The following is a 113,538-nucleotide window of genomic DNA, read 5'->3' on the forward strand; positions in this document are numbered from 1 at the left end:
TTTCAGTGTGAGAGGCGGTGCAGGCGGAGGGCGAGCTGGAGTTCCAGGGCGCGCTCCGGGGCCTGCCAGTCCTCGCCGAGCAGGCGCGCGATGCGGTCGAGGCGCTGGCTCACGGTGTTCACGTGGATGTGCAGGCGCTCCGCCGTCCGCGACAGGCTCCCGCCCGTCCCGAAGTACGCCTCCAGGGTCTGGACGAGGGACGTGCCGCGCCGCTCGTCGTAGTCGAGGACGGGCCCGAGCGCGCTCGCGAGGAAGCCCGTCACGTCCCGGTCGTCGCCGATCAGCAGGCCGACGAACCCGAGTTCCGCCGCCCCGGCGCCGTCCCCGCGGCGGCCGAGCGACAGCAGCGCGTCGGCGCAGCGCTGCGCCTCCCGGTACGCGGCCGCGACGCCGGCCGGCCCGCTCACCGGGCCGGCCGCGCCGACCGTCGCGGGCCCGCCCAGCGAGGCGCCCAGCTCCTTCGCGACCCGGCGCGCAGCGTCACCCGGGCGGTCGCCCGGCAGGAGCAGCACGATCTCCTCCGCGCGGTCGGCGGCGAGCCCGTGCTCCACGGTCGCATAGGACGACGCCCAGAACGCCGCCCGCTGCCGGTGCTCGCGCGACTCGTACTTCGCGCACAGCACGACATGCGGGGCGTTCAGGTCGACGTCCACACGCCGGGCGCGGGCCGTCAGCGCCTCCGCGCCCGTCCGGCGGCCGGACAGCAGGTCGTCCAGCAGCTCGCCGCGCACCCGCCCCTCCGCCTCGGTGACGCTCCGCTGGAACAGCAGCAGCAGCGCGGTGACGAGCGCGGCCCGCTCCAGGATCCGCTGGTCGGCGTCGTCCACCTCGTCGGAGGTGCGCAGCGCGAGCGTGCCGAGCATCTCGTCGCCGGTCGACACCGACGCGATCCACAGATCGCCGCGCCTGACCGTCCGGCCCTGCGCGCGCGCAGAGTGCGCCGAGGCCGAGACCCCGGCCAGTTCGTCGTCGCCAAGGGCGCCTGGCACGGCGCCCGTCGTGGCGAGCTGGCGGCCGTCCGCGTCCAGGACGAAAAGGGTGCCGCCCAGCAACTCGGTCACGACCGCACCGACGTCTTCAACGCCACCACCCCGGACGACGACGGCCGTCATCCGGTCGTGCGCGCGCGCCGCCCGCTCTACGGCCGCGCTGCGCGCCTTGACCTCCTCGTTGGCGGCGCTCAGCTCGTCCAGAGCGGTACGGGTCTCGTCCAAGAGGCGCGCGTTGTCGATGGCGATCGCGGCGTGCGCGGCCAGCGACCCCAGCAGCGCCACCTCTTCCTGGTCGAACGGACGCTCGCTGCGGTTCGCGGCCGTCAGGACGCCGATGACGCGGCTGCCCAGCCGCATCGGCACGCCGAGGATGGCGACCAGGCCCTCCTCGGAGACGGCGTCGTCGATGTAACCGCGGTGCTGGAACTGCCCGTCCCCCAGGTAGTGGGCGCTGTTGTACGGCATGGCGGTCTGCGCGACGAGGCCGACGAGCCCGGTGCCCATCGGCAGCCGCAGCCGCCGGAACGCCGCCGACACCGACCCGTCCGTCACCCGCATGTAGGTGTCGCCGCGCTCGTCGTCGTTCAGCGTCAGGTAGGCGATGTCGGCGTTCAGCAGCCGCCGCGCGCGGCGGGTGATCGCCTCCAGCACCGCGTCGAGGTCGCGCAGCCCGGCGAGGTCGCCCGCGGTGTCGAACAGCGCCGCCAGCTCCGCCTCCCGCCGGGCGTGCCGCCGCATGATCATCCGGACCCGGAGCGCCGCCAGCTTGGCCGCCTCCAGCTCCTCCAGGACGGCGGGCGGCGCGCCGTCCGCCCGCGCCTGGACGAGGGGACCCTCGAACTCGACGGGGGAGGCCTCTCGGGCCAGCAGTTCGAGGAAGACGCCGCAGGACATACGGGCCATTCTCAATGGGCCGTCCAGCCGCCGTCGAGGGCGAGGGACGCGCCGGTCACCATCGAAGCCGAGGACGAGCACAGGTAAGCGACCAGCTCGGCCACCTCGTCCGGCTCGATCAGCCGCTTCATGGCCGCGTGCGCGAGCATCACCCGCTCGACGACCTCGCCCTCAGGCATGTCGTGCGCGCGCGCCTGGTCGGCGATCTGGCTCTCCACCAGCGGCGTCCGCACATAGGCGGGATTAACGCAGTTGGACGTCACGCCATGCGCGGCGCCCTCCAGTGCGATCACCTTGGACAGGCCCTCAAGCCCGTGCTTGGCCGTCACATACGCCGACTTGTACGGCGATGCCCGCAACCCGTGCACGGACGAGATGTTGACGATGCGTCCCCAGCCCCGCTCGTACATGCCGGGCAGCGCGTCCCGCACCAGCCGGAACGGCGCCTCCACCATCAGCCGCAGGATCCGCGCGAACATCTCCGGCGGGAACTCGTGGACGGGCGCCACATGCTGGATGCCCGCGTTGTTGACCAGGATGTCGACGCCGGCCGCCAGCCCGCCGAGCGCGTCCACCTCCGCGAGGTCGGCGAGCAGCGGGACGCCGCCGATCTCGGCCGCCGTCCGCTCCGCCGCCGCCCCGTCCAGGTCGGCCACCACCACCTCGGCGCCCGCCGCCGCCAGCCGCCGCGCGCACGCGCGGCCGATGCCGCCCGCACCGCCGGTGACCAGGGCGCGGCGGCCCGCCAGATCCAGCGTCCCCGAACTCCCCGCGGCCGCCCGCGGGCTCACGCTCGTCATGGGCAGAACCTACGGAGCCGGGCCCCGCCCTCCCATGTGTCCCGGGCACACAATCCACCCCTGAACCGTATGGCCGGACGGCACTGCGCCGTTCCGGCCATCCCCCCGCCCGAACTGGAATCGGTGGGGCTACCGTTGGCTCGCACGGTCCCGCCCACCGCGAGGGATATCGATGACCGAGATCACGCATCGCTTCGTCCAGTCGGAGAGCGGCCTGCGCATGCACGTCGCCGAGGCGGGCGAGGGACCGCTCGTGCTGCTCCTGCACGGCTTCCCCGAATGCTGGTACTCCTGGCGCCACCAGCTCACCGCGCTCGCCGAGGCCGGGTTCCACGCCGTCGCGCCCGACCAGCGCGGCTATGCCCGCACCGGCGGCCCCGCCGAGGCCGGCCAGTACACGATCCTGCACCTCGCGGGGGACGCGGTCGGGCTCATCGGCGCGCTCGGCGCGGACCGGGCCGTCGTCGCCGGCCACGACTGGGGAGCGCCGGTCGCGTGGGCCGTCGCGCAGATGCGCCCGGACAAGGTGCGCGGGGTGATCGGCATGTCGGTCCCGCACCGTCCGCGTTCCAGCCGGCCCCCGGTCGAGTCCATGCGCCGCCTGTTCGGCGACGGGTTCTACATGGTGCGCTTCCAGCAGCCGGACGCCCCGGAGGCCGACCTCGACCGCGACCGGGCGGCCACCTTCCGCCGGATGCTGTACGGGATGTCCGGTGACGGACCCGCCCCGGCGCTGGTCGCCCCCGAGGGCGGCGCGTTCCTCGACGTGCTCCCCGAGCCGGAGAAGCTGCCCGGCTGGCTCACCGGCGCCGACATCGCGACCTACGTCGAGGAGTACGCGGACAGCGGCTTCACCGGGCCGGTCAACTGGTACCGCAACCTGGACCGCAACTGGGAGCTCACCGCCGCCTGGCACCGCGCCCCCATCGGCCCGCCCGCGCTGTACATCGCCGGTGACCGCGACGTCGTCGCCGCCGGCGCCCGGAACGTGATCGACTCCATGGCCGACTTCGTGCCGAACCTCCGCGACACCGTCTGGCTGTCCGGATGCGGCCACTGGACGCAGCAGGAGCGCCCCGCCGAGGTCAACGAAGCGATGCTCGCCTTCCTCCGCGCCCTCTGACACTCCGAGACTCAGCAGTCGGTGCCAACGGGAAGGCGCACCTTCGGTACGTAGCCCGGAAATGTCGGAGCCCGCGCGTACGGTCGCCGCGTGAACCGGACCGACCGCTTGTACGCCCTCGTGGAGGAACTGCGCGCCTGCGCGCCGCGCCGGCTCGCCGCGCGCGAACTGGCCGCGCGGTACGAGGTGAGCGTCCGCACGATCGAGCGCGACATCGGCGCGCTCCAGCAGGCCGGCGTGCCGATCTTCGCGGACGTCGGCCGGGGCGGCGGCTACACCCTCGACAAGAGCCGGACGCTGCCGCCGCTGAACTTCACCCCCGCCGAGGCCGTCGCGGTCGCGATCACGCTGTCCCGGGCGGGCGGCTCACCGTACTCCCGGTCCGCCCGCACCGCCCTGCACAAGATCGTCGCCGCGATGTCGGCGGACGACGGCGCCTCGGCCCGCGAACTGGCCGCCCGCATCCGTTTCCTGGCCCCCGCCGAGAACGACGACCGGGCGTCCGTGCCGGCCGTGCTGGAGGAGGCCGTCCTGGCCCGCCGGGTGGTCCGCCTCACCTACGTCGACCGGACGGGCACCGAGACCGAGCGCGACGTCGAGCCCGTCACCTTCACCGCGTCCGGAAAGGGCTGGTACCTGACGGCCTGGTGCCGGCTGCGGGGCGGCTGCCGCGTGTTCCGCACCGACCGCGTCCGCCGCGCGGCCCTGCTGGAGGAAACCGCCCCCGACCGCTCCACCGAGGCCATGCACGACGACATCCCGTCCGACTACGTCGTCCGCCCCCTGGAGTTCGTCTAGAACCTCCAGGGCAGTCGCCGCCCTTTCCGAAGCTGGTTCCCGTCATCGGTTGGGGCGCGCCCGGAGCTTGCCTTTCCACACGCGCCGTTCCGGCTCAGCCGGACGCTCCCGGCCCGTCGAGCCCGTGGCGAATGATCGTGAGCAGGCGACGCACCCGGCCGGCGTCGGTGTCCGCGAGGGCGGCGGCGTTCGCGAGCGTCAGCACCTCGGCCACGGTGACGTCGGCGCGGACGGCGCCCGCCTCCCGGGCTCTGGCGAGAAGCGCCTCCGCCGTCGAGGTCATCGAGGCGTGCCAGTGGTGGAACAGCGCGGTGCGCCGCTCGGCATCGCCGTCGGTGCCGGCGAAGGCCAGCGTGCGCCTGGTCGCCACGTGGACGGCGAAGGCTTCCAGCCAGTCGAAGAGCGCCTCCCCGGGCGCCGCTTCCCGCAGCAGGGCGGCGCCCCGGTCGCAGAGCGCGGCGACCTCGTCGGCGTAGACCGCCACGAGCAGGTCACCGCGGGTCGGGTAGTGCCGGTAGAGGGTCGCGTTGCCGACGCCCGCCCGCCTGGCCACCTCGTCCAGGGCGACGTCCGGGCCGCGCTCGTCGAACAGGGCCCTGGCCGCCGCGAGCAGCAGCCGGGCGTTCCGCTCGGCGTCCGCGCGGCGCGGGCGTCCGAAGGCGGTCGTCATCCGGGCTCCCTGGTTGCTGAACGGGGATGTCCCCGCTTAGCTTAGCGGGGTCGATGACCGGGGAGATCCCCGTTTCGTTCCCGGCGAGGCCGCGCCCGCCGGCCCGCCTCCAGGAGGAGCGATGGCGTTCACCGCCGACGACCGCACCGCGATCACCGAGCTGATCTCGATGCACGGCCACCTGTGCGACAGCGGGGAACTGGACCGGCTGGGCGAGCTCTTCACTCCCGACGTCGTCTACGACGTCTCCGACTTCGGGCAGGAGCCCCTGCTGGGCGTCGCGGCCTGCGCAGCCGCGGGGCGTGCGCTGGGAGAGCTCAACCCGGTCGGCCATCACGTCACCAACGTCGTCCTCGCCGAGGTCGCCGACGACCGGGTGCACGCGCGGTCCAAGGGGCTCGGCGTCAACGCCGACGGGACCACCGGGAGCGTGACGTACGAGGACACCGTCGTCCGCACCCCGCGGGGCTGGCGGATCAGTCACCGGAAGGTCCGCGCGCACCGCAGGCCCCTGGGCGGACGGGCCTGATGCCGCGTGATGAGTTTGGCGGCGATGCCGCCTGGAGACCGGCAGCCGCGGTGAGCCGCATGGGGCACGGAGCGGCGACCGGCCCCGCGACCCGTTCGGCGGCATGGGCGGCCGGGGCGGTCAGGAGCGGCGCTTCGGCGGGAAGAGCGCGGTGACGGCGCGGATGACGGCGGCGCGGCGGGCGGCCAGGGTGGGATCGGCGGTGGCGCGGCGGGCGACGGCGGCCAGTTCGGCCTGGTCGAGCCAGGTGTGGGCGATCTGGGAGAGCACGGCCATGACGTCCACGGGATCCCACGTGGGACGTCCTCACCGATGAGCGCGGGCGCGACCTGCGCGAGGTGCTGCTCGAACTCGACGCCGGCCTGGCCCGGCAGCAGGAGGCCATCGGGGCGCGGCGGGCCCGGCTCGCCGCGCTGCTGGAAGAGGCGGAGCTACGGCCCGATTCGGCCGTCTCGCCCGAGATGGCGGATGTCCTGCGAGACCTGCCGCGAGGGCAGCCCGCGCAGCGCTGTTCGTGGCGGCGCTCCGGAGCGTCGGACTCCTGCTGCCCGCGAAGCTGCGCAGGATCATGGCGTTCGATGCGAAGGGCATGGTCAGCCTGGCGCTGCTCGTCGCGCGGCGCCGGCACGGGGTGCCGCCGGGCGCGGTCGGCGTAACGTACTCGGGCGCCCAGCTCGCCCTCCAGGCGGGTTTCCTCTTCGCGATGGTCGTCGAGATCGTGGGCGTGGAACTGCTGCTGCGGGCCATCGACGCGCCCGAGGGGCTGCGTGCGGCCTTCCTGGTGATCGACCTGTACTCGATCCTGGTCGTGCCGGCGGTCATCGCGGCGTGCGTCACCCGGCCGCCCGTGCTGTCGGACGAGGAACTGCGCGTCCGGTACGGGGCGTTCTTCGACCTCCGCATCCCGCGCACCCAGATCTCCTCTCTCCGGATCGTCCGGAACTACAACGAGAGCGGCATGGTCAAGGTGCTGGACGACCGGCTCGCGGTGGCGGTGGCGTCCCAGACGAACGTGGTCGTGCCGATACCAGGTTCCCGGCTTACCGCCGAGGTCGGCCGGGTCCGCCGGGCCGACCGGGACGAACCCGGCCTTGGTCAGCACCCTCTGAGACGCGGCATTGTTGCGGGAGGCGGCCGCACGCAGCGTGCGCAGCCCGTGCCGCGCCACCGCCAGCCGGCACAGTTCCCGGACGGCCGCGGTCGCCACGCCACGTCCGGTGACGTGCTGCGCGACCCGGTAACCGAGTTCAGCAGTGCCGTCCCCGAAGCGGTACAGGTTGAACCGGCCCAGAACCGAGCCATCCTCGGCGACGAGCACGTAGAAGGCGCTCTTTCCGGCCTCTTGCTCAGCCAGCAGGGCGCTGTACAGTTCGGTGAACTGGTCGAAGAACTCGTCACCGCGGTCGGAGACCGAGGCGGCGAAGTAGGCGCGGTTCACCAGCTCGAAGGCCAGGACCGCCGGGGCATGGCCGGCATGCAGCCGCTCCAGCTCGGGCACCGCCCGACACTACCCGGAAGATGTGTTGAGGCCACCTGGGTTTCCGCCGGCGGCGGACAGCCCCAGGGGGTGCGTGCCGGCACCGCGCTAGGCAGACTCGCGGACATGACCGAGAAGATCACCCGAATCAACCCCGAGCAGCTGCATGAGACGCCCGGCTACCACCACGTCACGGTGGTGGAGGCAGGGCGTACGGCCTACCTGGCGGGACAATGCCCGCTTGATCGGAACGGTGACCTCGTCGGTGCCGGTTCCCTTGAGACGCAGGTCGACCAGGTCGTCGCGAACGCCCTCACTGCCCTGGCAGCGGCGGGTGCCCGGCCGCCACACGTGGTGCGGTCAGTGATCTACGTGCGGAGCGACGAACGGGAACATCTCGCAGCCGCATGGCGTCGGCTCACCGAGTCCGCCCTGGGGGCGGCGTTCACCACCGCCAGCACGCTCCTCGGCGTTGCCCAGCTGGGCTTTCCCGGACAACTCGTCGAGGTGGATCTCACCGTGGCGCTGCCTGACTGACGTCGAACGGCGCATAGAGCTGGGTAGCCCAGCCGCGGTGCTCTACGCGGGACGATCAGCGCAAGCGCTGGACAGGCCAGCACCGGGTGCGTTCACTTGCGGCGTGTTGCCCTTTCCGGCGCGCTCATAGGGGCAACACGCCGCAAGTGAACGAGTGTCGACCCGGCCGGGGTTCGTGGACGGAGGTGAGTGAGGAGGTCGGCGAAGCTCGAGCGGGTGAGTGTGAGATGTCCTGCGGCGGGGTCCTTGCTGTCGCGGATGCCGATGCGGCCGTCCAAGTGGGCGATCTCGACGCACTCGCCTTCGTTGCCGCCGCTGTGGGTGCTCTTGCGCCAGTGGGGCGGGGTGGTCACGGCTGGGACGTCAAGTGGGTGAGGAGGGCGGCGAAGCCCTGACGGGTAACGGTCAAGTGTGGGGCGGTGGGGTTCTTGCTGTCGCGGATGCCGACGCGGTCGTTGAGGTCGGCGATCTCAACGCAGTTGCCTTCGTTGCCGCCGCTGTAGCTACTCTTGCGCCAGATGGACTGGGTCAGTTCGGGGGCCCTCATGATTGCGACGCTATCTCGTCCATGAGCTTCAGCGAAGCGGTTCTGCTCAGGGCTGCCGAGAGCAGCAGTTCGAAGGTCTCCTCGTGGGCTGCGACCTTCTCCTCATCCTCAACGAAGAGGTTCTGGGCGTACTGATCGACGACGGACACAGTTAGGCGTCCGGGCGGGCGCAGAGAGATGAGAAGGTGCGGGCTGCCGAACCAGAGATACTCGCTGGCAGTGCTGGGGAGTACGCGGAGGTCCACGTGATCGAGCGGGGCGACTTCGGCCAGCCGACGATTTTGTGTGCGCAGGATCGCGGGATCACCGCCGACCTGGTTGTGGAGGACCGCCTCCGCGATGATCGGCATATAGCGGGGTGGGTCGGGACGGTTCAGCACTCGCTGGCGGGATAGCCGGAAATCGACCAGTGTCTTTGCGTTGCGCGGCTGCTTCGCAGGGCCGACGGAGATGAGCTTCTTCGTGTACTCAGGGACTTGAAGGAGTCCCGGGACGATGCTGGGCTCGAAGTTGCGGATCTCGGCGGCGTCCTCTTCAAGGCTGGCCAGGTCCAGGGCAGCGGCGGAGATCCGGTACTCGTAGGCCCGCTTCCATGTGCCGGGTTTGTGGGTGGCGAGGTGGAGGAGGGATTCGCGGAGGGGGCCGTCCTCGATGCCGTAGAAGTCGAGGAGGTCGGCGAGTTCGTCGGGGGCGATGGTCTGGAGGCCGTTCTCGACCATGCTCATCCAGCCCTGCGAGCGGCCGAAGCGGCGGGCGACGGTGGCGACGGTCAGGTTGTGGTGGTCGCGTGCTTTGCGGAGCGCCGAGCCGATCCGGCGCTGGCGAACGGTGGGGGCGTTCCCGGAAGGCATCTCTCCAGCGTGTCACCGAGCGTGGTTGCTCGTACACGGAATCGCGGCGGATTGAACGTTCAGCCGGGAAACGTTCAGGGCGGGCGACACGAGGGCTTCGGGCGGCGAATGTGGCGGGCGATTCCGAATCGAAGGGAGGCGCAGGAATGGGAGCGCCCGAGACGAGAAGGACGCCGGCGGCCCGGCGCGGTGTGTCGTGGACGGCGGGGTGATGAGCGCCGGGATGGTCGTGCTCGGCACGCTCACGCTGCCCGGCGTCCGGCGGTCGGTGGGGTTCGCGCGGCGGTTCCTGCGCGACCTGCTGCCTCCGGGGCATCCCGCGCTGGACGACCTGGTCACGGTCGGCAGCGAGACCGTCTCCAACGCAATCGCCCATACGGCCTCGGGCAAGGGCGGCCGGGTGACGGTCAGCCTGCTCGGCGGAGGGGACTTCTACCTGCTGGAGGTCGCCGACGACGGCGCGGGCGGCGGACGGCCGCGGGTCGAGGCGGAGACCGGGGCCGAGGGCGGGCGCGGGCTACGGATCGTGGAGGCCCTGGCGGAGGCCTGGGGGTTCCGGACGGACGGCGACCGCACCATCGTGTGGGCGCGGTTCCACTCGCCGTGTGGAATTCTCCTGGCAAACACCGACAGGGGGTTGTCGCGAAGCTCCGGGACGCTGGTGCCAGCAGCGTTCGAAGGAGGAGATCAATGAGTGTTCCCGCGTTCAACACCGTGGCGTGGTTCCAGGTGGGCACCGACGCGCCGGAGGAGGCCCGCCGCTTCTACGGCGACATGTTCGGCTGGCAGTTCGCACTCGACCCGGACGCCGACGGCTACGACCTGGTGAGCTACCCCGGGGCCGACGCGCCGAGCGGCGGCATCTCGCACGAGCCGGACCCCTCCCGCAATCACGCGATGTTCTTCGTCCTGGTCGAGGACGTGGAGGCCGTCTGCGAGCGGACGGTGAAGCACGGCGGCAAGGTCGCCATGCCCGCCCTGACCACGGGCAACGGCCTCACGTTCGCCTACCTCCAGGACACGTCCGGCAACACCTTCGGCGTCTTCAGGCCCCCGGCCGGCTGACCTGGGAGCACGAAGGGCCCCGAGGCGAACCTCGGGGCCCTTCCGGTCATTGCGGCCTACACCTCCGCAATCACCGCGTCATCCCTGGTCAGGCGTCTCCGCCCGTGTTGCTCTCGGCGCTGCCCACGCCGCCCGCGAAGACGTCGCTGACGGACGCGTTCAGGCGGTAGCGCTCGATCGCCTGCGGGAGCGTCTCCGGCTTGACCTCGCCGTGGCGGGCGAGCCGGGTCAGCACCGCGAGGACGATCGACGCGGCGTCCACGTGGAAGAACCGGCGGGCGGCGGCGCGGGTGTCGGAGAAGCCGAACCCGTCGGTGCCGAGCGCGGTGAAGTCCGTGTGCACCCACGGGGCGATCTGGTCGGGTACGGCCCGGGTGTAGTCCGATACCGCGACGATCGGCCCGGCGACGTTGTCGAGCGTCCGGGTGACGTACGGGACGCGCTGCTCGGCGTCCGGGTTCAGCATGTTCCACTCGTCGCACGCGCGGGCCTCGCGGGCCAGTTCGTTCCACGAGGTGGCCGACCACACGTCGGCGGCGACGCCCCAGTCCTCGGCGAGGAGGCGCTGCGCCTCCAGCGCCCACCGGCCGCCGACGCCCGACGCGAGGATCTGCGCGCGCGGCGCCTCCCCGTTGCCGGACGCCCCGGAGGCGGCCCTGTACCGGTACAGGCCCTTGAGGAGGCCGTCGACGTCGAGGTCCGCCGGCTCGGCGGGCTGCTGGTACGGCTCGTTGTAGACGGTGAGGTAGTAGAAGACGTCCTCGCCGCCCGGGTGCTCCTCGGACGACCCGTACATGCGGCGCAGCGCGTCCCGCACGATGTGGCCCAGCTCGAACGCCCACGCCGCGTCGTAGTGGACGCAGGCGGGGTTGGACGCCGCGAGCAGGGGGGAGTGGCCGTCGGCGTGCTGCAGGCCCTCACCGGTGAGTGTGGTGCGCCCGGCGGTGGCGCCGAGGAGGAACCCGCGGCCCATCTGGTCGCCGAACGCCCACATCTGGTCGCCGGTCCGCTGGAACCCGAACATCGAGTAGAAGATGTACACCGGGATCATGTGCTCGCCGTGCGTGGCATAGGCCGTGCCCGCGGCGATCGCGGACGCCATCGAGCCGGCCTCGCTGATGCCCTCGTGCAGCATCTGGCCGCTCTCGGACTCCTTGTACGACAGCAGCAGCTTGCGGTCCACCGCGTCGTAGGTCTGCCCGTGCGGAGAGTAGATCTTGGACGTGGGGAACAGCGAGTCCATGCCGAACGTGCGGTACTCGTCCGGGGCGATCGGCACGAACCGGGCGCCGATGTTCTCGTCCTTGATCAGGTCCTTGAGCAGCCGGACGAACGCCATGGTCGTGGCGACGTTCTGCTTGCCCGAGCCCTTCTTCATCTCGGCGTAGACCGGGTCGCCGGGCAGTTTGAGCGGCTTGGACCGCACGTCCCGCTTCGGCAGGAACCCGCCGAGCGCGGCGCGCCGCTCGCGCATGTACTGGATCTCGTCGGAGTCCTCGCCCGGATGGTAGTAGGGCGGCAGCGGCTGCTCCAGCGCCGAGTCGGGGATGTCCAGGTAGAGCCGGTCCCGGAACTCCTTCAGCTCGGCCTTGGTGAGCTTCTTCATCTGGTGGGTGGCGTTGCGGGCCTCGAAGTCGGAGCCGAGCGTCCAGCCCTTGATGGTGTGGGCGAGGATCACCGTCGGCTGCCCGACGTGCTCGCGGGCCGCCTTGAACGCCGCGTAGACCTTGCGGTAGTCGTGGCCGCCGCGCGACAGCTTGCGCAGGTCGTCGTCCGGCAGATGCTGGACGATCTTGCGCAGCCGCGGGTCGGCGCCGAAGAACTTCTCCCGGATGTACTCGCCGGACTCGACGGAGAACGTCTGGAACTGCCCGTCCGGGGTGGTGTTCATCTGGTTGACCAGCACGCCGTCGACGTCCTGGGCGAGCAGCGGGTCCCAGTCGCGGCCCCAGATGACCTTGATCACGTTCCAGCCGGCGCCGCGGAAGAACGACTCCAGCTCCTGGATGATCTTGCCGTTGCCGCGTACCGGGCCGTCCAGCTGCTGGAGGTTGCAGTTGACGACGAAGGTGAGGTTGTCGAGCTCCTCGCGGGCGGCGAGGCCGATCGCGCCGAGCGACTCCGGCTCGCCCATCTCGCCGTCGCCGAGGAACGCCCACACGTGCGAGCGGGACGTGTCCTTGATCTTGCGGTTGTACAGGTAACGGTTGAACCGCGCCTGGTACACCGAGTTGATCGCGGTCAGCCCCATGGACACCGTGGGGAACTCCCAGAAGCCCGGCATGAGCCGCGGGTGCGGGTAGGACGACAGGCCGCCGCCGGGGTGCGACTGCTCCTGCCGGAACCCGTCCAGCTTCTCCTCGGGGAGGCGTCCCTCCAGGAAGGCGCGGGCGTAGATGCCGGGCGCCGCGTGCCCCTGGATGAACACCTGGTCGCCGGACTCGCCGTGGTCCTTGCCGCGGAAGAAGTGGTTGAAGCCGACCTCGTACAGAGACGCGGCGGAGGCGTAGGTGGCGATGTGGCCGCCGACGCCGAGTTCGGGGCGGTTGGCGCGCGACACCATGATCGCGGCGTTCCACCGGATGTAGGCGCGGATGCGCCGCTCCACGTGCTCGTCGCCGGGGAACCAGGGCTCGTGCTCCGGCGGGATGGTGTTGATGAAGTCGGTGCTGCGCAGGCCGGGCACTCCGACCTGCAGCTCGCGGGCCCTCTCCAGGAGGCGGAGCATCACGTACCGCGCCCTGCCGCGGCCCTCGGTCTTGATGACCGTGTCCAGCGATTCCAGCCATTCCCGGGTTTCGTCCGGGTTGATGTCGGGCAGCTGGCTCGGCAGGCCGTCGCTGATGATCGAAAAGCGTTGACGTCCGGAAGCCACGGGGTCCCCTCTGTCCTTACCGTCTTTGCTGGTGAGACCGGTGGCCGCCGCACGGGAGGCCACCGGTCCCCGGCAGACTGTCGGTGGCTCGTCTGGTGATCCCATCGTCGCCGTTTATGACGGCTAACGCATCTCTACCAACCGGTAACCATTCGCCCCGGTCAACCGGGGTACCACCCTCCGCGAGGACGCCTTTTTCCCGTCCCGGGGGGATTGCCCTCGACGGGGTGCGGGGACGTTTGAGGCTGGGGGGAACGACCCGCCAGATACCCGGCACGGTCCGTCCCGGTGGCGGACGAACGAGCTTGGGAGAAGAGATGAACGGACAGATCGGGGACCGGCTGCACGTCCATGGCAACGTCGTGGGGCAGCCGGACCGGACCGGCGAGATCATCGAGGTACGGGGCAGGGACGGCGGCCCGCCGTTCCTGGTCAGGTTCGAGGACGGCCACGAGACGCTCGTCTATCCGGGGCCGGACGCGGTGATCGAGTCCCGGGAGCATATCCCGCACTGAGGGAGCCGCTGGGAGAGCCGTACCGCGAGGAGATCCGTGCGGGCGCGGGCGCGTCCGGTGCCGCGGATGGGGTAGACACGGGATCATGGAGAGCACCGTGGTCCGGGTGGCCACGGTACGAGCGAGGCCGTGCACGACATCACGGCCGAATGCGAGCGGTTCGCCGCGTCGGCGGGCGGCGACGGGCTGCTGCACGTCTTCGTCCCGCACGCGACCGCCGGCGTGGCGATCCTCGAACTGGGCTCCGGCAGCGACGACGACCTGCTGGCCGCGCTGCGCGACCTGCTGCCGGCGGACGACCGCTGGCGGCACGCGCACGGTTCCCGGGGGCACGGGCGGTCGCACGTGATGCCCGCCCTCGTCCCGCCGTTCGCGACCCTCCCGGTCGTGGGCGGGCGCCTCGCCCTCGGCACCTGGCAGTCGGTCGCCCTCGTCGACCTCAACGTGGACAACCCCGATCGCCAGGTCCGGTTGTCCTTCATCCGGGGATGAGCGGAGCGAATCGGGGCGTGCAGGAGGCCGCCACCCCGCGCGAGGCGGGGGTGAAACGAGGAATCCGGCCAATGAGGGCGGCAAAAAGGCCGGAAGACACTTGCGCTAGAGGCCCTCACTTGTGTGGACTGTCCCGCAAACACCGCACAGGTGCGGGCGGCCGCCCATCCCGGGGGGCTGGGGAACGACAGAGCACGGCACCGTGCGGACTGACGACAATGGGAGGACTTTCGTGAGCGCGACCGCGGGTCAGGCGCAGTCTGAGCGCAGCCTGGCCGAACGGCTCGGCCTTAAGGCGGGCCAGGTGGTGCAGGAGATCGGCTTCGACGACGACGTGGACGAGGAGCTTCGTCGCTCCGTCGAGGAACTCACGGGGAACGAACTGGTCGACGAGGACTACGAGGACGTCGTCGACATCGTGCTGCTGTGGTGGCGCGAGGAGGACGGGGACCTGTTCGAAGACCTGACCGACGCGATGATCCCGCTCACCGGCGGCGGCACCATCTGGCTGCTGACGCCCAAGGCGGGCCGGGACGGGCACGTGGAGCCGAGCGACATCGGGGAGGCCGCGCAGACGGCCGGGCTCTCGCAGACCAGCAGCATCAGCGCCGCCAGGGAGTGGTCAGGCACGCGGCTGGTCGCGCCCAAGGTCCGCAAGTAGCGGGGGACGGTACGCGACTTGGCCGTCAACACGGGCGACAATTCGGGCGGCGTCGACGTGGGCGACGAGGCGCCGGACTTCGAACTGCGGGACCAGCACGGCACGCCGGTGCGGCTGTCGGGCCTCCGCGGTGAGAAGAAGGTCGTCCTCGTGTTCTATCCGCTGGCGTTCAGCGGCGTGTGCACGGGGGAGCTGTCCCGGCTGAGGGACGAGTTCCAGGACGTGGCCGGCGACGAGGGCGACGTGCGGTTGCTCGCCGTCTCGGTCGACTCGATGTTCGCGCTGCGCGCCTGGTCCGATCAGGAGAAGTTCTGGTTCCCGCTGCTGGCCGACTTCTGGCCGCACGGCGGGACCGCGCGGCGCTACGGCGTTTTCGACGAGGCGAAGGGGCTGGCGCTTCGCGGCACCTTCGTCATCGACACCGAGGGCGTGGTCCGGTGGAAGGTCGTGAACGCGATCCCGGACGCACGTGACATAGACGAGTACCGCAAGGCGCTCGCCGGGCTCTGAGCGAAACGGACCGGTTCCGGGCCACCGAGAGGGATGGCCGGAACCGGTCCCCGCACCTCTGGAGGTGTGATGCCCTGCTTCCGCTGCGGGGCGCGGCAGACCGATCCCGTGCGGGGCGCGAGCCCGTGGAAGCGCGGGGTCCGGGCGGACCGCCAGGTCCTGGTCTGCCCCGGCTGCCAGGCCGTCCACGACTGGGCGGACGACCTGGACCGCTGCTCGGCCTGCGGCTCGGCGGCCCTGGTGTGCCGGCTGGGCGAGGTCGAGTGCCGCGACTGCGGGCACACCCGCGCCGCCGTCCGGGAGGAGACCGGTCCGGGCGACCTGGTGCACTCCGGCGCCGAGCGGCCGTCCGGCGCGGACCGGCCGTCCGACGGCGGCCTGTCGGAGGAGGTGGCGGCGGCCCTGTCCCGCGTCCTGAAACGCGGCCCGGCCCGCTGAGCGGCGGGGTCCCGTTGGCCGTGTCCGGCCAGGGGCGTCGCACGGCGTGGCCGCGTTTCCGGGGTTTCCCGGCTTGACGTGGGGATTTGCTCGCTGCGACGCTGCGCGGATGCCGATCGTGCTGTTGCGCCTGGTGAACCGGATCACCGGGCGGTCCTGGCGGATGCCCGCGCTGGTGCTCGCCGCGGCCTTCCTGCTGGGGTGGCTGCTGATCGCGGTGTTCGAGGAGCCCGGCGCCGAGCTCAAGAACCCCGTCGACTACGTCTGGTACTTCGTCGTCAGCGGCACGACGACCGGGTACGGGGACCTGTCCCCGAGCACGGCCGGCGGCCGGATCGGCGGCGTGATCATCATCGTGGCCGGGCTCACCGCCGGGCTGGTGATGTTCGCCGAGCTGACGCTGTGGATGGGGAAGGGCAGGATGATGAAGGCCACGGGCCGGGCGCGGTTGCAGAAGCGGGGCCACGTCGTGGTGGTCGGCTACGAGCGCGAGGCGATGCGGGCCATCATCGGCCAGCTGCGCGCCGACCCCGCGTTCGCGAAGACGCCCGTCGTCGCGCTGTTCTGGCCGGAGGAGCTGCAGGGCGAGAACCCCGACCCCGATCTCTACGACGTGGTCGCCAACGACGACACCGCCTACGAGCGGGCGTGCCTGGAACGTGCCCGGACCGCCCTCATCGTGGGACGTTCCGACGACGAGACCGTCCGGGTCATGCTCGGCGTGTCCGCCTACCTGCGGCGCAACGGGGAGCCGCCCGTCCATCTGCTGGCGGGGCTGCGCGACGGCGGCCGCCGCGCCGAGATCACCGAGGCGCTGAACCTGGTCAGCACGGACATCGAGCCGGTCGACATCGACGATCCGGCGGTGGTGGCGGTCGCGATCCGCAACCCGGGCGTCGCCGCGATCTACCACAACCTCGCCAGCACGCTCGACACCGACGGCACCCTCTACCGCGTGGACGTCCCCGAGGACGCCGGCGAGTGGTCCCGCATCGACCTCGCGATCTTCCTGCTCCGGCAGGGGAGCACGCTGCTCGCGGTCGGCGAGTCGCACCGTCCCAACGCCCGGTTCCGGCTCACGTCCCTCCCGGGCGAGAAGGTCCGGGGCGGGCAGTCGCTGGCGGTGGTGGCGCCCGACCGTCCGACCATTCCGTGGCACGAGCTCTGACGAAGTTGCCGGGAGGGCGCCGGCGCGCCCGCGTGGCGCCCTCCCGGCGGCCGCCTGCGCGCGGCCCGGGGCACAGGTCCGAAGCCCCGGGGCCTCCCCGCGCGCATGCGGAGCCTTATGCGCTCATGCCGCCTGCCGGTGGTCGGCGTCGAGCAGGTGGTACAGCAGGAGCAGCTGAGTGATCGCCAGCGGGTCGCTGGTGCCGGCGTCGCCGAGCCTGCCGAGCGCCTCCGGGTCGGGGAGCGCGGCCCCGGCGCGGGGGCCGAGCCGTTCCCAGATGGCCTTCTTGACGACCTGGGACTCCTCGGGCGAGACGTAGCCGTGGACGTGCAGGGCGTCGACCGGGCGTCCGTCGGTGTCGCGGTGCAGCCGCAGGTGCATGGCGGTCTCGGTGTCGCCGGGCCCGCCGTCCAGGACGTCCACGAGTTCGGGGTGGTCGATCGTGGGGCGCAGCAGCAGCTCGGCGGACAGCGGCGTGCCGGGCGGGTCGAGGCGCTCGGCGACCGGGGCGAACCGGACGACGATGTCGGCGTGCTTGCGCTGCGGGCGGATGTAGGCGGCGCTCTCCGGTTCGCGGCGCGCCAGCTCCGCCATGACCTGCTCGGGGCTGTAGCCGCGCTTCTCGCAGTCGCGGCGCACCTTCCAGGAGTGGCGCAGCGGCTCCGGCGGGTCGAGGTAGACGGTGATGTCGAAGCAGGCCCGCGCCATCCGGGTGTGCAGCGGCAGCAGGCCCTCGACGATCACGAAGTCGCGGGGCTCGACCAGTTCCGGCCGGACGAGCTCGCCGGTCGAGTGGTCGTAGACGGGCTTCAGGATCGGCTCGCCCATCGACAGCAGCTGGAGGTGCTGCTCCATGATGTCGATGTGGTTGCAGTCGGGGTGCAGCGCCGTGAACGGCTTGCCGGCCCGTTCCGCGCGGTCGTAGCGGTGGTAGTCGTCCACGCAGACGGCGGTCATCCGGTCCGCCCCCAGACACTGCACAAGCCCCCTGGTCAGCGTCGTCTTGCCCGCGGCGCTGTCCCCCGCGATGGCGAGCATGACGGGGCGGCGGCCGGACCCGCGCGCCCGGAGCATATGCACGATCCGATGGGGCACCTGGCTCCTCCGTTCTGCGGAAACCAATTTTCGTCTAGGAGAGTATGGGGATGCGCGGTCGGGTTCGTCCCCCAATCGGGGGAGAGCGGGAGTGAAACGCGGAGGCGCCCTCCGCACCGGGGCTACTGATGAGTAGCTTCCGGTTGTTATCGTGCCGGGATGAGTGTCCCCGTACGCGTCGTCCTGGTCGACGACCACGAGATGATCCTCGCCGGGCTGCAGGCGATGCTGGCCGGGTTCTCCGGGCGGGTGCGCGTCGTCGGCCAGGCGGGGACGGGGGACGAGGCGACCCGGCTGGTGACCGCTCTCCGCCCGGACGTCGTTCTGCTCGACGTCCGGCTGGGCCCGGAGAGCGGCCTCGACCTGTGCCGGCTGATCACCGGGCGCGTCCCGGAGACGCGGGTCGTGTTCCTGTCGGTCTACGACGACGAGCAGTACGTCTTCGAGGCGCTGCGCGCCGGGGCCGGCGGCTACCTCCTCAAGCGGGTGGACGGCCCCGAGCTCGTCCGGCGGCTGGAGGAGGTCGCGCGCGGCGAGACGGTCGTCGACCCGACGCTCGCCGGGCGGATGGCCGTCACGGCCGCGCGGCTGACCCGCGGCGAGTTCTGGCCGGGCGCCAACCGGGGCCTCACCCAGCGCGAGAGCGAGGTGCTGTCGCTGCTGGTCGGCGGCCTGTCGAACAAGGCGATCGCGGCGCGGCTCGTGCTGAGCGAGGAGACCGTGAAGAGCCACCTGCGCGCCCTCTACCGCAAGCTCGAGGTGACCGACCGGTCGGCGGCGATCGCGGTCGCGCTGCGCGAGGGCCTGTTCCGGTGACGTCGCCGCTGGAGTCGCTCGCCGACCGCGGGACCGACCTGCTCGTCCGCATCGCGGCCGTCGCCTGCTCCGACCGCGAGCTGCCCCGGATGGCGCAGGAGCTGGCCTGCCTCGTCGTCCGGTCCGCGCGGGCGCTGACGTTCTGCGACGTGTACGTCCTGGACGAGGAGGAGCGCGCCCTCGAATGGTCGGGGCCGCCCGTCCCGCTGGGGGAGGGCGACGCCGGCTGGGTCGCCGCGCACGGCAGGGCCCGCCCGCACCCGGACGGGCGCGGCGCCGCGATCCCCGTGCACGGCGACGGCGGGGTGATCGCGGTCGTGGACGTCCGGTCCGCCGGGCCCGCGCCGCCGGAGGACCTCGCGCTCGTCACCGCGCTCGCCGGGCTGTTCGCGCCGGTGCTGTCGTCCTGCCGCCGGCTGCGCACCGCGCGCGAGCGCGAGCACGCGGCGGAGCGGTTCGCCGAGCGGGCCGTCGAGGCGCAGGAGGCGGAGCGGTCCCGGCTGAGCCGGGAGATCCACGACGGCATCGCGCAGCGGCTCGCCAGCCTCGGCTTCCACCTGTCGGCCGCCGAGCGGGCGCTGCCCGAGCACCATCCGGAGGCGCTGGCGCAGATCATGATGGCGCGGCGGCTGTGCGAGCTGTCGGCCGCCGAGACGCGCGCCGCGATCGGGGGGCTGCGGCCGCCCGTCCTGGACGACCTGGGCCTGTCGGCGGCCCTCGCCACCCTCGCGCGGGAGGCCGGGGACGGGCCGGGACCGTCCGGCGCGATCGACGTGACGGTGACCATCGAGGGCGAGCTGGAGGACGAGCTGCCCGACCACGTGCAGACCGCGCTGTACCGGATCGCGCAGGAGGCGGTCGGGAACAGCCTGCGGCACGCGTCCGCGAGCTGCGTCGACCTGCTGCTGGAGCACTCCCTCGACCGCGTCCGGCTGCGGGTCGCCGACGACGGGACCGGGTTCTCCGTCCGGGACGTCCTCGCGCAGGGCCGCCGGCCCGACTGCTACGGGCTGCGCGGCATGCGGGAACGCGCCGAGCTGCTCGGCGGGCGGGTCGCGGTGAAGAGCCGGCCGGGCGCCGGGACGATCGTCGAGGCCGTCATCCCCGTCCCCGGCCGCCGCGGCGTCACTTCGAGTCGAGCACCCGGAAGGTCATCCCGGCCTTGACGAGGCGGTCGATCAGCGCGTCGCCCATCGCCGTCGCGGTCGTGACCTGCCCGGACGTCTCGGGCAGGTCGTCGTGGGCCAGGCACAGCGCCGACTCGGCCAGCATCTTCGCCGTCTCGGTGTAGCCGGGGTCGCCGCCCGCGACCTCGGTGACGACGCGCTTCCCGCCGCCCTCGCCGGCGAACTTCACGCTGAACCAGTTGCGGTCGCGCCGCTCGCGCGACGGCCCGTCGCCGGGGCTGCTGATCCGCAGCAGGAGGCGCCGGGTCGGCGGCAGCGCGGCGAGCGCGGTCAGGGCGCCGAAGCCCGTGGCCAGCGCGGCGGCGGTCGGGAGGTGCTTGACCGCGACGTAGTGGCCGTAGGAGAAGTCGGGGCCGTAGCGGTCGAGGGCCGCCGCCGACCGGGTGACGATCTGCGGGTCGATGGTGGGCAGCGGCAGCGGCCAGCCGTCCCCGACGCGGGCCTTCGGCGCCGGGCCGCGCGAGATCCGCACCTTGCGGCCGGCGGGCCGGTCCTCCAGCCTGCGGCGCTCCCGCTCGGCGCGCAGCATGCCGGGGGCGTCCCCGATGATGCCGACCGCCGAGTGCAGGGTGCCGCCGGACGCGGCCCCGCGGACCCGCACGAAGCCCTCGACGTGCAGCGGGACGCCTTCGGGAAGCTGCTTGACCGTGAAGTAGGCGCCGAGGTCGTGGGGGATCGAGTCGAACCCGCAGGCGTGCACGATCCGCGCTCCGCTGCTTAGGGCCTCCTGGTGGTACTTCACGTACATGCGGTCGACGAACGTGGGCTCTCCGGTGATGTCGACGTAGTCGGTTCCGGCGCGCGCGCACGCCGCGACCAAGGGCTCGCCGTACTTGACGTAGGGGCCGACCGTGGTGATGACGACGCGCGCTGATTCGGCGATGGCGTCGATCGAGGCGGCGTCGGTGGTGTCGGCGTGCAGCAGCGGCAGCTCGGCGCAGGCCGGGTCGATCTCGGCGAGCCGGTCGCGGACCGCCGCCAGCTTGGCCTGGTTGCGTCCGGCGAGGGCCCAGCGCGTGCCGGAGTCGGCGTGTTCGGCGAGGTACTCGGCGGTCAGGGCGCCGGTGAAGCCGGTGGCGCCGAACAGGACGACGTCGTAAGGGCGAGCAGGGTCGTAGCGGCGGTCGGCGGTCATGATGCCCCTCTCACGGTTCCGAACCCGATTCTGTCCTCTCGGGCGCGAGCGATGTGCGGCGGGGCGCCGATGTGAGCGACCGCACTCCTCTAAGGTTGCTGCGATGACGGGAATGGTGGCGTGGTGACCGGGCTGGCCGTGGCGATGGACGTCGTCGCCGTGGGCTTCCTCGCGTTCTTCGTGGTGCTGCTGACGCGGGGGAGGAGCGCGCAGGGCGACGAGGGCGGACGATCCGTCGCCATGGTGCTGATCGCGGTCAGCCTGGGCCTGCTGTCGGTGTCGCTGTGGAGCCTGCCTTAGCGGGCTCCCATCCCGGCGCGTCGAGCAGGTGCCGGACGAACAGCAGCGTCGTCGGGGTCGGCGCGGCGCCGCCGACCGCGTGCCAGGGCCGGTCGAGCGGCATGCCCGGCGCGTCCACCACCACCAGGCGCCCGGCGTCGAGTTCGGCGCCGACCGCGTCCCGCGACACGAGCGCGACCCCCAGCCCGGCCGCCGCGCCCGCGATGACCGCGCCGTTGGAGCCGAGCACGAGCCGGGGCGGCGCGACCTCGTGCTCGGTCAGGTAGGCGTCGGCGGTCGCCCGCGTCCCCGAGCCGGGCTCCCGCATGACCCAGGGGGTGCGGGCCGGCGCGAAACCGTCCGCGAGGCCGGGCGCTCCCACGACCACCAGCTCGTTCGGGCGCCGGGCCAGCACGGTGGCCGCGACCTCGGCGGGCGGGCGGCCGGCCAGCACCAGGTCGGCCTCGTGCGCGGCGAGGCTGCTCCACACCTGGCGGCGCGGCCCCACCTCGAGCGCCAGCTCCACGTCCGGCCAGCGCGTCCGGAACGAGGCGAGCAGCTCGGGGAGGATCTGGTCGGCGGCCGTCGTCACCGCCGCCAGGCGCAGCGGCCCGCGTCCCGGGTCGGCCGCGCCGCGCGCCGCGGCCCGCCCCTCCTCCAGCAGCCCGAGGACCTGCCGCGCGTACCCGGCGTAGACGGCCCCGGCGGGGGTCAGCCGGAGGCCGCGGCCCACCCTCTGGACGAGTGCCACGCCGAGATCGCGGGTCAGCGCCGCGACCGCCGCCGAGACCGCCGACTCGGTCACGTACAGCCGACGCGCCGCCGCCCGCACCGACCCGGTGTCGGCGAGCGCGACGAACGTCCGCAGCCGCGCCTCCGTCATCTCCCGGCCTCCTCGTTCAAGTGAATGCTTGATTGTCACCGTAGAACACTTGATGGACATCGCAAGTATCGGGAGGCGAAGCTTCGAGGCGTCACGGTTGCACGCGACCGGGACGCGGCGCTCCGCTCCGAATCCCCCTGGGACATGCCGTCCTTCACCGGGGCGGTGCGCCGCGCCCGGTCGTCCAGGAAGGAGCGGCGATGAGCTCGGGCAGATGGTCGGCGGGCGTGATCCCCTACGCGGAGATGGGCTACTGGCGTCCGGACTACGAGCCGAAGGACAGCGACATCCTCGCCGCCTTCCGGATCACGCCGCAGCCGGGCGTGCCGCCGGAGGAGGCGGGCGCGGCCGTGGCGGGCGAGTCGTCCACCGCGACGTGGACCGTCGTCTGGACGGACCGGCTCACCGCCTACGAGAACTACCAGGCCAAGTGCTACAAGGTGGAGCCGGTTCCCGGGCAGGAGAACCAGTTCATCGCCTACATCGCCTACGACCTCGACCTCTTCGAGGAGGGGTCGATCGCGAACCTGACGTCGTCCATCATCGGGAACGTCTTCGGGTTCAAGGCGCTGAAGGCGCTCCGCCTGGAGGACATGCGGATCCCGACCCACTACGTGAAGACGTTCCAGGGGCCGGCGCACGGCATCGTCATGGAACGCGAGTACCTGGGCAAGTTCGGGCGTCCGCTACTGGGCGCCACGGTCAAGCCCAAGCTCGGGCTCTCGGCGCGCAACTACGGACGCGTCGTCTACGAGGCCCTCCGAGGCGGCCTCGACTTCACCAAGGACGACGAGAACATCAACTCCCAGCCGTTCATGCGCTGGCGCGACCGCTTCCTCTACTGCATGGAGGGCGTCCACAGGGCGCAGGCCGCCACGGGTGAGGTGAAGGGCCACTACCTCAACGTCACCGCCGCGACGATGGAGGACATGTACGAGCGCGCCGAGTTCGCCAAGGAACTGGGCAGCGTCATCGTGATGATCGACCTCACCATCGGTTACACGGCGATCCAGTCGATGGCCAACTGGGCGCGCAAGAACGGTCTCATCCTGCACCTGCACCGCGCGGGGCACTCCACCTACACGCGGCAGAAGTCGCACGGCGTGAACTTCCGCGTCATCGCCAAGTGGATGCGGCTCGCGGGCGTCGACCACATCCACGCGGGGACGGTCGTCGGCAAGCTGGAGGGCGATCCGAACAGCGTCCGCGGCTACTACGACACGCTCCGCCTGGACAAGGTGGAGGCCGACCCGGTGAAGGGCCTGTACTTCGACCAGGAATGGGCGTCGATGCCGGGCACGATGCCCGTCGCGTCCGGCGGCATCCACGCCGGGCAGATGCACCAGCTCCTGCATTACCTGGGCGAGGACTCGATCCTGCAGTTCGGCGGCGGGACGATCGGCCACCCGATGGGCATCGCCGCCGGCGCCACCGCCAACCGCGTCGCGCTCGAAGCGATGATCAAGGCGCGGAACGAGGGCCGCGACTACCTCGCCGAAGGCCCCGACATCCTGCGCGCCGCCGCCAAGCAGAGCCGCGAGCTGGACGTCGCCCTGTCCACCTGGGGCGATATCACCTTCACGTACGAATCCACCGACACCCCCGACGTTGTTGAGACCCCGGTGAGCGTCTGATGCGAATCACTCAAGGAACCTTCTCGTACCTGCCCGACCTCACCGACGAGGACATCGCCCGGCAGGTCGCCTACGCCCTCGACCAGGGCTGGCCCTGCTCCGTCGAGTTCACCGACGACCCGCACCCGCGCAACTCCTACTGGGAGATGTGGGGCCTGCCGATGTTCGACCTCGCCGACCCGGCCGGCGTCGTGTACGAGATCAACGAGTGCCGCAAGGCGTACCCGGACCGCTACATCCGGCTGAACGCCTACGACGCCCGCTACGGGCGGCAGACCACGGCGCTGCAGTTCCTCGTGCAGCGTCCCGCCGAGGAGCCCGGCTTCCGGCTCGACCGGACCGAGACGTCCGACCGGCGCGTCCAGTACACGCTCCACCCCTACGCGCTCGACCGGCCGGAGGGCGACCGGTACGGAGCGGGACGTTGACCGAACGCCCCGGCTTCGGGATGCGCCAGAACGGCTCCCCGGTGGACTCTTCCCAAGCTCCCGCCACCGGGGAGCCGCTCCCCCCCGGCGCCCGCGTCGACCTCGCCAGGGAGCGCGCCGAGTCGCAGGCGGACTCCGTCCTGGACGCCCTCGACGCCGAACTCGTCGGCCTCGCCCCCGTCAAGACCCGCATCCGGGAGATCGCGGCGCTGCTGCTCGTGGACCGCGTCCGCGCCCGGTTCGGCATCGACTCCGGACGTCCCAACCTGCACATGTGCTTCACCGGCAGCCCCGGGACGGGCAAGACGTCCGTCGCCGTCCGGCTCGCCGAGCTGCTGCACCGCCTCGGCTACATCCGCCGCGGCCACCTCGTCTCCGTCACCCGCGACGACCTCGTCGGCCAGTACGTCGGCCACACCGCGCCCAAGACCAAGGAGGTCCTGAAGCGGGCCATGGGCGGCGTGCTGTTCATCGACGAGGCGTACTACCTGTACCGGGCCGAGAACGAGCGCGACTACGGGCAGGAGGCCATCGAGATCCTCCTCCAGGTCATGGAGAACCAGCGGGACGACCTGGTCGTCGTCCTCGCCGGCTACAAGGACCGCATGGACTCCTTCTTCGCGTCCAACCCCGGCATGAGCTCCCGCATCGCCCACCACATCGACTTCCCCGACTACGAACCCGGCGAACTGGAGGCCATCGGACACCTGATGATGGAGCGGGAGGGTTACGGCCTCGCCCCCGAGGCCGAACCGGTCTTCCGCGACTACCTCTCCCGGCGCCGCGCGCAGCCCCGCTTCGCCAACGCCCGCTCCGTCCGGAACGCCATCGAACGCGCCCGCCTCCGCCACGCCAACCGCCTCCTGGCCCAGGGCGGCGACGTGGGCCGCGAAGACCTCACCACCCTCCACCCGGACGACTTCCTCGCCAGCCGCGTCTTCAAGTGACCCACGTCACGTCCGATCCGGGGATGAGCCTCCACATGTCCTAATGTTGGGTTGACGACATGTAGAGGTGGGGGAGAAGTTGCTTAACCCTGAGGATCTGTACGAGCTCGACGCCGACCTGCCGGAGATGACGGGTCCGGTGCTGCTGCACAGCCTCGACGGCTTCGTGGACGCCGGATCCACCGGGCAGCTCGTGCGCGAGCACCTCCTGGAGTCACTTGAACACCGCGTGATCGCCCGCTTCGACGTCGACTCGCTGATCGACTACCGGGCCCGCCGGCCGCCGATGACGTTCGACCGCGACCACTGGTCCGCCTACGACGCGCCCGAGCTGGTCGTCCGGCTGCTGCGCGACGAAGCCGGCAGCCCGTTCCTGATGCTGTCGGGGCCCGAGCCCGACCGGCTGTGGGAGGGCTTCACCTCCTCCGTCGTCCACCTGGTCGACAAGATCGGCGTCGGCGTCGTCGTCGGCTTCCACGGCATCCCGATGGGCGTCCCGCACACCCGTCCCGTCGGCACCACCGCGCACGCCACCCGGCCCGAGCTGATCACCAAGAACTCGTGGTTCGACAAGGTGCAGGTGCCCGGCAGCGCGGCCGGGCTGCTGGAGCTGCGGCTCGGCGAGGCCGGGCACGACGCCGTCGGGTTCGCCGTGCACGTCCCGCACTACCTCGCCCAGTCCGCCTACCCGGCCGCCGCCGTCGCCGCGCTGGAGGCGATCGTCTCCGCGACCGGGCTGGCGCTGCCCGTCGACCGGCTCCGCGACGCGGCCGCCGCCACCGACGCCGACATCGCCGAGCAGGTGGACGGCAACGACGAGGTCGAGAAGGTCGTCCGGGCCCTGGAGCAGCAGTACGACGCGTTCGCCGGCGCCGCCGAGCGCGACAACCTCCTCGCCGAGTCGCAGGACATGCCCACCGCCGACGAGCTCGGCGCCCAGTTCGAGCGGTTCCTCGCCGAGCAGGACGGGCCCGACACTTCCGGCTGACATATCCCGTCCGCCGCTGGGTAGGCGAGCGCCCGAGGGAGGGTTCGCTCATGGCCCAGAAGGTGAACGAGGTGATGACGCCGGTGCCGGTGGCGGTGTCCCCGGACACGTCCCTGGTCGAGGTCGGGGACCTCATGCGGCAGCACGGCATCGGCGACGTCCTCGTCGTCCACGAGGGGCGGCTGCGGGGCCTGGTCACCGACCGGGACATCGTGGTCCGCGCCGTCGCCGCGCAGCGCGACATGTCCGGCACGACCGTCGCCGACATCTGCAGCACCAACCTGATCACGGTCGCGCCCGGCGAGGACGCCGAGGAGGCGGTGCGGCTGATGCGCGAGCACACCGTCCGCCGGATCCCGGTCGTGGACGGCGACCGCCCCATCGGCATGGTGTCCATCGGCGACCTGGCCGTCCAGCGCGACGAGCGCTCGGCCCTCGCCGACATCAGCGCGGAACCGCCCAACACATGATCACGCTGAGGTTGAAGGACGCCGAACTGCCCGGTGACCTGACCATCCCGGACGGCGCGACCGGCGTCGTCCTGTTCGCGCACGGCAGCGGCAGCTCCCGGCTGAGCCCCCGCAACCGCGCCGTCGCCGAGGGCCTCAACGCCGCCGGCATCGGCACGCTGCTCATCGACCTGCTCACCCAGCACGAGGACGAGGTCGACCGCCTCACCGCCACTCTGCGCTTCGACATAGAACTCCTCACCCTCCGGCTGATCGGCGCGATCGACCGCCTCACGGAGGGCCTGGAGTCCGCCCCGCACACCGCCGGCCTCCCCCTCGGCCTGTTCGGCGCCAGCACCGGCGCCGCCGCCGCCCTCGCCGCCGCCGCGGCCCGCCCCCGCATCGGCGCGGTCGTCTCCCGGGGCGGGCGCCCCGACCTGGCGGGCCCGTCCCTGCCGCGCGTCCAGGCCCCCGTCCTCCTGATCGTCGGCGGCCGCGACACCGAAGTGCTGGCCCTCAACGAGCAGGCGGCGGGCAAACTGGACCACTCCGAAATCCACATCGTCTCCGGCGCGACCCACCTGTTCGAGGAGCCGGGTGCCCTGGAAGAGGTGACCATGCAAGCGGCCGACTGGTTCAATCAGAACCTGTGATGCACGATGTCATCGTGGTCGGAGCCGGCCCCGCCGGATCGTCCGCCGCCTGCCACCTGGCTCGCGCCGGCCTGGACGTCCTCATGCTGGAGAAGACGTCCTTCCCTCGCGAGAAGGTGTGCGGCGACGGCCTGACACCCCGCGCGGTCGACGAACTCCGCTCCCTGGACATCGACCTCTCCGGCTGGTTCCGCACCGAGGGCGTCCGCCTGATCGGCGCGGGCCGCAGGCTGGAACTCCCATGGCCGTCGAGCCACGGCCTGACCCGCACCCGCAGCGACCTGGACGAGCTCCTGGCCCGCCAAGCGGTCTCAGCCGGCGCGACACTCCTCGAGAACACCAAGGTCACCGCACCCGTCCGGTCCCGCGGCCGGGTAACCGGCGTCCGCACCACCGACGGACTCCGCAGCTCCCGCCTGGTGATCGCCGCGGACGGCGCCTCGTCCCGCCTCTCCGTCGCCCTGGGCCTGCACCCCCGCCGCGACCGCCCGATCGGCATCGCGGGCCGCCGCTACTACCGCAGCCCCCGCCACGACGACGCCCACCTGGAGATCTGGCTCGACCTGGCCCCCGCCGGCTACGGCTGGATCTTCGGCATGGGCGACGGCACCTGCAACGTAGGCGTGGCCCTCCTGCGCACCGACCACCCCGACTACCACCACCTGTTCACCAACTGGCTGAAGACCCTCCCCTCCACCTGGGGCTTCACGGACGAGAACGCCGCAGGCCCGTTACGCGGAGCAGCCCTCCCCATGGGCTTCAGCCGCCGCCCCCACTACCTCCCCGGCCTCCTCCTGGTCGGCGACTCGGGCGGCATGGTCAACCCGTTCAGCGGCGAAGGCATCGCCTACTCCCTGGAGGCGGGCCGCCTGGCCGCCGAAGTGATCACCGCGGCCTTCCACGGCCCCTTCCCGGAGAGGACCCTCCGCTCGTACCCGTCCGCCGTCCGCCGCGCCAACGGCGCCCCCTTCACCCTCGGCCGCGCCTTCACCCGAGCCATCGAAAACCCCCACGTCATGCGACTGGTAACACGCCAGGGCCTCTCCCACCCCGCCCTGATGCGCTTCGCCATGACCCTCTTCGACGGCATGCCACCGGCCTCCGTCCCCACCGCGACCGACCGCCTGGCCACCGCCCTGACCCACCTCACCCCCACCTCCTGACCAGCCCCGCCGTGCCCGCTCACGACACCACCCGCCCACCCTCCGGAAACCGTTTCGCGATCGCCCCCGCGAACCGGGTACGCTTTCCCGGCAACAAGGGCGCGTAGCTCAGGGGTAGAGCACTCGCCTTACAAGCGAGGAGTCGGCGGTTCGAAACCGTCCGCGCCCACCCACGTCAAAGGCCATGATCCGCCGCCACGGACCATGGCCTTTGGGCTTCGCGGGGCCGGGTCCGGGGCGGGGCGGCTCACCGGCGCTCCGGTGGGGTATGCGTGTTGTGGGTTCGCGGACGATCGGGTTCCTGAGGTTGGGCTCGGTTCGTCATGCGTCAGGGCCGTAGTGGGCGGCGATGGCTTCTGAGCCGGGCCAGCGGGTGTAGGTGGGGGATTGCGGCCAGCCCTTGGGAGAGTCCTGCCATTCTTCCTGGCGGCCGTATGGCAGGAGATCTATCAGGGCGAAGGAGTGGGTGAGTTGCTCGGTGCCTCGGCCGTTGGTGTGCCAGGTGCGGTAGACGGTGTCTCCGTCGCGTAGGAAGACGTTGACCGCGAAGCCGCCGCCGGGTGGTGCGCCCACGTCGGTGCCGAAGGAGTTGTTCGCGGTGGAGTACCACGTCATCTTGTTTCCGACGCGGCGTTTGTAGGCGAGGGCCTCGTCTATCGGGCCTTGGGTGACTATGACGAACCTGGCGTCGTAGGCATCCAGGAACTCCAGGCGCGTGAATTGGGAGGTGAAGCCGGTGCAGCCTGGGCACTGCCAGGTCTCGCCGGGGAACCACATGTGGTTGTAGACGATCAGTTGGGACTTGCCGTCGAAGATGTCGGCGAGTCGGACCGGTCCCTCCTCGCCTTCCAGGGTGTACTCGGGCATCTCGACCATCGGCAGGTGGCGGCGCTGGGCGGCGATCGCGTCGAGTTCCCGGGTCGCCGCCTTCTCCCGGACGCGCAACTCGTCGAGATGGCGTTGCCAGGTCTCGGCGTCGACGACGGGCGGTAGTGCCTTGGTGGTCATGGCTCCTCCGAGGGTCACGTACTGCGGTCTGTACGTGTGGACCATGCCCGCTTGCCGAACTCATCGGTCTTTCGGGCGGGGTCTAGGAATGCGCAGGTGCGGACGCCATCGGGTGGTCGACCGGCTCCTGCATCACTTCGGCGCCGGTGGCCTCGATGTGCTCGAAGGTGGCGTCGCAGTCCTCGGCCAGGAAGGTGAGACGGCCCGGTGATCGTGCAAGGGGCGAGCTTGAGATTCATGCCGCCGTCCGGTCTGGTCATCGCCGTTCGGCGGAGAGGAAGACGATGTCGAGGTCGCGGAGCCGGTCCGGGGCGGTGTCGATGGTGATGCGGATGATCTTTCCGGCGGTGATGGTGAAGGTGAAGAGGGCCTTCGGGCGGCCGTGGTGGGACCAGACCGCTGCCGGGACGCCGTCGACGAGGGCGAGGCGGGCGGCCTTGGCCCGTCCGGCGAAGAAGGCCGCCACCTCGTCGGCGCCGCGGATCTCGCCGACGGCGGCGTCCGGATCCAGCAGTTCGAGCAGGGCGGTGAAGTCTCCGCTGCGGGAGGCGGTGAGGAAGGCGGCGACGATCTCTCGTTTCGGGGATCGCGCGGCATCGGATTCCTCGGCTGCTCCCTGGACCCGGCGGCGGGCCCGGCTGGCGAGCTGGCGGGCGGCGGCCGGGGACTTGTCGATGATGGCGCCGATCTCCGCGAACGGGACGGCGAAGACGTCGTGCAGGACGAACGCCAGGCGCTCGGTGGGAGTCAGCGTGTCCAGGACCACTGTCAGCGCGACGCCGAGCGCATCGGCCAGCAGTGCCTCGTCCTCGGGATCGGCCTGGGGGATCGCGTGCGGCGCGGCCGGTTCAGGCGGCAGCGCACCGGTGGACTCCTCGCGCCGGGTCCGGCGTGCTTCGAGCATGTTCAGGCAGACGCGGGCGACGATCGTGGTCAGCCACCCGCCGGGGTTCTCGATCTGGCCGGTGTCGGCGCGGCCGACCCGCAGCCACGCCTCCTGCACCGCGTCCTCGGCCTCGGTGGGGGAGCCGAGCATCCGGTAGGCCAGCGCCCGCAGGCGGCCCTGGTGCTCGGCGAACCGCTCGTTCAGCCAGTCGTGCTCGACCATCCGTCACATTCCTCCGTCCGGGCCTGTCATACCGACTGACCGGCGAAACCACGCCGATGTGACACCGAGACCGCGAGTCCAAAGGGGACAAGGTATGAAAGCGCATGTCAGCACGATCCTCATCGGCGTCCAGGACATGGACCGGACCAAGCAGTTCTACACCGAGGGGCTCGGCTGGGAGATCAAGGACGACTACGGCGTCTCGATCATCTTCTCGTCGGACGGGTCCTCGCTCGTCGGCTTCTACGGCCGGGAGGGGCTGGCAGGCCAGGTGGGCACGAGCCCGGAGGGCAGCGGCTTCAGCGGGATGGTCCTGACCTACGTCGTCCGGAGCGAGGCGCGGGTCGACGAGATCATCGCGGCGGCCGAGAAGGCCGGCGCCACGATCCTCAAGCCGGCCGGCCCCCTGTCGTGGGGCGGGTACGGCGGCACCTTCGCGGACCCGGACGGCTACATCTGGAGCCTCAGCTACAGCGCCCAGGGGGCCGACCAGCCTTACGCGGAGTAGCGGCCATCGCGATTCGGACGGCAGCCGACCCCCTGTTTCCGCGGCGGAAACAGGGGGTCGTGCCCCCGTGGTCATGGGCGGAGGTAGCGGGACGGGTGGTGACGGGTGAAGGCCGGGGTCGTCGGGTGGAGGCCCGGCTCGGGGTCAGGGTCGAAGACGGTCTGGTGGACGGGGGTGAACCCGGCTGCGGTCAGGTTGAGGGTCGTCGGGCGGGTGCTGGGCCAGTGGTGGGTGTTCAGGCGGGTGAGGAGGGTTTGCAGCGTCACTATCTCTTCGGACGCGGTGAAGGTGCAGTGGTTGCCGCGGTCGACGTAGAGCTGCCTCAGGTTGGTCGGGGTGCCTGCTCGCCGGACTTGGCTCGCGTACCAGCGCTGGTTCTCCGGCGGGACGTTGCCGTCTCCCGTTGAGTGGAGGGTGACCACCGGCCAGGGGGTTCGGCCGGTGGGGGTGCCGTAGCGGTCCAGATGGCGGACGGCGTTGGGATCCGCCTTGATGCGCGGTGCCGCGTTCAGGCGTCCCAGGTCCTTGCGGAGGCTCAGGCCGGCCTCGCGGTATTCCTGCTCGACCAGGGATTTCTGGCTGGAGCGGGCGAAGAGCCTGCGGTAGTCGACGCCGGTGTTCCAGGACGGGTTCCCGCCCGCGCGGGCCTCGATGTCGGTGCGGTTGAGGCCCCAGAAGGCGCCCCGGTCGTAGGCGGCGTAGAAGTACTGCTGCTGGACCTGCTCGGTGATCGTCTTCGGCGCCGGGGCGCGGGACGTGTAGCGGGCGGGGACGTCGGCGAGTGCGCCGGCCAGGGCGAGCCGGGAGATCGAGACGCTGTGCGACGGCGACGTCCGGCTCCAGGGGCGCGGGGTCGTGTTCATGCCTTCGCCGTTCGTCACGGGGCCGCGCGTCCTGATGGCCGGAGCCGGCCCGGCGACCGTGGTGCTCCCGACGTCCCGGCCGCTCAGCGGCACGAGCCGGGCCGCCCTTCCGCGGGTGTTCGGCCGGACCCGGGCGGCCGTGCTCCAGTCGGTCGCGGACGGGGAGCTCACCACGGGGGCGCTCGCGGACCGGCTCGGGGTCAGCGCGGCGTCCGCGTCCCAGCATGCCACCGCCCTGCGCGGTGCCGGTCTCATCACCAGCGAGCGCCGGGGCAAGACGGTGCACCATGCGCTGACCCCGCTCGGGGAACGGTTTCTGCGCGGCAGACCCCCACGGGACGCGGAACGCCAGAAGACCCCGATCCCGGACATGGGAAAGGGGTCTTCATGATGCCCGCGTGTCAGGTCAGCAGAGACCGCGGGGCGTCGAGGTGTGGCACTTGTTGTGGACGAAGCGGTTGGTCCTGCTGCCGCTCCTGTTCACCAGGTCGTACGGCGCGTTGCCGCGGGCGACGTTGGCCTTGATCAGGTTGTGGCGGGCCGGACGGGCGTGGCCGTGCTCGGGGGCGACGCCCGGGAAGAGGACGATGCCGCCGGAGTAGGCCAGCGTGCCGCGGTTGTACTTGACGATGTTCTTCTTGACGGTGTTGTGCTCGCCGCCGAAGAACAGGATCCCGGTGCCGCCGAGCGGCGGGACGGGCCCGTGCCCGGCGCAGGACCGGTTGTTCTTGTAGACCTTGTTCTTCCAGACGTTGTTGTGGCCCTGCCCGCCCTTCTGGCCGTCGTCGATGAGGGCGACGCCGACGCAGTTGCCGGCGATGTCGTTGTCATGGACGTTGACGTGGTGGGCGTGCCGGACGAGGACGCCGAGCGTGTTGCCGATGGAGTGGTTCCAGGCGACCTCGGTTCCGCGGGCGTTGGCGGTGTCCCCGACGTAGAGGCCGGCGTCCTCGTCGTTGTCGAGGGTCCAGTTCCAGACGAACCGGCCGCGGGTGGAACGGAACTCGGCGATGCCGTACTCGCCGTTCTTCTTGGCGAGGACGGCCAGCACCGCCAGGCGGTCGGTGTACATGCCGTGCACGCCGTTGCCCTTGAAGCCCTGCACGCTCAGGTTCCGGATCGTCACGCCCTCGACGGGGTGCTTCGACCGGCCGATCACGCAGATTCCCATGCCGGGCGCGCCGGCCTTCGCGCAGTGGTCGTGGTGGCCAGGGCGCAGGATGGTCTTGTTGCCCTCACCCCGGATGGTGAGGCGCTTGCGGACGAGGACTCCCCCCTCGTAGTGCCCCGCCTTGAGCCGGATGGTGTCGCCGGGTCTGGCGCGGTCGACGGTCGCCTGGATCGAGTGGCCGGGCAGGACGACATGGGTACGCCCGCCGCCGCCGGCCGCCTGGCTCGCCGGCGCGACGGAGGCGAGCCCCGCCAGCACGACGACCGTGCCCAGCGAGGCCGAGAAAATCCGCCTCATCCGTTTTCCCCCGTTCTGTTTCTTCTGGGTAAGGATCCGCCGCGGCGCGAGCCGGGACGGCATTCCTCGATCATCTTGGAACGGGCGGCGTAATCTGCCGGGGCCGGTGAAGTAAACAGTCGGGGGGCTTTGTGGCAAACGCCGCCCGGCCCCGTCCCGGGACGGTTCGTGTGACGAAGGTCTCCGCAGGTCACGTTGCGTGTTACATGGCGTTCACATACGGGCAACAGATGCGAAATGCCCGGTTGGCACGTTCTGTAGGGCCGAACCCGTGAGGCCAGGCAGACACGAGAGGACCGACGTTGAGCTACAAGGCCGAGTACATCTGGATCGACGGCACCGAGCCGACCGCCCGCCTGCGGTCGAAGACGAGGATCCTCGCCGACGGCGCAGATCTGCCGGACTGGGGGTTCGACGGGTCCAGCACCAACCAGGCGCCCGGCGACCACTCGGACTGCGTGCTCAAGCCGGTGTTCTCCTGCCCCGACCCCATCCGGGGCGGCGACAACAAGCTCGTCCTGTGCGAGGTCTTCCTCGTGGACGGGACGCCCCACGCGACCAACGAGCGCGCCAGGCTGCGTCCGATCGCCGAGCAGTACGCCGACCAGGATTCCTGGTTCGGGATCGAGCAGGAGTACACGTTCTTCAAGGACGGCCGTCCGCTCGGCTTCCCCGAGCGCGGCTACCCGGCCCCGCAGGGCTTCTACTACTGCGGCGTGGGCGCCGACGAGGTCTTCGGGCGCGACATCGTCGAGCGGCACATGGACGCGTGCCTCGACGCCGGCCTGAAGCTCTCCGGGATCAACGCCGAGGTCATGCCCGGGCAGTGGGAGTTCCAGATCGGCCCGGCGGGCCCGATCGAGGTCGGCGACCACATGTGGGTCGCCCGGTGGCTGCTGTACCGCATCGCCGAGGACCACGACGTGTCCGCGACCCTCGACCCGAAGCCGGTGGAGGGCGACTGGAACGGCGCCGGCGCGCACACGAACTTCTCGACCAAGGCGATGCGCGAGGGCTACGACGCGATCATCACGGCGTGCGAGGCGCTCGCCGAGAAGGCGGACGAGCACGTCGCGAACTACGGCGCCGACATCGAGCGCCGGCTGACCGGGATGCACGAGACGGCCGCGTGGAGCACGTTCAGCTACGGCGTGTCGGACCGCGGCGCGTCCGTCCGCATCCCGTGGCAGGTCGAGGTGGAGAAGAAGGGCTACATCGAGGACCGCCGCCCGAACGCCAACGTCGACCCGTACGTGGTGGCCCGGCTGGTCACCGGCACCTGCTGCGCGGCGCTGGAGAAGGCCGGCCAGGTCTGACGACCGGCGAGACGACGCCCCCGGGAACCTCCCGGGGGCGTCGCCATGCCGGGGGGTACGTGGCCAAACAACTGCAAATTGTCGAGCATGGGCGAGTTCCCCCCATCGGTGTCGGGTAGCACACCTACGTTCGCACCCGGGGGAGGGAACATGCCCGACTCGCCATCCGGGCGGTACCCCGGCGGCCTGCCCGGCAGGCACGCCGGCCGTCCTGCGCCACGGCCCTGGGAACGGTCGTTCCGGTGTCCCTCCACGGCGCGGCGGCGCCCGGTGGAGGCGCCGCCGAAGCGGTACGAGGACTTCGTCGCGCTGCACGAGGAGATCGCCGCCGAGTCCGGGCCGCCGCTGCGCCCGCTGTGGTGGACGGGGATCTCCGCGTCGCTGGTCGGCGGCGGTCTCGCGTTCGCCGCCGTGATGGCGCTGCGCACGATGCTCGGCGTGGAGGTCCCGGTGTTCGCGGGCGGGCACACCGCCGCGACGCCCGCCGCGACCAGTTACGCGCTGTGCGCGATGGCGGCGACGATCCAGGCGACCGCGCTGATGCACCTGCTGCTCGCGACGGCGGCGCGTCCCGTCCGGGCGTTCGCGTGCATCGGCGCGATCGCCGTGTTCCTGCTGACCGTGCTGCCGCTGACGATGCGCGGGCCGTTCGACGCGGCGCTCGCGACGTCCGGCATCAACCTGGCCGGCGGGACGGCCGTCGTGGTGCTGCTGTCGGCGGTGGTGGGGGCCTCCCGGCAGTTCCCGTGGGACGGGCCGTTCAGGCGTGCCCGACGGTGATCGTCAGCGGGTCCGGCGCGGCCGAGGACGTCACCCGCACGTGCCGGAGCCGTCGCCACACCTGGACGTCCACCGGCTCGTCGGGGGCGAGCAGCCGCATCTCGCGGTGCATCCCGGAGAAGCCGAGGCAGAGGGAGACCTCCCAGATGCCGCGCGGCAGCGGGTCGTCGATGAACGCCCGCGTCACCGGGACGGCGGCGGTGTAGCAGAGCCGGCCGGGATGCTCCTCCAGCATGGCGATGACCTCGAACCTGCGGTCCGAGGGAGGCTGGCTCAGCAGCAGCGTCCCGGAGATCGGCATGCTGATCTCCCGCAGGTCGACGTGCCCGGTGACGATGATCTCGGCGCGCCGCTCGTTCCAGCTCGTCCCGTCGGCGCGGACGGATCCGGCGGAGTGCGAGCGCCCGCCCACGTCGATCTTGAAGCCGCCGTCGGTGCCGAAGTAGGCGGTGACCGTGGCGGAATCGGGCAGGAAACGCCGCTGCGGTGACGCGTCCAGGCCCGGGACATGCCCCAGCGGTACGACGCTGTGCGAGGGCGGCGCGCCGATCGCCAGGTTGACGTCCCAGAGCCTGCCCGGCAGGTGCCGCCCGCCCACGATGGACGCGACGTCCACCTCCGCCTCGAAGATGACGACGCCGTCGCGGGTGTCGGCGGTGACGGGCACGCGCAGTTGCTCACCGTCACCGTGCTCGTGCAGCAGCAGTTCGATCTCGGGGACGGGCACGCCGGGCGTGAACCGGCCGGCGAGCCGCAGCGCCGACCCCGCCCAGCCGATCTCCGTCAGGAGAGGATCCGGCATCGCCACCTCCGCCTCCAGCGTCTCACACCACCACCCGTCCCCTCGATGCCGCCGTCGAACCGGCGCAGGGCAGACGAGGAGGGAAGAGAAGGGAGAGGCGGCGCGGCGGGGGGCGCTGGGGCGGCCCGCACGGGGTCCGGGCCGCCTCGGGTCGCCACGGACTGTGATCGTCATTATGCGCCAGGTCGCGGCGGCGTGCGAGATTCTCACGAGGCCACCTCTGGCCCGCGCTGTCAATCCGAATTCACGCAGGCTTCACAGCGGGGTGATTTCCGGGAGCCGGTGACCAGTGTATTAATGGCCTGGACGGCGGAGGCCGCCTTTGGTCAATGCGCCGCCGCTGTTCTCCACGAATGCGGATGGATACTGACGAAATGATCCTCTCCCCGCGAGGCATGCGAGACGCGACGTCCAATCTCCTCCGGCTGGCCCGGCCCGGCCGGCTCGCCGATCTGCGGCCGATGCCGGCGGAGACGATCGACGACGAGCCGGGGCGGACGGTGCGCCGCTACCGTCCGCCGGAGGGGCTGGTGCCGGCCGGTCCGCCGGTCCTGTTCGTGCCGCCGCCGGGCGCGCCGGCCCGCTGCTACGACCTGCGCCGCGGGTGCAGCCTCGCCGAGCACGTCGTCCGCGCCGGCCGCCGCAGCTACCTGCTCGACCACGGGGCGCCCCGGTACGACGAGCCCGACCTGGGCGTCCGGCGATGGGTCGGGAACGTGCTGCCGGGCGCGATCCGGGCGGTCAGCCGGGACGCGGGCGGCCAGCCCGTCCAGCTCGTCGGCTGGTGCCTCGGCGGGATCATCGCGCTGCTGGCCGCCGCCGCCGACCCGGGCCTGCCGATCGCGTCGGTCGCCGCGGTCGCCGCGCCGGTGGACGCGACGGCGGCGCGGCTCGCCCCGCCGCCGGCGAACCGGACCGGCGTGGACAGATTCCTCCTGCGTCCCTGCACAATACTGAGCCATCTCGACAACGCCGATTTCCTCGCGCAGATCGAGGCCATGGATCATTTCCGGCATTTGCTGATCGCCTATCCGGGGCACGCCGCCCGGCGGATTTACCGTGCCCTTCTGGACGGCGGCGCGCTGCTGCGCGGCGGCCTGGAGATCGGCGGCCGGGGCGTGGATCTCGGCCGGATCGGCGTGCCGGTGCTGGCCGTCGCGGGACGCGGCGACGGATTCGCGCCCGTCCGCGCCGTCCGGCCGCTGGTCGGCCTGCTGGGCGGGGCGCCGGAGGTGCGGTTCGAGATCGCGTCCGGCGGCCACCTCGGCGTGCTGACCGGGCGCGAGGCCAGATCGACCACGTGGCGGCACCTCGACCGGTGGCTCGACGAGGGCATCGTCCGGCACGGGATCCGCGCCCAGCGCGCCGCCGTCCCCGGCTGACCCCGGCCCTGGCGGGTCTTCCGGACGCCAAGGGACGTACCAATCTTCTTTGCGGTGCCGCCAGCAACACGCCCATAGGTGTGTCGTCTCGGTAATCAACGTGTCGCCGACCGTAGTGTGGCGCTCCGTTGTTGGCGCACGGGACGTCGGGGGGCCGAAGCATGACGGCGGACACGGGCGAATACGGCATGTCCCGGGGGCACCCGGCCCCCGGGGAGATCATCGGGGCCGCTCCGTCCGGCCGTCCCGAGCCCCACCTCGCCGTGGCCGTCGCGCGCGCGGGCGGGACGGGGGTCCTCGACCTGGGCGCCGACCGGGCGCCCGCCCTCGCCGCCCTCGCCGACGTGCGCCGCTGGTGGACGGGCCCGTTCGGCGTCCGCGTCCGGCCCGGCTGCGGTGTCCGCGCGGCGGAGATCCCGCCCGCCGCCGCCACCGTCGTGGTGGACGCCGCCGCGCTGGCGGCCGACGGCTGGCTCGACGTCGCCGGGATCGCCCGCGGGCGCCGCCTGCTGATCGAGGTCGCGGATCCGGCGGACGCGGCCGCCGCCGTCCGTGCCGGGCGCGGCCTGACCGACGACGTGGGCATCATCGCGCGCGGTGGCGAAGGCGGCGACCTGACCACGTTCATCCTGCTCCAGCGGCTCCTCGCCGACGTCGACGTCCCGGTGTACGCGGCGGGCGGCATCGGCCCGCACACGGCCGCGGCGGCGGTCGCCGGGGGCGCGGCCGGGGTCGTCCTGGACGAGCAGCTCGCCCGCGTCCGCGAAATGGACCCGTCCGGGCACGACGCGGCGGCACCGCACGACGCGGCGGTACCGGCCCTCGCGCACCGGTACAGGACGGCCGGGGGAGTGGTCCGGGCCGTCCGCGAGCAGATCGTCGCGCATCTCCGGGCCGCCGTCCGGGTCGAGCCGCTGGCCCCGCGTCCCGATCCCGTCGTCGTCCAGGGGCCGATGACGCAGGTCAGCGACCGGTCGGCGTTCGCGGGCGCGGTCGCGCAGGAGGGCGGCCTGCCGTTCCTGGCGCTCGGCCCGATGGACGCCGGCCGGGTGCGGGCCCTGCTGCGGGAGACCGCCGACCGGCTCGGCGGCCGGCCCTGGGGCGCCGGAATCCCCGGGAACGCGCCGCCGGAGCTGCGCGCGGAGCAGCTCGCCGCCGTCCGGGCCGCCCGGCCCCCGTACGCGATCATCGGCGCGGGGCGCCCGGCGGAGGCCGCGCCGCTGGAGGCCGCCGGGATCAGCGTGTACCTGCAGGTCCCGTCCCCGGAACCGCTCGGGCGGTTCCTCGACGAGGGCGCGCGGAAGTTCGTCTTCGCGGGCGGCGAGTGCGGCGGCCCGGTCGGACCGCACGCGAGCTTCCCGCTCTGGGACGCGCAGGTCGAGCGGCTGATGGCGTTCGGCGGCGACGCCGGCGAGCTGTCGGTGATGTTCGGCGGCGGCGTCCACGACGAGCGGTCCGCCGCGATGGTCGCTGCGCTGGCCGGGCCGCTGGCCGCGCGCGGCGCCGCCATCCGCGTCCTGATGGGCACCGCCTACCTGTTCACGCCGGAGGCGGTCGCGGCGGGCGCGATCATGCCCGGCTACCAGGACGTCGCGCTCGCCTGCGCGGCGACCGTCCTGCTGGAGACGGCCCCGGGGCAGGCGATCCGTTGCGCCCGCACCCCCTACACCGAGACGTTCGAGGAGACGCGGCGCGAGCTGGAACAGGCGGGAACGCCGCGGCAGGAGGTGCGGCGCCGCCTGGAGAAGCTGAACGCCGGGCGGCTGCACCTCGCGAGCCGGGGCCTGCGGCTCGACCTGCCGGTCGACCCCGTCCGGCAGCGGTCCGAGGGCATGTACGCGATGGGGCAGGTGGCGGTGCTGCGCTCGGCCAGAACCGGGATCGCCGCCCTGCACGAGCAGGTCACCGCCGGCGCGACCGCGTTCCTCGCGGCGCGCGCCGCCGAGCTGGGCATCGGCGCGCACGAGCCCGGAGGGGACGCCCCGAGCCCGGCCGACATCGCGATCATCGGGATGGGCTGCGTCCTCCCGGGCGCCCGCGACGCGGACGGCTACTGGGCGAACATCGTCGGCGGCGCCGAGGCCGCGTCCCCCTCCCTCCCCGACGTCCCGTTCGACGCGGAGGCGCACGGCATCGCACCGGACGCGCTCGGCGGCATCGACCCGATCCAGCTCCTCTCGCTGGAGACCGCGTCCCGCGCACTGCGCGACGCCGGCTACGCCGACCGTCCGTTCGACCGGTCCCGGACCTCGGTGTTCTTCGCCGCCGAAGGCGGCGGCGATCTCGGCACCGCGTACGCCCTGCGCGCGACGCTCCCGGCCTACTTCGGCGGTCTCCCGCCCGGCCTGGACGAGCAGCTCCCGCACCCGGCCGGGGAGTCCCTCGACGGCGTCCGCCCCGGCGCGGTCGCCGCGCGGATCGCCGACCGGCTCGGCCTCGGCGGCGCCGCCTGCACCGTCGCCGCCTCGTCCCTCGCCGCGCTCGACGCCGCCTGCAAGGACCTCGCCGCTGGCTCCAGCGCCATGGTGCTCTGCGGCGGCGCCCACCTGTGCGACCGCGTCCACGGCCAGCCGCCGCCCCCGTCCGGCGAGGGCGTCGCGTGCGTCGTCCTCAAGCGCCTCGCGGACGCCGAGCGCGACGGCGACCGGATCTACGCGGTGGTCCGGTCGGTCGCCGGATCCACCGGCCGGCCGGCGCTGGACCGCGCGCACGAGCGTGCGGGCGTCCCGCCGTCGGCGGTCGGGCTGGCCGAGACGGACGGCCGCGCCGGGCTGATCAAGGCCGCGTACGCGCTGCATACGGGCGTGCTTCCGGGGACGTCCGAGCGCGGGGCCCGCCCGTGGCCCGTCCGTCCCGGCGAGCGGTTCGCCGGGGTGGGCGGAGCCGGGGTCGGCCGCGCGCACTTCCACGCCGTCCTCTCCGGCTACGAGGGCGCTCCCGAACCGGTGTCGGGGCTCGCCGAGTGGCCCGCCGAGCTGTTCCTGATCCGCGCGGGCGACCGGGCCGCCGCACGGGAGGAGATCGACCGGCTGTCGCGCCTGCTGGACGGGGAGCCCCGGCTGCGCGACCTCGCCCGGACCGCCGCGTCGCTCGAAGGCCCGGTCCAGGCGGCGTTCGCGGCCTCCGGGCCGGACGACCTCCGGGAGAAGCTCGCCCTCGCCGCGCGGTTCCGTCCGGCCCCCGGCGTCCACATCGGACCCGGCGAGCCGGGCCAGGTTGCGTTCCTCTTCCCGGGCGAGGACGGACGGCCCGGCATGCTCGCCGACCTCTTCGCCGCCTTCCCCCGGCTCCAGCGCCTCCTGCGCCTGGCCGGCGGGCGGCACGAGGGCACCGGCATCGCGGGGCTGGCCGTGCACCGGCTGCTCACCGCCGTCGGCGTCCACCCGGACCTCGCCGCCGGCCAGGGCCAGGGCGAGCTCGCCGCGCTCTGCGCCGCCGGGGTCATCGACGACACCGGCATGATCGAGGTCGGCGCGGCGTGCGCCGGCGCCACCCCGTCCCGCGACGACCTCCTCGGCCGCGACCTCCGCTCGCCCGCCTTCCCGGTCTGGGCGAACACGACCGCCCGCCCGTACGAGACGGGCCCGTCCGATCTGGCCGCGGCTCCGGCCGCGCCCGTCCGCGTCGCCGAGCAGATCGAGGCGATGTACGGCGCGGGCGCCCGCACGTTCGTGGACACGGGCCCCGGGCGCGCCCTCGCCGAGCTTGCCGGCACGGTCCTCGGCGACCGGCCGCACACCGCCGTGAGCTGCGCCGCTCCCGGCGAGAACGGCCTGGTGGCGCTGTTGCGCGCGCTCGCCGAGCTGGCCGCCGCCGGTGTCCCGGTCGACCCGCTGCCCCTCTTCGCCGGACGCGGCGCCCACCCGCTCACCGGCCCTCCCGCCGCGCCCGGCTGGCTCGTGAACGGCCATCATGTGCGCACCGCCGGCGGCGACTACCCGGCCGGAGCCCTCCGCCCGCCGGAGCGCGTCGCGGACGTCCGCCCGGCCGACCCCGCCGTGCTGGCGTACCTGCGCACCGGCCGGGAGATCATCGCGGCTCAGCGCGAGGTCGTCCTGCGGCATCTGGCGGCGCCCGTCCCGGCGGCCCGCCCGGACCCGCCCGCCGAGCCGCCGCGTCCGAGCGTCCCGCCGCCGGCCAGGACCGGCGCCCACGTGCGGACCATGGCCCTGTCCGGCGGCCCCGCCCCGGCCGCCCGGGAGGAACCGGCGGCGGAGGCCGCGGCCGTCCCGGCGGGGAGGCGCGAGGCCGACCGGCAGGTGTGGCCGCGTCCGGAGGCGCCGATCGCCCGCCGGGTGGTGCGCCGGGTTCCGCGGGTCGTGGACCTCGATCCGCTGCCCGCGCCGCCGGAGTCGGGGACGGCCTTCGCCGGGCGGCGGTTCGTCCTCGTCGACGACGGCTGCGGCATCGCGCTGGAACTGGGCGGCCTGCTCGAACGCCACGGCGCGCAGGCGCGGACAGCGCAGGACGCCGACGGCCCGTGCGACGGGCTCGTCCATCTGGCGGCCCTGCGGCCGGGGGCGGCGAGCGTGCTGCCCCGGGCGTTCGCGGGGATCGGGCGGGCACTGTCCGGCGACCCGCGCTGGGTCGTCCTCGCGAGCGGGGCCGGCGGGACGTTCGGGCGCGGCTTCCACGGCGGCGTCGTCGGCGATCCGGTACCGGGTGCGGGCCTGCGCGGCCTGGCCCGGACGGTCGCGCGGGAGCGTCCCGAGGCGCTCGTACGGGCACTGGACCTGGACACCGAGGACACCCCGCGGGCGATCGCCCGGCGGATCATGGCGGAGCTGCTGGCCGCCGGCGCGCCGGTCGTGGTCGGGCACGAGGGCGGCCTGCGGCGCGGGCTCGAACTGCCGCCGTCCGGGCCGCCGGACGGCGACGGAGGCCCGGAGATCGGGCGGGACGGCGTCGTCCTGCTGACCGGCGGCGAGCACGGGGTCGCCGCGCGGACGGCCCTGGAACTGGCCCGGACGAGCGGCTGCCACATCGAGCTCATGGGCCGCGCCCCCGAATCGGACATGACGTTGGAGGCCCTGCGGGAGCACGCGGCGTCCGTCCGCTACCACGCGGGTGACGCGCAGGACCCGCAGGCCCTCCGGAACGCCGTCGAGAACGTCCGCCTGACGCACCGGCGCCTGGACGGAGTGATCCACGCGGCCGCGCTCGCCGGGACGCCGGAAGAGCCAGACCAGGCGTATCGGGCGAAGGTGGACAGCGCCGCCGCGCTCGCCGAGGCGCTCCCGCCGGACGCGGGATTCTTCGTCGTCCTCTGCGGCCTCGCCGGTGCCCCCGGCGACCGGGGACGGGCGGGCGACGCGGCGGCCGACGACGCGTGCGGAACGCTCGCGCACGCGTGGCGCAGGCGGCTGCGGGGACGGGTCCTCGTCGCCGGCCTCGACCCGTGCGCGCTGAGCGATCCGGACGCCTGCGCGGCGGCGCTGCTGCGGGAGATCGCGGGCGGCGGCGAGACGCACGTGGCGCTGACCGGGGAAGTCCGGTGAACGAGGACCGCGAGCCGATCGCGATCGTCGGCGCCGGGGCGGTGTTCCCGGGCGCCGGGTCGGCGGCCGAGCTGTGGCGCAACGTCCTCGCCGGGTTCGACGCGATCTCCGAGGTGCCGCCCAGCCGCTGGGACCCCGCGCTCTACTACGACCCGGACGCCTACGCGCGCGCCCCGGAGAGCGACCGCTTCTACTGCCGGCGCGGCGGGTTCGTCGACGAGCTGGCCACCTTCGACCCGGCCCGGTTCGGGATCCTGCCCGCGGCGGTGCGGGGCATGGAACCCGACCAGCTCCTCGCGCTGCGCACCGCCGGGGACGCGATCGCGGACGCGGGCGGCGACGAGCGGCTGCCCGACCGGTCCAGGATCGGCGTGGTCATCGGGCGCGGCGGCTACATCACGCCGGGCGTCGCCCGCTACGACCAGCGCGTCCGGACGTCCCACCAGGTCACCGCGATCCTCGCCGAGCTGGTGCCCGACCTCGGGGAGCGGCGGCTGGCGGAGATCCGCCGGGCGTTCTGCGAGCGGCTGGGCCCGGACGGCCCGGACGCGCCGATCGGGCTGGTGCCGAGCCTCGCCGCGTCGCGCATCGCCGGCACCTTCGACCTGCACGGCCCCGCCTACACCCTCGACGCGGCGTGCGCGTCGGCGCTGCTGGCGGTCGAGCACGCCGTGCGGGCGCTGCGCGGCGGCCAGGCCGACGCGATGCTGGCCGGGGCCGTCCACCACGCGCACCACGCCACCGTCTGGAGCCTGTTCAGCCAGCTGCGCGCGCTCAGCCCGAGCGAGACGATCCGCCCGTTCGACCGGGCCGCCGACGGCACCCTCCTCGCGGAGGGCACCGGGATGGTCCTGCTCAAGCGGCTGTCGGACGCCGAGCGCGACGGCGACCGGATCCACGCGGTCGTCCTCGGCGCCGGGTCGTCCAGCGACGGCCGCGCCACGAGCATCATGAGCCCGCTGGTGGACGGGCAGGTCCTCGCGGTCGAGCGCGCCTGGCGCGACGCGGGCCTCGACCCGGCGGAGCCCGGCGCTGTCGGGCTCGTCGAGGCGCACGGCACCGGCACCCCGGCGGGGGACGAGGCGGAGCTGGCGACGCTGCGCCGCGTCCTCGGCGCGGGCGGCGGCACGGGGGGCCCGCCGATCGGGCTCGGCACCGTCAAGTCGATGATCGGGCACGCGATGCCCGCCGCCGGGATGGCCGGGCTGATCAAGGCGGCGTTCGCGCTGCGCGACGGCGTGCTGCCGCCGACCCTGCACGTGGACGACCCGCATCCGGCGCTGGCGGACGTCAGGCTCCGGCTCGTCCGGGAGACCGCCGAGTGGGAGCGGCACGGCGGCGGCCCGCGGCGGGCCGTGGTCAACGCGTTCGGGTTCGGCGGGGCGAACGCGCATCTCGTCCTGCAGGAGCCGCCGGCGCAGGCCGTCCGGCGCGCGCGGCGGCGCGGGCTCGGCGCGCCGCTGGACGGCGAGGCGGTGCTGCGGCTCGCCGCGCGCACGACCGGGGAACTCGCCGAGGCCCTGGCCGCCCCCGACGAGGAACTGCTGGCGCAGGTCGCCGGGGACGTCCCCGACCTTCCGTGCCGGCTCGCCATCGTCGGCCCGACACCGCGCAGGCTCGACCTGGCGCGGGCCGTCCTTCAGCGCGGCACCGCCTGGCGCGGCCGCAGCGACGTGTGGTTCTCCCCCCGGCCGCTGCTCGCGGACGGCGGGCGGCTGGCGTTCCTGTTCCCCGGATTCGAGCCCGCCTTCGACCCGCGCGTGACCGACGTCGCCGAGCACTTCGGGCTGCCGGACCCCGGGCTCACCGGCCGCACCGACCTGCTCGGGCACGCCGCCGACGTCCTGGGCGCCGGGCGGCTGCTGGCCGCCGCGCTCGCCGAGCTGGGGGTCGAGGCCGACGTCATGGCGGGGCACAGCCTCGGCGAATGGACGGCCATGGCCGCCGCCGGGATGTGCGACGCGGGCGCGCTCGTCCGGGACCTCGACGGCGCCGCGCTCGAAACGCCCGACGCCGTGTACGCGGCGCTCGGCTGCGGCGCGGCGCGGGCGCAGGAGGCCGCCGCGGCGGGGTCCGGGGTCTTCGTCAGCCACGACAACTGCCCGCACCAGTCGGTGATCTGCGGCCCCGCCGGAGCGGTCCGGGAGATCCTCGGGCGGCTCGCGTCCGAGGGCGTCCTCGGCACCGAACTGCCGTTCCGGACGGGCTTCCACACGCCGCTGGCGGAGGCGTTCGAGAAGCAGGTGCGGCGCTCGTTCGAGGCGCTGGAGATGCGCGAACCCCGCGTCCCGGTGTGGTCGGCGTCGACGGCGGCGCCGTTCCCGCGCGGGGCCGAAGCGGTCCGCGACCTCGCGGTCCGGCACCTGCTCGAACCCGTCCGGTTCAGCGAGCTGATCGAGGAGCTGTACGGCGCGGCGCACGTGCGGGCGTTCGTCCAGGTCGGGCCGGGCGGGCTGACCGGGTTCGTCGCCGACCGGCTCGGCGAGCGCGAGCACCTCGCGATGGCCGTCAACGTGCCGAAACGGGACGGGATGGCGCAGCTGCGCCGGGTCGTCGCGGCGCTGTGGGCCGAGGGCTACGGCGCCTCCGCGCCGCCCGCGCCCGCCGCCGGCATGCGGCTCGACCTCGGCACGCCGCTGGTCAGGCTGGACGGGGCGGTGGAGCCGATCCGGCTCGCGCCCGGTGTCCCCGCGCTGCCGGCCGACGATCCCGTCCTGGCGGAGCTGGAGGCGCTGCTCAACGACGCGGCGAGCGGGGCGCAGTCCGTCCTGGAGGCGCTCGGGGGCGGGCCGTCGTCCGCAGCGGCCGGGGAGCCGTCGCCGGGGGCCGCCGAGCTGAGCGTCTCCCGCGTCTTCTCGGTCGAGGCGATGCCGCACCTGGCCGACCACTGCCTGGTCCCGCAGGCCCCCGGCTGGCCTGACATGTCGGACAGGTTTCCGATCGTCCCGCTGGCCACGCTGGTCGAGATGATGGCCGGCACGGCGCGCGAGCTGCTGCCCGACATGGTCGTCGTCGGGTTCGAGGACGTCCGCGCCTTCCGGTGGGTCGTGGCCAACCCGCCGACGACCGTCGACATCCGCGCCTACCTCGTCGACGACGGCGACCGCCCGCGCAGGGTGAAGGTCGTCATCCCGGACTACGCGGACGGGACGGTCCTGCTCGCCGAGCACTACCCCATGTCGCCCGCCCCGGACCGCTCGCCGCTCACCATCGAGGGGCCGCCCATAGTCACCGCTGAGCGGCTGTACGAGGAGCGGTGGATGTTCCAAGGCCCGCTCTTCCGCGGCATCAGCGAGATCACGGCGCTGGCGGAGGACGGTGTGCGCGCCGTCCTGACCGCGTTGCCCACGCCGGGCGCGCTGATGGACAGTGCCGGGCAGCTCTGCGCGCACTGGATCCAGGTGTACGGCGACACCAACCAGACCGTGTTCCCGGTGGGGATCGAACGGGTCCTGCTGTACGGGCCGTTGCCGTCCGCTGGGGAACGCCTGGACACGACCATCTGGAACCAGTCGCTCACGGACACGACCATGCGCTGCTCAGCGGAGTTGGTCCGCGAGAACGGAACGGTGTGGGCACGCATCGACGGCTGGACCGCGCACCGCTTCTACAGCGACGAAGCCCTCTGGCGGATGAAGTTCACTCCCGAGGTGTCGGGCACGGGTGAGCCCCAGCCCGGCGGCTGGACGCTGGCCCGCAAGCGCTGGGACGGCACCGCGTCCCGGGACCTGCTGATGCGCCAGTACCTCTGCGCCGGTGAGCGCGCGGAGTACGACGCGCTTCCGCCGGTCGCGCAAGGCCCATGGCTGCTCGGGCGGATCGCCGCCAAGGACGCCGTGAGGGACCACCTGTGGCGCAACGGCCACGGCCCCCTGTTCCCCGCGGAGCTCACCGTCCAGGACGGGCCGACTGTAACGGGGCCTTTCGACGAGCCCCTGACCGTCTCGATCGCCTCGGACGCCGAACTGGGCGTGGCCCTGGTGCGGCCCGGTCACGGCCCGGCCGGCATCGGGCTCGCCGTCAACGAGAACAACGCACGGGTGCGCGCGGCCAAGCAGGCGGTGCTGCAGTCGATGGACACGCAGTCGATGAACACGCAATTGATGAACTCAGGGGCGAACCGTCCCGACATGGTGGTCACCGTCGCCGACGCCGAACGGCTCCTCATCGCCGCCGGCGGCACGGTCACCACGGTGCAGACCCGCGAACTCGACGGACACGTCGTCGCCTGGACGACCGCGTCCGGCGGAACGGACATGGAGGAAAGCCGAGCATGACCCAGCGCCGCACGAGCGCCCGCCGCGTCCAGGTCCCGTCGATCCTCGGCGAGCCGGGAATCCAGCGGGTGCGGGCACCGGAACGCCGCTTCCTGTTCGCCGTCCCGCCGCTCACCGGCCGCATCGCCCCGGCGCAGGCGGTCGCCGCCGAACTCGCCCGCCGCGGCCACAAGGTCGCCTGGACGGGGCACCGCCCGTCGCTGGAGCCGCTGCTGCGGCCGGGCTCCCGCATCTTCGGCGCCGGGGACGACTTCGGCGCGGTCCGCGACCGCTGGCTGGAGCTGCGCGGCCTCGACGCCCTCCGCTTCCTGTGGGAGGACTTCCTCGTCCCGCTCGGCCACGCGATGATGCCGGGCGTCGAGCGGGCGATCGACCGGTTCCACCCGGACGTGGTGGTCTCGGATCAGGGCGTCCTCGCCGCGCCCGTCGCGGCCCGGCGCCGCGAGATCCCCTGGGCCACCTCCGCCGCGTCGCCCGCCGAGTTCACCCGCCCCCTCGCCGGCCTGCCCGAGGCCGAGGCGGAGATCCGCGACCACATCGGGGACTTCCAGCTCGACCACGGCATCGAGGACCTGCTCGACCTGCGCTTCTCCGACCACCTCACGCTGATCTTCTCCACCTCGGCGCTGGTCGGCGACACCTCGTTCTTCCCGGACCATTTCGCCTTCGTCGGCCCGGTGGCGGGCCGTTCCGCCCCGTGCGCGTTCCCGTGGGAGTGGCTGGACGGCCGCCCCGCCGTTCTCCTCACCCTGGGCCGGATCACCGGGCCGCCCGCCGGCCGGCTCTTCGAGGCCGCCGCGGAGGCCGTCCGCGACCTGGACGTCCAAGCGATCTTCGTGGCGGCCCCCGGCACCGCGGCGGCGCCGCCGAACGTCCTCGTCCGCGAGCGCGTCCCCCAGCACAAGCTCCTGGAACGCCTCTCCGCCGTCATCTGCCATGGCGGCCACGCCACGGTCTGCGCATCCCTCTCCCACGGGGTGCCGCTCGTGGCGGCCCCGATCCGGGACGACCAGCCGGTGATCGCCCGCCGCGTGGAGGCCGCCGGCGCGGGCATCTCCGTCGACGACCCGGCGGAACTCGGCACAGCCCTCGCCACCGTTCTCGCCGGCGGCCCGCACCGCGCCGCCGCCGAGGCGGCCCGTGCGACGTTCGCCTCCGCCGGAGGCGCCGCCGAGGCCGCCGACCGCCTGGAGAAGCTCGCCTGACCACCTGCGGGTGCTGCGCGGCGTCCGTCCTCTTGTTTTTTTCACAGATTTGACTGTAAAAATAGGTAAGGCAACGGAAAAATCTGTGCTCGGTCACGGTGGAAGGAGAGGGACATGGCGATCGCTGAGCGTACGGCGGAGACCACCTGGGAGGGCAGTCTGGCCAAGGGCAGCGGCACGCTGAGCGGTTCGACCGGCGCCTTCACCGGGCTGCCGGTGAGCTGGGACGCCCGGACCGCCCGGCCGGACGGGATGACGAGCCCCGAGGAGCTGGCCGCGGCCGCCCACTCGTCCTGCTTCGTCATGGCGCTCGCGCTGCGGCTCGGCGAGCACAAGGCCAGGCCGGAGCGGCTCACCGTGGCGGCGACCGTGACGCTGGACGAGGTGGACGGCGTGCCGACCATCGTCTCCTCGGCGCTGCGCGTCCAGGGAAAGGTGCCCGAGCTCGACGCCCCCGGCTTCCAGACCGCGGTGGACGAGGCGGCCGAGCTGTGCCCGGTGTCGCGGCTCTTCGCCGGCGCCGAGATCAGCGTCGAGGCCGAGCTCGTCAAGGACTGAGCCGCCGGGTCAGGACGTGAGCGTCGTGTGGAGGCGGCGGGCGCTCTTCAGGGTGGCGTCGAACGAGGCCTCGGCGATGGCCTTCGTCATGAAGTGGCACACCCAGGTGACGAGGAAGGTGCCCAGGATCAGCACCGGCGCCCACGTCCAGGTCAGGTGGACGACGATCCGCTCGATGGTGGCGTGCGGGTCGGCGACGGGCTCCCAGCTGTTGAGGCGGGCCCAGCGGCCGAGGAAGACGCCGATGGCGCAGAGGGCGTGCGCGGCCAGGGTGACCCGGCCGTTCCAGGCGCCGAGGCCGAGCCGGGTGAGGTGGCGGGTCGCGGCGGCCAGGGCCAGGTAGTACGCGAGGAAGCCCGATGCGATGAGGAGTGCGTAGACGGGCAGGATCGCGGTCACCACCGGGCCGCCGTGATCGGCGAGCACGATGTCGCGGCGCAGATGGACCAGGTCGGTGACGACATAGGGAGCATTCGGCAGAAACAGGACGAAGAGGGTCAGGCCCGTCCACCAGAAAGGCGACCGGGAAACGCGGTCGCCGCGGAAGAGGAGGAACGCGAGGCCGGCCGGAATCCAGGCCAGAAAGGTGTTCCAGCCCATCCACCAGGCGTCGCGGTGGAGGACGTCGATCAGGTTCGGTGCCACCTGTTCCAGAATCCCCATGCCTTCCATGGTGCCTGAGGCGCCGTCTAATCGGTGGAGATGAAGGAGCCGAGCAGGCCGTCCACGTTGCCGAGGCTGGCGGTGGCCTCGCGGAGGCGGCTGGGCCAGTCGGCGTCGGTGCGGGCCGCGCCCACGGCGGTTTCGATCGTCGCAGTCGAGCCCCAGAGCGCGAGGGATCGGGCGTCCAGGTCGCGTTGGTCGCGTTCCCACCAGGCGGTCACGTTGCTGAGCTGATCGGCGAGAGTGTCACCGGGAATGGTGCGCATGTAGACGGCTTCCCATGTGTCGCTAAGTGGGTGACGGCCGCCGTCGGGGTCCGTCTTGTGGGCTCTTTGCAGTTCCTCCAGGACGAGGCACCAGCGGTAAGGGGTGGCGACAAAGGTCATCTCGTCGCCGGCGCAGGAGTCGCCGTGCAGTGCCGCGACCAGATGGCGGGCCAGTTCGCCGGGAGCGGCGCGGGACGCGACGGCCGCGTCGACGGCGTGCGAGACGGTGCAGTCGCGGAGGCGGCGGGGCAGCCCGTCCAGGATCGAGGGGTCCGGGTCCGGGGCGCCCCAGCCGGTCAGGTGCGCGGCGGCGGCCAGCTCCGCCCACAGCACCAGTTCCGGGCGGTCGGCCACGGCGCGCTGGGCGGTGCGCATGTCGCGGAGGGTGCAGGGGGAGTCGCGGCAGTCCGCCCCGCAGGTGCCGCTCCGCGGGGTCACCAGGACGCCGGGGGAGGCGAGCGGCGCCGCGTGCTCCAACCCTGAGCCGTCCGGTATGCGCACGAGATGGGGGAAGTCCATGCCGTCGGTGAAAACCGCGCCCTCGCCGGGCGTGAGCGTGACGAGGAACTGCGACTGGGCGTCGGTGATGTTCATGGTGGCGCCGACCGCCTCCCGGTCGTCCCGCGCGGGCAGCCGGTGGACGATCTTGACGGCGGTGTTCTTGATGACGTCCGGGACGAGCTTGGACGGGATCTGCTCCGCCACGATCAGCCCCTCCCCGTACGCGCGGATCTCCGCGAGCAGGCTCGCGAACGTCTCCACGGCGTGCGACGCGGGGCCCGCCCGCTCGCTGCGGCGCAGCAGCCGGTGCGCCTCCTCGAACACGCTCAGATGCCGCAGGCCCGCCGCCCCGCCCTGCCGCATCCGCAGGTGCTCCACCAGGCGGACCAGGACCGTCCCCATCAGGAACGCCTTGTCGCGGTCATCGCCGACGTCCTCGATCTCCAGGACGACGTTGCGGGCGAGCAGCGCGTCGAAGTCGATCGGGTGGCCGCCCTCGAAGAACCGCCCGGTGGTGCCGAGCCGGAGGCTGGACAGCCGCACCCGGATGAACCCGCGCACGTTGTCGGTGATCTCCTGCCCGTAGCCGATGTCGGTGACGACCTCCTCGGCGACGGCCTGCAGATCGGCGAGGGTCGGGTAGCGCGGGGACGTCCCCGCGACGGCCGGCTCGCCGAGCGCCAGATCCCACCCCAGCCGCTCGTAGCAGCGGGTCAGCGCCGCCGACAGCACCTGCGGGAACGGCTCGTCCGCCTCGAACGCGGCGAGGAACAGCGCGCGGACGAGGTCGGCGTGCGTCTGCAGCGGGAACGGCCTCCCCTCCGGGCCGTGCGCCGGTTCGAGGGGGTTGATCCCGGCCGCGATCGCCTCCGCGTCGCCCGGCCGGATCGCGACGACCTCCGCGCCCGGCAGCCCCGCCGCCGACAACCCCGCAGCCGACAATCTGGACGCCATCAGCCGGTACTCGGCCTTCGCCGGCTCCACGACCAGCCACGGCAGCCGGGCGGCGGAGGCTGCGGTGAGCAGCGACCGGATCGTCTGCGACTTGCCGGCGCCCGTCGCCCCGCACACGAACGTGTGCCGGTTCAGGCTCGGAAGAGGCAGCGACAGCGACCCGACCTCGCGGCGGTTGCGGTCCAGGACCCGCCCGAGCGGGACCCCGTCGCCCGCCGACTCGGGCGTGACGTCGAACTCCGGCCGCATCACGAACCGGACCCCGGGGACCTCCCGGACGGGCGGCCGCGCCAGCGCCGCCACCAGCCGCGTGCTCGCCTCGAACGGCCCCTCCGCACCCGGCACCAGCGCGTACGGCAGCCCGGTCAGGTCGGCCGACGCGCACACCAGCGCCGCCACCCGCACGGCGGCCTCCGGCGTCGCGGCCCCGGCCATCAGGTGCACGCGCCACAGCCCGGACGTCGCCGACCGGCGCAGCTCCCGGTGCCGCCGCTCCATCCGGACGGCGGTCACCGACTCCTCCGGCGACATCTCCGCCATCGACTGGGCGCGCTGCTGGCGGTCGGCGAGGTCGTCGGCGAGGCGTCCGGCCTCGGACGCGTCCACGGGCTCGGCGACCAGCAGCCAGGCGAACGGCTGCATCCACACCGAGAGCAGGCCGTCCTCCAGGGACGGCCGCGCGGGCTCCTCCTGGAGCCCGTCGTCGACGAGCAGGCCGTCCGCGATGCCGCCGATGCCGACCCAGTGCGGCATCGACTCCTCGGCGACGCCGTCCGGGAGCATCACCCCGCGCCCGCCCGCGGGCAGGCTCAGCGTCGCCGTGCGCCCGCCATGGTCGGCGACGAGCCCGGCCCCGCCGACGAACACCTCCGTGGGGCCGGACGCCGCCGCGCGCCGCCAGCCGACCAGCACCGGCTCCCCGCCCGCGTGGTACGCCGACACCAGCGCCGCGAGCCGCTGGTCGCGCCACTCGTCCCGGCCGTCCGCCCGGTCGGGACGGGGCACCTCCAGCAGCCGGCACACCGGCAGCCCGCGCAGCAGCTCCCACATTTCCGTCCCGCCCGCCATGGGGAGTCAGGCTATTGAGCAAGAGCCGCCGTGTGAAGGCCGATATCAGCCGGAGGGCCTGACAAGTCCCCTGTCAATCTGCTTTGGTGGTCAGCGGCATCGCCGCGCGGGCCTGGAGGCGTGACGATCGAGTCGGCACCCGAGCGGAAGCGGGGTTCAGCGTCGTGACGGGCGAACCGGTCGATCACGGGGGGCTGCTGTCACGCCGCGAGCGGCTCTTCAGCCCCGAGCCGCGCCTCGGATGGGTGTTCCGCGACCGGTGGTGGTTCCTGACGCCGTTCCCGGAGGCGCCGCCCCGGCGGCAGGCTCTTCCGGAGTACCTGGCGCGCCGTGTCGCCGAGACGGAGCGGGCCGCGCAGCGCAGGCTGCGCCGGACGCTCCCGGTCAGCGCCGCCGCCGCCCTCGTCCTGGTCATGTTCGCGGCGTGCTCGGCCGGCGCCTCGGCGAACCTCTCGATCGGGTCGCTGCTCCTCGCCGTCATCGCGGTGGCGCCGGGCGCGGCGCTGACGTGGTGGGCCGTCCGGCAGCGGCAGGCCGCCCGCCAGGCCCACGAGCTGGCCCAGAAGCAGGTCGCCGGGGGCTACCAGGAGCAGGCGCGGCAATGGCACGCGCGCAAGCAGGCCCACGACGCGGGGGAACGGGCGCGGCTCGACGGGCTGCCCGAGTGGGGCGCGGCCCCGCGGCCCGGCCGCCGCCTGGACGTGTTCGGCGGGACGCTCTGGGCCTGGGAGGCGCTGCTCACCACGTACGGGACGTCCGCCCTCGCCGTGCAGCCGCTGCTGGTGATCGACCTGTCCCGGGAGGTCGTCAGCCGCGAACTGGTCGAGCTGGCCCGCGCCGCCTGGATGGGCGTGGACGCGCAGTTGCTGCCCAGCCGCCAGGCGTCCTCCAGCCTGCTGGCCGACATGCCGCCGCAGGAGCTCGTGGACGCGATCGTGGAGTCCATGCACGGCGGCACCCCCGACGCCGCCCGCGCCGAGCGGAGCATGGACGACCGGATCCTGACCAAGGTGTGCGGCGCCCTCGGCGACGACATCACCCTCGCCCGGATCGCTGCGGCCCTGCGCGTCCTGATGGGGGAGCCCGACGAGGGGGAGGCCCTGACCCGCGACGAACGGCGGCGCATCGCGGGTGAGCTGTTCACCGTGGAGTACCGGCGCCAGGCGCATGCGAACCTGTCGCGTATCGAGTCGTACGTCCACCCGCTGGAGAACCTCGGCACGGAGCCGTCCAAGGCGGGCGCGGGGTACCTGACCTGCATCGCGCTGGACAGCCAGGCCCGGAACGTGCGGTCCGAGCTGCTGACCGACCTGATCGTCCAGTGGGTCACGCACCGGATCACCGCGTCCTGGGAGTCGACACCCGCGCTGGTGATCGCCGGCGCGGACGAGCTGGCCCGCCGCCACCTGGAGCGGCTGTCGGACGCGTGCGAGCGGCGCGGCGTCCCGCTGACCCTGCTGTTCCGGCGGCTGCGCGAGACGTCCGCCGAGCTGATCGGCGGCGGCGCGGTCGCGTTCATGCGGCTCGGCAACCACGAGGACGCCGTGCGGGCCGCCGACTTCATCGGACGCGACCACCGGTTCGTCCTGTCGCAGGTCACGAAGAACGTCGGCGGGAACGAGTCGCACACGTCCACCGACACGCGGGGCGAGGGCGACGCGGAGACGCGCAGCGCCAGCCGCACGACGGGAACGTCCCGCAACTGGGGGACGAGCAGCTCGTCCGGAGTCAGCTACTCGGGCGGCGAGATGTTCGGGCTGTTCCCCGACCGTGCGACCTCCAGCCAGCGCGGCCGGAACCGGGGCGGTGCCACCAACCAGAGCGACACCGAGGGAACCGCGACCTCCACCTCCCGCAACTGGTCGGCCGCCTACGCCTACGCCGAGGGCACCAACTGGAGCGACGCCGACACGACCCAGCGCGTGTACGAGTACGTCGTCGAACCGGTCACCCTGCAGCACCTTCCCGACCACGCGCTGCTGCTCGTGCGGTCCGAGCCCGGCGGGGGCCGCACCGTCACGCCCGTCGAATGCGATCCGGCGATCATCACGCTGGACCGCGTCGCCACCGGCCCGCTCCCGGCCCCGCCCGCCCCGCGCCAGGCCCTCCCCGGCCCGGCAGCCCTGTCCCGGCAGCCGCCGCAGTGGTCCTCCCCGCCCCCGCAATGGGCCACGCCTCCCGCGCCACCGCCCCCGCGGGCGCCTCTCCCGTCCGACTCCGGCCCCCCGCCCGGCCCTCCACCCGGCCACCGGCCCGGACCCCGCCAGGGACCGCCGCCGCTCTGGGGCGGCGAGAACTGATCATCCGAGCCGGCGCCGCAGCCCCTGAGCCCGCCGGACGAGGTCGAGCGGCAACCCGTGCCGCGCATGCTCGATGCGATCCTCCACGGCCGCGACGAGTTCGGCGCCGAACCCGATCCGCACGGCCACCGCGTCCGCGCGCCCCTCCCCGCGCCCGCCCAGCAGCCGCGCACCGATCGCGGCGACGCGTGCGACGGCGGCCGGCAGCGCCACGACCGCCGTGACCGCCGTGGCCGACACCGCCAGCAGGAACACGAGCACGAACCCGATCGGCCGGTGCCACGCGACGGCCCGCTTCCACATCGGGCCGATCGGCGACCACGACCTGCGCAACGTCCACATCAGCGCCCGGCTCGGCAGCGTGACCTGCGCGTGCACGAACGCCGGGACCGCCCGCCACCCGAGGAGATGCCCCAGCTCATGGGCGAGCACGGCCTCCAGCCGCCCGGGCGGCAGCGACCGCGCCGACGCCGACGTGACCGCGACCGTCCGCCCGGACGGCACGCAGGCGTTCAGCGCCTCCGACTCGACGACCACCAGTCGGTAGCCGGCCCCCGCGCGGCGCTGGACGTCCCGCCACGCCTGCTCCAACTGGACGCGCTCCGCACTGGTCGGCTCCCGGTACCCGTACACGCGGCCCGCCCCGAGCGGCGCCACCAGCACGACCCCCCACACGGCGACGACGGCCACCGCGCCCCAGAGCGGCCACACCGCATGCAATCCGAACGCGACGGCCGCGACAACGACGGCCTCCGCCCCCACGACGCCCGCGACCGGCACCCCGCCCCGGCCCGCCCCGCCCCGGCCGGGCGGCAGATGGCGCCCGGCCTCAGAACCCCGCCCAGGCGGCAACCCGCGCCCCGGCACGGCCGGCGCCCCCGCTGCGTGCGGCTGAGCGACCGTGCCGACCGGCGGCCGCGCCGGTGCGGCGGGCGATGCCGGCGGCGTTCCACCGTGCTTCGCCAGGAACGTCGACGCGCCGGTGCCCGGCGGCGGTGCGGGCGAAGGCGGCGCGGCTCGCGGGGAGGAGGGCGGTGGCGTCACGGGAGCGGACGGCGGCAAGTGCGCCTCGGGTGGTGCCCAGGGTGGTGGCGCCTGAACCGGTGCGGCAGCGGCCGTCGGCGGCGGGATCGGCGGCGGGATCCGCGGCGGCGGCGCGGGCGCGGCGGGCGATGCGGCTCGCGGCGGTGGCGCGGGCGAGGCCGTGTCCGGGAGGGCGGCCGGCGGCCGGAACGCGGGTGGCGGGCCCGGCGGAGCGGGTGCCCCCGAGGCGGCCGCAGAAGCCGGCGCGGGCCGCTGCGACGCTCCGGATTCAGGTGGCGCTGGAGCGATCTCGGCGGACGCCGGGGGGTCTGCGGGTGGAGTGATGGGGAGGGAGGTGCGGCGGCGGGTGCGGGGTTCGTAGCGGCGTGACTGGCTGGTCCAGGTTCGTCCGTCCCAGTAGCGTTCGCGGCCCATCCACTCTGGATCTGGGTACCACCCAGGTGGTGCGCTCACCGGAAACCCGCCTCCCGTCAGGATCAGATCAAAGGCTTGCGCACGTCACGACAGCCAGTCAACGGAATCGTTAAAGCTTGGGGGTGAAGGGGCGGCGGTGAGCGGGGTCGTCGGGCTCGGCGAGGCCGCGCAGGGCCGTCTCGACGAGCTCGATGGCGCGCAGGACGGCGACGAGGCGGGCGCCCTCGCGGCGGTAGGCGTCCAGGACGGAGTCGACGCCGTGCGGCGGGACGACGTCGCCGAGGTCGACGCGGGCGGTGCGGAAGCCCTCGCGGGCAGCCTCGACGGACGCGCCGACGTGCTGGCGGGCCATCCGGGCGAGGGCGATGGGGTAGCGGCGCAGGACGCCGTAGCGCCGGTACTCGGGCGGGACGAGCTCGAGCAGCCAGCCGAGGGCGGTGTCCTCGAAACGGTCGGTGCCCGGTGGGTGCACCTGCGCGGGCCAGCCGGGCGGAACGTAGGTGCTCACGAAGGCAGGATAACGCGAATTCGAATCTATGTTCGATACAAAACGGACACTATTCGAGGCGCGGGGTGCGCCGGATCCGGATCTTGCCGGAGTTCAGGTCGTCCCGCGTGCTGCCGTCGCCGGCCTGCTCGTGGTCGTCCTGGCGCAGCACCTTCTGCCGCTCCTGCTCCTCGACCTTGACCTTCTTCGAGCCCTCGAACGCCGACGCGAGGTCCTCGAACAGGCCGCCGCCGGAACTGGCGCCGGTCTCGCCGTCGCCGCGGATGGCTGCCATCAGGGACGACTTGCCCGTCCCCTCGCGGGGCCATTCGACGATCTCCGGCTCGGCCGCCTCCGGGCGGTTGCCCATCGGACGGCCCTTGACGCGCTTGCGGCGCCGAAAGGGTGACTTCACACAGACTCCAACGCGATGAGTCTCCAGATTGATCCCAGCGGACATTCAGGTTACAAACGACCACCGGGTGGGAGAACCGGTGAAATCTCCCTGGCGGAGCCCGAACACCGACTGTGGGCGCACCGCTACGGTGGCGTTCACCTCCGGGTCCAGGAAGTCGACACGATAGCGGGTGGCGTACTTGGAGTTGACCAGGTCGATGAACCGCTGGAGATCCTTGGTCTCGGTGAGGATCTCGGCCCGCCCCTCGATGACGACGGGGTTCTCCGCCTCCTCCGTCGTCACCACGACCTGCGGGTTCGCCCGCAGGTTCACCATCTTCCGGGACGGGACGGCGCTGCTGAACAGCAGTGCCTCGCCCGACCAGGCCCCCCACACGGGCATGGCGTGCGGGCGCCCGTCCGGCCGCACCGTGCACACCCAGAAGTTGCGTGCCGCGCGCAGCTGTTCGACGGCCCACGACCAGGGCAGCAGTCCGCTCCCCTCGTCCGGCCCGACGATGCCGTAACCGGGCATGTACGGGCGTTCGGCCTTGGGCCCGGCCGGGTCGATGGGCTCGATGGGCTCAGGTTCCGCGGCGGCGGCAGCCGGCATGGCGTTCCCTTCTCGATCGTGCACTGTCCCGTCCCATATCGTTACAGACCCCGGCCTCCTGTGGCGACGCTCGGCGGCTCGGTTGCGGCGGCTCGGCGCGGTAGCCTGCGGGACGTGCGCCTATCCCATGTCATCACGGTTCTGGAGGAGCTTTACCCACCCGCGTGGGCGGAGTCCTGGGACGCGGTCGGCCTGGTCTGCGGCGACCCCGACCAGGAGGTCGGACGGGTCCTGTTCGCCGTCGACCCCGTCGCGGCCGTGATCGACGAGGCGCTGGAGTGGGGAGCCGACCTGGTCGTCACGCACCATCCGCTGCTGCTGCGCGGGGTGCACTCGGTCGCCGCCACCACCCCGAAGGGCCGGCTCGTCCACCGGATGATCGCGAACGGCATCGCGCTGCACACCGCGCACACCAACGCCGACCGGGCCGACCCCGGCGTCTCGGACGCGCTGGCGCGGGCCGTCGGCCTCACCGGCGACCTGCGTCCGATGGTCCCCGACGGCGACGATCCGCGCCGCGGACTCGGCCGCATCGGGGAGCTGGACGAGCCCGTCACGCTGCGGGAGTTCACCGGGCGGGCCGCCGCCGGGCTGCCGTCCACCGCCTGGGGCGTCCGCGCCGCGGGGGACCCGGACGCCGTCGTCCGCACCGTCGCCGTCTGCGGCGGCGCCGGCGACTCCCTCCTCGACACCGCGCGGTCCGCCGGTGTCGACGCCTACCTCACCGCCGACCTGCGGCACCACCCCACGTCGGAGTTCGCCGAGCACGGCGGCCCCGCCCTGGTGGACGCCGCGCACTGGGCGACCGAATGGCCGTGGCTGGCCGACGCCGGACGCCGGCTCGCCGCGTCCTCCCCAGAAGCGGGCAAGTTGGAGACACGGGTGTCCACGCTCGTCACCGACGCGTGGCGCCTCCACGCAGAAGGAGCACAGTGAAAGCCGCACCGCAAGCCCAGCTTCGCCTGATCGACCTGCAGGATCTCGACAGCTCGCTGGACCGGCTGGCGCACCGCCGCCGCACGCTGCCCGAACTGGCGGAGATCGAGCGGCTGGAGGGACGTCTCACCGAACTGCGCGACGCGCTCGTCGCGGCCGAGACCGAGGTCGGCGACCTGCAGCGGGAGCAGCGGAAGGCCGAGCAGGACGTCGAACAGGTCCGCACCCGCGCCGACCGCGACCAGAAGCGGCTCGACTCCGGCCAGGTGACCTCCGCGAAGGACCTGAGCAGCCTGCAGGCGGAGATCGAGTCGCTGCAGCGCCGCCAGTCCGACCTGGAGGAGGTGGTGCTGGAGATCATGGAGCGGACGGAGGAGGCCGAGGGCAAGGTCGCCGCGATACGCGCCGACCAGTCCGCCGCGCAAGAGGAGCTGGCCGGGCTCGCCGAGCGTCGTGACACCGCCCAGCGGGAGATCGACGAGGCGGCCGGGACGACCAGCACCGCGCGCACCGCCGTCGCCAAGGACGTCCCGGACGATTTGCTCGCCCTCTACGAGAAGCTGCGCGGCCAGTTCGGCGGCGTGGGCGCGGCCAAGCTGTTCCGCGGCGCGTGCCAGGGCTGCCACCTGGCCCTCAACACCGTCGACCTGAACACCATGCGCGCCGCGGCCGAGGACGAGGTCATCCGCTGCGAGGAATGCCGCCGGATCCTCGTCCGCACCCCCGAGTCGGGCCTGTGAGTGTGGTTGCCGGGGGGCGTGGGGGGTCGTCCCCCCACAAAGGCACGACCCGCAAGCTGGTCGTCGAGGCGGACGGGGGTTCGCGCGGCAACCCGGGCCCGGCCGGGTACGGGGCCCTCGTCCGGGACGCGCTGACCGGTGAGGTCCTCGCCGAGGTCGCCGAGTCGATCGGGCACGCCACCAACAATGTGGCCGAGTACCGCGGGCTGATCGCCGGGCTGACGGCCGCCGCCGGGATCGACCCGTCCGCCCGCGTCGAGGTCCGGATGGACTCCAAGCTCGTCGTGGAGCAGATGTCCGGCCGCTGGAAGATCAAGCACCCGGACATGATCCCGCTGGCGCTGGAGGCACGGGAGGCCGCGGCCGGGCTGGGCTCGGTGTCCTACGGCTGGATCCCGCGCAACCGGAACGCGCACGCCGACCGGCTCGCGAACGAGGCCATGGACGCCGCCGCGCGCGGCGAGCACTGGACCCGCAAGGTCGAGGAGGCGCCGGGGGAGCCGGAGCCGCCGCCGCGCCGGGCTTCCTCCACTCCGACGACCACGGTCCTGCTGCGGCACGGCGAGACGCCCCTCTCGGTCGAGAAGCGCTTCGCCGGAATCGGCGACGTTCCGCTGACGGCGAACGGCGTCGCCCAGGCCCGCGCCGCCGCCCTCTCCCTCAAAGACCGCGGGCTCGACGCGATCGTCACCTCGCCGCTCGCCCGCTGCCGCGACACGGCCGCCGAGGTCGCCGCCGTCACCGGCCTGGACGTCCGCGTCGAGGACGGATTCCGCGAGACCGACTTCGGCGAGTGGGAGGGCCTCACGTTCGCCGAGGCGGGCAAGGGGTGGCCCGCCGAGATGAAGGCCTGGCTCGCCGACCCCGACGCCTCGCCGCCCGGCGGGGAGAGCTTCGCCCAGGTGTCCCGCCGCGTCCGCACGGCCCTGGACAAGCTCAAGGTCCGCTACCGCGAGCAGACGGTCCTGGTGGTCTCGCACGTCACGCCCATCAAGCTCCTGGTCAAGGACGCCCTGGGCGCGCCCATGCCGTCCCTCTACCGGATGCACCTGGACGTGGCGGCACTCTCGTCCATCGACTGGTACGCCGACGGTCCCGCGACCCTGCGCGGCTTCAACGACGTCCACCACCTTCCCTCTTGACCCACGGACGCCTACCCTCCCCATAGGTGACCTGGGGAGGGACCGTGAACACCAAGATCCTGCTGGACGAATCGAAGCTCCCGAGCCGCTGGTACAACGTCGTCCCCGACCTGCCCGCGCCGCCGCCCCCGCCGCTGCACCCGGGGACGCGCGAGCCGGTCGGGCCGGACGACCTGGCCCCGCTGTTCCCCATGGACCTCATCGCCCAGGAGGTCAGCGGTGACCGCTACATCGACATCCCCGAAGAGGTACGCGAGGTCTACCGCCTCTGGCGCCCGACGCCGCTGATCCGGGCGCACCGCCTGGAACGCGCCCTCGGCACGCCCGCCCGCATCTACGTCAAGTACGAGGGCGTCTCACCGGTCGGCTCGCACAAGCCGAACACGGCCGTCCCGCAGGCGTACTACAACGCGCGCCAAGGCGTCCGCCGGCTGACCACCGAAACCGGCGCAGGCCAGTGGGGGAGCGCCCTGGCCTTCGCATGCGCCCAGTTCTCCCTCGACTGCGAGATCTGGATGGTGCGGGCCTCCTACGACCAGAAGCCGTACCGCCGCTCGATGATGGAGCTGTACGGCGCCCAGGTGCACGCGAGCCCCTCACCCCTGACATCCTCCGGCGCCAAGATCCTCGCGGACGCCCCGGACTCGCCCGGCTCCCTGGGCATAGCGATCTCCGAAGCGGTCGAATCCGCCTCCCCCGACGACACCCGTTACGCCCTCGGCAGCGTCCTGAACCACGTCCTCCTGCACCAGACGGTCATAGGCGAGGAGGCCCTGGAGCAACTGGCCATGGTCGGCGACACCCCGGACCTGATCGTGGGCTGCACCGGCGGCGGCTCGAACTTCGCCGGCCTGTTCTTCCCGTTCCTCCGCGAGAAACTGCAAGGCCGCATGAACCCGGACATCCGCGCCGTGGAACCCGCCGCCTGCCCGTCCTTCACCCGCGGCCACTACGCCTACGACTTCGGCGACACCGCCGGCTTCACACCCCTCCTCAAGATGCACACCCTCGGGCACGACTTCATCCCCGACCCCATCCACGCGGGCGGCCTCCGCTACCACGGCATGGCCCCGCTGCTCTCCCACATGTACGAGCTGAACCTCTTCGAGGCCGAAGCGAAGCACCAGCGCGAGTGCTTCGAGGCGGGCGTCCTGTTCGCCCGCACGGAGGGCATCGTCCCGGCCCCCGAACCCACCCACGCCCTGGCCGCCGCCATCGCCGAGGCCCGCCACTGCGCCGAGACGGGCGAACCCAAGGTCATCCTCACCGCCCTCTGCGGCCACGGCCACCTCGACATGGCGGCCTACGACCGCTACCTTTCCGGCACCATGGAAGACCACGCCCTCCCCCAGTCCCGCCTGGACGAGGCCATGTCCACCCTTCCGTGACCGCGGGGCGAGCGCCTCGCTCGACCCGCTAACCTTCTACGTACGGCGGACGAGCCGGCCGGGCGGCCGCGTCGGGGAGCGATCCCCGTCGAGGAAAGTCCGGGCTCCACAGGGCAGGGTGGTCGGTAACACCGACCCGGGGTGACCCGCGGGACAGTGCCACAGAAAGCAGACCGCCACCGCCTCGCGCGGTGGTAAGGGTGAAACGGTGAGGTAAGAGCTCACCAGCGCCCACGGTGACGTGGGCGGCTCGGTAAACCCCACCCGGAGCAAGGTCAAGAAGGGGCCCCGCAAGAGGCCCCGCGCAGGCGCTTGAGGGCGGCCCGCCCGAGCCTGCGGGTAGACCGCTGGAGGCCGCCGGCAACGGCGGCCCGAGATGGATGGCCGTCACCCGCCGCCCCGCAAGGGACGGCGGACCACAGAACCCGGCTTACAGGCCGACTCGTCCGCCCTGTCCCTCTCGCCTGCGCCGCAGCCCTCATTGTTCTCGGCCATCGTGGCGTGCCCTAGACGCGGCTGGACGGCCTTCGGGTTCAAGCTCGCCCGGATGAGCCGGGGCGTGGGGAGTCGCGTTGCGCCAGGCGACTCTGGCGAATCGGGTCACCGGACACAGAAGGGATGAAACACGGCGCTTACTGTCCTGGTAAGAGCTGATCGCCTTGATCGGTGACAGCGGCGGGGCCGGGGTTCTGGGCCCCGTGGAGAGGAGCGCTGATGATCATCATCGTGTTCATGGCCCTCGTGCTCGCCGGGCTGCTGGGTGGCCTCGCGTACCTGTGGGACTTCTCGCGCGCCAGCCGGCGTGACGCGCTGTTCCTTCCGGCGCAGGACGGCCGCGCCCGCCGCGCGCGCCGGGTGACGGGGATGTACGTGCGCGACTACCGGGACGACGACGAACGCGACGGGCAGCTGGTCGGCTGACCGGACGCCGGCGGATCGGGGGTCGCCGATCCGCCGGGGCACGGGGGCGCGGCGCCGGACCGCACGCACCGGGGTGTGCGGACCGGGCGCCGGCCCGCCGGGCGCGGGGCCGGGGTCTCCGCCCGCGGGACGAGCCCGCCGGGAAGCCGGGGCCGGCGGGAGGCGTGCGGGCCGTCCTGACGGGGGGACGGCCCGCACCTCGTTCAGCCGACGGTGTGGGTGTCCGGGGCCTCGTCCGGGACGCGGGCGAACGTGCCGGTGGCGCGGTCGAGGATCTCGACCGTCGCGGACGAGAGGTCCAGGTAGAGGCCGACCAGCTCGATCTCGCCGGACTCGACCCGGTCCCGCAGCCACGGGTAGGTCAGCAGGTTGTCGAGCTGCTGCATCACGTTGATCTTGCAGAGCCGGGTGAGGGGCGGCTCGTCCCAGCCGTCCGGGTCGGTGGCGAGGAAGCGGGCGAGGCTGTGGTTGCCGTGCCGCAGCCACCGCGACAGCCCGGTCAGGTGCTCGACCTCGGTGCCGCCGGCGAGCAGCGCGGCCATCGCGCCGCAGTTGGAGTGGCCGCAGATCGTGATCGTCCGGATGTCGAGGACGTTGGTGGCGTACTCGACGGTGGCGGAGACGGAGTCGTCGGGCGTCCGGGACCCGTGCCGGGGGACGAGGGCGCCGACGTTGCGGTTGATGAACAGGTCGCCGGGGCCGCTGGCGGTGATGATGTTGGGCACGACGCGCGAGTCCACGCAGGTGATGAACAGGTGCTGCGGCTTCTGCTCCATCGCCAGTTCGGCCATGATCGGCCGGACGAGGCGGGCCGTGCTGCCGTGGTACTCGCGGACGCCGTCCAGCAGGACCGCCGCCGGGGACGTCTCCGGCGCGTCGAGCTCGGCCTCCGTGCGGCGCCGCCGATTCGCCCAGGGGGCCCACCAGCGGGACGGCGGGGCTGCTTTACGTGGCTGAGTCATATCGCCTGTCACGGCTCTTTCATACCAAGCCTCGTGAACCTCGTCGATGTCGACCCTCCCCCCTTGGCGTTCGTGCGCGAGCCGCCACTGGTGGATCGCGTCGAACGCGGCATGGTCCATGAAGTCGACATTGAGGTCCAGGTCGACGCCGTAGCCGGCCGGGATCTCCTGCAGCGCGCGGGTCACCCGGGGGACGCCGAGGAAGGTGAACGTCCCCTCGACGACCACGTGCCGGCGGGGCGGGACGGGCCCGTCGCCCGGCACGGGCACGAGTTCCTCGGTCCGGACCGACAGCCGCGTCAGTCGGCGCAGCGCCATCACCGCCATGATCGCGACGCCCACCAGGACGCCTTCGCCCAGCCCCAGCAGGACGACGCCGGCGAGGGTGCCGTAGTAGGCGGGCGCCTCCCGGTGGTGGCGCAGGTCGCGGACGCGGGCGAGGTCGGTCAGCCGCAGCCCGAGCACGACCAGCAGCGCGGCGAGCGCGGACAGCGGGACCCGCCCGATGAGCGGTGCGCACGCCAGCGCGAGGACGAGCACCCAGACGCCGTGCAGGACGGGTGACAGCCGGGTGCGTCCGCCGGCGTCCACGTTGGCGGTGCTGCGGACGATCACGCCCGCGACCGGCAGCCCGCCGAGCAGCCCGGACACGGCGTTGGCGGCACCTTGCGCGCGCAGCTCCCGGTCGAGGTCGGCGGGCGGGATCCCGTCCGGCCTGATGCGGTCGACCGCCACGCTGCACAGCAGCGACGCGACGGCGGCGACCAGCGCGACGGAGACGACGGCCCCCGCGATCCCGATCGGCGAGCCGTCCGGGAGGACGGGGGCGGTCCAGCCGTCCAGCGGCGAGTCCGGCAGGTGGACGCGCGGCACCGGCAGGCCGAGGCCCCAGGCGGCGGCGGTCGCGAGGGCGACGGCGGGCAGCGGACCCGGGACGAGGCGCAGCCGCCCGCCGCGCGGCAGCCGCGACCAGCCGGCCAGGACGAGGACGGTCAGCGCGCCGATGAGCGCCGGCCCCGGCGCCGGGTGCAGGAGCTGTCCGGGCAGTTCCCGCAGGTCGGCGACGGCGGACTGCTGCGGGCTGCCGCCGAGCACGACATGCGCCTGCGCGAGGACGATCACGACGCCGATCCCGGCGAGCATCCCGTGCACGACGGCGGGGGACACGGCGAGCGCGGCCCGCGCCACCCGCCCGGCGCCGAGGAGGAGCTGCACCAGCCCGCCGAGCATGGTGATCGTGCACGTGGCGCGCCAGCCGTAGGTCTGGACGAGTTCCGCCACGAGGACGGTGAGCCCGGCGGCCGGCCCGCTGACCTGCAGCGGGGAGCCGCCCAGCAGGCCCGCGACGATCCCGCCGGTGACGGCCGCGATCAGCCCGGCGGCGACCGGGGCGCCGGACGCGACCGCGATGGCGAGCGACAGCGGGACCGCGACGAGGAAGACGACGAACGACGCGAGCAGATCCCGTCGCAGAATGGACACGTTGCGTGTCTTTGAAGTCACACACCGTATATAAGCATGACTAAGCGCGGCTTCACGCACGCACGCGCCCGGAACACGGCGAGGGCCGCCGGACGGATCCGGCGGCCCTCGGTCGTGCGCGTGCGCGTCAGCGGCGGTAGTTCTCCCAGTCGTCCTGGGACTGGCGGTTCCCGTACGGAGGGTTGTCGTCCTGCTGGCCGCCCTGGTAGCCGCCCTGCTGCTGCGAGCCGCCGCTGTAGTAGCCGGGGTTGTACGCCTGCGTGGAGTTCGGGTCGGCGTAGCCGCCCTGCGCACCCGGGTCGTGCGGCGCGGCCAGCGGGTCGCCGCCGCCGTTGTAGCTGCTGCCGCTGAAGTCGCCGTAGACGCCGCCGGAGCCGCTGCCGGAGCCGCCGTACGGTTCGTGGCCGCCACCGCCGAGCGGGTCGTCGTAGCGCGTGGACTCGCCGTAGGCCGGGGCGGTGGGGTAGCCGTCGTTCTGCGGCTGGCCCTGCCCGTAGCCGGACGGTGCGCCGAGGCCGGAGTCGTAGCCGGAGCCCATGCCCGGGTCGTACCCGCCGCCCTGCCCGCCGCCCTGCCCGCCGGACGACCACGGGCCGGTGTTCCCCGTGCCGCCCGTGCTGCCCGAGGGCGAGCTCGTCCCGTAGGAGCCGGTGCTCAGCGGGTCGCCGAGCGGGTCGTTCAGGGAGCCGCCGCCGTAGGAGCCGCCCGGGTCGGACGAGGGCGCCGAGCCCACCGTCCGCTGCCGGTCGGACTGGATGCGCTGGAGCAGCTCGTCCACCGTCGGGAGCTTGTGGCCGTCGGTGTCGGTCCCGCCGCCGTGCGCGGCCGCGGGCACCGGAGCCGCGGGGGAGGGGGGCGGTCCGGCCGGCTCGTCGGGACGGCCGAGCGGCAGCCCGAGCGGGTCGGACGCCCGCGGGTCGCCGCCGCGCCCGCCGCCGGGGCCGAGCGGCATGTCGTAGTCCTGGCGTCCGCCGGGAGGCGGCCCGGCGGCCGGGCGCCCGCCCAGCGGGTCGGCGCCGTAGTCGCCGTAGGACGGTTCGCGTGAGCCGTACTGGGGCTGCTCGGGAACGCCGTACTGGTCCTGGCCGCCGTAGGACGGGTCGCCGGCGGCGCCGTACGCGGGCTGCGGCTCATGCCCGCCGTACACCGGCTGGTCGGGCATGCCCGGACCGCCGTAGGACGGGCCGCCGAGGTCGGCGGGGACCGGGTCGAGGGACGTCGCGCCGGGGTCGTTGCCGAACGGCGCGCCGCCCGGGAACCCGCCCGGGGCCGGCATCTGCTGCGGGCCGGTGCCGCCGCCCTGCCCGCCGGGGTGGCCGCCCAGGCCGTTGAGCACGGTGCCGTCGGCGCTCAGCGAGACCGGCTGGGTCAGCTGGGGCTGCTCGGCCGGCGGCTGCTCGGGTGGCGGACCCTGCGCGTTCAGCGGGTCGGCGGCGAAGTCGGGCTCGGGCCGCTCGCCCTCGTGGTCGCGGTCGTGCTGCCAGGGGAACTTGGGCTTGTCGAAGGTGATCGTCGCCCAGTAGTCGTCGTCCTCCATCTCGTCGGACGCCTGGCCGCTCGGCGCGGGGGGCGGCGGGGACGGGACGGCGGTGGGCGCGGCGAGCGGCCCGCCGCCGCCGCCGGCGACGCGGCGGTCGGGCGCGGCCACGGGCTCGGGCGCGCGGTCGTAGCCGCCGTCGTAGCCCTCGTCGTACCCGTCGTTGTAACCGGGGCCGTAGTCGTCGTGAACGCCCGGCTGTTCCTGCGGCGGGACTCCCCGGCGGCCCCGCGGCTGCTGCGGTTCGTCGTCCATCCAGTCGTCGTCGTCGCGTCCCGCCCTGCTGGCCCGCAGGCCCAGGGCCACGAGGACGACCACCAGGACCACGACCACAATGAGGCCGAAGACCACGATGTAAGAAGTCATGCCACCACCCAATGCCTTGGCCCAGCGAGAGTCGCCGGCGCGGACCGCGGGTCCGTCCCGATTGTCGCAAGCGTCCGGATATTCACGGGCCTAACCCGATTCTGTCCGACCGCTATGACCGTTGTCACACCCTTCGCGCATATTCACCCTCACACGGCGCGTACCGATCGGCCAACCTCGCCGATCCGCACACCCCTGTCGGCTCCGGCCCCCCGAGGGGTCCGCCTTGACCCGGTGCTCTCAGGCCCCATGGTCAACGCGCCTGCTCGCCGCCGAAGTTCCCGATGATCCGCCCGCGCCCGATGGTGTGCTGGGCGATGGCCGGAAGCGAGTCCTTCAGCTCGGCGCCGTTCTGGAACGGTGCCGGATCGTCCAGTGCGTAGATGGTGAACCGGTACCGATGCTCTTGTCCCTTGGGCGGGCACGGTGCCGAGTAGCCCGCCTTCTTGCCTGTGGTCAACCCTTCGACGGCCCTGTCCAGCCGGGCGTCCTCGACGATCTCGTTCACCGTTCCGTCGATGCCCGCGATCACCCAGTGGACGTAGGCGCCGCCGGAGGCGTCCGGGTCGTCCATGACGATCGCGAACGACTTGGCGCCGGCCGGCGCCGACCATCGAAGGGGCGGGGTCCTTCCCTGCCCGCCAGGGTACGTCGTGCAGCCGTACCGCGGGGGCAAGTCGCCGCCATCGCGGAAGACCGGGCTGGTCACCGTGAACCACTCCGACAGTTCGGCGCTCTTGTTCTGCGGCGGCCCGATCAGCCCGCAGCCGCTGAGTGCCCCGGCGAGGGCGAGGGCGAGGACGCCCGCCGCGGGCGGGGTCGGACGCCGGTCTCTGCTCATCATCGATACGCTCCCGGGCGAGATCGTAGCCCGCGTGCCGCGGGGTCGCCGTCATCTCGGTCCCGCTCATCGGCCGCGCGCGTCCCGCCGGCGGCGCCCCCTTCCTCGTCCGCCCCAACCATAGGGCTTTCCCGGGAGTGCGACGGGCGGTTCGCGGGGCCGCCCGCCGGACGGTCCGGCGAAGTCTCCTGTGACGTGCGTCATGCGTGCTTTGCCCCGCTCCACCCTGTTATTTGAGAAGGAGTGGCGGGTTTCACACCCGATCCGGCCCCCTGCTTTACCAGGACAGGAAGTTTTCGGGTTCTTCGCTGGTTAATCGTTGGTGTCAGACAGGTTCCATCGGCTAGCTTGTGAATGTCTTCACAAGCCGACCGTGACATTGGAGGGCCGCAATGGCCAGGACCGCCGAGCAGACCTCTGGCGCTCCCCACATCCTCATCGTGGGTGGCGGCTATGTGGGCATGTACACCGCGCTCCGTCTGCAGAAGAAGCTGAAGCGGGAGCTCAGACGCGGCGAGGTCAAGGTCACCGTCGTTGACCCCAACTCGTACATGACGTACCAGCCGTTCCTCCCCGAGGCCGCCGCCGGGAACATCTCCCCGCGGCACGTCGTCGTCCCGCTCCGCCGGGTGCTGCCCAAGTGCACCGTGCGCAAGGCGCGCGTCACCGAGCTGGCACACGACGAGGGGTGGGCGATCGTCCAGCCGCTGTCCGGGCCCCCGGAGCGGATCTCCTACGACTACCTGGTCATGGCCGCCGGGGCGGTGCCGCGCCTGCTGCCGATCCCCGGGCTCGCCGAGCACGGCATCAGCCTCAAGACCGTCGGCGAGGCCATCCACCTGCGCAACCACGTGCTGGAGCAGCTGGAGATCGCCGAGTCGACCGACGACGTCGAGGTGCGCCGCAAGGCGCTGACCTTCGTGTTCGTCGGCGGCGGTTTCGCCGGCGTCGAGGCCGTCGCCGAGCTGGAGGACATGACCCGCGACGCGACCAAGTACATGCGCAAGGTGACCCCGCAGGACCTGCGGTTCATGCTCGTCGAGGCCGCCGGCCGCATCCTGCCCGAGGTCGGCCCCGACATGGGCAAGTGGACCGCCGAGCAGCTGCGCGGGCGCGGCATCGCCGTGAAGATGAACACCTACCTGGAGTCGGCGGTCGACGGGCGGATCGAACTGTCGGACGGCAGCAGCTTCCAGGCCGGGACGCTGGTGTGGAACGCGGGCGTCAAGCCGTCGCCGGTCGTCCGGAACGGCGACCTGCCGCTGGACGAGCGGGGCCGCGTCAAGGGCACCGAGTACCTCACCATCGAGGGCCTGGTGCGGGCGTTCACCGCCGGCGACAACGCCGCCATCCCGGACCTGACGCAGGAGGGCATGTTCTGCCCGCCGAACGCCCAGCACGCCGCCCGGCAGGCGAAGGTCCTCGCCGACAACGTCGTCCGGTCCATGCGCGGCAAGACCCTCAAGCCGTACGTGCACGCCAACATCGGCGCCGTCGCCGGGCTCGGCCTGCACAAGGGCGTCGCCCAGGTCTACGGCTTCAAGGTCAAGGGCTGGCCCGCGTGGTTCATGCACCGCAGCTACCACGGCGCGAAGGTCCCGACCTTCAACCGCAAGCTGCGCGTCGTCGCCGACTGGACGCTCGCGCTGTTCCTCAAGCGCGAGACCGTCTCGCTCGCGACCGTCGAGCAGCCGCGCGCCGACTTCCAGCTCGCCGCCCTCGACGACACCAGGGCCAAGAGCAAGGCCAAGGAGGCCGCGGCCTGACCGCGCTCTGACCCCGGCCTCAGGCCGGCCACCTCACGCCCCGGCGGTTCCCGCGACCGCCGGGGCGTTCCGCGTCCCCGGGCAAGGGACAATCGGCGGGTGCGGATCGTCTTGCCCGCCTCGCACGTCCACCCACGGGCAGGCGCGTGGAGCGAGCGCCTGCCCGTGACGGGGTCAGCGGGGGACTACCCCCGACAGATCATGCGCGCCGCTTGAAGGCGCGCAGGGACAGCGGGGCGAACACCAGGGAGATGCCGACTCCCCAGGCCAGGGCGATCATGGAGTGTTCGAGGACGGGGCCGCCCACCAGGAGACCGCGCATGGCCTCGACCAGGTGCGTCACCGGGCTGTTGTCCATGACGTACGCCACCGGGCCGGGGATGCCCTCGGTCGACTTGATGAACGCGGTGCTGAGGAAGCTCAGCGGGAAGATCACCACGAATCCGAAGATCTGCACCTTCTCCGGCTCGTTGACCTTCATCGCGATGTAGACCGAGGTCCAGGAGAACAGGATCGCGAAGGTCAGCAGGAGCAGGAACGCGGTGATCAGCGCGATCACGTTCGTCTCGACGCGGAAGCCGATGGCGAAGCCGACCAGCAGCAGGATCACCATCGACCACGCCTGCTTGACGGTGTCGGCGATGATCCGCCCGGCGAGCGGGGCGCTGCGCGCGATCGGCAGGCTCCGGAACCGGTCGAACACCCCCTTGGTGATGTCGGTGTTCAGCCCGAAACCGGTGCTCATCCCAGCGAACAGGGCGTTCTGCGCGATGATCCCGGGGATCACGACGGGCAGGTAGGCGTGGACGCTGCCCTCCATCGGCGGACCGAACACATACGCGAACAGCAGCACGAACATGATGGGCTGGATGGACAGGTCCAGCAGCTCCATCGGGTTGTGCTTGATCTGGACGAGGTTGCGCCAGGCCAGCGTGGTCGTGTTGAGCAGGGCCGTGCCGGGGGCGACCCGCTTGGACAGATCCTGCGGCGCGAGCGACGCGGTGGTCACGTGGACGCCCCTTCCTTGTCGACGGACTGGGCCAGCTCGCCGGCCTCGGCGTCGATGTCGTCGGTGTGGTGGCCGGTGAGGGCGAAGAACACCTCGTCCAGGCTGGACTTGCGGAGCGACAGCTCGCCGACCGCGACGCCGGCGTCGTCGAGGCGGCGGACCACCGCCGGCATGATCTGCGGATCGGTGATCGGGGCGCTGATCAGGCCGTCGCGCACCTCGGGGACGGCCCCGGCCAGCTCGCCGACGATCCTCGCCGCGGTGCCGCCGTCGGCCGCGTGGACCGGGCGCACCTCCAGCACCTGCCCGCCGACCTGCGATTTCAGTGTGTCGGACGTGCCGTGCGCGATGGCCTCGCCGCGGTCGATCACGATGATGTCGTCGGCCAGCTGGTCGGCCTCCTCCAGGTACTGCGTGGTGAGCAGGACGGTGACGCCGTCGTCGGTCAGGCCGCGGACGATCTCCCATAGGCCGTTCCGGCTGCGCGGGTCGAGGCCGGTGGTGGGCTCGTCCAGGAAGAGGATCTGCGGCCGCCCGACCAGGCTCGCCGCCAGGTCGAGGCGGCGGCGCATCCCGCCCGAATAGGTCTTCGCCGCGCGTTCGGCGGCCTCGGTGAGCTGGAACCGCTCCAGCAGTTCGGCGGCCCGCGCCTTGGACGCCCGCCGGGGGATGCCCAGCAGCCGCCCGATCAGGACGAGGTTCTCGGTGCCGGTCAGCATCTCGTCGACCCCGGCGTACTGGCCGGTCAGGCCGATGAGCTGCCGCACCTTGTGCGCGTCCCGGACGACGTCGAACCCGCCGACCTGCGCGCTCCCGGCGGTCGGCTCGATCAGCGTGGCGAGGATGCGGGTCATGGTCGTCTTGCCGGCGCCGTTCGGCCCCAGCACCCCGAGGACCGTCCCGGGTTCCGCGGTGAGCGAGACGCCCGCCAGCGCCCGGGTCTCACCGAACCGCTTCTCCAGGCCCTCGGCCTGGATCGCGTAGGTCATGTGATCTCCTGGTGTTCGTCTGCCGGACGTCTGTGCCCCTCCGACCGGGGGCCAGCCAAAATATGCGGTGTCCGGGGTGGTGTGCATTCGGTTTTTCCGCCGCCCCTGCCAAGCTCTGCCAGATGCGTGAGACGCGTGCTCAACTTCGCATCCGCCACTGACAAAGTCGCATCCGCCACTGACAAAACGTCGCCGGCGCCGCGATCGTGCCGCCGTTTCCGGTGATCGGTCCCGGACGGACCGGCTGTAGGGGGCCCCGCGGCGTTCTAAACTCGCGGTGTGACGACGGTGCGGCGCGGTCACCAGAGGGACGGCGGGGGGCCGCGCCCGCCGCGGCTGCGGCCGCCCGAACACCGGGTCTCGCCCCGCGCCATCGCGCACTGGGCGATCGAGTACCTGCTGCTGTGGGGGCTCGCGTTCGGGCTCGCGCTGGGGGTGGCCGCCTGGGTGGGCGACTCCGACTGGGACGCCCTGCCCGGCTGGGTGTCCGGCCGCGTCGGCTGGCTGCCCTACATCGTCGGCGCCGCCGGGCTCCTCATGGTGACCGTCGCGCCCGTCTGGCGTTACCGCGTCCACCGCTGGGAGGTCAGCGCCGACGTCGTCTACACCCGCACGGGCTGGTTCAGCCGCGAATGGCTTCTCGTGCCCGTCGGACGCATCCAGACCGTCGACAGCAAGCAGGGGTGGATCGAACGGATGCTGGGGCTCGCCACCATCGAGGTCAACACGGCCTCCCACACCGGCTCGTCGGAGGTGTCCGGGCTGCCCGTGGACGTCGCCACCCGGCTGGCCGAGGACCTGGCGCACCGCGCCCACGACCTCCGCGACGACGCGACGTGAACGTGCGGCTGCACCCGCTCACGTTCGTCGTCGGCGCCGTCCGCGAACTCCTCGCCCTCATCGCCGCCGGAGCCACGGGCCTCCTCGTCGGCGGAATGTCCACGGCGTTCTACTTCACCCTGGTCGGCCTCGCGCTGGGGCTGCTCTTCCACATCGCCAACTGGATGACGTTCACCTACGTCCTGCACGACGACCGCATAGAACTGCGGCGGGCCCTCATAGGACGGTCGGTCAAGAGCATCCCGCGCGACCGCATCCGCGGCGTCGACATCAGCGCGAACCTCCCGCACAGGCTGCTCGGCCTGGCGATCGTCCGCATCGACGCGGGGGCGGACGGCGGCGAGGGCGAGCTCAACGCCGTCTCCCTGCGGGAGGCTGAACGGCTCCGCCGCGTCCTGCTGGCCCGGGACGCCCCCGCCCCGCCCCGCCGCGTCCTCGCCCGCATGCGCCGCCGCTGGTACGTGTACGCCCCGCTCAGCGGCGCCTACCTGCTGACCCCGTTCGCGGTCGCGGGCAGCCTCCTCGGCACCCTCTACAACCTCGGGGACGACCTCGGGCTGATCACGCGGGAGCGCGTGGAGGACTTCGGCCACGACGTGGTCGGCCTGTCCACGGCCCTCGTCGTCGCGCTGATCATCCTCGTGCTGATCGCCATGCCGGTCATGTCGGTGATCGCGTTCATGCTCTTCAACTGGGACTTCACCGTCCACGAGCGGGACGGCTCCGTCGTCGCCGAGCGCGGCCTGCTCACCCGCCGCAGCGTCTCCCTCGAACGCCGCCGGCTGCGCGGCGTCGAACTCACCGACAACCCGTTCGAGCGCCTCGCCCGCGTGACCCGCGTCGGCGCCCTCATCACCGGCCTCGGGGACGCCGCCCACCGGGGCCGCCTGCTGCCCGCGGCCCCCCGCCCGGTCTCCGAGTCCCTCGCCGCCCGCGTCGTCGGCAACGTCCCCGGCCCCCTGATCGCGCACCCGCCCGCCGCGCGGAGCCGCCGCGTCGCCCGCGCCGTCGCGCCCCCGGCCGGCGTCGCCGTCCTGGCCGTCCTCGCCGGCCAGCCCTGGGTCGCCGGCGCGTGCGCCACCGCGGCCGTCCTCGCCGTCCCCCTCGGCCTGGACCGCTACCGCCAGCTCGGCCACGCCTCCGACGGCGAGCGCCTCACCGTCCGGTCCGGTTCGCTGCGCCGGCGCCAGGTCGTCGTCGAGCACAGCGCCATCGTCGGCTGGCGCGTCCGCCGCACCCTGTTCCAGCGCCGCCTCGGCCTGGCCACGCTGTTCGCCGCCGTCGGCGCGGGCGACGGCGGCTACTCCTCGGCCGACATGGCGGAGGGGGACGCGGTGGCGCTGGCCGCCGCGATCACCCCCGAGTGGCTGACCCCGTTCCTCGCCGCCGGCGCGCCGCCTAGTCGGGGCGGCGCGCGCCGAACATGATCTCGTCCCAGGACGGGACGGAGGCGCGCTTGGCCTTGGACTTGCGCCGCCGCGCCGGCCGCTGCGCCGGCGTGCTCTCGCTGCTCGCCGCCGCGGCGGGCGAGCCGGTGGCCGGCTTGTCCTGAGCGGCGGGCATGGTCGGACGGGTGCCCGGCTTCTTCTTCGCCGGCGCCCGCGCAGGCTGCCGCGGCGCCGGCGGCTTCTGCACCGGGGCGGCCCTGCCCGCGTCCGCCGCGCCACGCGACCGCTCCTCGGCGTCCGGCCGCGCGTCGGGTTCGTCCCCGTCCCGCGCCCGGGCGGCCTCCCCGGCCACCTCGTGCGCTTCGTGCGCTTCGTGCGCTTCGCCGGTCTCGTCCTCGTCCTCGTCATCCGGCTGGACGGCTTCGCCCGCCGCCACCTCACGCTCGTCCCGCACTGCCGCACCGGACTCGCCGCGCGTTCCCTGGGCGCTGTCACCCTGACGTGCATCGCCGGTTTCGTCGTGGTCTTGCGGCTGGACGGTGTGGTTCGCCGGGGTGGTGTCGCCGGCCTGTGCCACCTCGTGTTCGTCCTGCGCCGAGGTGCCGCGCGCCTCTTGCTGTGCTTGGCCGGCTTCTTCGGTTGTCCGGACGTCCGTGCCGGTCGGTGCCGTCTCACGTTCGCGGCGTGCTTCCTGCGGCTGGGTGTCCGTGCTCTGGGTCGCCGGGGAGGTCTCGCCGCCCTGTGCCGTTTCGCGTTCGTCCTGCACCGACGCGCCGCGCGCCTCCTGCGGCGCTTCGCTGACCTCCTGCTCGCGGGCGCCGCCCGCCGTCGCCTGGCGCTCGTCCAGCGCCGGCCGGCGTGGCTCTTCGCGGCCGCGCTCATCCCGGGACGGGACGCCCGCACCCGCACGCTGCCGTGCTTCGCCTTCGTCGCGTGCCCGCGAGGCGTCGCGCAGGCCGGTGGCGGGGTCGTCCCGCGTGCCCGCGTCCTCGGCGCGCGGACGGACCGCCTCGGGTTCGCGGGTCTCGGTGAGGTCGAAGTCGTCCTCGTCGTGGGGGCGGGGGGTGGCCGGAGCCTGTGCCGCCTCGTGCCGTCCGAGCGGGGCGGAGGCCTCGCGCAGGGGGGCGGTCCCGGGCGGTTCGCGGAAGGCGGGGCGCGGGTCGATCATGCGGCCGCGCTCGATGATGTACTCGCGGGGCTCGGCGGCGCGGAGGGACCCGGGAGGGCCGGGCTGCTCCGGTTCGGGCGGTAGGCCGCGCACGTCGCGGTCGCGGTCGCTGCCGACGACCTTCATCGCGGGACGGCGCGGGACGAGCGGGGTGACGGTGTCGGAGAGCGCGTCGTCGTCCCATTCGACGGAGGTGAGGCGGGCGGCGATCTCGTCCAGCGGGGAGACGTGCCGGCGGCGCGGGTCGAAGGTCCACTCGGCGGCGTGCGGGCGGCCGCCCTCGAAGAAGGACAGCCGGACGCGCCAGGTGCCGTCCTCGCACTTCCAGGAGTCCCACTCGACCTCGTCCAGGTCGACGCCGCCGCGGCCGAGGCGCTCCTCGACGGTCTCGCCGAGCGGCGGGCCCGGGGTGGACTCGCCGGGCCGGCGGACGGAGACGCGCTGCGCCTGCTGGGCCATGTACTCGCGTTCCTGCAGGACCGGCCCCTCGAACCAGCGGACGCGCTCGACCGGGATACCCGCCGATTCGGCGATCTCCTCAGCGGTCTCGCCGGAGCGGATGCGGGCCTGGATCTCCTTGGGGCGCAAGGGATTCTCCACTTCGATCTCGAACTGGCCGAGGCGGGAGAAGTGCCCACGGACCGCTGCGCGGAGCCGGTCGTCGACGGGCAGGGTGAACCGGGTGCCTCGGCCCGCGGTGGCCAGGACGAGGTACGTACCGTCCTCGCTGACCGCGACGAGGCGCAGCTCCTGCATGCGTGTCCTTCCTGCCCTGTCCTGATGGCACGGAGGACGCCGGATCGCTCGGCCGTGCTCTCACGGCCGGCCGCCCGATGCCCACCGAGGGCGCATGCGTGCCCTTTCCCCCGGGTTCCCGAGTCTCTCTTCCGGACACACCTGCTGCCAGCACCGTACCCGGCATGTCCGAACATCGCCGCTCTCGAAGCCCCCTTCACGAGGTCGAAGAGGGCACCTGACCAAGCTTGCCCGCGCCGCGACCCGCGAGAGGGCGCCATGCCCGATTCTTGTGCATCCTTTTCCACACCGTGCCTGACGAGCCTGTCCGGTTCCAGTGGTGGACGTTGCGAGAGTCACGTCGTGGGCAGGAACACGCAGATCTTCCGATTACGTTCTTGATCAGGGGGATTTAGTCAGGGCCCGGGCGAAGCTCGCCGATGGAACGGCGGCGGGCGGGGGGCCGGACGGACGCAGACAGGGGTGAACGCAGGCATGCCGCGCAAGCTGCCGGATCTCAGTACGACGCAGCTGATCGCGAGTGCGGCGGCGACGGCGGTCGCCGCCCTGGGGGCGTCCTACCTGGGCGTGTACGGGACGATCATCGGCGCGGCCCTGATGAGCTTGATCTCGACGGCGGGGTCGGCGGTCGGCAAGCACTACCTCGACCAGGGCCGGGACCAGATCAAGGAGCTGACGCACCTGCAGACCGCGGTGCGGCGGCGGACGGCGGCCGAGAGCGCGGCGGACGAGGCGAGGAGCGCCGACCCGACCCGGACCGCGGTGTGGTCCGGGGACCCGAACGCGACGCGGTTCGATCCGTTCGGCGACCCGAACGCCACCCGGCTCGATCCGGGCGGCGACCCCGGCGCCACGCGCCGGGACCCGGTGGACGCGGTCGCCGGCTCGCTTGCCGGGGAGGCGGGCGAGGACGCGGTGCGCGAGGTCGTCCGCCGGACGGCGTGGCAGAACACGGTCGAGTGGGCCAAGGCGCACTGGGCGAAGCTGGCGGTGTCGTCGGCGGCGGTGTTCGCCATCGTCATCGGCGGGATCACCGCTTACGAGGCGGCCACCGGCGAGCCCATCGGCGGGGGCGGCAACCGGGGGCTGACGGTCACCAACGTGGTGGACGGCGGCGGCGGGCAGCCGGACGGCACCCCGTCGCAGGACCCGTCCGGAGGCCCCACCGAGCCGGGCACGACCCCGAGCCAGGAGCCGACCGGGGACACGCCCTCGACGGACCCGGGGACGCCGGCGCCGCAGCCGACGGATCGGCCGACCGAGCAGCCCACGCAGCAGCCGACGACCCCGGTGCCCACGGCTCCGGCCACGCCGGCGCCGACAGGGGGCCAGCAGGACGGCGGGGCCGGCGGCGGTCAGGGCGTGGAGCCCCCGCAGACCCCGGCCGGCTAGTCGCCGAAGACCTGCGTCGTGTACGGGTTGGCGAAGAGGCGCTGGGGGTCCAGCTCGTCGCGCAGGGCGCGGAAGTCGCCGAACCGCGGGTAGACCTTCTCCAGGTAGGACGCGTCGCGCGTGTGGAGCTTGCCCCAGTGCGGACGTCCGCCGAGCGCGGTCAGCAGTTCCTCGACGCCGCGGAAGTAGTCCTCATGCGGGTCGCGGTGGTAGACGTGCACGGCGATGAACGCGCTCTTCCGCCCGTGGGCCATCGACAGCCAGGCGTCCTCCTGCGGCAGGAGCCGGACTTCGATGGGGAAGCTGATCCGCCAGTCGCGCTTGGTGAACAGGGAGCGGAGTTCGCGCAGCGCCGGGACGAGCTCCTCGCGCGGGATCGCGTACTCCTGTTCCTTGAAGCGAACCGTCCGCGGGCTCGTGAAGATCTTGTAGGACGTGTCGCTGTACGTGCGGGCTCCGAGGGCCTTGGCGGACACCTTGTTCACGAACGGCGTCGTGGCCGGCGCCAGGTGCGTGGCCTTGTTCACGACACCGAAGACCGTGTTCGACAGGAACTGGTCGTCGAGCCAGTACCGGAACTTGGACACCGGCTCCGGGGGGCCCTCGACGCGGTTGTTGCGCTTGGTCAGGCAGCCCTCGGTGTGCGGGAACCAGTAGAACTCGAAGTGCTCGTTGGCGGCGTCGAACTCGTCCACGCGGGACAGGACCTCGTCCCACTTCATCGGCTCCTCCTGCGCGCGCAGGAGGAACGACGGGACGGTCCGCCATGTGATGGCGGTGACGACGCCGAGCGCGCCGAGACCCGCGCGTGCGGCGTCGAACAGGTCGGGACGCTCCTCGCGCGAGCACGTGACGGTGCTGCCGTCGGCGAGGACGATCTCCAGCGCGGTGACCTGGGAGACGAGCCCGGCCGCGTCACGTCCCGTGCCGTGCGTGGCGGTCTGCAGGGCGCCGGCGACGGTCTGCTCCTGGATGTCGCCCATGTTCGCCAGCGCGAGACCGTGCTCGTCCAGCACCTGGTTGAGCACGTGCAGCGGGAGCCCCGCCTCGACGGTGACCAGACCGGTGGCGGTGTCGACCGAGCGGACCGCGGTGAGCGCCGTGGGACGCAGCAGGACGCCCTCGGCGACGGCGGCGCCGGTGAAGGAGTGCCCGGTGCCGGTCATGCGGACGGTGAGGCCGTCGCCGGCGGCCGACCGCACCGCCGCGGCCACCTCGTCGGCGGTGCGCGGCGTCACGACGCGCCGCGGTGTGGCCTGCTGGTTTCCCGCCCAGTTCTGCCACGTTCGGGTGTTCTCGGGGGACATGCGGCGACTCTACTCGGCAAATGATTGTGAGGAAAGTTCATGTTTCGGGGCCGGGGGAGAGCGTGGAACCGGCGATAACGTACGATCCCGTAACCACGGCTGGGTAACCGTCCGTAGCGAGACTCGTTGGGAAATGTTGTGGCTTCTCCATCAGCATCACGCACCGGCCCCGTCGCGGGAGCGTCCGGCGATATCGCGGGAGCCTCCGGCGATGCCGCGGGGGCGGCCGGCGAGGGCGCGGCGCCCGCCGCCCGCCCGCCGAGGCCCAAGCCGGAGAAGAAGCGGCGCGACCCGCGCGGCGGCGGGAACGCCCGGACGCGGCGGGGCGGCCGGGCGCTGCCGTTCCTCATCGGCGGCATCGCCGTCCTCGCCATCGCCAGCACCTCCGGCGGCGTCTACGCGGCGCTGACCGCGGAGAAGTCGGAGCCCGCCGCGTCCGACCCGCCGCGGAACCCGCCGCCCGGCGCCGGCGACCCCGTCAACGTGGCCACGGGCGGCCAGGTCGCGCCGCTGCGCCGGGTGGTCCCCCCGGACGTGCTCGCGGTCGGCGGCGGCACGATCTCCGCCGCCAAGATCAGGCGGATCGCGAAGCTGAGCCGGGTCAAGGACGTGACGGCGGTCGCGGGCGGCGCCGTCCAGATCCAGGGCCGCCAAGTGAACGCGTTCGCCGTGGACCCGTCCTCGTTCCGCTCCTGGACGCCGCCCGGCACGGCGAAGAAGACCGAGCTGTGGGAGGCGCTGGCCGGGAACCAGTTCGTCGTGTCCCCGGCCGCCGCCGAGCAGCTCCAGCTGACCAGGGGCTACCAGTACCCGGTGGTCGGGCGGACGGTGCCGAACCTCACGATGGGCGGCTCCGGCGCGCTCGGCCTGCCCGGCATCGACATGCTCGTCAGCGAGAAGACCGGTACCGAGATGGGGCTCGTCCCGAACGTGGCGGTGCTGGTCAACGCGCCCGGAGTGAGCCCGGCCAAGGTCGTCAAGGCCGTCGGCAAGGTGCTCGGCTCCGGCACGGACGTGCTCAACCTGCACGAGAGCAAGTACCAGTCGTCCGGCGGCGGCCGCTCCGCCAGCTATCTGGACCTGTACAAGCAGGCGGCCACCACCTGCCCCGGCCTGTCGTGGACGGTCCTCGCCGCCATCGGCCAGGTGGAGAGCGACCACGGACGCAACGCCGGCACCTCCAGCGCGGGCGCGCTCGGCCCCATGCAGTTCATGCCCGCGACGTGGAAGGCGTACGGGGTGGACGGCGACCGGGACGGCAAGGCCGACATCACGAACCCCTTCGACGCGATCCCGGGCGCGGCCAAGTACCTGTGCGCGAACGGCGCGGGACGCGGCGGCAAGCAGCTCTACAACGCGGTGTGGCACTACAACCACGCCGACTGGTACGTCCAGAAGGTCCTGAACCTCGCCAGGGCCTACGCGGCGAAGTACGACTGACCCAGAGCCGGGCATCCGGCGGCGGCTGGTTGGATGGAGGCATGAGGTCGTACGACGCGCTGCTTCTGCTGTCCTTCGGGGGACCGGAGGGGCCCGAGGACGTGATCCCGTTCCTGGAGAACGTGACCCGCGGCCGCAACATCCCGAAGGAACGGCTGGAGAAGGTAGGGGAGAACTACTACCGGTTCGGCGGGGTCAGCCCGATCAACCAGTTGTGCCGGGACCTCAAGTCCGCGATCGAGGCCGACTTCGCGGCCCATGGCGTGGACCTGCCGGTCTACTGGGGCAACCGGAACTGGACTCCCTACCTCGCCGACACCGTCCGGCAGATGAAGGCCGACGGGATCCGGCGCGCGGCGGCGTTCGTGACCTCCGCCTACAGCGGCTTCTCCACGAACGACCAGTACCTCAACGACATCGCCCGCGCGCGTGAGGAGGTCCCGGACGCCCCGGAGATCGACAAGCTCCCCGTCTACTGCGACAGGCCCGGCTTCGTCGACCCGTTCGTGGACGCGGCCAAGGACGCCCTGAGCCGGGTCCCGGAAGGCGCACGCCTGGTCTTCACCGCGCACAGCGTCCCCCTGTCACAGCCCAACCAGGAGCTGTACGTCGCGGAACTGGAGCGGGCCGCGCGGACGGTCGCCGGTAGGGCGGCTCCGGGAGCGCCGTGGGATCTCGTCTACCAGAGCCGGAGCGGGCCGCCGAGCCAGCCGTGGCTGGAGCCGCAGATCACCGACCACCTGGAGGAGCTCCACGGCGAGGGCGTCCGCGCCGTCGCGGTCGTGCCGATCGGTTTCGTCTCCGACCACATGGAGGTCAAGTACGACCTCGACGTGGAGGCCGCCGACCGGGCCGCCGAGCTCGGCCTCGCGTTCGCGCGCGCCGCGACCCCCGGCGCCGACCCGCGCTTCGCCGCCCTGCCCCGCGACCTTCTTGGAGAAGCATGAGCCTGGCCGACGACCTTCTCGAACTCGCCGCCGCGACCGCGCGGGAGGCCGGCCTGATGCTGGTCGACAAGCGCCCCGCGGACGGCCCGGACGTCGTGCAGACCAAGTCGTCCCCGACCGACGTCGTCACCCAGATGGACCGCGCCGCCGAGCAGCTGATCATCGAGCGGATCCGGGCGGTCCGCCCCGACGACGCGTTCCTCGGCGAGGAGGGCGGCACCCGCGCCGGGGGCAGCGGCGTCCGGTGGGTGGTCGACCCGATCGACGGGACCGTGAACTACCTCTACGACCTGCCCGACTGGGCGGTCAGCATCGCCGCCGAGGTGGACGGCGCCGCCGTCGCCGGCGCGGTGGAGGTGCCGCGGCGCGGCGAGTCGTACACGGCGGTGCGCGGCGGCGGCGCGCTCCTGCACACCGCGTCCGGCACCCGCGAACTGCGGGTGAACGCGCGGGTGCCGCTCGGCAAGGCCCTGGTCGCCACCGGGTTCGGCTACGACGCGGCGCGGCGCGCCCGGCAGGCGCAGGTCCTCACCGGCGTGCTGCCGAACGTCCGCGACATCCGCCGCGGCGGCTCCTGCTGCGTGGACCTGTGCTCGCTCGCGGCGGGACGGGTCGACGCGTACTACGAGCGCGGCGTCCAGGCGTGGGACATCGCCGCCGGCGCGCTGATCGTGCAGGAGGCGGGCGGTCGCGTCGAGGGTCTGGACGGGGCGCCCGCGGGCCCTGAGCTGACCGTGGCGGCCGGGCCGGGCACGTTCGAGGCGCTGCACGCCCTCCTGGCCCCGCTAGACCCCACGCGCGACTGAGCGCCGCCGACGTGCGGACCGCGAGAGGCCGTGAACGGCGAGGAGCCCGGGACCGGCGGATGGTCCCGGGCTCCTCGACCACGGTCGCGCCCTCTGGAACGCGGCGGTCAATCGCAGCGGGGTGGTTCGACGCCGATGTCGTTGTTCGCTGCGATCCGGCGCAGTTCGCTGATCTCCTCCTGACGGATGTCCGCCAGGTAGGTGTCGCCTTCTGCGTGGGCGGTGCGCAGCGACGCGTACGCGTCATCGAGCCGCTGCTGGATCATGCGTGACAGCTCGCCCATGGGCCTCCTCCCGGATCGTTTCCATGCCCTACCCAGACCTAAGCTGAAAGCAAACCTGTTCGCGGGTGCAATTTTCGCGGATTGTTGCGTCCGCGCGGGCACCGGGGGGTGTACACGGAGCTGAACGCCTGTTTACGGGCGTCTTACGGCTCCCGTGGCATATCTGAGAGCCGAGGGCCGGCCGTGCCCACCAGGAGGGGGACCCTGTGCGTGTTCTAGTCGTCGAGGACGAGCGGGTGCTCGCCGACGCGATCGCCACCGGCCTGCGCAGGGAGACGCTGGCCGTGGACGTGGCCTACGACGGCGCGGGCGCGCTGGAGCGGGCCGGCGTCAACGAGTACGACGTGATCGTGCTCGACCGCGACCTGCCGAAGGTCCACGGCGACGACGTCTGCAAGCAGCTCGTCGCGCAGCGCTACCCGGCGCGGATCATCATGCTGACGGCGGCCGGCGAGCTGGACGACCGGGTCGAGGGCCTGTCCATCGGCGCGGACGACTACCTCGCCAAGCCGTTCGCGTTCGCCGAGCTGATCGCCCGGGTGCGGGCCCTCGGCCGGCGCGCGGCCGCGCCGCTGCCGCCCGTCCTGGAACGCGCCGGGATCACGCTCGACCCGGCCCGCCGCGAGGTCGCGCGGGACGGCCGCCCGGTCGAGCTGACCCGCAAGGAGTTCGCGGTCTTGGAGGTGCTGCTCAGCGCGGACGGCGCGGTCGTCAGCTCCGAGCACCTGCTGGAGAAGGCGTGGGACGAGCACATCGACCCGTTCACCAACGTCGTCCGGGTCACGATGATGACGCTGCGCAAGAAGCTCGGCGACCCGCCGGTGATCGAGACCGTGCCCGGCGTGGGGTACCGGCTGTGACCGCGCCCCAGCCCGGACCGGACGAGCCCGGCACGTCCGCGCAGGCTCCCGGGGCCGGCGACACGCGCCCGAACACCGCGCAGGACGCCGATGCGCGGACCACCCAGCCCACCGCCGTCCCCGCCGGTGACGGCGGCGCGCGGCGCGGCGGCCGGTGGCGGCGGCCGGGCCCGCAGCAGGTCCCGCAGCCGCCGCCGGCCCCGAAGGGCATGTGGCGCGGCGACGGCGGCCCGCTGACCGCGCTGCCCGGCCGGATGAGCGTGCGGCTGCGCCTCACCCTGCTGTACGGGCTGCTGTTCTTCATGGCCGGCGCGCTGCTGCTGTTCGTGATGTCGTTCCTGATGGCCAACATCCTCGGCAACGTCAAGCTGATCGTCCCCGGCTTCACCGAGGCCGAGAACGCCGAGCTGCAGCGCCAGTTCATCGAGCAGACGATGAAGCAGCTGGTCGGGCGGTCGCTGCTCGCGCTCGGCGGGGTCGGGGTCATCACGCTGGTGCTCGGCTGGTTCGTCGCCGACCGGGCGCTCAGCCCGCTGCAGCGGGTCACCACGACCGCGCGCCGGCTGTCGGAGAGCACGCTGCACGAGCGCATAGCGCTGGAGGGCCCGGACGACGAGATCAAGGAGCTGGCCGACACCTTCGACGCGATGCTGGAGCGCCTCGGGCAGGCGTTCGACTCGCAGCGCCGGTTCGTCGCGAACGCCTCGCACGAGCTGCGCACCCCGCTCGCGATCAACCGGACGCTGCTGGAGGTGGCGCTCGGCGACCCCGAGGTGTCCGACGACCTGCGCACGGTCGGTAAGACGCTGCTGGCGACCAACGCCCGGCACGAGCGGCTCATCGAGGGGCTGCTGCTGCTCGCCCGCAGCGAGCGGCAGCTGACCGCCCGCACCCCGGTCGACATGGCGGAGGTGGCGGCGACGGTGCTGGAGCAGTCGTCGCGCCGCGAGCGCGACAACGACGTGGCCGTCCACCCGGAGCTGACGCAGGGGACGGCGCTCGGCGACCCGGTGCTGCTGGAGCACCTCGTGTCCAACCTCGTGGAGAACGCGGTCAAGCACAACGAGGCGGAGGGCGGCGAGCTTTGGATCCGCACCGGAATGCTCGACGGCTACGCCACCGTCCAGGTCGAGAACACCGGGCCCGTGGTGCCTGCCTACGAGGTGGAGCGGCTGTTCGAGCCGTTCCGGCGGCTGAACGCCGACCGCGTCGAGTCGTCCAAGGGCGCGGGCCTCGGCCTGTCGATCGTCCGCTCGGTGGTGCTCGCGCACCGCGGCGCCGTCTACGCGGTGCCCCGCCCGGGCGGCGGGCTGATCGTGACCGTCCGCCTCCCGCCCGGCTGACGCCCCCGCCCCCGCCCCTGAAACGCGGAACGCCCTGGCTCGCCTCCGGGAGGCGGACCAGGGCGTTCGGCCGATCGGACCGGGATCAGGACTTCGACACGTTCCCGTACGCGCCGGGGCTCGGGTCGGTCTGGTTCTGCCGCCACTCCCACCGCATCGACGTACCGGACGAGGTCGGGATGAAGGTGATGTACCCGGCGGCGCACTCCTCCGGGTCCATCCCCGCCATCGGAGTCTCGCGGTACTCCACCTTGTCGTCTTCGGACGACAGCAGCGACAGGCGCGTGTAGCACTTGTCCTGCGCGCCCGACGGGTAGGTGTACGTCGCGACGCCGGTCGAGTAGATCAGGGAGAACTTGGCCTCGAACTTGTCGTGCCCGGACCCGGCGCCCGGCTGGTTCCCGTCGCCGGTGAAGTTGCCGACCAGCCCGCCGGTCGCGCGCGGCGTCGGGGTGGTGTCGTCGGGCGGCGTGTAGGTGCTCGTCGGGTACGGCCTCGGGTACGGATCCGGGTCGTCGTCGCTGTTGGCGCCGATGATCGCCAGCACCACGACCACCAGGATGACGATCAGCGCCAGCCCGCCGCAGCCGATCGCGATGATCGGCCCGGCCGAGCTGGACCGCTTCGGCGGCGGCCCGTACCCCGGCATCGGCGGCATGCCCTGCTGCATCGGCATGCCCTGCTGCGGCGGGGGCGGCGGCGGGACGGCCGGGCCCTGGTACATCGCCATGGGCGGCGGCGTGATCGGCTGCGGCGGCGGCGTCGCCGGGCCCGCCATCGCGCCCTGGTGCATCGGCATCGGCGGCGGGGTGATCTGCGGCTGCGGCCGGTGCTGCGGCGCCGGCGGGACGGGTGGCGGCGGCGGCAGCTGCGAGGCGATCCGGGTGCCCTGGTTGAGCAGCTCCTCCTGCCCCGCCGCCTGCCCGGCGGGCGCCGCGCCGACGGCCCCGAGCAGGTTCAGCAGCAGCTGCGGGGCGGGCGGGCGCAGCCCCGCGTCCTTGGACAGGCAGCGCCCGACCAGGTCGCGCACCGGGCCCGGGGGCAGCGCCGACAGGTCCGGCTCCTCGTTGAGGATCCGGTTGATGATGACCGGCAGCGTCTCGGCCTCGAACGGCGACTGCCCGGTGGCGGCGAACACCATGGTCGCGCCCCAGGCGAAGATGTCGACGGCCGGGGTGAGCGGCGCGCCGGTCAGCTGCTCGGGCGCCAGGTAGCCGGGCGTGCCGACCACCATGCCGGTCGCGGTGACCGCGCTCTCCTGCGAGTTGACCGTCCGGGCGATGCCGAAGTCGACGACGCGCGGGCCGTCGGCGGCCAGCATCACGTTGTTCGGCTTGAAGTCGCGGTGCACGATCCCGGCCTCGTGGATGGCCGCGAGCGCGGTCGCCGTGCCGATCGCGAGCCGCTCCAGCTCCTCGGCGCTCCGCGGCCCGTTGTGCGCGACCACGTCGTGCAGGGACGGCCCGTCGATGAACTCGCTGACGACGTAGGGCTGGTCACCGTGGACGTCGGCCTCCAGCACCCGCGCCGTGCAGAAGGGCTCGACCTTCTGCGCCGCACTCACCTCGCGGGTGAAACGGGCACGCGCGGCCGGGTCGTTGGCCATCTGCGCGTGCAGCAGCTTGACCGCGACGTACTCGCCTCCGGGCGCCTTGCCCAGGAAGACGGCGCCCTGACCCCCGGCACCGAGGCGTCCGATGACCTCGTACTGTCCGAGTGCCCTCGGATCGCCCGGCTCCAGCGGAGCGGCATCCGGCATCTGACCCTCCATTGACCCGCAGTGATGTGCGCGACATTGTGCGCAGGACCCGCCGCGGGCCTCGTGCCGGCGTTCTGACGAACCACCGGGTGAACCTCCGCAGGGGCCCGCCCCCAACCTCAGGCGGGCACGATATCGCGTTAGTTCAGACGTTTCACCGATCAGTCTGGTTCGCTGTTCCGGCGGCCGGGTCGGGCCGTCTCGCCGCATGTCCCGGCACGCGTCCCGCCGCGCGGGGCCGGTCGGCGCGCGCAACGCCGCCGGGACCGATATGATCCCGGCCGCCGCGGGAACTCCGGCTGGTGCCCCGGTTCGGCAACCGGGCCGCCGGCACGCGCCGGATATGTGACGGAAGACACAGTGCGAGGAAAGATGCGGGTGACGGGTGTCACTCGCGGGAACGGTCGCGCCTCGTGTGTCGCAGGTCACCAACCGTGACAGAATTTCCCGCCCGGATCGGGCACAAGAACGGCCCCTTAAGCGTTAGATCCGCGCGACGGGGCGCATAAAGCACTGAGGGGGATGGAGATAGAAGATGGCGACCGACTACGACAGCCCACGCAAGACAGACGACGATCTCAGCGAGGACAGCCTCCAGGAGCTCCAGGCCCGGCGGGCCGACAAGGCCGCCAGCATCATCGACGAGGACCTGGACGCCGGTGAGGTCGCCGAGCTGCCCGGGGCCGACCTGTCCAACGAGGAGCTCACCTTCCGGGTGGTTCCGCGGCAGGCCGACGAGTTCACCTGCACGCGCTGCTTCCTGGTGCACCACCGCAGCCAGCTGGCCGGCGAGAAGAACGGTCAGCCGATCTGCCGCGAGTGCGCCGCCTGACCGGGAGTGGCCGGGTGTCGGGAGAGATCGAGAAGCGTCATGACGAGGTGGAGCCGGCGCGCGGCGACGGCTCCACGGAACTGGGTGAGCTGATCGGACGGCTCACCGCCGACGAGGACATGGACCGCGAGACCCGCGGCCGCCTGCTCGGACGACTGGCCAGGCTGCTCGGCCAGAACGCCCGCAGGGTGGGGGCCGCGGGCGTCGCGCGCGGCAAATGGCTCGGCGACCTGCTCGTCGAGGCCGCGCCGCACATCCCGATCCGCGACCTTGAGACGTTGCAGGCCCACCACCGCGGGCTGATGGGCGAGGAACTCGCGGACCGGATCGTGAAGGTGGCGGGCAACGGCACGACCGCGGTCGGCGCGGCCGGCGGCGCGCTCGCCGCCGTGCAGTTCAGCGCCCCGCCCCTGCTGCTGACCGCCCCCGCCCAGCTCGCCGCCGAGACGCTCGTCGTCGCGGCCGTCGAGGTCAAGATGATCGCCGAACTGCACGAGGTGTACGGCGTCCGCGTCCAGGGCACCGGCACGGCCCGCGGCGCCGCGTTCGTCACGTCCTGGGCCCGGCAGCGCGGTATCAACCCCCTGGAGGCCGGGTCTTTCGCGAGCGCCCTCGGCACCGCCGCCAAGTCCGCCCTCCGCAAGCGGATGCTGCGCACCTTCGGCCGGACCATGACCACCATGGGACCGTTCCTGACCGGTGCCGCCGCGGGCGCCGCCCTCAACCGCTCCGCGACCAGGGCCCTGGCCATGAAGGTCCGCAACGACCTGCGCGAGAGCGCCGGGACCCCGCCCCCGCTCCCGGGCGACCACCGCCGCCGCGACCTCGAGCCCTAGCCGGGCCGCACGGCCGCGACGGCGCGGCGGTCAGCCCTCGGTCTTGAAATGGGAGGGGAGTTGGCCGGTGCCCTTGGCGTACTGGTGCGCCACGGCCCGGGTGGCGAGCAGCCGGGCCAGCTCCATGCCGACGCCCATGACCACGGCCCACCCGACCGCCTCGGCCAGGTCGACGTCCGGTGACTCGGGGTTCGTCGGGGGCTCCTTGCCCGTGCTCTTCTTCCAGATCATCGTGATGGCCTTCTTCGCGACGAAGCCGCCCGCGAACGCTGCGGCGCCGGCCATCACCCGCCAGCCGATGTCGCCTTTATCCGCCATATTCGTCCTCCACTCGTCTGTCGTCTCCGACGCTACCGGAACGGTCCGCCCCCGGCGCCCGCGGTGATCGCCGCGTCGGCACCGGTCAAATGGCGTGCGGCCCGTGCCGGGGTCAATACCATTGGTTCATGACAGAGCAGCCGCGTACTCCGCATGTCCCTCCGAAGCCCTCCCTGGACGGCCTGGAGGAGAAGTGGGTACGCGCCTGGGAGGACGGGGGCGTCTACCGCTTCGACCGCACCCGGCCGCGCGCCGAGGTCTACTCGATCGACACCCCCCCGCCCACCGTGAGCGGGTCCCTCCACGTCGGCCACGTCTTCTCCTATACCCACACCGATACCGTCGCGCGGTTCCACCGCATGCGCGGTCGCGCGGTCTTCTACCCGATGGGCTGGGACGATAACGGCCTTCCGACCGAGCGCCGGGTGCAGAACCATTTCGGTGTCCGGTGCGATCCGTCCCTTCCGTACGACCCGGACTTCGAGCCGCCGGCCAGGCCGGACCCGAAACGCCAGCTGCCGATTTCGCGGCGCAACTTCATCGAGCTGTGCGAACGGCTCACCGAGGTCGACGAGAAGGCCTTCGAGGAGATGTGGCGCCAGGTCGGCCTCTCGGTCGACTGGAACCACCTCTACACGACCATCGGGGACGTCTCCCGGACGGCGTCGCAGCGCGCCTTCCTGCGCAACCTGGCGCGCGGCGAGGCGTACGTCTCCGAGGCGCCGACACTGTGGGACGTCACGTTCCGCACGGCCGTCGCGCAGGCCGAACTGGAGGACCGGGAGCATCCCGGGGCCTTCTACCGGATCCGCTTCCACGGCGACGAGCGCCCCGTCTACATCGAGACGACGCGCCCGGAGCTGCTGCCCGCGTGCGTCGCGCTGGTCGCCCACCCCGACGACGAGCGGTACCGGGAGCTGTTCGGCACGACCGTCCGCACGCCCCTGTTCGGCACCCGGGTGCCGGTCCTCCCGCACCGCCTGGCCGAGCCCGGCAAGGGCTCCGGCATCGCGATGATCTGCACGTTCGGCGACGTCACGGACGTCATCTGGTGGCGCGAGCTGAACCTGCCCACCCGCGCGATCATCGACTGGGACGGCCGCCTCGCCGCCGGCCCGCCCGCGGGCGTCGCCGCGGAGCCGTACGCGGAGCTGGCGGGCCAGACGGTCTTCTCCGCCAAGGAGCGCGTCGTCGAACTGCTCCGCGAGTCCGGCGACCTGGACGGCGAGCCGCGCAAGATCAGCCGGCCGGTGAAGTTCTACGAGAAGGGCAGCAAGCCCCTGGAGATCGTCACGACCCGGCAGTGGTACATCCGCAACGGCGGCCGCGACGAGGGCGTCCGCGCGGAGCTGCTCGCCCGCGGCCGCGAGCTGGAGTGGCACCCCGGCTACATGCGCGCACGCTACGAGAACTGGGTCGAGGGCCTGAACGGCGACTGGCTGATCTCCCGGCAGCGGTTCTTCGGCGTGCCGATCCCCGTCTGGTACCCGCTGGACGACGCCGGGGAACCGCGCCACGACGCGCCGATCGTCCCGGCCGAGGACGCGCTGCCGGTCGACCCGTCGTCCGACGTCCCGCCGGGCTTCACCGAGGAGCAGCGCGGCAAGCCGGGCGGCTTCGCCGGCGACCCCGACGTGATGGACACCTGGGCGACGTCGTCGCTGACCCCGCAGATCGCGGGCGGCTGGGAGCGCGACGCCGACCTGTTCGGCCGCGTCTTCCCCTACGACCTGCGGCCCCAGGCGCACGACATCATCCGGACGTGGCTGTTCTCCACGGTCGTCCGGGCGCATCTGGAGCACGGCTCGCTGCCGTGGCGGGGCACCGCGCTGTCCGGCTGGATCCTCGACCCGGACCGCAAGAAGATGTCGAAGTCCAAGGGCAACGTCGTCACGCCGATCGACCTGCTGCGCGAGTACGGCTCCGACGCCGTCCGCTACTGGGCGGCCAGCGGCCGCCCCGGCACCGACACCGCGTTCGACACCGGCCAGATCAAGGTCGGCCGCCGCCTCGCCATCAAGATCCTCAACGCCTCCAAGTTCGTCCTCGGTCTCGGGGAGGTCGAGGCCGGCGCCTCGGTGACGGAGCCGCTGGACCGGGCGATGCTGGCGACCCTCTCCGGTGTCGTCCAGGAGGCGACGCAGGCGTTCGAGGGCTACGACTACACGCGGGCGCTGGAGCGCACCGAGCGGTTCTTCTGGGAGTTCTGCGACGACTACCTGGAACTGGTGAAGGCCCGCGCCTACGGGGACGGCCCGGAGGCGCAGTCGGCGCGGGCCGCGCTGCGCTCGGCGCTGTCGGTGCTGCTGCGCCTGTTCGCGCCCGTCCTGCCGTTCGTGACCGAAGAGGTCTGGTCGTGGTGGCGGCACGGGTCGGTGCACGCGGCGTCGTGGCCGGCGGCCGCCGAGCTGTCGGCGGGCGGCGACCCGGCCGTCCTCGCCGCGACGGGCGAGGCGCTCCGCCAGGTCCGCAAGGCGAAGTCGGAGGCGAAGGCGTCGATGCGCGCCGATGTGGCCCGCGCCGTCGTCCGCGGCGCGGAGGTGATGCACATCGCGCGGCCGGATCTGGCCGCGGCCGGGCGCATCGCCGACCTCACGCTGGAGGCCGCGCCCGCCGACCTGTCCGTCGAGGTCGTGCTGGCGCCCGCCACCTGACCCCCGTGGCGCCTGCCCCTGCTCAGATCAGAACGTGCAGGGCAGGTGCTTGATGCCGTTGATGAAGCTGGAGAAGAGGCGGTCGGGCTCCCCGGTGGCGCGGATGTCCGGCACGCGGGTGAACAGCTCGCGGAACATCACGGTGATCTCGCGGCGGGCCAGGTTCGCGCCGAGGCAGAAGTGCGGGCCGGGGCCGCCGAATCCGACGTGCGGGTTGGGCGAGCGGGTGATGTCGAAGACGTCGGGGTTCTCGAAGACCGTCTCGTCCCGGTTGGCGGAGTTGTAGAACAGCAGGACCTTGTCGCCCGCGCGGTACTGGTGGCCGTTCATCACGTGGTCGCGCGTCAGCGTCCGGCGGAACTGGATGACGGGCGTCGCCATCCGGACGATCTCCTCGACGGCGCCCGGCATGCGCGCGTCGAAGTCCTCCATCAGCAGGGCGCGCTGCTCGGGGTTGTCGGTGAACAGCTTGAGGCCGTGCGACATCGCGTTGCGGGTCGTCTCGTTCCCGGCCACCACGAGCAGGATGAAGAAGGAGCCGATCTCCTGGTCGGTCAGCCGCTCGCCGTCCACCTCGGCGGAGATCAGCGCCGACACCAGGTCGTCGCCCGGGTGCCGGCGGCGCCGCCGGGCGAGCTTCATCGCCAGGTGGTTCAACTCGTACCCGGCGACCATCACCTTGAGCAGCCCGTACAGCGCGCCGAGGCGGGTGATGCCGTCGCGGGTGTAGTCCTTGCCGCCGCTGTACTCGGGATCGCCGAGCCCCAGGATGATGTTCGTCCGCTCGTACACCATCGGGCGGACGGGCTCGGGGATGCCCATCATGTCGCAGATGACCTGGAGGGGAAGCCGTGCGGCGACATCGGTGACGAAGTCCGCCGACCCCTTCGCGATCAGGTCGTCCACGATCCGGGTCGCGGCGGACTGGAGGTCGGTCTCCATCTTCTCCAGGATGCGCGGGGTGAACGCCCGCGACACGATCTTGCGGATCTTGGCGTGCCGCGGGTCGTCCATGTTGATCATCGAGCCGAAGTACCGCGCCAGGTACCCGGGCAGGTCGGCGATGCTGTTCGAGCACGGCTCGCTGCTGAAGATCTGCGGTGTGCGGCTGGCCTCGACGACGTCGGCGTGCCTGGCCAGCGCGTAGAAGCCGGGGCCCTGCTTGACGAACGGCAGCTTCAGCTCCTGGAAGAACGCCGGATGCTCGCGCCGCCGCAGCCCGGCGAACTCGGCCAGCCGCCGTTCCTGCGGCAGGGCCCAGAAGGCCAGATCCGACACGCTCAGCTTGCCGGCGTCCGGCACCGTCGTCGTCACTGCGCACCGTCCTCGCGTCCAGAATCTGGTTCGGTTTACATCGAACCGAGATACCGGGCGCGCCGTCAAGGGGAATCAGCCGGCCGCCGCCATCCGCCGCTGCAGCACGGCCCGCTCCACCGCCGCCCACGCACCGGACGTCACCAGGTACAACCCCGCCGGAGGCGTCACAGAAGAAGGAGCGCGAGGGCGGAAAGGGAGGCGATGGCCGTGGTGGTCTTCGTCAGGGGCATCCGGGCGGCTATCGCGGCGTCCCGGTGGTGGTCGCGGGCCAGGTAGGTGAGGGCGGCGCTCAGGGCGCGGCCCAGGCCGAACGCCGCGCCCGTGAGGAGGACGGTCAGCAGGTTCTCGTGGACGAAGAGGAGAGCCAGCGCCAGGACATAGGGGGCCGTGGCGGGAACGTAGGTGCGGACGCCGGTGCCCAGTTCGAAGCCGAATTGGAGGGTGCCCCGGCGCAGGCGGGTCTGGAGGACGTCCGGGGGGATCTGGCGGGCGTTCTGCGGGAGGGGGAGGCGGATCAGGCCGAGTTCGCGGGCTGCGCCCACGGCGGCGACCGCCAGGACCGCCCAGGTGTGGGCCGCCGGCGGGAGCGGCGCGGAGAGGCCGGACAGCAGCCACACCACCGCGGCGCTGAGGGTGCCTCCCAGCAGGAGCCCGGAGGTGAAGACGGCCAGGACCTCGCCCTGCCGTACGGGAGCTCGCCAACCTGGCGAGAACAGCACGGACTCGCTGTTACGCGTTCAAACGCTGCCCGACAGCGAGAAGCCGGCGAGGGCCCCGATCGACGCCCAGCACAGGACGGCGGCGTCCAGGGCGGCGGCCGAGACCGCGAGGAGGACCAGGGCCGCGACGGGCAGGAGGGGATCGGTGAGGCCCCGCCGCAGCCGCCCGGCCGTCAGTTCTTGCACGCCATCGCTTTACGGCAGATCGTCTTGTACCAGTTGCCCTTCTTGGACTTCTTCCAGCCGTCGTGGCAGCGCCAGGTGACGCCCTTCTTGCAGCTGCCGCAGCTCTTGGTGTAGGCCCAGAGCCATCCGTCGTAGCCGCCGCCGTAGCACTGGTTGGGGCGCAGCTTGTACCGGCCGGGGTCGGAGACGCCCGACTTGTGGAAGCCCTTGTACTTGCCGCTCGTCCGGCAGCACCAGCTGCACACGTAGCTCGGCCCGCAGCCGGGGGAGCAGTTGTGGTCGGCCGCGTACGAGGGGCAGCGCGGATAGATGTCGTAGTAGCCGACCAGCTGGAACCCGGACGAGAGCGCCTCCCGGGCGGGCGGGAACACGCCGAGCGCCTTCAGCCCGGCGGTGGCGCCCGCCGCGGCCAGGCCGGTCAGGACACTGCGCCGGACGGGCCGGAACCTCCGCTCGTCCGCCGGGACGGGACGCCGCCGGACCCGCCGGGCCCCGGCGGGGCGCGGCCCGCGCAGCGGCGGGATGTCGTCCAGTTCGATCATTGGACCGCCTCCGGGGTCAGCTCATGGAGGGCTTCGGGCGAGCCCACGGGCTGCGCGGCCCGCACCCGCCCGTCCGTGCCGACGAGCACGGCGAACGGGGTGGCGGGGACGCGGTAGTCGGCGAACAGGCCGTCCTGCTCGCCGGTCAGCACGGTCACGCCGGCGGGCGACCCGTCCTCCGGCGGCGGGCCCGCGAAGATCGCGTGCAGCGGCCGGTCCAGCGCGCCCGCGGCGGCCAGCACGTCGGTGCAGACGCCGCAGTCCCGGTCCAGGAAGAGCAGCAGGCCCGGGCCGAGCCGGTCGAAGGCGGGCGCGGGCGTGCCCGGCGCGAGGCCGAGCCCGGCCGTGCGGGGCGCCCCCTGGCCGAGCGCGTGCACCTGCCGGACCAGACCGGCGACCACCAGGGCGAGCAGCAGGATCGCGACCCACGACAGCAGCAGTGCGCTGTTCTGGAAGCTCATCCGGCCGTCCTCCTCTCCGTGAGCAGTGCGCGGGGGAGCGTCCAGAGGAGCACCGCGAACCCCAGCCCCGCCACGCTGGCGATGAACATCTCGTATGCGGTCGAACCGGCCGGAAGGCCGTGCAGCGCGCCGGTGAGGGCGAGCAGGGCGAGCGCGGCGGCCCGTCCGGCGACCCAGCCGGTCATCGGCGTGCCGTCGCCCGCGCACCCGCACGGGACGCCCTTCCGGGTGCGGGACACGTACGTCCCGTAGACCGCGTAGACGCCGAGGAGGACGGCCGCCGCGCCGGACGCCGCCCGCATGGGGCCGTCCAGCCAGAGCAGCAGCGCCGCCGCGCCGGCCGCGCCGGTCAGCGCCTCGGCGACGATCACCGAGGCCGCCAGGGCGGTGGCGAGCCCGCGCGGGAACACCCGCTGCGCCCGCAGCGCGGCGGCCAGCGCGCGGGGGTGCCTGACCTGCCCGGTCACCGAGGCGAGCAATACCAGCGGGACCGCGACCGCGGCGATCCCGGCGAGCAGCCCGGTCACCGGACCGCCTCGACCGCCAGCCCGGCGAGCCGCCGCGGGACCTCGCGCACCCGGTCCTCCTCCGGCAGGACGGTCACCAGCAGCGATCTGAGCGCCAGCAGGAAGTAGGGGCCCTGGCCCTCCACGGTGTCCTGGAACAGCTCGCCGCCGGCGACCGGCGCGCCGCGCCACGACGGCAGCCGCTTGCGCGTCTGCGTGTTCAGCGCGGTGATCTCCAGGAGCCCGAGGCCCGGGACCTCCTTGACCATCTCGGCCGGCTCGGGGCGGCGGGCCCGGCCGCGCGGGACGGCGGTGATCCCGTCCTCGTGCTCGGTCAGCCGGACGGTGTCGAAGAACGCCACGGCGTCCGCCGGCCGCCCGTGGTAGAGATGCGTGAACACCGCGTGCCGGCGCCCCTCCCACACGGCGGCGAGGACGGGGTCGCTCAGCCCGGTGTCCCGGTCGCGGGTCGCCGTCCGGCCCACCCGCAGCCGCCCGCCCTGGATGCGGAACTCCTGCTCGAAGCGCTCGACGCCGATGTCCTCGGCCCAGCCGAGCGCGTCCGCGCGGGTGCCGCTGGAGATCTCGTGCAGCCGCCCGCGGTCGGCGATCCGCGCGACCGACGTGCACGGGCGCCCGAGATCGTGGGCGCCGGTGAGCCGGACCCGCACCCCGTCCAGCGACCGGTGGGTGACCTTGCGCTCAGGTGCTCCCATACCGTCCCCTTCCTGCTGGGATGGAATGTCCCACAGCAGCACCGCAGGTAACAGAGGCGACAGTACGCATAATCCGATTCTTCAGGGCCAAACCTTCCGGAAGTGGTCACGTCCGGGAACGGGTAGGGTCAACTGCCGGACTCGCGCGGCGGCGTTTCGGCTGCGGCCGGGCACGGCGCCGTGGGTAGGGTCGTGTGGTTCTCCGGCAGGTAAGCGTCGAGGTGGAGTCCCGTGAGCAAGGTCGATGTGCTGATCCAGCGGCTGGATCCGGAGCTGCCCCTGCCCGCGTACGCGCACCCGGGCGACGCGGGCGCCGATCTGGTCGCCGCCGTGGACGTCGAACTGCCGCCGGGGGAGCGCGCCGTCGTCCCGACCGGGGTCGCGATCGCGCTGCCGGACGGCTACGCGGCTTTCATTCACCCCAGGTCCGGATTGGGCGCTAGGTTGGGAGTGACCATAGTCAACGCACCCGGTACGGTCGACGCCGGCTATCGGGGTGAGATCAAGGTGACCCTGCTGAACACCGACCCCCGCGCCACGGTGACGCTGCGGCGCGGAGACCGCATTGCGCAGATGGTCGTGCAGCGGGTGGAGCGCGCGGTGTTCCACGAGGTCGCCGACCTTCCCGGAGCGGCGCGCGGAACCGACGGATTCGGCTCCACGGGCGGGTTCGGCGCCGTGCGCGTAGCCGGGGACAATGAGCACAGTCGAGAAGGAGTGTGAGTCGTGGCTTTTGGACGTCGCCGGCAGGCCGAGGAGCCCGAGAAGGGCGCCGAGGTCACCGAGGAGCCGGCGGAGAACGCCGAGGAGGCTCCCGCCAAGGCGGAGTCGGCCGAAGGCGGCCCGTGGGACTCCGAGGACTCCTTCCCCGAGATGCAGCGGCTCGACTTCGGGTCCCTGCAGGTGCCCGTCGCCCCGGGGCTGGGTTTCCAGGTGAACTTCGAGGCCACCCAGGTGGACGAGGAGGGCAACCCGCTCGACGGGCGGCCCGTCGCCGTGCTGGTGCAGTACGAGGAGAGCGCCATGCAGCTCCAGGTGTTCGCCGCGCCGAAGCGCAGCGGCATCTGGGACGACGTGCGCCGTGAGACCGCCAAGGACATCACGGAGGAGGCGCAGGGCCAGACCCAGGAGGGCGAGGGCCCGTTCGGTCCCGAACTGCTGGCGATGGTCCCGGCGGCGCTGACCGAGGAGGTCCTCGCGGAGATGCCGCAGGAGGTCCGCGAGCAGATCCCGGCCGAGTTCGTCGAGCAGGGCTGGGCGCCGCAGATCATCCGCTTCCTCGGCGTGGACGGCCCCCGCTGGTTCCTCCAGGCCGTGGTGCAGGGCGCCGCGATCGAGGACGAGGAGCAGTGGCAGGTCCTGGAGGACGTGCTGCGCGGCGTGGTCGTGGTGCGCGGCGACGCCCCGATGCCGCCGCGCGACCTGCTGGAGCTGCAGATCCCCAAGGAGTTCAGCGAGGCCGGGCAGGACGACGAGGAGGGGGCCGAGGAGACCTTCGACCCGTTCGAGCGCGGTCCCGAGATCACCGAGGTCCGCTAGCGGACCGCCCGGCCCGCCCGTGCCGCACGCCTTTTCGGACGTGCGGCCGGGCGGGTTTCGTCTTCCGGCGCCCCGCCCGGCCCCTTGCCTTGACCGCCCTGCGGGTGGTCAATCGGGACATGTCGAAGAAGACGCGCAAACGCCGTGCCCGGAAGCGCAGCAAGCACAACAAGGGCAAGCGCCCCAACGCCCGCCGCTAGCTGTCGATCATCTCGAACGTCATCGCGTGCCGGACGCCGACGGCCTGCCCGGCCGGCTCCGCCATGCCGGTGAGGAACTCCGCCGCGTCGAAGTCCGCCCCGAGGTTCGTGAAGTAGGCGCGGTGGGCGCGCAGGGAGGCGATCCCGGCCTGCAGGTGGCCGGTGACGTCCACGTAGTGCGCGGCCTGCGGTGATCCGCCGAACAGCGCGAACCGGACGCCTTGCCACGGTTCGAGGTCGAGGTCGCGGAACACCCACCGGTTGGCGGCGTCCCTGATCGCGTCCGCGACGGCCAGCCCGAGCACCCGGTGGTCGGCCATGTTGAACCCGCCGCCGGGGAAGGTCTCCCGGAAGTTGACCGACAGCACCACCTCGGGGCGGTGCCACCGGATCGCGCCCGCGAGCGCGCGCCGCAGCGGCAGCCCGTACTCCAGCATCCCGTCGGGCATGTCCAGGAACTCGACGGTGTCGACGCCGACGAGCCGTGCCGCCTCCACCTGCTCTGCGCTGCGGATCCGGCGGACGTCGTCGGGGTCCATCGCGTCGATCCCGGCCTCGCCGCGGGTGGCGAGCACCTCCGTCACCGCCTTGCCCTGCGCGGTCCACTTGGCGATCGCCGTCGAGCACCCGTATTCCAGGTCGTCCGGGTGCGCCACGATCGCCAGGGCCCGCTCCCAGTTCTCCGGTACCGCTTCCATGTCTTCATCCTGGCCGATGGCCGGCCGGTACGGAGGCTCACCGCCACGGCCGTATCGGGCGCAACGGCATGCACGCGGCGCTGCGGCGGCGTGACATGCCCAGGTAGGGCTACAGGTAGCGGAACCAGAGGTACGGCGTGGAGAGTGCGACCGTGACCAGGGTGACGACCAGGCCGTAGCGGGTGAAGCGCCAGAAGCTGATGGGGGTGCCGTTGCGGGCGGCGATGCCGAGCACGACGACGTTGGCGCTGGCGCCGATGGCGGTGGCGTTGCCGCCGAGGTCGGCGCCGAGGGCGAGCGCCCACCACAGGACGTGCCCCTGGCCGCCCGGGTGCTGCTGGACGAGGTCGGCGACGATCGGGCTCATCGTCGCGACATAGGGGATGTTGTCCACGATCGCCGACAGCACGGCGGACGCCCACAGCAGCAGCATCGTGGCGCCGCCGAGGCGGCCCTCGGTGGCGTCGGCGGCGGCCTTGGAGATGTCGCCGATGACGCCGGTCTCGACGAGCCCGCCGACCATCACGAACAGGCCGGCGAAGAACACCAGCGTGGGCCATTCGACCTCGCTGAGCGCCTCCTCGGTGGTCACCTTGGTCGCGGCGACCAGCAGCCCGGCGCCGAGCAGCGCGACCACGGACGGCTCGTAGTGCAGGACGGGGTGCAGCACGAACGCCGCGATGACGACGGCGAGGACGCCGAGGCCCTGCGCGAGCAGCCGCCGGTCGGTGATGGCCTCCCGTTCCTCCAGCTCCATGACCTCGGCGGCGAGGTCGGGGTCGTAGCGGAACGCCGAGCGGAACAGCCAGCGGCAGAGCAGGCAGAACACGACGATCAGCACCACGATCAGCGGGGCCAGGTTGACGAGGAAGTCGTTGAACGACAGCCCGCCCCGGCTGGCGATGATGATGTTGGGCGGGTCGCCGACGAGGGTCGCGGTTCCGCCGATGTTGGACGCCATCACCTCGGCGATCAGGTACGGCTCGGGCGCCAGCGCGAGCCGCTCGCAGACGAGGAACGTGACGGGCACGATCAGCAGGACGGTGGTGACGTTGTCCAGCAGTGCGGACGCCACCGCCGTCAGCACGATCAGCATCACCATGAGGCGGTAGGGACGTCCCCGCGCGCGCTTGGCGGCCCAGATCGCCACGTACTCGAACACGCCGGTACGGCGCAGCACCGAGACGATGACCATCATCCCGAGCAGCAGGAAGATGACGTTCCAGTCGATGCCGGAGTCGGCGGAGAAGAAGGCGCCCTCGGAGTCGGTGATGTGCAGCAGCAGCATCAGGCCGGCGCCGCCGAGCGCCACCGCCGTCCGGTGCACCTTCTCCGACGCGATCATCACGTACGCGATGACGAAGATGACGATCGCGACGGTGGCCTGCACGGAACCTCCTGGTCGGCATGCGGATGACGGGACCTGCCGACCAGACTTCCCGGCGCACCGGGGGCGACTCTAGTCCGCTCCAGGGTCCTGGCGAAGCGCGGCCCCCGGCGATGGTGGGGTTTTGCCTACCCCGACCGGCGTGCTGGACCCATCCTCGGCCGCGTCCGCCGTCCGTAATTTCGTTCCCGAGGCGCCCCGCGAGGGGGCGCCGGGCGGAGGTGAGGACGATGTTCGGACGAGAGCGGACCGCTCCGGCGGCCCAGGCGCCCGGTGAGGCGCTCCGGCTTGAGGGCGTGCGCAAGGTCTACGGCGCCGAAGGGAACCGGGTGGCGGCCCTCGACGGGGTGTCGCTGTCGCTGCCGGCCGGGTCGTTCACGGCGGTGATGGGCCCGTCCGGGTCGGGCAAGAGCACGCTGCTGCAGTGCGCGGCGGGCCTGGACCGTCCGACCGGGGGCCGGGTCTTCGTGGACGGCGCCGAACTGACGGACGGCGGCGAGGCCGCGCTGACCAGGTTCCGCAGGCAGCGGATCGGTTTCATCTTCCAGCAGTTCAATCTGCTCCCCACGCTGGACGTCATGCAGAACACGGTGCTGCCGCTGAAGCTCGCGGGACGCAAGGTCGACAAGGCGCGGGCACGGGCCGTCCTGGAGCGGGTGGGCCTCGGCGACCGGCTCGACCACCTGCCGGCGGAGCTGTCCGGCGGCCAGCGGAATCGATGACGGCCGCCGCCACCGACGACACGGGGCTCGGCGGGAAGCGGATCGTGTTCGCGGTCCTGTTCCTCCTGCTCGCCGTGAGCGAGGCGGTCCTCACGATCACGGCGATGGACGGCAAGGGCAGCGACGCGATGGCGACGTCCGGGCAGGCCGACATCTTCGCCGCGATCGGGCTGGCGCTGCTGGCACCGGCGATCATGCGGCGGGTGACGGCCCTCGCCGCCGGACGGGTGCGCTGGCGTCCGCGGTCACGCCGGTGATCCTGTTCGTCGGGACGGCTGTCGGCACGCTGTTCCTGCAGGCCACCGAGAACGCGGCGATGGACGCGGCCGGCCTCGCCAAGACCGCCGAGCAGAAGAGCATCGAGACGCTCAACTTCGTGGTCATCGGCATGGTGGTCCTGTTCACCGCGATCATGCTGGTCAACACGATCGTCCCGTTCGGCCTCGCCCGGCGCGGGTCCGCCGTCCCGGGCGGCGACGTCCGGATCTACCTCGCGGTCGCCGCCCTCGCCGCCGTGCTGACCGGCGCGACGGCCTACGGGGCGGCCCGCCGCACGATCCGCGTCCCGGCCGTGGAGGCCGCCCTCCGCTGACGGCGGCCGCTCGCGCGCGTCCCCGGAACCGGCCGTCCGGCTGAGGACGGGGACCCGCGCCTGCGGGCATACTGGCGCCTCCGGGGGTGGTGCCGATGGACGAGCCCGGCAAGCGGCGGATCCTCATGCCGGGGGTCATCGACGAGGCGGAGCGCGCGGAGCCGCCCGGCGAGCCGGAGACCGGCCTCGTCCCCGTCCGCGACCCCGGCGACGTCGGCGATCCCGGCACCGCCGACCGGCAGGGCCCGGAGGGCGACGAGATCGGCGGCGCCGCCCAGGCCGCCCCGCCGGGCGTCGCGCACTCCAGCGCCGTCATGGCGATCGGGACGGTCTTCGCCCGGCTGACCGGCTTCCTGCGCACCGTCGTCATCGGCGCCGCGCTCGGCACCGCGCTGCTCGGCGACGCCTACCAGGCCGCCGAGATGATCCCCTACACCGTGTACGAGCTGCTGCTCGGCGGGCTGCTCGCCAGTGTCTTCGTCCCGTTCCTGGTGAAACGCCGGATGCGGGACGCCGACGGGGGAGCGGCGACCGAGCAGCGGCTGCTCAGCGTCGTCCTGCTCGCCCTCGCCGTGCTGACCGTGCTCGCGGTGCTGGCCGCCGACCAGCTGATCTCCCTTTACGCGGGCGGCTACTCCGGGCGGCAGCGCGAGGTCGCGGTACTGCTCACCCGGCTGCTGCTGGCCCAGATCTTCTTCATCGGCGTCAGCGGCCTCGCGAGCACGCTGCTGAACGTCCGGCAGCGGTTCGGCGCGCCGATGTGGGCGCCGGTCGTGAACAACCTCATCACGATGGGCGCCGGGCTGCTGTTCCTGTGGATCGCGGGGCGCGGGCAGACCACCGAGACCGTCACCGACGGGCAGCTCACCATCCTCGGCGTGGGGTCGGCACTCGGGACGGTCGCGCAGAGCGCCGTCCTCGCGTGGATGCTCCGCTCCGCCGGGTTCCGCTGGCGGCCGCGCCTCGACCTGCGCGGGTCCGGCCTCCGCGAAGCCGCCCGCACCGCGACGTGGATGCTGCTCTACATCGTCGTCGCGCAGATCGGCGTCCTCGTCACCGCGAACGTGGCGACGCGCGCCGGCGACCGGGCCGCCGCCGCGGCGGGCCGCCCGGTGCCCGGCAGCGGCCTCGCCGTCTACAAGTTCGCCCTCGTCGTGTTCCAGCTCCCGTACGCGATCATCGCGGTCTCGGTCATCACGGCGCTGCTGCCCCGGATGAGCGCGCACGTCGCGGACGGGCGGCGCGACCTCGTCCGGGACGACTTCTCGCGGGGCCTGCGCCTCGCCGCCGCGCTCCTCGTCCCGCTGTGGCTCGGCATGCTGGTGTTCGCGATCCCCGGCTCGGTCACGTTCTTCGCCTACGGCAGCCTCACCCCGGACGGGGCGCGCCGCATCGGCGTGGTCCTCATGGTCTTCGCCGTGCTGGTGCTGCCGTTCACCCTCCACCAGCTGCTGATGCGCGTCTTCTACGCGCTCGGCGACACCCGCACGCCCGGCCTGATCGCGGTGCCCGCCGGGATCGCGCAGGCGGGGGCGGCGTTCGCGCTGCTCGCGTTCGTCCCGGCGCGGCAGGTCGTGATCGGCCTGCCCGCCGCGTACGGGCTGTTCTACCTCGTGGGCGCCGCCGGAGCCGGGCTCGTCCTGCGCAGGCGGCTCGGCGGCCTGGACGGGCGCCGCATCCTGCGCGCCCTCGTCCGCCTGCACCTGGCCGCCCTGCCCGCGCTGGCGTTCGCGGCGGCGGCCGTCTGGGCGTCCGGCCGCCTGCCCGGCGACCGCCTCCCGGCGCTGCTCGCCGTCGCCGTCGGCGGCCTCGGCGGCGGCGCCCTCTACCTCGTCGCGGCCGGCCGGATGGGCGTCCCGGAGATCGGCTACTTCACCGCGATGGCGAGGGCGCGCCTCCGCCGTTCCTGACCGGCCGAGGGGGTCGATTCGGGTGGGGATGTCATACGCTTCGAGGTATGGACGAGGTTTCGGCCCGCACGTCGCCCCGGACGGGATCGGAGGCCCGCGAGCACGGCAGGCGCGGCCTGCGGCGCTTCCTGCGGCGCATGACGGCCGGCAACGCCGAGCTCGAGGCCGAGGAACTGCAGAAGACCACCGGTGACGAGGGTGCGACGCCGATCTGCGACTGCACCGCGCGCGAGCGCCACTGCGTGGCGGGTACGCTACGTACCGTGACCCTGCGGCCGCGGGGCGGCGCGCCCGCGCTGGAGGCCGAGCTCTACGACGGCACCGACGTGGTCAGCCTGGTCTGGCTCGGCCGCCGGAAGATCGCCGGCATCGACCCCGGGCGCCGGCTGCGCGCCGAGGGGCTGGTCAGCGTGCAGGACGGGCGAAAGGTCATGTTCAATCCCCGATACGAGCTGCGCGGCGGCTCGTGAAGCGTGGTGGCGGCGTGAACGAGACGACGGCGAGCGGGATGGCGGCGTGAGCGAGACGACAGCGGGTACCGGGCGGGAGACCGCCGCGCACGACACCGTCGAGGCGGCCGTCCGCGCCCAGCTCACCAAGGCGCTCGGCGGCGTCCGCGGCATGCTGGAGGCCGCCGTCCCCACGATCGCCTTCACCGGTACCTACGTCGCGATCGACGACGTCAAGCTCGCCGTCGCGGCCGGGATCGGCGCGGCGGTGGTGCTGCTGGCCGTCCGGATCGTGCACCGCTCCAACCCGCAGTTCGTGCTGAACAGCCTCGTCGGCATCGCGATCGCCGCGTTCTTCGCGCTGCGCTCCGGCAAGGCCGAGAACGCCTTCCTGCCCGGCATCATGCTCAACGCCGGCTACGGCGCCGCGATGATCTTCTCGATCGTGGTGCGCTGGCCGGTCGTCGGCTTCATCATCGGCTCGGTCACCGGCGACCCGACCGCGTGGCGCGCCGACCGCGGCATCGTGAAGCTGTGCTCACGGCTCACCTGGCTGCTGGTGCTGCCCTGCGTGGTGCGCGTCGCCGTGCAGTACCCGATCTACCTCGCGGACGGCGACCAGAGCGGCCTGCTCGGCACCGCCAAGATCGTGATGGGCTGGCCGCTGCAGGTCGCCGCGCTGGCCGCGATGGTGTGGCTGCTCGCCCGCGGCCGCACCCCCATCCAGCGCGAGGAACCCGCCTGACCGGCGGGTCCCCCCGGCTCGCCGCCCGCCGTCAGCTCATCGCCCGCCGTCAGCTCATCGCCCGCCGAGCAGCGCGGCGAGCTCGTCCTCCACGTCCTGGCTGGCCACGAACATCAACTCGTCGCCCGGTTCGAGGGTGTCGTCGGACGAGGGCACCAGCACCCGCCCCTCCCGCAGGATCGCCACGAGGGCGGTGTCGCGCGGCCAGTCCACCGACCCGACCCGCTGCCCGCCGAGCGGCGCGTCCTCGGGCAGCGTCAGCTCCACCAGGTTCGCCTCGCCCTGCCGGAACGTCATCAGCCGGACGAGGTCGCCGACGCTGACCGCCTCCTCCACCAGCGCGGACAGCAGCCGCGGCGTGGACACGGCCACGTCCACGCCCCACGACTCGTTGAACAGCCACTCGTTGTTCGGGTGGTTGATCCGCGCCACGACGCGCGGCACCCCGTACTCGGTCTTGGCCAGCAGCGACACCACCAGGTTGACCTTGTCGTCACCGGACGAGGCGACCACGACCTGGCAGCGCTCCAGCGCCGCGTCGTCCAGCGCGGAGATCTCGCACGCGTCCGCGAGCAGCCATTCGGCGCGCGGCACCATCTCGACCTTGATGGCCTTCGGGCTCTTGTCGATCAGGAGCACCTCGTGCCCGTTCTCCAGCAGCTCCTGGGCGATGGAGCGGCCCACCGCGCCGGCCCCCGCGATCGCGACCCGCATCAGGCGTCCTCCCCGTTCCGTGCCGCGACGGCGGCGTTGACGCGCTCCAGGTCGTCGGCGCTCGCCATGACGTGCACGATGTCGCCGTCCTGGATCACCGAGTCCCGCTCGGGGACGAGGGCCTCGCCCATCCGCGACAGGAACGCGACGCGGGTGCTCGCGTGCTCCTCCAGCGCGCCGACCTTCTCGCCGACCCACAGGTGCCCGGCGTCCAGTTCGGCGAGGACGACCGCGCCGGTCGGGTCGCGCCACAGCGGCTCCGCGCCCTCCGGCAGCAGCCGGCGCAGGATCTGGTCGGCCGTCCACCGGACGGTCGCGACCGTGGGGATGCCGAGCCGCTGGTAGACCTCCGCGCGGCGCGGGTCGTAGATCCGGGCGACAACGTTGTCGACGCCGAACGTCTCGCGCGCCACCCGGGCGGAGATGATGTTGGAGTTGTCGCCGCTGCTGACCGCCACGAACGCCGACGCGCGCTCGATGCCCGCCTCGGCGATCACCTCGCGGTCGAACCCGAACCCGGTGATGCGGCGGCCCCGGAACCCGCTGCGCAGCCGGCGGAACGCCTCCGGGCTCTGGTCGATGATGGCCACCGAATGGCCCTTGTCCTCCAGGATGTGGGCGAGCGTCGAGCCGACCCGCCCGCATCCCATGATCACGATATGCACGGCCGTTCCCTCTTCCGTCAGGGGACGCTCCCCCTGTACCCCCGCGCCGGTGCACGGCATCCGTCGCTGCGCCGCCGACGCCGTGCCGCACCCGAGGCCCGTTCTCCGTCAATGATCCTGCCGGGCTGCAAACCTACACATCCCCCCAGGCGAGTACTACCCGGCCGGACGGCGGGGCCCGGAAACACCGTCCCCGCCGACGGTTAGGCTCTCTATCCGTGTCAAAGGTTCCGGACCTCACGAAGAGGCTCCTCCTCGGCCGTGCGCTGAGCAGCTCCCAGCAGCACGAGCAGCTGCTGAAGAAACGGATCGCGCTGCCGGTCTTCGCCAGCGACGCGCTGTCCTCGGTGGCGTACGCGCCACAGGAGATCCTGCTCGCGCTCGGCGCGGGCGGCCTCGTCATGTACAACTACACCCCCTGGGTGGCGGCCGCCGTGGTGGTGATCCTGCTCACCGTGGTCGCCTCCTACCGGCAGAACGTCCGGGCCTACCAGAGCGGCGGCGGCGACTTCGAGGTCGCCACCACCAACCTCGGCGACAACTGGGGCGTCGTCGTCGCGAGCGCGCTGCTCGTCGACTACGTGCTCACCGTCGCGGTGTCGGTGTCGTCCGGCGTGGAGAACCTCGGCGCGCTGCTGAAGTTCATGCAGCCGCACGAGGTCGCCGTGGCGATCTGCATCGTCGTGCTGCTCACCCTCGGCAACCTGCGCGGCCTCAAGGAGGCCGGAGTCGCCTTCGCGATCCCCACCTACCTGTTCATGTTCGCGGTCCTCAGCATGCTGGCGTGGGGCCTGATCCGGCTGGTCTCCGGCACCGACCTGGAGGCCGAGACCGCAAACTACGAGGTCCGCGGCGACGAGATGGGCGTCGCCGGGTTCGCGCTCGTCTTCCTGCTGCTGCGGGCGTTCTCGTCCGGCTGCGCCGCGCTGACCGGGGTCGAGGCGATCAGCAACGGCGTGCCCGCGTTCCGCAAGCCCAAGGGCGAGAACGCCGCCAAGACACTGCTGGCGCTCGGGCTCGTCGCGATGACCATGTTCGGGGGCGTGACGGCGTTCGCCCACATCACCGACGCCAAGTTCGCCGAACCCGACCAGGGCAGCCACCTCGTCGACCCCGCCACCGGCAAGGCCGTCACCGACGCCGACCCGGTGATCGCGCAGGTCGCGCACACCGTGTTCAGCAACTTCACCCCCGGTTTCGCGCTCGTCACCGCGATGACCGCGCTGATCCTGTTCCTCGCCGCGAACACCGCGTTCAACGGGTTCCCGGTGCTCGGCTCGGTGCTCGCGCAGAACCGCTACCTGCCGCGCCAGCTGCACACCCGCGGCGACCGGCTCGCCTACAGCAACGGCATCATCATCCTCGCCACCATGGCCGGGCTGCTGATCTACGCCTACGACGCGTCCGTCAGCCGGCTGATCCCGCTCTACACCGTCGGCGTGTTCGTGTCGTTCACCGTCAGCCAGGTCGGCATGGTCCGGCACTGGAACCGGCTGCTCGCCACCGAGGAGGACGCGGCGCAGCGCCGCCGGATGAAGTCGTCCCGCGGCATCAACGCGTTCGGCGCCACCCTCACCGGCATCGTCCTCGTCGTCGTGCTGATCACGAAGTTCGCGCTCGGCGCCTACATCGTGTGCATCGCGATGCCGCTGCTGTTCCTGCTGATGAAGGCCATCCGCAAGCACTACGACCGGGTCGCCGCGGAGCTGGTGCCGTCCGGCGAGGACGTGGCCCTGCCCGCCCGCAACCACGGCATCGTGCTCGTCTCCAAGATCCACAAGCCGACGCTGCGGGCGCTCGCCTACGCCCGCGCCACCCGTCCGTCCACGCTGGAGGCGGTGACCGTCGCGGTGGACGCCGAGGAGTCGCGGCGGCTCCAGGAGGAGTGGGACGCCCTGGACATCCCCGTCCCGCTGAAGATCCTCGACTCGCCGTACCGGGAGATCACCCGGCCCGTCCTCGCCTACGTCAAGAGCGTCCGCCGCCGCAGCCCCCGCGACGTGGTCACCGTGTTCATCCCCGAGTACGTCGTCGGCCACTGGTGGGAGCAGCTGCTGCACAACCAGAGCGCGCTGCGGCTGAAGGGCCGGCTGCTGTTCCAGCCGGGCGTCATGGTGACGAGCGTCGCGTGGCAGCTCCAGTCGTCGGACCGGCTGAAGGGACGGGTCGAGCCGCCCGGCCCCGGCGCGTCGCGGCGCCCGCCGCGGCCCGGGGCACGCCCCGGTGCCGGTAATGTTTCGGATCGTGACTGAACTCGAACCCGACGTCCTCGAACTGGAGGTCGGCAACGTCGCCAACGGCGGTTTCTGCGTCGCCCGGCACGAGGGCCGCGTGGTCTTCGTCCGCCACGCCCTGCCCGGCGAACGGGTGAGAGCCCGCGTCACCGACCGGACCAAGAGCTTCCTGCGCGCCGACGCCGTCGAGATCATCGAGGCGTCCCCGGACCGCGTGGAGCCGCCCTGCCCGTTCGCCGGGCCCGGCCGCTGCGGCGGCTGCGACTGGCAGCACGCCTCCCTGCCCGCCCAGCGGGCCCTCAAGGCGGCCGTGGTGGAGGAGCAGCTCCAGCGCCTCGCCGGCATCACCCGCTCGGTCACGGTCGAGGAGGTCCCGTACCCGGTCGACTCGGAGGTGGCGCCGCCGCCCGGCCTCGGCTGGCGCACCCGCGTGCAGTTCTCCGTGGCGTCCGGCGCCGTCGGGCTGCGCAGGCACCGCTCGCACGACGTCGAGCCCATCGACGAATGCCTGATCGCCCATCCGGGCGTCGAGCTGATGGGCATCGAGCGCAAGCGCTGGCCGGGCGCGACCGGTGTCGAGGGCATCGTCTCGGCCACCACCGGCGACCGCCTCGTCGTGCTGCGCGGCCGCGACCGGCGCAAGATCCGGGTGCCGCGGCTGGACGTCCCGGTCCGCCTCGTCCGGGGCAAGCCCGAACCCGGCGCCTCCCTCCCGTACGTCCGCGAGGAGGTCTCCGGGCGGCTGTACCAGGTGAGCGGCAGCGGCTTCTGGCAGGTCCACCCGGGCGCCGCGCAGCTCCTCGCCGACGCCGTCGTGGACGCCCTCGAACCGAAGCCCGGCGACATCGCCGTCGACCTGTACTGCGGCGTCGGCCTGTTCGCGGGCGTCCTCGCCGACCGCATCGGCCCGGACGGCCTCGTCGTCGGCATCGAGTCGGACGGGCAGGCCGTCCGCGACGCCCGGCACAACCTGCGCGGCCTGCCGAACGTGTCGATCGAGCGCGGCCCCGTCGAGACGGTCATCGCCGACCTGGAGTTCGGCCGCGCGTCCGGCGGCTCCCGCACGCAGAACAAGCGCGGCGGCGGCCACCACCGGGGCGAGCGCGTCCGCCGCGCCGACCTGGTCGTCCTCGACCCGCCCCGCACCGGCGCGGGCCGCGACGTCGTCGAGCACATCACCCGGCTCGCCGGCCGCAAGATCGCCTACGTGTCCTGCGACCCGGCGACCCTGGCCCGCGACCTCTCCTACTTCAGCGAGCGGGGCTGGACCCTGGAGACCCTCCGCGCCTTCGACGCCTTCCCGATGACGCAGCACGTGGAGTGCCTGGCGACCCTGGTCCGCGGTTGAAAACCGGTTGCGGTCCCGGCATACCGTAGATCTCATGATCGAGATCAGGGACGTGCCGGAGTCCGACGCCGACCGCATGGTCGACTTCGCCGGCATGGTGTTCCACGCCCGCATCGACGACCGCGAACGGCACTCCTGGGTACCGCGCCGCGCCGAGCGCCGCGGCGCCTACGACGGCGACGACCTGGTGGGCCAGCTCGCCGTCCTCCCGATGCGCTTCGCCGTCCCCGGCGCGTTCCTCGACTGCTCGGCGGTCACCCTGGCCGGCGTGCTGCCGACCCACCGGCGCCGGGGCGTCCTCACGTCCCTGATCGACCGCATGCACGCCGACGCCATCGCCGCCGACCGCCCGATCGCCGCGCTGTGGGCGTCCCAGGGGGCCATCTACGGCCGCTACGGCTTCGGCCTGGCGACCCGCGCGATGGGCGTGGAGGTCGACACGTCCCGCCCGCTGGACCTCCGCACCACACCGGACGACAGGCCCCTCCGCCTGGTCGACACCGCCTCCGCCCCCGAAATACTCGACCCCATCCACAAGCGCGGCCTCGCCGCCCGCCCGGGCGGCCTGGTCCGCGATCCCGAATGGTGGACGCGCGCCATCCTCCGCTCGGTCGACGAGGAGGCCACCGGCTACACCGCGCCGCGCGTGGTCGTCCACCCCGCCGGTTACGCCGTCTACCGCGCGAGCGAGAGCAAGACCATCAGGGTCGTCGACCTCGTGGCCGAAACTCCCCAGGCCGAAGCCGCCCTGTGGCGTTTCCTGGCGTCGATCGACCTGACGTCCCGCGTCCACGCCCCCAGCCGTCCCGTGGACGACCTGCTCCCGCACATGGTCACCGACCCCGACCAGGTCACGATCAGGGAGAACTACGGCGCCCTCTGGCTCCGCCTGATCAACGTCCCGGCCGCCCTCCGCGCCCGCTCCGGGGCCACCGAGGACACCTTCGTCCTGGACATCGAGGACGCCCGCATCCCCGCCAACTCAGGCCGCTGGCGCCTCACCACGGGCACCACCCCGGCATGCGTTCCGACGACCGATTCTCCCGATCTGGCCATGACCGCAGCCGACCTGGCCGCCATCTATCTCGGCGGCGGCAGCCCGGTCGCGCTGACACGCATCGGCGCGGTGACCGAACACACCCCGGGCGCCGCCGCTCGCCTGGCCGCCTCCTTGGCCGTCCCGCTGGCCCCCTACATCAACGACGACTTCTGAGGAGCGGTGTGTCGAGGAGGGCCCGACCTTGCGAGCACCGGACGGCCAGGACCGAGGCTCGGCCGAGCGATGAGCCGGCCGAACGAGATCAGCCGGATATGTCGCGGGAGTTGTAGCCCCGCAGGTGCGGCGGACGATCGGACGGGGACAGGGGCCTCGGCCGTTGACCGGTCACCGCCAGAAGAAGACCTTCGCGCTGCCGTCCGTGACGGTCGCCGGGGAATCGCCGTGCTGGACGAGCTGGAAGCGCACCCGGTGCCCGGAGCGGACGGTGTCGGCGGAGAGGGCGTACACGAGGTTGGTCGTGGCGCCCACCGAGAGGAAGTCCTGGATGGGGCCCACCTCGTACTTGCTGGTGTCCGCGATCTCGACCTCGATGGCGCGGGCCTGGATGAGGGTGCCGGCGGGGACGCCGGTGACGGTCGCGGCGACGGTGAGGCTGTAGCGGGCGGAGCCGGTCATGAGGCTGGGCCCGCCCGGGTTGTTGTGCTGGTGCTCGGAGTCGGAGTACTCGTGGTCCCAGGAGACGTTCGTCCACTTGCCCGGTGAAAGCTGCTGCTCGGTGTCAGTTCCGACGGACACGTAGTCGGGCATGTCGTCTTCTCCCTCGGGCGAGACGCCGACGCGCCACTGCCCGTAGTCGCTCTTCACGGCGCGGTCGTAGTCGACGCCGACGCCGTTGATGGTGTGGTCGTTGGAGTACTGCTGGAGTTGCGCGCGGGCGTCCCAGCGGCCGCCGGACCAGGCGTACGTCTGCCAGCCGTAGGTGATCTTCCCGGCCTCGAACGCGCGGTGGACGGGGCCGTAGCCGCCGTAGAGGCCGACTCGGTCGCGGCCGAGGACGCCGGCGGCGCCGTCCAGGTAGGCGTTGATCTCGTCCTGCTGGGAGGCGGTGGCGTCCCAGTCGGCGGCGAAGTAGACGGGGCGGTCGTCCGGCATGCCGCAGGCGGCGGCCTGGGCGGCGGCGGCCCTGGCGTCGGCCGCGCCGGCGGAGCGTCCGGCCAGCGGGCGCTGCGGGGTGGATTCCCAGACGACCACCAGCCAGATGCCCGCGTCGGACAGGTCGTCGGCCTCCGCGCGGGTCAGGTTCTTGCCGGTCGTGTCGTGCGACAGGTACCGGCACGCGAACTTCACCCTGGCTCGCTTCAACGCGGCGGCGCCGGGGCGTCCCCACGCGTAGTCGACGCCGAAGACGGCCATGACAACTCCACGGGTCGGGGGGTCGGTATTGGCTGATTCAACAGCGTTCTCCCTTTACACCGCAGCAAGTTGGACATGTTCGCCGCTCAGTGATGCCACCCGCGACGACACGCCGCCAGGGCGCTAGGCGGCCGGTTCGGGGGTCGCTAGAACGGAGTGTCCGCAAGGAATCCGCAGGCCACGGGGGGTCTCAACATGGTCCGGACATGGAAAGGGCGCGGCCTGGCACTGCTCGCCGCCGCACCGCTGCTGGGGGCCGCGCCGGCAACGGCCTACGCCGACGGTCCCGGCCCGACCACGCACAAGAGCGACAAAGGGAGCGTCTCCAAACCGGCTCCCAGACCCAGAACGCACGCCAAGCCAAAGGTGCACGTCAAGCCGAAGGCGCATGCGCAGTCCAAGGGGCATGTGCGGCCCAAGGGGGTCGTGTTGCGTATGGAGAGTCCCGGGCAGGCCGTCGTTCCCGGGCGCATCTACGAGTGGACGTTCACGGTGACCGCCAAGGGACCGAAGAGTTCCGGCCAGGCGGTGTTCAGGACGACGTTGCCGAAATCGCTGGCGTTCGTGTCCGGTGAGAGGGACTGCAGGCCCGCCGGACAGAGGGTCGTGTGCCACCTCGGCACTGTCAGGAGGGGGCGGAAGGCCGTCGGCGTCGTCAGGGCGAAGGTGTCCCGGCTTGCCGAGCCCGGCGAGACGATCAGCCCGCGTGGGACGGTGACGTGGGGAAAGGCGCATGTCACCCGCCGGTTCCCGGCCGTGCGGGTCGCGCGGACCGCCGACCTGGCGCTGACGAAGACGGCTCCGGCGACGGCGCGGAAGGGCGCGAAGATCCCGTACACGCTGCGGGTCCGCAACCTCGGCCCGGCCACGGCCGGGAACGTGACCGTCGAGTCGGGCGGGCCGATCGAGGTCGTCGGACGGGACACCGCGTGCGTCCCGACGGGGCGCGTCTACCGGTGCGCGGTCGGATCGCTCCGGGCCGGCGAGTCGCGGGCGCTGCACCTCGAGGCCGTGCCGCGCGAGGACGTCCGGGCCGGGACGGTCCTGGAGTCGTCCTGGACGGCGGTCTCGCCGGTCACCGACACCGACGAGGCGAACAACCGCGCCGTGGTCCGCACGAAGATCACCGAGCGGCGCCGACCCGGTGGCGCGACCCGGGCCGGAGGCGTACGAGGATGGAGCCATGCGTCTTCGGATCTTCACTGAGCCCCAGCAGGGGGCGAGCTACGACACACAACTGGCGGTCGCCAAGGCGGCCGAGGACCTCGGCTTCGACGCGTTCTTCCGCTCCGACCACTTCGTCAAGATGGGCGACGTCACCGGTGAGCCGGGCCCGACCGACTCCTGGATCACGCTGGGCGCGCTGGCCCGGGAGACCAGCCGGATCAGGCTCGGCACGCTGGTGACGGCGGCGACGTTCCGGCACCCGGGGCCGCTGGCCATCGCGGTCGCGCAGGTCGACCAGATGAGCGGCGGACGCGTCGACCTCGGTCTCGGGACGGGCTGGTTCGACCAGGAGCACACCGCCTACGGCATCCCGTTCCCGAGCCTCGGGGAGCGGTTCGAGCGGCTGGAGGAGCAGCTCGAAATCCTCGCCGGGCTGTGGGGGACGCCCGCCGGGGAGACGTACTCGTTCAGCGGCGACCACTACACGCTGGCCGAGTCGCCCGCGCTGCCCAAGCCCGTCCAGGCGGGCGGCCCGCCGATCATCATCGGCGGGTTCGGGGCGAAGCGGACGCCGCGGCTCGCGGTCCGCTACGCCGACGAGTACAACGTCCCGTTCCACCAGGTGGACGAGACCGGTGCGGCGTTCGGCCGGGTCCGCGCGGCGTCCGCGGAGGCGGGCCGGGCGAAGCCGCTGGTGTACTCCGCCGCCCAGGTCGTCTGCTGCGGCCGGGATGAGGCCGAGGTGCGGCGCCGCGCCGACGCCATCGGGCGAGAGGTGCCGGAGTTGCGCGACAACGGCCTGGCGGGGACGCCCGGCGAGCTCGTCGACAAGATCGGCAAGTTCGGCGAGCTGGGCGCGGAGTGCATCTACCTGCAGGTCCTCGACATGCACGACCTCGACCACCTGGAACTGCTGGCGTCGGAGGTCCTCAGCAAGGTTTGACAGGCGGGAAGGCCCGCGGCGGGCGAGCCTGCCGCGGGCCTTCCCGTTCGGTCAGGCCGTCTCCTCCTCCGGGCGCGGGTGCATCGGCAGCAGGAACGCGGCGAGGAACGTCAGGCCGAGCAACCCGGCCTCGACCCACAGCGTGATCTTCATGGCGTCGCTGAAGCCGGCCTTCGCGGAGTGCTCGCCGGCCCGCGCGACCGCTTTCTGGACGGCGGGCGCCGACTGCGGCGCGGCGGCGATGGCGGCCTCGACGTCGTCCTGCAGCCGGTGGCAGG

General features: G+C 72.9%; 107 protein-coding genes, 1 tRNA gene, 1 other RNA gene and 2 pseudogenes (1 of these 111 only partly in view). 64 read left to right on the top strand and 47 right to left on the bottom strand.

Annotated elements, in window-relative coordinates:
* Positions 1-2 precede the first annotated feature (2 nt).
* Both AL2_RS21665 and AL2_RS21670 read right to left on the bottom strand, forming a co-directional pair.
* A complete protein-coding gene (locus tag AL2_RS21665) occupies positions 3-1,886 on the bottom strand; it encodes a helix-turn-helix domain-containing protein (RefSeq protein ID WP_245666808.1) in 1,884 nt (627 codons plus the stop codon).
* Between the two features lie 11 nt (positions 1,887-1,897).
* The gene (locus AL2_RS21670) at positions 1,898-2,686 is read right to left on the bottom strand and encodes a 3-hydroxybutyrate dehydrogenase (RefSeq protein ID WP_067636281.1); all 789 of its coding nucleotides are present in this window, start codon (positions 2,684-2,686) and stop codon (positions 1,898-1,900) included.
* Positions 2,687-2,858: 172 nt separating this feature from the next.
* Here AL2_RS21670 and AL2_RS21675 point away from each other — a divergent pair, with 172 nt between their 5' ends.
* Both AL2_RS21675 and AL2_RS21680 read left to right on the top strand, forming a co-directional pair.
* A complete protein-coding gene (locus AL2_RS21675; RefSeq protein WP_067636283.1) occupies positions 2,859-3,809 on the top strand; it encodes an alpha/beta fold hydrolase in 951 nt (316 codons plus the stop codon).
* Positions 3,810-3,899: 90 nt separating this feature from the next.
* A complete protein-coding gene (locus AL2_RS21680) occupies positions 3,900-4,607 on the top strand; it encodes a helix-turn-helix transcriptional regulator (RefSeq protein ID WP_067636285.1) in 708 nt (235 codons plus the stop codon).
* A 94-nt stretch (positions 4,608-4,701) separates the two neighbouring features.
* Here the strand turns inward: AL2_RS21680 and AL2_RS21685 are convergent, their stop codons facing one another.
* Positions 4,702-5,277: a TetR/AcrR family transcriptional regulator gene (locus AL2_RS21685; protein WP_067636287.1), complete on the bottom strand. Its 576-nt coding sequence runs from the start codon at positions 5,275-5,277 to the stop codon at positions 4,702-4,704.
* 121 nt (positions 5,278-5,398) lie between these two features.
* On the opposite strand from AL2_RS21685, the gene AL2_RS21690 reads away from it, so the two are divergent.
* Positions 5,399-5,806, top strand: coding sequence for a nuclear transport factor 2 family protein (locus AL2_RS21690; RefSeq protein WP_067636289.1), 408 nt, complete (start codon positions 5,399-5,401; stop codon positions 5,804-5,806).
* Positions 5,807-5,926: 120 nt separating this feature from the next.
* On the opposite strand, the gene AL2_RS39320 is transcribed toward AL2_RS21690, so the two are convergent.
* A complete protein-coding gene (locus tag AL2_RS39320) occupies positions 5,927-6,082 on the bottom strand; it encodes a hypothetical protein (RefSeq protein ID WP_168444610.1) in 156 nt (51 codons plus the stop codon).
* An 862-nt stretch (positions 6,083-6,944) separates the two neighbouring features.
* Positions 6,945-7,304 (bottom strand): annotated as a pseudogene (locus AL2_RS40140) (GNAT family N-acetyltransferase); the annotation flags it as partial.
* Between the two features lie 105 nt (positions 7,305-7,409).
* Between AL2_RS40140 and AL2_RS40145 the strand changes: the two are divergent.
* On the top strand, positions 7,410-7,820 hold the full coding sequence (locus AL2_RS40145) for a RidA family protein (RefSeq protein WP_067636610.1): 411 nt from the start codon (positions 7,410-7,412) through the stop codon (positions 7,818-7,820).
* Positions 7,821-7,912: 92 nt separating this feature from the next.
* Here AL2_RS40145 and AL2_RS36610 read toward each other — a convergent pair whose 3' ends face one another.
* The 3 genes from AL2_RS36610 to AL2_RS21705 are packed head-to-tail and all read right to left on the bottom strand — an operon-like array spanning position 7,913 to position 9,218.
* Complete coding sequence (locus AL2_RS36610) at positions 7,913-8,173, bottom strand: DUF397 domain-containing protein (protein WP_083946761.1); 261 nt, start codon at positions 8,171-8,173, stop codon at positions 7,913-7,915.
* Positions 8,170-8,367, bottom strand: coding sequence for a DUF397 domain-containing protein (locus tag AL2_RS21700; RefSeq protein ID WP_067636291.1), 198 nt, complete (start codon positions 8,365-8,367; stop codon positions 8,170-8,172). The genes AL2_RS36610 and AL2_RS21700 overlap by 4 nt, the downstream gene beginning before the upstream one ends.
* Positions 8,364-9,218 (bottom strand): helix-turn-helix domain-containing protein, encoded by an 855-nt coding sequence (locus AL2_RS21705; RefSeq protein WP_067636293.1) that lies wholly within the window; start codon positions 9,216-9,218, stop codon positions 8,364-8,366. The genes AL2_RS21700 and AL2_RS21705 overlap by 4 nt, the downstream gene beginning before the upstream one ends.
* Positions 9,219-9,414: 196 nt before the next feature.
* On the opposite strand from AL2_RS21705, the gene AL2_RS21710 reads away from it, so the two are divergent.
* Positions 9,415-9,912, top strand: a complete 498-nt coding sequence (locus AL2_RS21710; protein ID WP_067636295.1) for an ATP-binding protein — start codon at positions 9,415-9,417, stop codon at positions 9,910-9,912.
* Positions 9,909-10,283 (top strand): VOC family protein, encoded by a 375-nt coding sequence (locus tag AL2_RS21715; RefSeq protein ID WP_067636297.1) that lies wholly within the window; start codon positions 9,909-9,911, stop codon positions 10,281-10,283. Before AL2_RS21710 ends, AL2_RS21715 begins: the two co-directional genes overlap by 4 nt.
* Positions 10,284-10,371: 88 nt before the next feature.
* Here the strand turns inward: AL2_RS21715 and aceE are convergent, their stop codons facing one another.
* Complete coding sequence (gene aceE / locus AL2_RS21720; protein WP_067636300.1) at positions 10,372-13,158, bottom strand: pyruvate dehydrogenase (acetyl-transferring), homodimeric type; 2,787 nt, start codon at positions 13,156-13,158, stop codon at positions 10,372-10,374.
* A gap of 317 nt (positions 13,159-13,475) precedes the next feature.
* On the opposite strand from aceE, the gene AL2_RS21725 reads away from it, so the two are divergent.
* From AL2_RS21725 to AL2_RS21750, 6 genes are all read left to right on the top strand, one after another.
* Positions 13,476-13,673: a DUF1918 domain-containing protein gene (locus tag AL2_RS21725; protein ID WP_067636302.1), complete on the top strand. Its 198-nt coding sequence runs from the start codon at positions 13,476-13,478 to the stop codon at positions 13,671-13,673.
* A 129-nt stretch (positions 13,674-13,802) separates the two neighbouring features.
* Positions 13,803-14,165 carry a YjbQ family protein gene (locus tag AL2_RS21730; protein ID WP_067636304.1) on the top strand — a complete coding sequence of 121 codons (363 nt, stop codon included), beginning with the start codon at positions 13,803-13,805 and terminating at the stop codon, positions 14,163-14,165.
* A 232-nt stretch (positions 14,166-14,397) separates the two neighbouring features.
* Positions 14,398-14,826: a DUF3052 domain-containing protein gene (locus AL2_RS21735; protein WP_067636306.1), complete on the top strand. Its 429-nt coding sequence runs from the start codon at positions 14,398-14,400 to the stop codon at positions 14,824-14,826.
* A gap of 18 nt (positions 14,827-14,844) precedes the next feature.
* The gene (locus AL2_RS21740) at positions 14,845-15,336 is read left to right on the top strand and encodes a peroxiredoxin (RefSeq protein WP_067636308.1); all 492 of its coding nucleotides are present in this window, start codon (positions 14,845-14,847) and stop codon (positions 15,334-15,336) included.
* 69 nt (positions 15,337-15,405) lie between these two features.
* The gene (locus AL2_RS21745) at positions 15,406-15,774 is read left to right on the top strand and encodes a hypothetical protein (protein WP_067636310.1); all 369 of its coding nucleotides are present in this window, start codon (positions 15,406-15,408) and stop codon (positions 15,772-15,774) included.
* 109 nt (positions 15,775-15,883) lie between these two features.
* Positions 15,884-16,942 (top strand): ion channel, encoded by a 1,059-nt coding sequence (locus AL2_RS21750; RefSeq protein WP_067636312.1) that lies wholly within the window; start codon positions 15,884-15,886, stop codon positions 16,940-16,942.
* Between the two features lie 123 nt (positions 16,943-17,065).
* Here AL2_RS21750 and AL2_RS21755 read toward each other — a convergent pair whose 3' ends face one another.
* Entirely contained in the window at positions 17,066-18,016 is a 951-nt protein-coding gene (locus AL2_RS21755; RefSeq protein WP_083946762.1) for a phosphoribulokinase, read from the bottom strand.
* 180 nt (positions 18,017-18,196) lie between these two features.
* Here AL2_RS21755 and AL2_RS21760 point away from each other — a divergent pair, with 180 nt between their 5' ends.
* Complete coding sequence (locus tag AL2_RS21760) at positions 18,197-18,853, top strand: response regulator (RefSeq protein WP_067636316.1); 657 nt, start codon at positions 18,197-18,199, stop codon at positions 18,851-18,853.
* On the top strand, positions 18,850-20,019 hold the full coding sequence (locus tag AL2_RS21765) for a GAF domain-containing sensor histidine kinase (RefSeq protein WP_067636318.1): 1,170 nt from the start codon (positions 18,850-18,852) through the stop codon (positions 20,017-20,019). Before AL2_RS21760 ends, AL2_RS21765 begins: the two co-directional genes overlap by 4 nt.
* Here the strand turns inward: AL2_RS21765 and AL2_RS21770 are convergent.
* Positions 19,979-21,175, bottom strand: coding sequence for a saccharopine dehydrogenase family protein (locus AL2_RS21770; protein WP_067636320.1), 1,197 nt, complete (start codon positions 21,173-21,175; stop codon positions 19,979-19,981). The genes AL2_RS21765 and AL2_RS21770 overlap by 41 nt on opposite strands.
* A gap of 123 nt (positions 21,176-21,298) precedes the next feature.
* Between AL2_RS21770 and AL2_RS21775 the strand changes: the two genes are divergently transcribed.
* Complete coding sequence (locus tag AL2_RS21775; protein WP_157438290.1) at positions 21,299-21,475, top strand: hypothetical protein; 177 nt, start codon at positions 21,299-21,301, stop codon at positions 21,473-21,475.
* Here the strand turns inward: AL2_RS21775 and AL2_RS21780 are convergent.
* The gene (locus AL2_RS21780) at positions 21,432-22,337 is read right to left on the bottom strand and encodes a LysR family transcriptional regulator (protein WP_067636324.1); all 906 of its coding nucleotides are present in this window, start codon (positions 22,335-22,337) and stop codon (positions 21,432-21,434) included. The genes AL2_RS21775 and AL2_RS21780 overlap by 44 nt on opposite strands.
* Before the next feature lie 200 nt (positions 22,338-22,537).
* Between AL2_RS21780 and AL2_RS21785 the strand changes: the two genes are divergently transcribed.
* The 8 genes from AL2_RS21785 (at position 22,538) to AL2_RS21820 (ending at position 28,768) form a co-directional block, all read left to right on the top strand.
* On the top strand, positions 22,538-23,971 hold the full coding sequence (locus tag AL2_RS21785; protein WP_067636326.1) for a form I ribulose bisphosphate carboxylase large subunit: 1,434 nt from the start codon (positions 22,538-22,540) through the stop codon (positions 23,969-23,971).
* Positions 23,971-24,399 (top strand): ribulose bisphosphate carboxylase small subunit, encoded by a 429-nt coding sequence (locus tag AL2_RS21790; RefSeq protein WP_067636329.1) that lies wholly within the window; start codon positions 23,971-23,973, stop codon positions 24,397-24,399. The genes AL2_RS21785 and AL2_RS21790 overlap by 1 nt, the downstream gene beginning before the upstream one ends.
* Complete coding sequence (gene cbbX / locus AL2_RS21795; RefSeq protein ID WP_245666812.1) at positions 24,396-25,346, top strand: CbbX protein; 951 nt, start codon at positions 24,396-24,398, stop codon at positions 25,344-25,346. The genes AL2_RS21790 and cbbX overlap by 4 nt, the downstream gene beginning before the upstream one ends.
* A 79-nt stretch (positions 25,347-25,425) precedes the next feature.
* Entirely contained in the window at positions 25,426-26,334 is a 909-nt protein-coding gene (locus AL2_RS21800) for a proteasome assembly chaperone family protein (RefSeq protein WP_210747963.1), read from the top strand.
* Positions 26,335-26,384: 50 nt separating this feature from the next.
* Positions 26,385-26,804 (top strand): CBS domain-containing protein, encoded by a 420-nt coding sequence (locus tag AL2_RS21805; protein WP_067636331.1) that lies wholly within the window; start codon positions 26,385-26,387, stop codon positions 26,802-26,804.
* Positions 26,801-27,436, top strand: coding sequence for a dienelactone hydrolase family protein (locus AL2_RS21810; RefSeq protein ID WP_067636333.1), 636 nt, complete (start codon positions 26,801-26,803; stop codon positions 27,434-27,436). Before AL2_RS21805 ends, AL2_RS21810 begins: the two co-directional genes overlap by 4 nt.
* The gene (locus tag AL2_RS21815; protein ID WP_067636335.1) at positions 27,436-28,599 is read left to right on the top strand and encodes a geranylgeranyl reductase family protein; all 1,164 of its coding nucleotides are present in this window, start codon (positions 27,436-27,438) and stop codon (positions 28,597-28,599) included. The genes AL2_RS21810 and AL2_RS21815 overlap by 1 nt, the downstream gene beginning before the upstream one ends.
* Positions 28,600-28,696: 97 nt before the next feature.
* A tRNA-Val gene (locus AL2_RS21820) sits at positions 28,697-28,768 on the top strand.
* Between the two features lie 152 nt (positions 28,769-28,920).
* Here AL2_RS21820 and AL2_RS21825 read toward each other — a convergent pair.
* Positions 28,921-29,607, bottom strand: a complete 687-nt coding sequence (locus tag AL2_RS21825; protein WP_067636337.1) for a DUF899 domain-containing protein — start codon at positions 29,605-29,607, stop codon at positions 28,921-28,923.
* Between the two features lie 256 nt (positions 29,608-29,863).
* On the bottom strand, positions 29,864-30,715 hold the full coding sequence (locus tag AL2_RS21830) for a sigma-70 family RNA polymerase sigma factor (RefSeq protein WP_067636339.1): 852 nt from the start codon (positions 30,713-30,715) through the stop codon (positions 29,864-29,866).
* A gap of 94 nt (positions 30,716-30,809) precedes the next feature.
* Here AL2_RS21830 and AL2_RS21835 point away from each other — a divergent pair, with 94 nt between their 5' ends.
* On the top strand, positions 30,810-31,223 hold the full coding sequence (locus AL2_RS21835) for a VOC family protein (protein ID WP_067636341.1): 414 nt from the start codon (positions 30,810-30,812) through the stop codon (positions 31,221-31,223).
* 71 nt (positions 31,224-31,294) lie between these two features.
* Here the strand turns inward: AL2_RS21835 and AL2_RS21840 are convergent, their stop codons facing one another.
* A complete protein-coding gene (locus AL2_RS21840; protein ID WP_083946763.1) occupies positions 31,295-32,086 on the bottom strand; it encodes a hypothetical protein in 792 nt (263 codons plus the stop codon).
* Here AL2_RS21840 and AL2_RS21845 point away from each other — a divergent pair.
* Complete coding sequence (locus AL2_RS21845) at positions 32,085-32,477, top strand: ArsR/SmtB family transcription factor (protein ID WP_083946764.1); 393 nt, start codon at positions 32,085-32,087, stop codon at positions 32,475-32,477. The genes AL2_RS21840 and AL2_RS21845 overlap by 2 nt on opposite strands.
* 15 nt (positions 32,478-32,492) lie before the next feature.
* Here the strand turns inward: AL2_RS21845 and AL2_RS21850 are convergent, their stop codons facing one another.
* Entirely contained in the window at positions 32,493-33,554 is a 1,062-nt protein-coding gene (locus AL2_RS21850) for a right-handed parallel beta-helix repeat-containing protein (protein ID WP_067636347.1), read from the bottom strand.
* 302 nt (positions 33,555-33,856) lie between these two features.
* On the opposite strand from AL2_RS21850, the gene glnII reads away from it, so the two are divergent.
* On the top strand, positions 33,857-34,870 hold the full coding sequence (glnII, locus tag AL2_RS21855; RefSeq protein ID WP_067636349.1) for a glutamine synthetase: 1,014 nt from the start codon (positions 33,857-33,859) through the stop codon (positions 34,868-34,870).
* 150 nt (positions 34,871-35,020) lie between these two features.
* Positions 35,021-35,650, top strand: a complete 630-nt coding sequence (locus tag AL2_RS21860; RefSeq protein WP_067636351.1) for a hypothetical protein — start codon at positions 35,021-35,023, stop codon at positions 35,648-35,650.
* Here AL2_RS21860 and AL2_RS21865 read toward each other — a convergent pair.
* Positions 35,631-36,452 carry a hypothetical protein gene (locus tag AL2_RS21865; RefSeq protein ID WP_067636354.1) on the bottom strand — a complete coding sequence of 274 codons (822 nt, stop codon included), beginning with the start codon at positions 36,450-36,452 and terminating at the stop codon, positions 35,631-35,633. The two genes, AL2_RS21860 and AL2_RS21865, sit on opposite strands and share 20 nt — an antisense overlap.
* Before the next feature lie 395 nt (positions 36,453-36,847).
* Between AL2_RS21865 and AL2_RS21870 the strand changes: the two genes are divergently transcribed.
* The 5 genes from AL2_RS21870 to AL2_RS21890 all read left to right on the top strand — a co-directional run bounded on the left by AL2_RS21870 (position 36,848) and on the right by AL2_RS21890 (position 49,372).
* Positions 36,848-37,834 (top strand): alpha/beta fold hydrolase, encoded by a 987-nt coding sequence (locus AL2_RS21870; protein WP_245666814.1) that lies wholly within the window; start codon positions 36,848-36,850, stop codon positions 37,832-37,834.
* A gap of 161 nt (positions 37,835-37,995) precedes the next feature.
* Positions 37,996-43,332 carry an SDR family NAD(P)-dependent oxidoreductase gene (locus tag AL2_RS21875; RefSeq protein WP_067636358.1) on the top strand — a complete coding sequence of 1,779 codons (5,337 nt, stop codon included), beginning with the start codon at positions 37,996-37,998 and terminating at the stop codon, positions 43,330-43,332.
* Positions 43,329-47,609, top strand: a complete 4,281-nt coding sequence (locus AL2_RS37615) for a type I polyketide synthase (protein WP_067636361.1) — start codon at positions 43,329-43,331, stop codon at positions 47,607-47,609. Before AL2_RS21875 ends, AL2_RS37615 begins: the two co-directional genes overlap by 4 nt.
* Positions 47,606-48,814, top strand: a complete 1,209-nt coding sequence (locus AL2_RS21885; protein WP_083946766.1) for a glycosyltransferase — start codon at positions 47,606-47,608, stop codon at positions 48,812-48,814. The genes AL2_RS37615 and AL2_RS21885 overlap by 4 nt, the downstream gene beginning before the upstream one ends.
* Positions 48,815-48,928: 114 nt before the next feature.
* Positions 48,929-49,372 carry an OsmC family peroxiredoxin gene (locus AL2_RS21890; protein ID WP_067636363.1) on the top strand — a complete coding sequence of 148 codons (444 nt, stop codon included), beginning with the start codon at positions 48,929-48,931 and terminating at the stop codon, positions 49,370-49,372.
* 9 nt (positions 49,373-49,381) lie between these two features.
* Here the strand turns inward: AL2_RS21890 and AL2_RS21895 are convergent, their stop codons facing one another.
* Both AL2_RS21895 and AL2_RS21900 read right to left on the bottom strand, forming a co-directional pair.
* A complete protein-coding gene (locus tag AL2_RS21895; protein ID WP_067636366.1) occupies positions 49,382-50,035 on the bottom strand; it encodes a DUF1361 domain-containing protein in 654 nt (217 codons plus the stop codon).
* Between the two features lie 26 nt (positions 50,036-50,061).
* A complete protein-coding gene (locus tag AL2_RS21900; protein WP_157438292.1) occupies positions 50,062-52,824 on the bottom strand; it encodes an ATP-binding protein in 2,763 nt (920 codons plus the stop codon).
* Between the two features lie 164 nt (positions 52,825-52,988).
* Between AL2_RS21900 and AL2_RS21905 the strand changes: the two genes are divergently transcribed.
* Complete coding sequence (locus AL2_RS21905) at positions 52,989-55,124, top strand: hypothetical protein (protein WP_083946767.1); 2,136 nt, start codon at positions 52,989-52,991, stop codon at positions 55,122-55,124.
* Here AL2_RS21905 and AL2_RS39330 read toward each other — a convergent pair whose 3' ends face one another.
* From AL2_RS39330 to AL2_RS21925, 5 genes and pseudogenes are all read right to left on the bottom strand, one after another.
* Entirely contained in the window at positions 55,125-55,904 is a 780-nt protein-coding gene (locus AL2_RS39330; protein WP_067636370.1) for a M48 family metalloprotease, read from the bottom strand.
* 624 nt (positions 55,905-56,528) lie between these two features.
* Positions 56,529-56,621: pseudogene (locus AL2_RS40155) on the bottom strand (DUF2510 domain-containing protein); the annotation flags it as partial.
* 70 nt (positions 56,622-56,691) lie between these two features.
* Positions 56,692-57,090 (bottom strand): hypothetical protein, encoded by a 399-nt coding sequence (locus AL2_RS21915; protein WP_067636372.1) that lies wholly within the window; start codon positions 57,088-57,090, stop codon positions 56,692-56,694.
* Between the two features lie 49 nt (positions 57,091-57,139).
* Positions 57,140-57,484, bottom strand: coding sequence for a DUF6191 domain-containing protein (locus AL2_RS21920; protein ID WP_067636374.1), 345 nt, complete (start codon positions 57,482-57,484; stop codon positions 57,140-57,142).
* A 45-nt stretch (positions 57,485-57,529) separates the two neighbouring features.
* Positions 57,530-58,078: a pyridoxamine 5'-phosphate oxidase family protein gene (locus AL2_RS21925; RefSeq protein ID WP_067636376.1), complete on the bottom strand. Its 549-nt coding sequence runs from the start codon at positions 58,076-58,078 to the stop codon at positions 57,530-57,532.
* Between the two features lie 114 nt (positions 58,079-58,192).
* Between AL2_RS21925 and AL2_RS21930 the strand changes: the two genes are divergently transcribed.
* The 6 genes from AL2_RS21930 (at position 58,193) to AL2_RS21955 (ending at position 63,205) form a co-directional block, all read left to right on the top strand.
* A complete protein-coding gene (locus AL2_RS21930) occupies positions 58,193-59,014 on the top strand; it encodes a Nif3-like dinuclear metal center hexameric protein (RefSeq protein WP_067636378.1) in 822 nt (273 codons plus the stop codon).
* On the top strand, positions 59,011-59,754 hold the full coding sequence (locus tag AL2_RS21935; protein ID WP_067636380.1) for a zinc ribbon domain-containing protein: 744 nt from the start codon (positions 59,011-59,013) through the stop codon (positions 59,752-59,754). The genes AL2_RS21930 and AL2_RS21935 overlap by 4 nt, the downstream gene beginning before the upstream one ends.
* 2 nt (positions 59,755-59,756) lie before the next feature.
* Complete coding sequence (locus tag AL2_RS21940) at positions 59,757-60,896, top strand: bifunctional RNase H/acid phosphatase (protein ID WP_067636382.1); 1,140 nt, start codon at positions 59,757-59,759, stop codon at positions 60,894-60,896.
* Positions 60,897-60,940: 44 nt separating this feature from the next.
* Positions 60,941-62,284, top strand: a complete 1,344-nt coding sequence (locus AL2_RS21945; RefSeq protein WP_067636384.1) for a TrpB-like pyridoxal phosphate-dependent enzyme — start codon at positions 60,941-60,943, stop codon at positions 62,282-62,284.
* Positions 62,285-62,334: 50 nt separating this feature from the next.
* Positions 62,335-62,733, top strand: an RNA gene (gene rnpB / locus AL2_RS21950) — RNase P RNA component class A.
* Positions 62,734-62,998: 265 nt separating this feature from the next.
* Entirely contained in the window at positions 62,999-63,205 is a 207-nt protein-coding gene (locus AL2_RS21955) for a hypothetical protein (RefSeq protein WP_067636386.1), read from the top strand.
* A gap of 203 nt (positions 63,206-63,408) precedes the next feature.
* On the opposite strand, the gene AL2_RS21960 is transcribed toward AL2_RS21955, so the two are convergent.
* The 3 genes from AL2_RS21960 to AL2_RS21970 all read right to left on the bottom strand — a co-directional run bounded on the left by AL2_RS21960 (position 63,409) and on the right by AL2_RS21970 (position 68,396).
* A complete protein-coding gene (locus AL2_RS21960) occupies positions 63,409-65,649 on the bottom strand; it encodes a SulP family inorganic anion transporter (RefSeq protein WP_083946770.1) in 2,241 nt (746 codons plus the stop codon).
* A gap of 127 nt (positions 65,650-65,776) precedes the next feature.
* Entirely contained in the window at positions 65,777-67,552 is a 1,776-nt protein-coding gene (locus AL2_RS21965; RefSeq protein WP_157438293.1) for a hypothetical protein, read from the bottom strand.
* A 253-nt stretch (positions 67,553-67,805) separates the two neighbouring features.
* Positions 67,806-68,396 (bottom strand): YbhB/YbcL family Raf kinase inhibitor-like protein, encoded by a 591-nt coding sequence (locus AL2_RS21970; protein WP_245666816.1) that lies wholly within the window; start codon positions 68,394-68,396, stop codon positions 67,806-67,808.
* A 389-nt stretch (positions 68,397-68,785) separates the two neighbouring features.
* On the opposite strand from AL2_RS21970, the gene AL2_RS21975 reads away from it, so the two are divergent.
* The gene (locus AL2_RS21975; protein ID WP_067636394.1) at positions 68,786-70,159 is read left to right on the top strand and encodes an NAD(P)/FAD-dependent oxidoreductase; all 1,374 of its coding nucleotides are present in this window, start codon (positions 68,786-68,788) and stop codon (positions 70,157-70,159) included.
* Between the two features lie 199 nt (positions 70,160-70,358).
* On the opposite strand, the gene AL2_RS21980 is transcribed toward AL2_RS21975, so the two are convergent.
* Both AL2_RS21980 and AL2_RS21985 read right to left on the bottom strand, forming a co-directional pair.
* On the bottom strand, positions 70,359-71,168 hold the full coding sequence (locus AL2_RS21980) for an ABC transporter permease (protein ID WP_067636396.1): 810 nt from the start codon (positions 71,166-71,168) through the stop codon (positions 70,359-70,361).
* On the bottom strand, positions 71,165-72,157 hold the full coding sequence (locus AL2_RS21985) for an ATP-binding cassette domain-containing protein (RefSeq protein ID WP_067636398.1): 993 nt from the start codon (positions 72,155-72,157) through the stop codon (positions 71,165-71,167). Before AL2_RS21985 ends, AL2_RS21980 begins: the two co-directional genes overlap by 4 nt.
* A gap of 279 nt (positions 72,158-72,436) precedes the next feature.
* Between AL2_RS21985 and AL2_RS21990 the strand changes: the two genes are divergently transcribed.
* Together AL2_RS21990 and AL2_RS21995 are read left to right on the top strand one after the other, a co-directional pair.
* Positions 72,437-72,997: a PH domain-containing protein gene (locus tag AL2_RS21990; protein WP_067636400.1), complete on the top strand. Its 561-nt coding sequence runs from the start codon at positions 72,437-72,439 to the stop codon at positions 72,995-72,997.
* Positions 72,994-74,424: a PH domain-containing protein gene (locus AL2_RS21995; RefSeq protein WP_067636402.1), complete on the top strand. Its 1,431-nt coding sequence runs from the start codon at positions 72,994-72,996 to the stop codon at positions 74,422-74,424. Before AL2_RS21990 ends, AL2_RS21995 begins: the two co-directional genes overlap by 4 nt.
* On the opposite strand, the gene sepH is transcribed toward AL2_RS21995, so the two are convergent.
* Positions 74,396-76,309, bottom strand: coding sequence for a septation protein SepH (sepH, locus tag AL2_RS39335; RefSeq protein ID WP_245666818.1), 1,914 nt, complete (start codon positions 76,307-76,309; stop codon positions 74,396-74,398). The two genes, AL2_RS21995 and sepH, sit on opposite strands and share 29 nt — an antisense overlap.
* 474 nt (positions 76,310-76,783) lie before the next feature.
* On the opposite strand from sepH, the gene AL2_RS22005 reads away from it, so the two are divergent.
* Positions 76,784-77,701, top strand: a complete 918-nt coding sequence (locus AL2_RS22005) for a hypothetical protein (RefSeq protein ID WP_067636404.1) — start codon at positions 76,784-76,786, stop codon at positions 77,699-77,701.
* On the opposite strand, the gene AL2_RS22010 is transcribed toward AL2_RS22005, so the two are convergent.
* Positions 77,698-79,008, bottom strand: a complete 1,311-nt coding sequence (locus tag AL2_RS22010; protein ID WP_067636406.1) for a D-arabinono-1,4-lactone oxidase — start codon at positions 79,006-79,008, stop codon at positions 77,698-77,700. The two genes, AL2_RS22005 and AL2_RS22010, sit on opposite strands and share 4 nt — an antisense overlap.
* 138 nt (positions 79,009-79,146) lie before the next feature.
* Between AL2_RS22010 and AL2_RS22015 the strand changes: the two genes are divergently transcribed.
* From AL2_RS22015 to AL2_RS22025, 3 genes are read left to right on the top strand one after another with little or no spacing between them, the layout of a single operon-like run.
* Positions 79,147-80,448 (top strand): lytic transglycosylase domain-containing protein, encoded by a 1,302-nt coding sequence (locus tag AL2_RS22015; protein WP_245666819.1) that lies wholly within the window; start codon positions 79,147-79,149, stop codon positions 80,446-80,448.
* Positions 80,449-80,489: 41 nt separating this feature from the next.
* On the top strand, positions 80,490-81,395 hold the full coding sequence (locus AL2_RS22020; protein ID WP_067636408.1) for a ferrochelatase: 906 nt from the start codon (positions 80,490-80,492) through the stop codon (positions 81,393-81,395).
* Positions 81,392-82,201, top strand: a complete 810-nt coding sequence (locus tag AL2_RS22025; RefSeq protein ID WP_067636410.1) for an inositol monophosphatase family protein — start codon at positions 81,392-81,394, stop codon at positions 82,199-82,201. The genes AL2_RS22020 and AL2_RS22025 overlap by 4 nt, the downstream gene beginning before the upstream one ends.
* Positions 82,202-82,308: 107 nt before the next feature.
* On the opposite strand, the gene AL2_RS38120 is transcribed toward AL2_RS22025, so the two are convergent.
* On the bottom strand, positions 82,309-82,485 hold the full coding sequence (locus AL2_RS38120) for a hypothetical protein (RefSeq protein ID WP_168444606.1): 177 nt from the start codon (positions 82,483-82,485) through the stop codon (positions 82,309-82,311).
* A gap of 206 nt (positions 82,486-82,691) precedes the next feature.
* Here AL2_RS38120 and AL2_RS22030 point away from each other — a divergent pair, with 206 nt between their 5' ends.
* The gene (locus AL2_RS22030) at positions 82,692-83,345 is read left to right on the top strand and encodes a response regulator transcription factor (RefSeq protein ID WP_024935038.1); all 654 of its coding nucleotides are present in this window, start codon (positions 82,692-82,694) and stop codon (positions 83,343-83,345) included.
* A complete protein-coding gene (locus AL2_RS22035; RefSeq protein WP_245666821.1) occupies positions 83,342-84,688 on the top strand; it encodes a sensor histidine kinase in 1,347 nt (448 codons plus the stop codon). The genes AL2_RS22030 and AL2_RS22035 overlap by 4 nt, the downstream gene beginning before the upstream one ends.
* Positions 84,689-84,773: 85 nt before the next feature.
* Here the strand turns inward: AL2_RS22035 and AL2_RS22040 are convergent, their stop codons facing one another.
* Entirely contained in the window at positions 84,774-86,447 is a 1,674-nt protein-coding gene (locus tag AL2_RS22040; RefSeq protein ID WP_067636412.1) for a serine/threonine-protein kinase, read from the bottom strand.
* 535 nt (positions 86,448-86,982) lie between these two features.
* Here AL2_RS22040 and AL2_RS22045 point away from each other — a divergent pair.
* Together AL2_RS22045 and AL2_RS22050 are read left to right on the top strand one after the other, a co-directional pair.
* Positions 86,983-87,279 (top strand): DUF4193 domain-containing protein, encoded by a 297-nt coding sequence (locus tag AL2_RS22045; protein WP_067488409.1) that lies wholly within the window; start codon positions 86,983-86,985, stop codon positions 87,277-87,279.
* 14 nt (positions 87,280-87,293) lie between these two features.
* Complete coding sequence (locus AL2_RS22050) at positions 87,294-88,115, top strand: hypothetical protein (RefSeq protein ID WP_245666823.1); 822 nt, start codon at positions 87,294-87,296, stop codon at positions 88,113-88,115.
* A 30-nt stretch (positions 88,116-88,145) separates the two neighbouring features.
* On the opposite strand, the gene AL2_RS22055 is transcribed toward AL2_RS22050, so the two are convergent.
* On the bottom strand, positions 88,146-88,433 hold the full coding sequence (locus AL2_RS22055) for a DUF4235 domain-containing protein (protein WP_067636414.1): 288 nt from the start codon (positions 88,431-88,433) through the stop codon (positions 88,146-88,148).
* Between the two features lie 128 nt (positions 88,434-88,561).
* Here AL2_RS22055 and valS point away from each other — a divergent pair, with 128 nt between their 5' ends.
* A complete protein-coding gene (valS, locus tag AL2_RS22060; RefSeq protein WP_067636416.1) occupies positions 88,562-91,087 on the top strand; it encodes a valine--tRNA ligase in 2,526 nt (841 codons plus the stop codon).
* A 27-nt stretch (positions 91,088-91,114) separates the two neighbouring features.
* On the opposite strand, the gene AL2_RS22065 is transcribed toward valS, so the two are convergent.
* The 7 genes from AL2_RS22065 to AL2_RS22090 form a co-directional block, all read right to left on the bottom strand.
* The gene (locus tag AL2_RS22065; protein WP_067636418.1) at positions 91,115-92,401 is read right to left on the bottom strand and encodes a cytochrome P450; all 1,287 of its coding nucleotides are present in this window, start codon (positions 92,399-92,401) and stop codon (positions 91,115-91,117) included.
* 167 nt (positions 92,402-92,568) lie between these two features.
* On the bottom strand, positions 92,569-93,123 hold the full coding sequence (locus AL2_RS39805) for a hypothetical protein (RefSeq protein WP_083946771.1): 555 nt from the start codon (positions 93,121-93,123) through the stop codon (positions 92,569-92,571).
* An 18-nt stretch (positions 93,124-93,141) separates the two neighbouring features.
* A complete protein-coding gene (locus AL2_RS38125; protein WP_168444607.1) occupies positions 93,142-93,309 on the bottom strand; it encodes a hypothetical protein in 168 nt (55 codons plus the stop codon).
* Positions 93,297-93,851, bottom strand: a complete 555-nt coding sequence (locus AL2_RS22075; RefSeq protein ID WP_067636420.1) for a hypothetical protein — start codon at positions 93,849-93,851, stop codon at positions 93,297-93,299. Before AL2_RS22075 ends, AL2_RS38125 begins: the two co-directional genes overlap by 13 nt.
* Positions 93,848-94,312: a hypothetical protein gene (locus AL2_RS22080; protein ID WP_067636423.1), complete on the bottom strand. Its 465-nt coding sequence runs from the start codon at positions 94,310-94,312 to the stop codon at positions 93,848-93,850. Before AL2_RS22080 ends, AL2_RS22075 begins: the two co-directional genes overlap by 4 nt.
* Positions 94,309-94,839, bottom strand: coding sequence for a MauE/DoxX family redox-associated membrane protein (locus AL2_RS37620; protein ID WP_067636425.1), 531 nt, complete (start codon positions 94,837-94,839; stop codon positions 94,309-94,311). The genes AL2_RS22080 and AL2_RS37620 overlap by 4 nt, the downstream gene beginning before the upstream one ends.
* Positions 94,836-95,534: a hypothetical protein gene (locus AL2_RS22090; RefSeq protein WP_067636427.1), complete on the bottom strand. Its 699-nt coding sequence runs from the start codon at positions 95,532-95,534 to the stop codon at positions 94,836-94,838. Before AL2_RS22090 ends, AL2_RS37620 begins: the two co-directional genes overlap by 4 nt.
* 231 nt (positions 95,535-95,765) lie before the next feature.
* Here AL2_RS22090 and dut point away from each other — a divergent pair, with 231 nt between their 5' ends.
* Together dut and AL2_RS22100 are read left to right on the top strand one after the other, a co-directional pair.
* Positions 95,766-96,257 (top strand): dUTP diphosphatase, encoded by a 492-nt coding sequence (gene dut / locus AL2_RS22095; protein ID WP_067636429.1) that lies wholly within the window; start codon positions 95,766-95,768, stop codon positions 96,255-96,257.
* A gap of 3 nt (positions 96,258-96,260) precedes the next feature.
* Positions 96,261-97,073, top strand: coding sequence for a DUF3710 domain-containing protein (locus tag AL2_RS22100; RefSeq protein WP_067636431.1), 813 nt, complete (start codon positions 96,261-96,263; stop codon positions 97,071-97,073).
* A gap of 196 nt (positions 97,074-97,269) precedes the next feature.
* On the opposite strand, the gene AL2_RS22105 is transcribed toward AL2_RS22100, so the two are convergent.
* Together AL2_RS22105 and AL2_RS22110 are read right to left on the bottom strand one after the other, a co-directional pair.
* Positions 97,270-97,971: a PIG-L deacetylase family protein gene (locus AL2_RS22105; RefSeq protein WP_067636433.1), complete on the bottom strand. Its 702-nt coding sequence runs from the start codon at positions 97,969-97,971 to the stop codon at positions 97,270-97,272.
* A gap of 109 nt (positions 97,972-98,080) precedes the next feature.
* Complete coding sequence (locus tag AL2_RS22110; protein ID WP_218003689.1) at positions 98,081-99,361, bottom strand: ArsB/NhaD family transporter; 1,281 nt, start codon at positions 99,359-99,361, stop codon at positions 98,081-98,083.
* A gap of 227 nt (positions 99,362-99,588) precedes the next feature.
* On the opposite strand from AL2_RS22110, the gene AL2_RS22115 reads away from it, so the two are divergent.
* The 6 genes from AL2_RS22115 (at position 99,589) to AL2_RS22140 (ending at position 103,776) form a co-directional block, all read left to right on the top strand.
* The gene (locus AL2_RS22115; RefSeq protein WP_083946772.1) at positions 99,589-100,080 is read left to right on the top strand and encodes an ABC transporter ATP-binding protein; all 492 of its coding nucleotides are present in this window, start codon (positions 99,589-99,591) and stop codon (positions 100,078-100,080) included.
* Positions 100,077-100,337 carry a hypothetical protein gene (locus tag AL2_RS22120; protein WP_067636435.1) on the top strand — a complete coding sequence of 87 codons (261 nt, stop codon included), beginning with the start codon at positions 100,077-100,079 and terminating at the stop codon, positions 100,335-100,337. Before AL2_RS22115 ends, AL2_RS22120 begins: the two co-directional genes overlap by 4 nt.
* Positions 100,334-100,672, top strand: a complete 339-nt coding sequence (locus AL2_RS22125; RefSeq protein ID WP_067636437.1) for a hypothetical protein — start codon at positions 100,334-100,336, stop codon at positions 100,670-100,672. Before AL2_RS22120 ends, AL2_RS22125 begins: the two co-directional genes overlap by 4 nt.
* 95 nt (positions 100,673-100,767) lie before the next feature.
* Positions 100,768-102,582 carry a murein biosynthesis integral membrane protein MurJ gene (gene murJ, locus AL2_RS22130; protein ID WP_245666825.1) on the top strand — a complete coding sequence of 605 codons (1,815 nt, stop codon included), beginning with the start codon at positions 100,768-100,770 and terminating at the stop codon, positions 102,580-102,582.
* A gap of 47 nt (positions 102,583-102,629) precedes the next feature.
* Positions 102,630-103,052: an OB-fold nucleic acid binding domain-containing protein gene (locus AL2_RS22135; protein ID WP_067636440.1), complete on the top strand. Its 423-nt coding sequence runs from the start codon at positions 102,630-102,632 to the stop codon at positions 103,050-103,052.
* A 46-nt stretch (positions 103,053-103,098) separates the two neighbouring features.
* Positions 103,099-103,776 carry a DUF3159 domain-containing protein gene (locus AL2_RS22140; protein ID WP_067636441.1) on the top strand — a complete coding sequence of 226 codons (678 nt, stop codon included), beginning with the start codon at positions 103,099-103,101 and terminating at the stop codon, positions 103,774-103,776.
* Positions 103,777-103,830: 54 nt separating this feature from the next.
* On the opposite strand, the gene AL2_RS22145 is transcribed toward AL2_RS22140, so the two are convergent.
* Complete coding sequence (locus AL2_RS22145) at positions 103,831-104,490, bottom strand: potassium channel family protein (RefSeq protein WP_067636443.1); 660 nt, start codon at positions 104,488-104,490, stop codon at positions 103,831-103,833.
* Positions 104,490-105,155, bottom strand: coding sequence for a potassium channel family protein (locus tag AL2_RS22150; protein ID WP_067636445.1), 666 nt, complete (start codon positions 105,153-105,155; stop codon positions 104,490-104,492). Before AL2_RS22150 ends, AL2_RS22145 begins: the two co-directional genes overlap by 1 nt.
* A gap of 218 nt (positions 105,156-105,373) precedes the next feature.
* Here AL2_RS22150 and AL2_RS22155 point away from each other — a divergent pair, with 218 nt between their 5' ends.
* Genes AL2_RS22155 through AL2_RS22165 form a run of 3 tightly spaced genes read left to right on the top strand, consistent with a single transcriptional unit; the run spans position 105,374 to position 109,950 of the window.
* Positions 105,374-107,407, top strand: coding sequence for an APC family permease (locus AL2_RS22155; RefSeq protein WP_067636447.1), 2,034 nt, complete (start codon positions 105,374-105,376; stop codon positions 107,405-107,407).
* Entirely contained in the window at positions 107,400-108,737 is a 1,338-nt protein-coding gene (locus AL2_RS22160; RefSeq protein WP_376741311.1) for a class I SAM-dependent RNA methyltransferase, read from the top strand. The genes AL2_RS22155 and AL2_RS22160 overlap by 8 nt, the downstream gene beginning before the upstream one ends.
* 34 nt (positions 108,738-108,771) lie before the next feature.
* Positions 108,772-109,950 (top strand): GNAT family N-acetyltransferase, encoded by a 1,179-nt coding sequence (locus AL2_RS22165; RefSeq protein ID WP_067636451.1) that lies wholly within the window; start codon positions 108,772-108,774, stop codon positions 109,948-109,950.
* A 171-nt stretch (positions 109,951-110,121) separates the two neighbouring features.
* On the opposite strand, the gene AL2_RS39810 is transcribed toward AL2_RS22165, so the two are convergent.
* Positions 110,122-111,150: a glycoside hydrolase domain-containing protein gene (locus tag AL2_RS39810; protein WP_067636453.1), complete on the bottom strand. Its 1,029-nt coding sequence runs from the start codon at positions 111,148-111,150 to the stop codon at positions 110,122-110,124.
* 435 nt (positions 111,151-111,585) lie between these two features.
* Between AL2_RS39810 and AL2_RS22175 the strand changes: the two genes are divergently transcribed.
* Together AL2_RS22175 and AL2_RS22180 are read left to right on the top strand one after the other, a co-directional pair.
* Positions 111,586-112,356: a DUF11 domain-containing protein gene (locus AL2_RS22175; RefSeq protein WP_067636455.1), complete on the top strand. Its 771-nt coding sequence runs from the start codon at positions 111,586-111,588 to the stop codon at positions 112,354-112,356.
* The gene (locus AL2_RS22180; protein WP_067636457.1) at positions 112,334-113,260 is read left to right on the top strand and encodes an LLM class F420-dependent oxidoreductase; all 927 of its coding nucleotides are present in this window, start codon (positions 112,334-112,336) and stop codon (positions 113,258-113,260) included. The genes AL2_RS22175 and AL2_RS22180 overlap by 23 nt, the downstream gene beginning before the upstream one ends.
* Before the next feature lie 51 nt (positions 113,261-113,311).
* Here AL2_RS22180 and AL2_RS22185 read toward each other — a convergent pair whose 3' ends face one another.
* Positions 113,312-113,538, bottom strand: partial view of an MFS transporter gene (locus AL2_RS22185; protein ID WP_245666827.1) — the 3' end only. The gene runs 1,405 nt beyond the window's last position; the window shows 227 of its 1,632 coding nt (coding positions 1,406-1,632); its start codon lies beyond the right edge, outside the window; it ends in the stop codon at positions 113,312-113,314.

This window comes from Actinomadura latina NBRC 106108 (genome assembly GCF_001552195.1).
GTDB lineage: Bacteria > Actinomycetota > Actinomycetes > Streptosporangiales > Streptosporangiaceae > Spirillospora > Spirillospora latina.

Coding starts and splice junctions, on each gene's coding strand:
- AL2_RS21665 (WP_245666808.1), bottom strand. CDS start 1,886: ATGTCCTGCGGCGTCTTCCTCGAACTGCTGGCCCGAGAGGCCTCCCCC.
- AL2_RS21670 (WP_067636281.1), bottom strand. CDS start 2,686: ATGACGAGCGTGAGCCCGCGGGCGGCCGCGGGGAGTTCGGGGACGCTG.
- AL2_RS21675 (WP_067636283.1), top strand. CDS start 2,859: ATGACCGAGATCACGCATCGCTTCGTCCAGTCGGAGAGCGGCCTGCGC.
- AL2_RS21685 (WP_067636287.1), bottom strand. CDS start 5,277: ATGACGACCGCCTTCGGACGCCCGCGCCGCGCGGACGCCGAGCGGAAC.
- AL2_RS21690 (WP_067636289.1), top strand. CDS start 5,399: ATGGCGTTCACCGCCGACGACCGCACCGCGATCACCGAGCTGATCTCG.
- AL2_RS39320 (WP_168444610.1), bottom strand. CDS start 6,082: ATGGCCGTGCTCTCCCAGATCGCCCACACCTGGCTCGACCAGGCCGAA.
- AL2_RS40145 (WP_067636610.1), top strand. CDS start 7,410: ATGACCGAGAAGATCACCCGAATCAACCCCGAGCAGCTGCATGAGACG.
- AL2_RS21700 (WP_067636291.1), bottom strand. CDS start 8,367: ATGAGGGCCCCCGAACTGACCCAGTCCATCTGGCGCAAGAGTAGCTAC.
- AL2_RS21705 (WP_067636293.1), bottom strand. CDS start 9,218: ATGCCTTCCGGGAACGCCCCCACCGTTCGCCAGCGCCGGATCGGCTCG.
- AL2_RS21715 (WP_067636297.1), top strand. CDS start 9,909: ATGAGTGTTCCCGCGTTCAACACCGTGGCGTGGTTCCAGGTGGGCACC.
- AL2_RS21725 (WP_067636302.1), top strand. CDS start 13,476: ATGAACGGACAGATCGGGGACCGGCTGCACGTCCATGGCAACGTCGTG.
- AL2_RS21745 (WP_067636310.1), top strand. CDS start 15,406: ATGCCCTGCTTCCGCTGCGGGGCGCGGCAGACCGATCCCGTGCGGGGC.
- AL2_RS21750 (WP_067636312.1), top strand. CDS start 15,884: ATGCCGATCGTGCTGTTGCGCCTGGTGAACCGGATCACCGGGCGGTCC.
- AL2_RS21755 (WP_083946762.1), bottom strand. CDS start 18,016: ATGCTCCGGGCGCGCGGGTCCGGCCGCCGCCCCGTCATGCTCGCCATC.
- AL2_RS21760 (WP_067636316.1), top strand. CDS start 18,197: ATGAGTGTCCCCGTACGCGTCGTCCTGGTCGACGACCACGAGATGATC.
- AL2_RS21770 (WP_067636320.1), bottom strand. CDS start 21,175: ATGACCGCCGACCGCCGCTACGACCCTGCTCGCCCTTACGACGTCGTC.
- AL2_RS21780 (WP_067636324.1), bottom strand. CDS start 22,337: ATGACGGAGGCGCGGCTGCGGACGTTCGTCGCGCTCGCCGACACCGGG.
- AL2_RS21785 (WP_067636326.1), top strand. CDS start 22,538: ATGAGCTCGGGCAGATGGTCGGCGGGCGTGATCCCCTACGCGGAGATG.
- AL2_RS21790 (WP_067636329.1), top strand. CDS start 23,971: ATGCGAATCACTCAAGGAACCTTCTCGTACCTGCCCGACCTCACCGAC.
- AL2_RS21805 (WP_067636331.1), top strand. CDS start 26,385: ATGGCCCAGAAGGTGAACGAGGTGATGACGCCGGTGCCGGTGGCGGTG.
- AL2_RS21810 (WP_067636333.1), top strand. CDS start 26,801: ATGATCACGCTGAGGTTGAAGGACGCCGAACTGCCCGGTGACCTGACC.
- AL2_RS21815 (WP_067636335.1), top strand. CDS start 27,436: ATGCACGATGTCATCGTGGTCGGAGCCGGCCCCGCCGGATCGTCCGCC.
- AL2_RS21825 (WP_067636337.1), bottom strand. CDS start 29,607: ATGACCACCAAGGCACTACCGCCCGTCGTCGACGCCGAGACCTGGCAA.
- AL2_RS21830 (WP_067636339.1), bottom strand. CDS start 30,715: ATGGTCGAGCACGACTGGCTGAACGAGCGGTTCGCCGAGCACCAGGGC.
- AL2_RS21835 (WP_067636341.1), top strand. CDS start 30,810: ATGAAAGCGCATGTCAGCACGATCCTCATCGGCGTCCAGGACATGGAC.
- AL2_RS21845 (WP_083946764.1), top strand. CDS start 32,085: ATGCCTTCGCCGTTCGTCACGGGGCCGCGCGTCCTGATGGCCGGAGCC.
- AL2_RS21840 (WP_083946763.1), bottom strand. CDS start 32,086: ATGAACACGACCCCGCGCCCCTGGAGCCGGACGTCGCCGTCGCACAGC.
- AL2_RS21850 (WP_067636347.1), bottom strand. CDS start 33,554: ATGAGGCGGATTTTCTCGGCCTCGCTGGGCACGGTCGTCGTGCTGGCG.
- AL2_RS21860 (WP_067636351.1), top strand. CDS start 35,021: ATGCCCGACTCGCCATCCGGGCGGTACCCCGGCGGCCTGCCCGGCAGG.
- AL2_RS21865 (WP_067636354.1), bottom strand. CDS start 36,452: ATGCCGGATCCTCTCCTGACGGAGATCGGCTGGGCGGGGTCGGCGCTG.
- AL2_RS21870 (WP_245666814.1), top strand. CDS start 36,848: ATGCGAGACGCGACGTCCAATCTCCTCCGGCTGGCCCGGCCCGGCCGG.
- AL2_RS21875 (WP_067636358.1), top strand. CDS start 37,996: ATGACGGCGGACACGGGCGAATACGGCATGTCCCGGGGGCACCCGGCC.
- AL2_RS21885 (WP_083946766.1), top strand. CDS start 47,606: ATGACCCAGCGCCGCACGAGCGCCCGCCGCGTCCAGGTCCCGTCGATC.
- AL2_RS21890 (WP_067636363.1), top strand. CDS start 48,929: ATGGCGATCGCTGAGCGTACGGCGGAGACCACCTGGGAGGGCAGTCTG.
- AL2_RS21895 (WP_067636366.1), bottom strand. CDS start 50,035: ATGGGGATTCTGGAACAGGTGGCACCGAACCTGATCGACGTCCTCCAC.
- AL2_RS21900 (WP_157438292.1), bottom strand. CDS start 52,824: ATGGCGGGCGGGACGGAAATGTGGGAGCTGCTGCGCGGGCTGCCGGTG.
- AL2_RS21925 (WP_067636376.1), bottom strand. CDS start 58,078: ATGCCGGCTGCCGCCGCCGCGGAACCTGAGCCCATCGAGCCCATCGAC.
- AL2_RS21955 (WP_067636386.1), top strand. CDS start 62,999: ATGATCATCATCGTGTTCATGGCCCTCGTGCTCGCCGGGCTGCTGGGT.
- AL2_RS21965 (WP_157438293.1), bottom strand. CDS start 67,552: ATGACTTCTTACATCGTGGTCTTCGGCCTCATTGTGGTCGTGGTCCTG.
- AL2_RS21970 (WP_245666816.1), bottom strand. CDS start 68,396: ATGATGAGCAGAGACCGGCGTCCGACCCCGCCCGCGGCGGGCGTCCTC.
- AL2_RS21975 (WP_067636394.1), top strand. CDS start 68,786: ATGGCCAGGACCGCCGAGCAGACCTCTGGCGCTCCCCACATCCTCATC.
- AL2_RS21985 (WP_067636398.1), bottom strand. CDS start 72,157: ATGACCTACGCGATCCAGGCCGAGGGCCTGGAGAAGCGGTTCGGTGAG.
- sepH (WP_245666818.1), bottom strand. CDS start 76,309: ATGCAGGAGCTGCGCCTCGTCGCGGTCAGCGAGGACGGTACGTACCTC.
- AL2_RS22005 (WP_067636404.1), top strand. CDS start 76,784: ATGCCGCGCAAGCTGCCGGATCTCAGTACGACGCAGCTGATCGCGAGT.
- AL2_RS22010 (WP_067636406.1), bottom strand. CDS start 79,008: ATGTCCCCCGAGAACACCCGAACGTGGCAGAACTGGGCGGGAAACCAG.
- AL2_RS22020 (WP_067636408.1), top strand. CDS start 80,490: ATGAGGTCGTACGACGCGCTGCTTCTGCTGTCCTTCGGGGGACCGGAG.
- AL2_RS22025 (WP_067636410.1), top strand. CDS start 81,392: ATGAGCCTGGCCGACGACCTTCTCGAACTCGCCGCCGCGACCGCGCGG.
- AL2_RS38120 (WP_168444606.1), bottom strand. CDS start 82,485: ATGGGCGAGCTGTCACGCATGATCCAGCAGCGGCTCGATGACGCGTAC.
- AL2_RS22040 (WP_067636412.1), bottom strand. CDS start 86,447: ATGCCGGATGCCGCTCCGCTGGAGCCGGGCGATCCGAGGGCACTCGGA.
- AL2_RS22045 (WP_067488409.1), top strand. CDS start 86,983: ATGGCGACCGACTACGACAGCCCACGCAAGACAGACGACGATCTCAGC.
- AL2_RS22055 (WP_067636414.1), bottom strand. CDS start 88,433: ATGGCGGATAAAGGCGACATCGGCTGGCGGGTGATGGCCGGCGCCGCA.
- valS (WP_067636416.1), top strand. CDS start 88,562: ATGACAGAGCAGCCGCGTACTCCGCATGTCCCTCCGAAGCCCTCCCTG.
- AL2_RS22075 (WP_067636420.1), bottom strand. CDS start 93,851: ATGATCGAACTGGACGACATCCCGCCGCTGCGCGGGCCGCGCCCCGCC.
- AL2_RS22080 (WP_067636423.1), bottom strand. CDS start 94,312: ATGAGCTTCCAGAACAGCGCACTGCTGCTGTCGTGGGTCGCGATCCTG.
- AL2_RS22090 (WP_067636427.1), bottom strand. CDS start 95,534: ATGGGAGCACCTGAGCGCAAGGTCACCCACCGGTCGCTGGACGGGGTG.
- AL2_RS22105 (WP_067636433.1), bottom strand. CDS start 97,971: ATGGAAGCGGTACCGGAGAACTGGGAGCGGGCCCTGGCGATCGTGGCG.
- AL2_RS22115 (WP_083946772.1), top strand. CDS start 99,589: ATGTTCGGACGAGAGCGGACCGCTCCGGCGGCCCAGGCGCCCGGTGAG.
- AL2_RS22120 (WP_067636435.1), top strand. CDS start 100,077: ATGACGGCCGCCGCCACCGACGACACGGGGCTCGGCGGGAAGCGGATC.
- murJ (WP_245666825.1), top strand. CDS start 100,768: ATGGACGAGCCCGGCAAGCGGCGGATCCTCATGCCGGGGGTCATCGAC.
- AL2_RS22135 (WP_067636440.1), top strand. CDS start 102,630: ATGGACGAGGTTTCGGCCCGCACGTCGCCCCGGACGGGATCGGAGGCC.
- AL2_RS22145 (WP_067636443.1), bottom strand. CDS start 104,490: ATGCGGGTCGCGATCGCGGGGGCCGGCGCGGTGGGCCGCTCCATCGCC.
- AL2_RS22165 (WP_067636451.1), top strand. CDS start 108,772: ATGATCGAGATCAGGGACGTGCCGGAGTCCGACGCCGACCGCATGGTC.
- AL2_RS39810 (WP_067636453.1), bottom strand. CDS start 111,150: ATGGCCGTCTTCGGCGTCGACTACGCGTGGGGACGCCCCGGCGCCGCC.
- AL2_RS22175 (WP_067636455.1), top strand. CDS start 111,586: ATGGAGAGTCCCGGGCAGGCCGTCGTTCCCGGGCGCATCTACGAGTGG.
- AL2_RS22180 (WP_067636457.1), top strand. CDS start 112,334: ATGCGTCTTCGGATCTTCACTGAGCCCCAGCAGGGGGCGAGCTACGAC.